This window comes from Streptococcus sp. FDAARGOS_522 (assembly GCF_003812445.1).
GTDB lineage: Bacteria > Bacillota > Bacilli > Lactobacillales > Streptococcaceae > Streptococcus > Streptococcus agalactiae.
The window spans coordinates 1,185,001-1,300,343 of record NZ_CP033808.1; the positions used below are offsets into that span (position 1 = coordinate 1,185,001).

The 115,343-nt window shown below is 35.8% G+C and carries 101 protein-coding genes, 14 tRNA genes, 5 rRNA genes, 1 other RNA gene and 2 pseudogenes (1 of these 123 running past the window's edge); 18 read left to right on the forward strand and 105 right to left on the reverse strand.

Annotated features, from left to right (window positions below):
- The 6 genes from EGX70_RS05945 to EGX70_RS05970 all read right to left on the reverse strand — a co-directional run.
- Window positions 1-1,215: ribosomal RNA gene (locus EGX70_RS05945) — 23S ribosomal RNA — on the reverse strand (it extends 1,685 nt beyond the left edge of the window).
- Between the two features lie 151 nt (window positions 1,216-1,366).
- Window positions 1,367-1,439 (reverse strand) — tRNA-Ala (locus tag EGX70_RS05950).
- Between the two features lie 53 nt (window positions 1,440-1,492).
- Window positions 1,493-3,040: ribosomal RNA gene (locus tag EGX70_RS05955) — 16S ribosomal RNA — on the reverse strand.
- The 16S and 23S rRNA genes sit together here with 1 tRNA gene alongside, the layout of an rRNA operon.
- 323 nt (window positions 3,041-3,363) lie before the next feature.
- Complete coding sequence (gene raiA / locus EGX70_RS05960) at window positions 3,364-3,918, reverse strand: ribosome-associated translation inhibitor RaiA (protein ID WP_000599094.1); 555 nt, start codon at window positions 3,916-3,918, stop codon at window positions 3,364-3,366.
- Between the two features lie 76 nt (window positions 3,919-3,994).
- Entirely contained in the window at window positions 3,995-4,660 is a 666-nt protein-coding gene (locus EGX70_RS05965; protein WP_000128297.1) for a ComF family protein, read from the reverse strand.
- A complete protein-coding gene (locus EGX70_RS05970; RefSeq protein WP_000432961.1) occupies window positions 4,660-5,949 on the reverse strand; it encodes a DEAD/DEAH box helicase in 1,290 nt (429 codons plus the stop codon). Before EGX70_RS05970 ends, EGX70_RS05965 begins: the two co-directional genes overlap by 1 nt.
- Before the next feature lie 55 nt (window positions 5,950-6,004).
- Here EGX70_RS05970 and EGX70_RS05975 point away from each other — a divergent pair, with 55 nt between their 5' ends.
- Both EGX70_RS05975 and cysK read left to right on the forward strand, forming a co-directional pair.
- The gene (locus EGX70_RS05975) at window positions 6,005-6,649 is read left to right on the forward strand and encodes a YigZ family protein (RefSeq protein WP_001108147.1); all 645 of its coding nucleotides are present in this window, start codon (window positions 6,005-6,007) and stop codon (window positions 6,647-6,649) included.
- 90 nt (window positions 6,650-6,739) lie between these two features.
- Window positions 6,740-7,666 (forward strand): cysteine synthase A, encoded by a 927-nt coding sequence (cysK, locus tag EGX70_RS05980; protein WP_000036948.1) that lies wholly within the window; start codon window positions 6,740-6,742, stop codon window positions 7,664-7,666.
- A gap of 151 nt (window positions 7,667-7,817) precedes the next feature.
- On the opposite strand, the gene EGX70_RS05985 is transcribed toward cysK, so the two are convergent.
- The 8 genes from EGX70_RS05985 to EGX70_RS06020 all read right to left on the reverse strand — a co-directional run bounded on the left by EGX70_RS05985 (window position 7,818) and on the right by EGX70_RS06020 (window position 16,313).
- Complete coding sequence (locus EGX70_RS05985; protein ID WP_000862118.1) at window positions 7,818-8,906, reverse strand: glycerol dehydrogenase; 1,089 nt, start codon at window positions 8,904-8,906, stop codon at window positions 7,818-7,820.
- A gap of 67 nt (window positions 8,907-8,973) precedes the next feature.
- The gene (locus EGX70_RS05990; RefSeq protein ID WP_000394891.1) at window positions 8,974-9,642 is read right to left on the reverse strand and encodes a fructose-6-phosphate aldolase; all 669 of its coding nucleotides are present in this window, start codon (window positions 9,640-9,642) and stop codon (window positions 8,974-8,976) included.
- Between the two features lie 9 nt (window positions 9,643-9,651).
- Complete coding sequence (locus EGX70_RS05995; RefSeq protein ID WP_000166134.1) at window positions 9,652-12,108, reverse strand: glycyl radical protein; 2,457 nt, start codon at window positions 12,106-12,108, stop codon at window positions 9,652-9,654.
- 180 nt (window positions 12,109-12,288) lie between these two features.
- Entirely contained in the window at window positions 12,289-13,590 is a 1,302-nt protein-coding gene (locus tag EGX70_RS06000) for a PTS sugar transporter subunit IIC (RefSeq protein ID WP_000032676.1), read from the reverse strand.
- Between the two features lies 1 nt (window position 13,591).
- Window positions 13,592-13,912 (reverse strand): PTS sugar transporter subunit IIB, encoded by a 321-nt coding sequence (locus EGX70_RS06005; RefSeq protein ID WP_000590363.1) that lies wholly within the window; start codon window positions 13,910-13,912, stop codon window positions 13,592-13,594.
- Between the two features lie 16 nt (window positions 13,913-13,928).
- Window positions 13,929-14,252 (reverse strand): PTS lactose/cellobiose transporter subunit IIA, encoded by a 324-nt coding sequence (locus EGX70_RS06010; protein WP_000402898.1) that lies wholly within the window; start codon window positions 14,250-14,252, stop codon window positions 13,929-13,931.
- Between the two features lie 203 nt (window positions 14,253-14,455).
- Window positions 14,456-15,439, reverse strand: coding sequence for a sugar-binding transcriptional regulator (locus tag EGX70_RS06015; protein WP_000764463.1), 984 nt, complete (start codon window positions 15,437-15,439; stop codon window positions 14,456-14,458).
- Window positions 15,440-15,557: 118 nt separating this feature from the next.
- Window positions 15,558-16,313: a DeoR/GlpR family DNA-binding transcription regulator gene (locus EGX70_RS06020; protein ID WP_001080746.1), complete on the reverse strand. Its 756-nt coding sequence runs from the start codon at window positions 16,311-16,313 to the stop codon at window positions 15,558-15,560.
- A 120-nt stretch (window positions 16,314-16,433) separates the two neighbouring features.
- Between EGX70_RS06020 and EGX70_RS06025 the strand changes: the two genes are divergently transcribed.
- On the forward strand, window positions 16,434-17,210 hold the full coding sequence (locus EGX70_RS06025) for a glycyl-radical enzyme activating protein (protein WP_000180537.1): 777 nt from the start codon (window positions 16,434-16,436) through the stop codon (window positions 17,208-17,210).
- Between the two features lie 46 nt (window positions 17,211-17,256).
- Here the strand turns inward: EGX70_RS06025 and EGX70_RS06030 are convergent, their stop codons facing one another.
- The 18 genes and pseudogenes from EGX70_RS06030 to EGX70_RS06120 all read right to left on the reverse strand — a co-directional run bounded on the left by EGX70_RS06030 (window position 17,257) and on the right by EGX70_RS06120 (window position 35,972).
- Complete coding sequence (locus tag EGX70_RS06030) at window positions 17,257-17,613, reverse strand: S1 RNA-binding domain-containing protein (RefSeq protein WP_000689608.1); 357 nt, start codon at window positions 17,611-17,613, stop codon at window positions 17,257-17,259.
- Window position 17,614: 1 nt separating this feature from the next.
- The gene (locus EGX70_RS06035; protein WP_000339133.1) at window positions 17,615-19,015 is read right to left on the reverse strand and encodes a bifunctional Cof-type HAD-IIB family hydrolase/peptidylprolyl isomerase; all 1,401 of its coding nucleotides are present in this window, start codon (window positions 19,013-19,015) and stop codon (window positions 17,615-17,617) included.
- Window positions 19,016-19,056: 41 nt separating this feature from the next.
- On the reverse strand, window positions 19,057-19,698 hold the full coding sequence (locus EGX70_RS06040; protein ID WP_123948000.1) for a response regulator transcription factor: 642 nt from the start codon (window positions 19,696-19,698) through the stop codon (window positions 19,057-19,059).
- Window positions 19,691-20,710 (reverse strand): sensor histidine kinase, encoded by a 1,020-nt coding sequence (locus EGX70_RS06045; protein ID WP_000716170.1) that lies wholly within the window; start codon window positions 20,708-20,710, stop codon window positions 19,691-19,693. Before EGX70_RS06045 ends, EGX70_RS06040 begins: the two co-directional genes overlap by 8 nt.
- Window positions 20,707-21,402, reverse strand: a complete 696-nt coding sequence (gene liaF, locus EGX70_RS06050; protein ID WP_000714456.1) for a cell wall-active antibiotics response protein LiaF — start codon at window positions 21,400-21,402, stop codon at window positions 20,707-20,709. The genes EGX70_RS06045 and liaF overlap by 4 nt, the downstream gene beginning before the upstream one ends.
- A 160-nt stretch (window positions 21,403-21,562) precedes the next feature.
- Window positions 21,563-23,518 carry a Stk1 family PASTA domain-containing Ser/Thr kinase gene (pknB, locus tag EGX70_RS06055; RefSeq protein WP_000614568.1) on the reverse strand — a complete coding sequence of 652 codons (1,956 nt, stop codon included), beginning with the start codon at window positions 23,516-23,518 and terminating at the stop codon, window positions 21,563-21,565.
- Window positions 23,518-24,255 carry a Stp1/IreP family PP2C-type Ser/Thr phosphatase gene (locus EGX70_RS06060; RefSeq protein WP_000406233.1) on the reverse strand — a complete coding sequence of 246 codons (738 nt, stop codon included), beginning with the start codon at window positions 24,253-24,255 and terminating at the stop codon, window positions 23,518-23,520. The genes pknB and EGX70_RS06060 overlap by 1 nt, the downstream gene beginning before the upstream one ends.
- A gap of 37 nt (window positions 24,256-24,292) precedes the next feature.
- Window positions 24,293-25,615: a 16S rRNA (cytosine(967)-C(5))-methyltransferase RsmB gene (gene rsmB, locus EGX70_RS06065; RefSeq protein ID WP_001262604.1), complete on the reverse strand. Its 1,323-nt coding sequence runs from the start codon at window positions 25,613-25,615 to the stop codon at window positions 24,293-24,295.
- The gene (gene fmt, locus EGX70_RS06070) at window positions 25,605-26,540 is read right to left on the reverse strand and encodes a methionyl-tRNA formyltransferase (RefSeq protein ID WP_000163893.1); all 936 of its coding nucleotides are present in this window, start codon (window positions 26,538-26,540) and stop codon (window positions 25,605-25,607) included. The genes rsmB and fmt overlap by 11 nt, the downstream gene beginning before the upstream one ends.
- A gap of 46 nt (window positions 26,541-26,586) precedes the next feature.
- Window positions 26,587-28,977: a primosomal protein N' gene (locus EGX70_RS06075; RefSeq protein ID WP_000101528.1), complete on the reverse strand. Its 2,391-nt coding sequence runs from the start codon at window positions 28,975-28,977 to the stop codon at window positions 26,587-26,589.
- 73 nt (window positions 28,978-29,050) lie between these two features.
- Window positions 29,051-29,365, reverse strand: a complete 315-nt coding sequence (rpoZ, locus tag EGX70_RS06080) for a DNA-directed RNA polymerase subunit omega (RefSeq protein WP_000979239.1) — start codon at window positions 29,363-29,365, stop codon at window positions 29,051-29,053.
- A gap of 22 nt (window positions 29,366-29,387) precedes the next feature.
- The gene (gmk, locus tag EGX70_RS06085; RefSeq protein WP_000003861.1) at window positions 29,388-30,017 is read right to left on the reverse strand and encodes a guanylate kinase; all 630 of its coding nucleotides are present in this window, start codon (window positions 30,015-30,017) and stop codon (window positions 29,388-29,390) included.
- Window positions 30,018-30,183: 166 nt separating this feature from the next.
- Entirely contained in the window at window positions 30,184-30,888 is a 705-nt protein-coding gene (locus EGX70_RS06090; protein WP_001168922.1) for a TMEM175 family protein, read from the reverse strand.
- A gap of 49 nt (window positions 30,889-30,937) precedes the next feature.
- Entirely contained in the window at window positions 30,938-31,528 is a 591-nt protein-coding gene (locus EGX70_RS06095) for a DNA-binding response regulator (RefSeq protein WP_000772050.1), read from the reverse strand.
- A 1-nt stretch (window position 31,529) separates the two neighbouring features.
- Window positions 31,530-32,616, reverse strand: a pseudogene (locus EGX70_RS06100) (sensor histidine kinase).
- Entirely contained in the window at window positions 32,613-33,353 is a 741-nt protein-coding gene (locus EGX70_RS06105) for an ABC transporter permease (protein WP_001217938.1), read from the reverse strand. The pseudogene EGX70_RS06100 and the gene EGX70_RS06105 overlap by 4 nt, the downstream one beginning before the upstream one ends.
- A complete protein-coding gene (locus EGX70_RS06110) occupies window positions 33,340-34,236 on the reverse strand; it encodes an ABC transporter ATP-binding protein (RefSeq protein ID WP_001029973.1) in 897 nt (298 codons plus the stop codon). Before EGX70_RS06110 ends, EGX70_RS06105 begins: the two co-directional genes overlap by 14 nt.
- A 128-nt stretch (window positions 34,237-34,364) precedes the next feature.
- A complete protein-coding gene (locus tag EGX70_RS06120; RefSeq protein ID WP_000481839.1) occupies window positions 34,365-35,972 on the reverse strand; it encodes a ribonuclease Y in 1,608 nt (535 codons plus the stop codon).
- 188 nt (window positions 35,973-36,160) lie between these two features.
- Here EGX70_RS06120 and EGX70_RS06125 point away from each other — a divergent pair, with 188 nt between their 5' ends.
- A complete protein-coding gene (locus tag EGX70_RS06125; RefSeq protein ID WP_000159885.1) occupies window positions 36,161-36,643 on the forward strand; it encodes an S-ribosylhomocysteine lyase in 483 nt (160 codons plus the stop codon).
- A gap of 224 nt (window positions 36,644-36,867) precedes the next feature.
- Here EGX70_RS06125 and EGX70_RS06130 read toward each other — a convergent pair whose 3' ends face one another.
- The 5 genes from EGX70_RS06130 to EGX70_RS06155 form a co-directional block, all read right to left on the reverse strand.
- A complete protein-coding gene (locus EGX70_RS06130) occupies window positions 36,868-38,331 on the reverse strand; it encodes a cell division site-positioning protein MapZ family protein (protein ID WP_001287870.1) in 1,464 nt (487 codons plus the stop codon).
- Window positions 38,332-38,343: 12 nt separating this feature from the next.
- Window positions 38,344-39,498, reverse strand: coding sequence for a class I SAM-dependent RNA methyltransferase (locus EGX70_RS06135; protein ID WP_000664851.1), 1,155 nt, complete (start codon window positions 39,496-39,498; stop codon window positions 38,344-38,346).
- Window positions 39,499-39,580: 82 nt separating this feature from the next.
- An RNA gene (rnpB, locus tag EGX70_RS06140) (RNase P RNA component class B) lies at window positions 39,581-39,949 on the reverse strand.
- 18 nt (window positions 39,950-39,967) lie between these two features.
- A complete protein-coding gene (gene gpsB, locus EGX70_RS06145) occupies window positions 39,968-40,300 on the reverse strand; it encodes a cell division regulator GpsB (RefSeq protein WP_000146544.1) in 333 nt (110 codons plus the stop codon).
- 120 nt (window positions 40,301-40,420) lie between these two features.
- Window positions 40,421-40,939: a DUF1273 domain-containing protein gene (locus EGX70_RS06155; RefSeq protein WP_000843096.1), complete on the reverse strand. Its 519-nt coding sequence runs from the start codon at window positions 40,937-40,939 to the stop codon at window positions 40,421-40,423.
- A 74-nt stretch (window positions 40,940-41,013) separates the two neighbouring features.
- Between EGX70_RS06155 and recU the strand changes: the two genes are divergently transcribed.
- Both recU and pbp1a read left to right on the forward strand, forming a co-directional pair.
- Window positions 41,014-41,613, forward strand: coding sequence for a Holliday junction resolvase RecU (gene recU, locus EGX70_RS06160; RefSeq protein ID WP_000248792.1), 600 nt, complete (start codon window positions 41,014-41,016; stop codon window positions 41,611-41,613).
- Window positions 41,600-43,846, forward strand: coding sequence for a penicillin-binding protein PBP1A (gene pbp1a, locus EGX70_RS06165; RefSeq protein WP_000628369.1), 2,247 nt, complete (start codon window positions 41,600-41,602; stop codon window positions 43,844-43,846). Before recU ends, pbp1a begins: the two co-directional genes overlap by 14 nt.
- Window positions 43,847-43,891: 45 nt before the next feature.
- Here the strand turns inward: pbp1a and pepC are convergent, their stop codons facing one another.
- The 15 genes from pepC to proB form a co-directional block, all read right to left on the reverse strand.
- Window positions 43,892-45,226 carry an aminopeptidase C gene (pepC, locus tag EGX70_RS06170; protein ID WP_000041114.1) on the reverse strand — a complete coding sequence of 445 codons (1,335 nt, stop codon included), beginning with the start codon at window positions 45,224-45,226 and terminating at the stop codon, window positions 43,892-43,894.
- 112 nt (window positions 45,227-45,338) lie between these two features.
- The gene (nadE, locus tag EGX70_RS06175; RefSeq protein ID WP_000174854.1) at window positions 45,339-46,160 is read right to left on the reverse strand and encodes an ammonia-dependent NAD(+) synthetase; all 822 of its coding nucleotides are present in this window, start codon (window positions 46,158-46,160) and stop codon (window positions 45,339-45,341) included.
- The gene (locus EGX70_RS06180) at window positions 46,157-47,617 is read right to left on the reverse strand and encodes a nicotinate phosphoribosyltransferase (RefSeq protein WP_123948002.1); all 1,461 of its coding nucleotides are present in this window, start codon (window positions 47,615-47,617) and stop codon (window positions 46,157-46,159) included. The genes nadE and EGX70_RS06180 overlap by 4 nt, the downstream gene beginning before the upstream one ends.
- Before the next feature lie 157 nt (window positions 47,618-47,774).
- On the reverse strand, window positions 47,775-48,689 hold the full coding sequence (gene trxB / locus EGX70_RS06185) for a thioredoxin-disulfide reductase (protein WP_123948004.1): 915 nt from the start codon (window positions 48,687-48,689) through the stop codon (window positions 47,775-47,777).
- Window positions 48,690-48,757: 68 nt separating this feature from the next.
- The gene (locus EGX70_RS06190) at window positions 48,758-48,982 is read right to left on the reverse strand and encodes a DUF4059 family protein (protein ID WP_000478229.1); all 225 of its coding nucleotides are present in this window, start codon (window positions 48,980-48,982) and stop codon (window positions 48,758-48,760) included.
- 121 nt (window positions 48,983-49,103) lie between these two features.
- Window positions 49,104-49,847: an amino acid ABC transporter ATP-binding protein gene (locus EGX70_RS06195; protein WP_123948006.1), complete on the reverse strand. Its 744-nt coding sequence runs from the start codon at window positions 49,845-49,847 to the stop codon at window positions 49,104-49,106.
- Complete coding sequence (locus EGX70_RS06200) at window positions 49,847-50,650, reverse strand: amino acid ABC transporter permease (protein ID WP_001071299.1); 804 nt, start codon at window positions 50,648-50,650, stop codon at window positions 49,847-49,849. Before EGX70_RS06200 ends, EGX70_RS06195 begins: the two co-directional genes overlap by 1 nt.
- 94 nt (window positions 50,651-50,744) lie before the next feature.
- Window positions 50,745-51,557 (reverse strand): amino acid ABC transporter substrate-binding protein, encoded by an 813-nt coding sequence (locus EGX70_RS06205; RefSeq protein ID WP_000473468.1) that lies wholly within the window; start codon window positions 51,555-51,557, stop codon window positions 50,745-50,747.
- Window positions 51,558-51,694: 137 nt separating this feature from the next.
- Window positions 51,695-53,038: a DEAD/DEAH box helicase gene (locus EGX70_RS06210; protein WP_123948008.1), complete on the reverse strand. Its 1,344-nt coding sequence runs from the start codon at window positions 53,036-53,038 to the stop codon at window positions 51,695-51,697.
- Between the two features lie 97 nt (window positions 53,039-53,135).
- Window positions 53,136-54,146, reverse strand: a complete 1,011-nt coding sequence (gene mraY, locus EGX70_RS06215) for a phospho-N-acetylmuramoyl-pentapeptide-transferase (RefSeq protein ID WP_123948010.1) — start codon at window positions 54,144-54,146, stop codon at window positions 53,136-53,138.
- A gap of 1 nt (window position 54,147) precedes the next feature.
- A complete protein-coding gene (gene pbp2X / locus EGX70_RS06220; protein WP_000142542.1) occupies window positions 54,148-56,406 on the reverse strand; it encodes a penicillin-binding protein PBP2X in 2,259 nt (752 codons plus the stop codon).
- 3 nt (window positions 56,407-56,409) lie between these two features.
- A complete protein-coding gene (gene ftsL, locus EGX70_RS06225) occupies window positions 56,410-56,736 on the reverse strand; it encodes a cell division protein FtsL (RefSeq protein WP_000180568.1) in 327 nt (108 codons plus the stop codon).
- Between the two features lie 14 nt (window positions 56,737-56,750).
- Complete coding sequence (gene rsmH, locus EGX70_RS06230; protein ID WP_000180266.1) at window positions 56,751-57,698, reverse strand: 16S rRNA (cytosine(1402)-N(4))-methyltransferase RsmH; 948 nt, start codon at window positions 57,696-57,698, stop codon at window positions 56,751-56,753.
- Between the two features lie 82 nt (window positions 57,699-57,780).
- Window positions 57,781-59,034, reverse strand: coding sequence for a glutamate-5-semialdehyde dehydrogenase (locus EGX70_RS06235; RefSeq protein ID WP_000221014.1), 1,254 nt, complete (start codon window positions 59,032-59,034; stop codon window positions 57,781-57,783).
- Window positions 59,035-59,043: 9 nt separating this feature from the next.
- A complete protein-coding gene (gene proB, locus EGX70_RS06240; RefSeq protein WP_000820352.1) occupies window positions 59,044-59,847 on the reverse strand; it encodes a glutamate 5-kinase in 804 nt (267 codons plus the stop codon).
- A gap of 140 nt (window positions 59,848-59,987) precedes the next feature.
- On the opposite strand from proB, the gene EGX70_RS06245 reads away from it, so the two are divergent.
- Window positions 59,988-61,373: a PTS transporter subunit EIIC gene (locus tag EGX70_RS06245; RefSeq protein WP_001865878.1), complete on the forward strand. Its 1,386-nt coding sequence runs from the start codon at window positions 59,988-59,990 to the stop codon at window positions 61,371-61,373.
- A 207-nt stretch (window positions 61,374-61,580) separates the two neighbouring features.
- On the opposite strand, the gene EGX70_RS06250 is transcribed toward EGX70_RS06245, so the two are convergent.
- From EGX70_RS06250 to EGX70_RS06330, 17 genes are all read right to left on the reverse strand, one after another.
- Window positions 61,581-63,185: an ABC transporter permease gene (locus EGX70_RS06250; protein WP_001104587.1), complete on the reverse strand. Its 1,605-nt coding sequence runs from the start codon at window positions 63,183-63,185 to the stop codon at window positions 61,581-61,583.
- A gap of 3 nt (window positions 63,186-63,188) precedes the next feature.
- Window positions 63,189-63,923: an ABC transporter ATP-binding protein gene (locus EGX70_RS06255; RefSeq protein WP_029140698.1), complete on the reverse strand. Its 735-nt coding sequence runs from the start codon at window positions 63,921-63,923 to the stop codon at window positions 63,189-63,191.
- A 19-nt stretch (window positions 63,924-63,942) separates the two neighbouring features.
- Complete coding sequence (locus EGX70_RS06260) at window positions 63,943-64,248, reverse strand: bacteriocin immunity protein (protein WP_000711207.1); 306 nt, start codon at window positions 64,246-64,248, stop codon at window positions 63,943-63,945.
- Between the two features lie 212 nt (window positions 64,249-64,460).
- Complete coding sequence (tkt, locus tag EGX70_RS06265) at window positions 64,461-66,446, reverse strand: transketolase (RefSeq protein WP_000141866.1); 1,986 nt, start codon at window positions 66,444-66,446, stop codon at window positions 64,461-64,463.
- Window positions 66,447-66,570: 124 nt separating this feature from the next.
- Window positions 66,571-68,001, reverse strand: coding sequence for a helix-turn-helix domain-containing protein (locus EGX70_RS06270; RefSeq protein ID WP_001217283.1), 1,431 nt, complete (start codon window positions 67,999-68,001; stop codon window positions 66,571-66,573).
- Entirely contained in the window at window positions 67,992-69,329 is a 1,338-nt protein-coding gene (locus tag EGX70_RS06275) for an FAD/NAD(P)-binding oxidoreductase (RefSeq protein WP_000137253.1), read from the reverse strand. The genes EGX70_RS06270 and EGX70_RS06275 overlap by 10 nt, the downstream gene beginning before the upstream one ends.
- Window positions 69,330-69,416: 87 nt before the next feature.
- Window positions 69,417-70,115 (reverse strand): MIP/aquaporin family protein, encoded by a 699-nt coding sequence (locus EGX70_RS06280; protein WP_000350764.1) that lies wholly within the window; start codon window positions 70,113-70,115, stop codon window positions 69,417-69,419.
- A gap of 11 nt (window positions 70,116-70,126) precedes the next feature.
- The gene (gene glpO, locus EGX70_RS06285) at window positions 70,127-71,956 is read right to left on the reverse strand and encodes a type 1 glycerol-3-phosphate oxidase (RefSeq protein ID WP_000396084.1); all 1,830 of its coding nucleotides are present in this window, start codon (window positions 71,954-71,956) and stop codon (window positions 70,127-70,129) included.
- A gap of 12 nt (window positions 71,957-71,968) precedes the next feature.
- On the reverse strand, window positions 71,969-73,477 hold the full coding sequence (gene glpK / locus EGX70_RS06290; RefSeq protein WP_000093527.1) for a glycerol kinase GlpK: 1,509 nt from the start codon (window positions 73,475-73,477) through the stop codon (window positions 71,969-71,971).
- A 114-nt stretch (window positions 73,478-73,591) separates the two neighbouring features.
- Window positions 73,592-73,855, reverse strand: a complete 264-nt coding sequence (locus EGX70_RS06295) for a DUF1294 domain-containing protein (RefSeq protein ID WP_000571501.1) — start codon at window positions 73,853-73,855, stop codon at window positions 73,592-73,594.
- An 88-nt stretch (window positions 73,856-73,943) separates the two neighbouring features.
- The gene (locus EGX70_RS06300) at window positions 73,944-74,201 is read right to left on the reverse strand and encodes a DUF896 family protein (RefSeq protein ID WP_123948012.1); all 258 of its coding nucleotides are present in this window, start codon (window positions 74,199-74,201) and stop codon (window positions 73,944-73,946) included.
- Between the two features lie 11 nt (window positions 74,202-74,212).
- Entirely contained in the window at window positions 74,213-76,252 is a 2,040-nt protein-coding gene (glyS, locus tag EGX70_RS06305; RefSeq protein WP_123948014.1) for a glycine--tRNA ligase subunit beta, read from the reverse strand.
- A gap of 3 nt (window positions 76,253-76,255) precedes the next feature.
- Window positions 76,256-76,897: an FMN-dependent NADH-azoreductase gene (locus tag EGX70_RS06310; protein WP_001094121.1), complete on the reverse strand. Its 642-nt coding sequence runs from the start codon at window positions 76,895-76,897 to the stop codon at window positions 76,256-76,258.
- Window positions 76,897-77,811, reverse strand: coding sequence for a glycine--tRNA ligase subunit alpha (gene glyQ / locus EGX70_RS06315; protein ID WP_000038755.1), 915 nt, complete (start codon window positions 77,809-77,811; stop codon window positions 76,897-76,899). The genes EGX70_RS06310 and glyQ overlap by 1 nt, the downstream gene beginning before the upstream one ends.
- A 312-nt stretch (window positions 77,812-78,123) precedes the next feature.
- Window positions 78,124-78,666, reverse strand: coding sequence for an isoprenylcysteine carboxyl methyltransferase family protein (locus EGX70_RS06320; RefSeq protein WP_000022339.1), 543 nt, complete (start codon window positions 78,664-78,666; stop codon window positions 78,124-78,126).
- 118 nt (window positions 78,667-78,784) lie between these two features.
- Window positions 78,785-79,933, reverse strand: coding sequence for an N-acetylglucosamine-6-phosphate deacetylase (gene nagA, locus EGX70_RS06325; RefSeq protein WP_000170470.1), 1,149 nt, complete (start codon window positions 79,931-79,933; stop codon window positions 78,785-78,787).
- Between the two features lie 277 nt (window positions 79,934-80,210).
- Window positions 80,211-80,918 carry a hypothetical protein gene (locus tag EGX70_RS06330; protein WP_000687001.1) on the reverse strand — a complete coding sequence of 236 codons (708 nt, stop codon included), beginning with the start codon at window positions 80,916-80,918 and terminating at the stop codon, window positions 80,211-80,213.
- 191 nt (window positions 80,919-81,109) lie between these two features.
- Here EGX70_RS06330 and EGX70_RS06335 point away from each other — a divergent pair, with 191 nt between their 5' ends.
- The 5 genes from EGX70_RS06335 (at window position 81,110) to EGX70_RS06355 (ending at window position 84,837) form a co-directional block, all read left to right on the forward strand.
- Window positions 81,110-81,421, forward strand: coding sequence for a PadR family transcriptional regulator (locus tag EGX70_RS06335; protein WP_000613124.1), 312 nt, complete (start codon window positions 81,110-81,112; stop codon window positions 81,419-81,421).
- A gap of 20 nt (window positions 81,422-81,441) precedes the next feature.
- Window positions 81,442-82,125 carry a hypothetical protein gene (locus EGX70_RS06340; protein ID WP_000359380.1) on the forward strand — a complete coding sequence of 228 codons (684 nt, stop codon included), beginning with the start codon at window positions 81,442-81,444 and terminating at the stop codon, window positions 82,123-82,125.
- 263 nt (window positions 82,126-82,388) lie between these two features.
- A complete protein-coding gene (locus tag EGX70_RS06345) occupies window positions 82,389-83,105 on the forward strand; it encodes an ABC transporter ATP-binding protein (RefSeq protein ID WP_000755579.1) in 717 nt (238 codons plus the stop codon).
- 2 nt (window positions 83,106-83,107) lie between these two features.
- A complete protein-coding gene (locus EGX70_RS06350) occupies window positions 83,108-84,205 on the forward strand; it encodes an ABC transporter permease (RefSeq protein WP_001219926.1) in 1,098 nt (365 codons plus the stop codon).
- Between the two features lie 23 nt (window positions 84,206-84,228).
- Entirely contained in the window at window positions 84,229-84,837 is a 609-nt protein-coding gene (locus EGX70_RS06355) for a TetR/AcrR family transcriptional regulator (protein WP_000794361.1), read from the forward strand.
- Between the two features lie 134 nt (window positions 84,838-84,971).
- Here EGX70_RS06355 and EGX70_RS06360 read toward each other — a convergent pair whose 3' ends face one another.
- Entirely contained in the window at window positions 84,972-85,133 is a 162-nt protein-coding gene (locus tag EGX70_RS06360; protein WP_001872907.1) for a lipoprotein, read from the reverse strand.
- 283 nt (window positions 85,134-85,416) lie between these two features.
- Between EGX70_RS06360 and EGX70_RS06365 the strand changes: the two genes are divergently transcribed.
- A complete protein-coding gene (locus EGX70_RS06365; protein ID WP_000025251.1) occupies window positions 85,417-85,908 on the forward strand; it encodes an RNA polymerase sigma factor in 492 nt (163 codons plus the stop codon).
- Window positions 85,905-86,852: a sigma factor regulator N-terminal domain-containing protein gene (locus EGX70_RS06370; RefSeq protein ID WP_000598067.1), complete on the forward strand. Its 948-nt coding sequence runs from the start codon at window positions 85,905-85,907 to the stop codon at window positions 86,850-86,852. Before EGX70_RS06365 ends, EGX70_RS06370 begins: the two co-directional genes overlap by 4 nt.
- A 259-nt stretch (window positions 86,853-87,111) precedes the next feature.
- On the opposite strand, the gene EGX70_RS06375 is transcribed toward EGX70_RS06370, so the two are convergent.
- The 25 genes from EGX70_RS06375 to EGX70_RS06505 all read right to left on the reverse strand — a co-directional run bounded on the left by EGX70_RS06375 (window position 87,112) and on the right by EGX70_RS06505 (window position 100,362).
- A complete protein-coding gene (locus EGX70_RS06375) occupies window positions 87,112-87,792 on the reverse strand; it encodes a GNAT family N-acetyltransferase (RefSeq protein ID WP_000503137.1) in 681 nt (226 codons plus the stop codon).
- A 42-nt stretch (window positions 87,793-87,834) separates the two neighbouring features.
- Entirely contained in the window at window positions 87,835-88,413 is a 579-nt protein-coding gene (locus EGX70_RS06380; protein WP_001061004.1) for a GNAT family N-acetyltransferase, read from the reverse strand.
- A 99-nt stretch (window positions 88,414-88,512) separates the two neighbouring features.
- Window positions 88,513-89,073, reverse strand: a complete 561-nt coding sequence (locus tag EGX70_RS06385) for a GNAT family N-acetyltransferase (RefSeq protein ID WP_001031781.1) — start codon at window positions 89,071-89,073, stop codon at window positions 88,513-88,515.
- A 572-nt stretch (window positions 89,074-89,645) separates the two neighbouring features.
- Window positions 89,646-89,864 (reverse strand): helix-turn-helix transcriptional regulator, encoded by a 219-nt coding sequence (locus EGX70_RS06395; RefSeq protein WP_000514223.1) that lies wholly within the window; start codon window positions 89,862-89,864, stop codon window positions 89,646-89,648.
- Between the two features lie 2 nt (window positions 89,865-89,866).
- On the reverse strand, window positions 89,867-90,448 hold the full coding sequence (locus EGX70_RS06400) for a DUF3796 domain-containing protein (RefSeq protein WP_001060648.1): 582 nt from the start codon (window positions 90,446-90,448) through the stop codon (window positions 89,867-89,869).
- An 860-nt stretch (window positions 90,449-91,308) separates the two neighbouring features.
- Window positions 91,309-91,659 carry a hypothetical protein gene (locus EGX70_RS06410; protein ID WP_000567431.1) on the reverse strand — a complete coding sequence of 117 codons (351 nt, stop codon included), beginning with the start codon at window positions 91,657-91,659 and terminating at the stop codon, window positions 91,309-91,311.
- Window positions 91,660-91,668: 9 nt separating this feature from the next.
- Complete coding sequence (locus EGX70_RS06415; RefSeq protein ID WP_000032101.1) at window positions 91,669-91,941, reverse strand: hypothetical protein; 273 nt, start codon at window positions 91,939-91,941, stop codon at window positions 91,669-91,671.
- Window positions 91,942-91,959: 18 nt separating this feature from the next.
- The gene (locus EGX70_RS06420; RefSeq protein WP_000073528.1) at window positions 91,960-93,594 is read right to left on the reverse strand and encodes a DUF2974 domain-containing protein; all 1,635 of its coding nucleotides are present in this window, start codon (window positions 93,592-93,594) and stop codon (window positions 91,960-91,962) included.
- Between the two features lie 63 nt (window positions 93,595-93,657).
- Complete coding sequence (locus EGX70_RS06425; protein WP_001233828.1) at window positions 93,658-94,116, reverse strand: hypothetical protein; 459 nt, start codon at window positions 94,114-94,116, stop codon at window positions 93,658-93,660.
- Window positions 94,117-94,425: 309 nt separating this feature from the next.
- A tRNA-Leu gene (locus tag EGX70_RS06430) sits at window positions 94,426-94,509 on the reverse strand.
- Window positions 94,510-94,519: 10 nt separating this feature from the next.
- Window positions 94,520-94,591: transfer RNA gene (locus EGX70_RS06435), tRNA-Gln, on the reverse strand.
- 6 nt (window positions 94,592-94,597) lie between these two features.
- Window positions 94,598-94,670: transfer RNA gene (locus tag EGX70_RS06440), tRNA-His, on the reverse strand.
- 14 nt (window positions 94,671-94,684) lie between these two features.
- Window positions 94,685-94,755: transfer RNA gene (locus tag EGX70_RS06445), tRNA-Trp, on the reverse strand.
- A 6-nt stretch (window positions 94,756-94,761) separates the two neighbouring features.
- Window positions 94,762-94,842: transfer RNA gene (locus EGX70_RS06450), tRNA-Tyr, on the reverse strand.
- 11 nt (window positions 94,843-94,853) lie between these two features.
- A tRNA-Phe gene (locus EGX70_RS06455) sits at window positions 94,854-94,926 on the reverse strand.
- 2 nt (window positions 94,927-94,928) lie between these two features.
- A tRNA-Met gene (locus tag EGX70_RS06460) sits at window positions 94,929-95,002 on the reverse strand.
- A 10-nt stretch (window positions 95,003-95,012) separates the two neighbouring features.
- Window positions 95,013-95,102 (reverse strand) — tRNA-Ser (locus EGX70_RS06465).
- A 13-nt stretch (window positions 95,103-95,115) separates the two neighbouring features.
- Window positions 95,116-95,187: transfer RNA gene (locus EGX70_RS06470), tRNA-Glu, on the reverse strand.
- 10 nt (window positions 95,188-95,197) lie between these two features.
- Window positions 95,198-95,271, reverse strand: a tRNA-Ile gene (locus EGX70_RS06475).
- Between the two features lie 36 nt (window positions 95,272-95,307).
- Window positions 95,308-95,378, reverse strand: a tRNA-Gly gene (locus EGX70_RS06480).
- Between the two features lie 5 nt (window positions 95,379-95,383).
- Window positions 95,384-95,456, reverse strand: a tRNA-Val gene (locus EGX70_RS06485).
- A 3-nt stretch (window positions 95,457-95,459) separates the two neighbouring features.
- Window positions 95,460-95,574, reverse strand: a 5S ribosomal RNA gene (gene rrf, locus EGX70_RS06490).
- 73 nt (window positions 95,575-95,647) lie between these two features.
- Window positions 95,648-98,533: ribosomal RNA gene (locus EGX70_RS06495) — 23S ribosomal RNA — on the reverse strand.
- Window positions 98,534-98,686: 153 nt separating this feature from the next.
- Window positions 98,687-98,759, reverse strand: a tRNA-Ala gene (locus EGX70_RS06500).
- A 54-nt stretch (window positions 98,760-98,813) separates the two neighbouring features.
- Window positions 98,814-100,362: ribosomal RNA gene (locus EGX70_RS06505) — 16S ribosomal RNA — on the reverse strand.
- A 420-nt stretch (window positions 100,363-100,782) separates the two neighbouring features.
- Between EGX70_RS06505 and EGX70_RS06510 the strand changes: the two genes are divergently transcribed.
- The 4 genes from EGX70_RS06510 to EGX70_RS06525 are packed head-to-tail and all read left to right on the forward strand — an operon-like array spanning window position 100,783 to window position 104,143.
- The gene (locus EGX70_RS06510; RefSeq protein ID WP_000529592.1) at window positions 100,783-101,928 is read left to right on the forward strand and encodes a betaine/proline/choline family ABC transporter ATP-binding protein; all 1,146 of its coding nucleotides are present in this window, start codon (window positions 100,783-100,785) and stop codon (window positions 101,926-101,928) included.
- Window positions 101,928-102,563: an ABC transporter permease gene (locus EGX70_RS06515; RefSeq protein WP_000247052.1), complete on the forward strand. Its 636-nt coding sequence runs from the start codon at window positions 101,928-101,930 to the stop codon at window positions 102,561-102,563. Before EGX70_RS06510 ends, EGX70_RS06515 begins: the two co-directional genes overlap by 1 nt.
- A gap of 2 nt (window positions 102,564-102,565) precedes the next feature.
- Window positions 102,566-103,492, forward strand: a complete 927-nt coding sequence (locus EGX70_RS06520) for an osmoprotectant ABC transporter substrate-binding protein (RefSeq protein ID WP_000914798.1) — start codon at window positions 102,566-102,568, stop codon at window positions 103,490-103,492.
- On the forward strand, window positions 103,493-104,143 hold the full coding sequence (locus EGX70_RS06525; RefSeq protein WP_000812157.1) for an ABC transporter permease: 651 nt from the start codon (window positions 103,493-103,495) through the stop codon (window positions 104,141-104,143).
- 61 nt (window positions 104,144-104,204) lie between these two features.
- Here the strand turns inward: EGX70_RS06525 and EGX70_RS06530 are convergent, their stop codons facing one another.
- From EGX70_RS06530 to EGX70_RS06590, 10 genes and pseudogenes are all read right to left on the reverse strand, one after another.
- The gene (locus EGX70_RS06530) at window positions 104,205-105,386 is read right to left on the reverse strand and encodes an MFS transporter (protein ID WP_001024508.1); all 1,182 of its coding nucleotides are present in this window, start codon (window positions 105,384-105,386) and stop codon (window positions 104,205-104,207) included.
- A gap of 72 nt (window positions 105,387-105,458) precedes the next feature.
- On the reverse strand, window positions 105,459-106,319 hold the full coding sequence (locus EGX70_RS06535) for a helix-turn-helix domain-containing protein (RefSeq protein WP_000477654.1): 861 nt from the start codon (window positions 106,317-106,319) through the stop codon (window positions 105,459-105,461).
- 842 nt (window positions 106,320-107,161) lie between these two features.
- The gene (locus EGX70_RS06555; protein ID WP_000052406.1) at window positions 107,162-107,443 is read right to left on the reverse strand and encodes a hypothetical protein; all 282 of its coding nucleotides are present in this window, start codon (window positions 107,441-107,443) and stop codon (window positions 107,162-107,164) included.
- Window positions 107,444-107,476: 33 nt separating this feature from the next.
- The gene (locus EGX70_RS06560) at window positions 107,477-107,863 is read right to left on the reverse strand and encodes a hypothetical protein (RefSeq protein ID WP_000259069.1); all 387 of its coding nucleotides are present in this window, start codon (window positions 107,861-107,863) and stop codon (window positions 107,477-107,479) included.
- Complete coding sequence (locus EGX70_RS06565) at window positions 107,848-108,528, reverse strand: hypothetical protein (protein WP_001865565.1); 681 nt, start codon at window positions 108,526-108,528, stop codon at window positions 107,848-107,850. Before EGX70_RS06565 ends, EGX70_RS06560 begins: the two co-directional genes overlap by 16 nt.
- Window positions 108,501-109,060, reverse strand: a pseudogene (locus EGX70_RS11305) (hypothetical protein). The gene EGX70_RS06565 and the pseudogene EGX70_RS11305 overlap by 28 nt, the downstream one beginning before the upstream one ends.
- Window positions 109,060-109,467 carry a hypothetical protein gene (locus tag EGX70_RS06575; protein ID WP_000749954.1) on the reverse strand — a complete coding sequence of 136 codons (408 nt, stop codon included), beginning with the start codon at window positions 109,465-109,467 and terminating at the stop codon, window positions 109,060-109,062. Before EGX70_RS06575 ends, EGX70_RS11305 begins: the two are co-directional and overlap by 1 nt.
- Before the next feature lie 101 nt (window positions 109,468-109,568).
- Window positions 109,569-109,859: a WXG100 family type VII secretion target gene (locus tag EGX70_RS06580; RefSeq protein WP_000078283.1), complete on the reverse strand. Its 291-nt coding sequence runs from the start codon at window positions 109,857-109,859 to the stop codon at window positions 109,569-109,571.
- A 603-nt stretch (window positions 109,860-110,462) separates the two neighbouring features.
- Window positions 110,463-113,171: a DEAD/DEAH box helicase family protein gene (locus EGX70_RS06585; protein WP_000624798.1), complete on the reverse strand. Its 2,709-nt coding sequence runs from the start codon at window positions 113,169-113,171 to the stop codon at window positions 110,463-110,465.
- Window positions 113,155-115,056: a site-specific DNA-methyltransferase gene (locus EGX70_RS06590; RefSeq protein WP_000449841.1), complete on the reverse strand. Its 1,902-nt coding sequence runs from the start codon at window positions 115,054-115,056 to the stop codon at window positions 113,155-113,157. The genes EGX70_RS06585 and EGX70_RS06590 overlap by 17 nt, the downstream gene beginning before the upstream one ends.
- Window positions 115,057-115,343 lie beyond the last annotated feature (287 nt).

Sequence of the window (115,343 nt, forward strand, 5' to 3'; positions counted from 1 at the left end):
CATGACACTTTTGTGTCATCCACAGCTTCGGTAATATGTTTTAGCCCCGGTACATTTCGGCGCAGGGTCACTCGACTAGTGAGCTATTACGCACTCTTTGAATGAATAGCTGCTTCTAAGCTAACATCCTAGTTGTCTGTGCAACCCCACATCCTTTTCCACTTAACATATATTTTGGGACCTTAGCTGGTGGTCTGGGCTGTTTCCCTTTCGACTACGGATCTTAGCACTCGCAGTCTGACTGCCGATTATATCTCGTTGGCATTCGGAGTTTATCTGAGATTGGTAATCCGGGATGGACCCCTCACCCAAACAGTGCTCTACCTCCAAGAGACTTAACATCGACGCTAGCCCTAAAGCTATTTCGGAGAGAACCAGCTATCTCCAAGTTCGTTTGGAATTTCTCCGCTACCCACAAGTCATCCAAGCACTTTTCAACGTGCCCTGGTTCGGTCCTCCAGTGAGTTTTACCTCACCTTCAACCTGCTCATGGGTAGGTCACATGGTTTCGGGTCTACAACATGATACTATGACGCCCTATTAAGACTCGGTTTCCCTACGGCTCCGTCTCTTCAACTTAACCTCGCATCATATCGTAACTCGCCGGTTCATTCTACAAAAGGCACGCTCTCACCCATTAACGGGCTCGAACTTGTTGTAGGCACACGGTTTCAGGTTCTATTTCACTCCCCTCCCGGGGTGCTTTTCACCTTTCCCTCACGGTACTGGTTCACTATCGGTCACTAGAGAGTATTTAGGGTTGGGAGATGGTCCTCCCAGATTCCGACGAGATTTCGCGTGTCTCGCCGTACTCAGGATACTGCTAAGGTTAATCTATCATTTTAAATACGAGGCTGTTACTCTCTTTGGCTTACCTTCCCAGGTAATTCTTCTATAATGATTAATCCTATATCGCAGTCCTACAACCCCGAAGTGTAAACACTTCGGTTTGCCCTCCTGCCGTTTCGCTCGCCGCTACTAAGGCAATCGCTTTGCTTTCTCTTCCTGCAGCTACTTAGATGTTTCAGTTCACTGCGTCTTCCTTCTCATATCCTTAACAGATATGGATACTAGTCATTAACTAGTGGGTTCCCCCATTCGGACATCTCTGGATCAGCGCTTACTTACAGCTCCCCAAAGCATTTCGTCGTTAGTCACGTCCTTCTTCGGCTTCTAGTGCCAAGGCATCCACCGTGCGCCCTTATTAACTTAACCTTATTAACCTAGTTTCTTTAAAACTAGAAACTCATTAAATATTCACAGCGTTTCGGTTTATTTCTTGTTACTTTCTACAATCTATTTCTAGATCGTGGAATTTGATATAGATATTCAATTTTCAATGAACAATTTGAACCTTTCGATTCAATGGAGCCTAGCGGGATCGAACCGCTGACCTCCTGCGTGCAAAGCAGGCGCTCTCCCAGCTGAGCTAAGGCCCCACAAGACCTCTCAAACTAAACAAGACGCAAATGGCAGGTTTCCTTATCCTTAGAAAGGAGGTGATCCAGCCGCACCTTCCGATACGGCTACCTTGTTACGACTTCACCCCAATCATCTATCCCACCTTAGGCGGCTGGCTCCTAAAAGGTTACCTCACCGACTTCGGGTGTTACAAACTCTCGTGGTGTGACGGGCGGTGTGTACAAGGCCCGGGAACGTATTCACCGCGGCGTGCTGATCCGCGATTACTAGCGATTCCGACTTCATGTAGGCGAGTTGCAGCCTACAATCCGAACTGAGATTGGCTTTAAGAGATTAGCTTGCCGTCACCGGCTTGCGACTCGTTGTACCAACCATTGTAGCACGTGTGTAGCCCAGGTCATAAGGGGCATGATGATTTGACGTCATCCCCACCTTCCTCCGGTTTATTACCGGCAGTCTCGCTAGAGTGCCCAACTTAATGATGGCAACTAACAATAGGGGTTGCGCTCGTTGCGGGACTTAACCCAACATCTCACGACACGAGCTGACGACAACCATGCACCACCTGTCACTTCTGCTCCGAAGAGAAAGCCTATCTCTAGGCCGGTCAGAAGGATGTCAAGACCTGGTAAGGTTCTTCGCGTTGCTTCGAATTAAACCACATGCTCCACCGCTTGTGCGGGCCCCCGTCAATTCCTTTGAGTTTCAACCTTGCGGTCGTACTCCCCAGGCGGAGTGCTTAATGCGTTAGCTGCGGCACTAAGCCCCGGAAAGGGCCTAACACCTAGCACTCATCGTTTACGGCGTGGACTACCAGGGTATCTAATCCTGTTTGCTCCCCACGCTTTCGAGCCTCAGCGTCAGTTACAGACCAGAGAGCCGCTTTCGCCACCGGTGTTCCTCCATATATCTACGCATTTCACCGCTACACATGGAATTCCACTCTCCCCTTCTGCACTCAAGTCCTCCAGTTTCCAAAGCGTACAATGGTTAAGCCACTGCCTTTAACTTCAGACTTAAAGAACCGCCTGCGCTCGCTTTACGCCCAATAAATCCGGACAACGCTCGGGACCTACGTATTACCGCGGCTGCTGGCACGTAGTTAGCCGTCCCTTTCTGGTTAGTTACCGTCACTTGGTAGATTTTCCACTCCTACCAACGTTCTTCTCTAACAACAGAGCTTTACGATCCGAAACCTTCTTCACTCACGCGGCGTTGCTCGGTCAGACTTCCGTCCATTGCCGAAGATTCCCTACTGCTGCCTCCCGTAGGAGTCTGGGCCGTGTCTCAGTCCCAGTGTGGCCGATCACCCTCTCAGGTCGGCTATGTATCGTCGCCTTGGTGAGCCTTTACCTCACCAACTAGCTAATACAACGCAGGTCCATCTCACAGTGAAGCAATTGCTCCTTTTAAATAACTAACATGTGTTAATTACTCTTATGCGGTATTAGCTATCGTTTCCAATAGTTATCCCCCGCTATGAGGCAGGTTACCTACGCGTTACTCACCCGTTCGCAACTCATCAGTCTAGTGTAAACACCAAACCTCAGCGTTCTACTTGCATGTATTAGGCACGCCGCCAGCGTTCGTCCTGAGCCAGGATCAAACTCTCATTAAAAGTTTGAGCTTTGCTCTTTTCTGTCTCGCTGACAGATTTATTGTTTTTTTGTCATTGACGGATTTACAATGTAAATCCACCCTGCACATTCGTTCGTCTTGTTCAGTTTTCAAAGGTCTTTGCCTCTCTTGAGACAACTTCTATATTCTAGCAAACTTATTCTGCTTTGTCAACTACTTTTTTTAAGTTGTTTATAAAATGATAATACAATATTAGGTTCGCTTAAGAACTCATTTAGTATACTATAATTTTTTATTTGTTGTCAATAGGTTTTAAAAAAATCTCAGAGAAAACCCTGAGATTTTTTAAATTATGTTACAAAGTTAATTTCCTTTAGCTTCAATTAAACCTAGTTCGCCATCTTCACGCTTGTAAAGGACATTTGTCGTATTATCTTCTGCATCTGTATAGATAAAGAAATCATGACCTAAAAGTTCCATTTGCAACAATGCTTCCTCAACATCCATTGGTTTTAGATTAACATTCTTAGTACGTACAATTCTTTGGCTCACTGCTTCTTCATCTGGCTCAGCCTCAAATTCTGTTGTGAAAACTTGACTTGCTGGAATCTTTTCACGATATTTTTTCGCAATTTTAGTTTTATTTTTACGAATTTGACGCTCAATTTTATCAACAACTAAGTCAATTGACCCATACATATCTTGTGAAACATCTTCTGCTCGTAAAGTAATAGAATCTATTAAGATTGTTACTTCAACTTTTGCGGTCTTCTCTCTGTATACTTTGAGGTTGACTCTAGTATCTAATTCTTGTGCTTCATTAAAGTATTTTTCAACTTTAGAGAGTTTGGTCTCAACATACTCACGAATAGCTTCTGTTACTTCGATGTTTTCACCACGAATACTGTATTTAATCATATGAGTACCTCTTTCTTGCGTTGTTAACGCTTTCTATACTCTTATTATAACCGCTTTCATGAAAATTTGCAAGATTTTAGCGTGCTAATGAAAAACTTTTTATATTTTTTATACCTTTTTCTTCTAATAGTTTCCTGATTTGTGCTATTGTTGCGCCTGTTGTATAAATATCATCAACAATTAAAAGGTTGTCCCCTAACTCAGCCTCATTTTTTAATGTAAATTGCTGAACTTGTTTGAGTCTTTCTTCTTTATTATTAGCCGATTGCTTACCTCCATCTTTTTTAGAAAGAATATTTTTGTAAGGTATATTTGCCGATTGTAGAAAAGCAATCACTTGATTAAATTGCCTATTTTGGTATCCTTCATGACTCAAGGGAACTGGCACTATAGTGTAGCCCTTATACTTTTTTAGAGCAGCTTTTATTTCTTTTGTAAAAACATCTTTCAACAAATAATCCCCTTGAAATTTAAAAAGAGAAAAATATTTTTTCATTGCTTCATTGTATCTATAAAGGGAAAAATGATTTACCTCTATACCTTTTTTACCCCAATAAATACAATCTTGACATTGTTTTTGGGGAATTTGCTTGCAACATGTTTGGCAACCCATCTCCCTACTAAGTGCTTCAAAACTACCCTTGCACGTTTGACAAATTACGTTTTGCTTTGGTTTTAGAAGCATAAGTTCCACAAAAGTTAATTGCGATAAATCTATTTCATGACATAACAAACAAGTCATTAAAATCCTCCTATATGATTCATGTTTTTAATCTCCTTTATAGCTTGGTGCATCGATTTACTTTTCCCATCATGAAGGAAGTAAAGGAGCCCTTCGGGCCTTTCTAATGCTCTTCCAACTCTTCCTGAAATTTGTACCAAGGAACTTTTCGTAAACAAATGATGATTTGCTTGTATAACAAAAACGTCGACGCTAGGGAAAGTTACTCCTCTCTCTAGAATGGTAGTTGACACTAGGATAGACAATTTGTTATCTCGAAAATCTTGCACTAACTTTAACCTAGATGTGCTCTTACTTGAAACAAAACCAATTTTTTCCATAGGAAAGGCTTGTCTTAAAATTTCGGTGAATACTTGACCTTCTGAAATATGGGGGAAAAATAATAACAAAGGATATCTCGTTTGTCGCTGTTTATTTATCAACTGATATAATTTGGGAGGTAGTTTTTGTGTCTGCAAGCTTTTCTGGATACCACTTACCCAAACCATCTCGGGTATCACTAACGGATTGGCATGAAATCTCCTAGCTAGATGCAATTTTTTTAGTTCTTTTCTTGCAACTTTTCTTTCTAACTCAGTCGTTGAAGTTGCAGTCAGAAAAATACTTGTTCCGTTTTCCTTTAAGGCCTGTTTTACACCCTGGTATAGTATCGGGTTGTCGACATACGGAAAAGCATCAACTTCATCAACAATTAGCAAATCAAAAGCATGATAAAATTTTAACAATTGATGTGTTGTGGCAATAGTTAAAGGGGATCTCTGATAAGAAGGAGATTCTCCATGCATTAATGTTATGGCACATCTAAAATCGTTTGAAAGTCGCTTATACAATTCTAAACAAACATCAATTCTAGGACTGGCAATACAAACGCTTCCTCCAGTATCAATTACTTTGGCGACAGAGTGGTATATCATTTCTGTTTTACCAGCCCCTGTCACAGCATGAACAAGAAGATTTTCCTTACTTGAAATACCTTTCAACAACTCTTCTGAAACCTCATTTTGATAAGGTGTCAGTTCCCCTTTCCATTTTAAAGAATTCGTTTTAGAAAATGTTTTTTGTGGGAAATAATATAAATTTTCATTACTAGTAACTCTTCCAAAAACTATACATTCTCTACAATAATAATTTCCAGTTGGTAATTGGCAATTTTTAGCAACAGAACTAGAGCATCGGGTACAAATATAGTCGCTTCCTTTCTTTATAAAAGATGGCAAGCTAATTGCAATTTTTCTAAGTTGCTCAGATAATTGTGCTTTTGTCCAAAGCCTACCTAAATAATTTTCCATATTATTTCATTCGGATTTTTTTGCTAAATTTGAAGAATTTTTGTAGAATTTCTCTATGAACTATAAAACGATAAAATCAGACGGAATTGTCGAAGAAGAAATTAAAAAATCGCGATTTATTTGTCATCTAAAGCGAGTAGAGTCCGAAGAGGAGGGGCGTAATTATATTACGCAAATCAAGAAAGCGCACTACAAAGCCAATCATTCGTGTTCAGCTATGGTTATTGGCGAAAAAGGGGATATAAAACGATCTAGTGATGATGGAGAACCTAGTGGTACAGCAGGTATCCCTATGCTAACCGTACTTGAAAAGCAAGGCCTGACAAATGTTGTTGCCGTCGTTACACGGTATTTTGGAGGTATCAAATTAGGCGCAGGGGGGCTTATTCGTGCCTACTCTGGTAGCGTAGCTAATACCATCAAAGAGATCGGGGTAGTAGAAGTTAAAGAACAAATTGGTATTCGTATTCAATTAACTTATCCTCAATATCAAACTTTTGACAACTTCCTAAAAGAGCACCACCTTCAGGAGTTTGAAACAGAATTTTTAGAAGCTGTAACCTGTAAAATATACGTTGACCCTAAGGAATTTGAACACACAATAACTAATTTGACAGAGTTCTACCAAGGAAAAGCTTTGTTAACTGAAGAAGGGAGTCAAATTGTTGAAATTCCCTTTAAGGCTGAAACCGATAAATAATAGCTATCACTTGATAAAGAATTGATATTTTACTTTAATCAATGTGAGTTTTATAATATTCTTAACCAATATCATGAAGAGGTATAGCTTATGTCAAAAATTTATAATTCTATTACAGACTTAATCGGAAATACACCCATTATTCAATTACATCATATTGTTCCAGAAGGAGCTGCAGAGGTGTACGTTAAGTTAGAATCCTTTAACCCAGGTTCATCTGTCAAAGATCGTATCGCTCTAGCTATGATTGAAGATGCAGAGCAAAAAGGGATTCTTAAAGCCGGAGATACAATCGTAGAACCTACATCTGGTAATACAGGTATCGGTTTGGCTTGGGTAGGAAAAGCTAAAGGGTATAATGTTATTATTGTTATGCCAGAAACCATGTCAATTGAACGTCGTAAAATCATTCAAGCCTATGGTGCTCAATTAGTACTAACACCTGGTAGTGAAGGGATGAAGGGAGCTATTGCTAAGGCAAAAGAAATTTCTGCAGAGCAAAATGCTTGGCTACCCCTGCAATTTAATAATCAAGCCAATCCAGAAATCCACGAAAAAACGACTGGTAGGGAAATTATCGAGACTTTTGGTGAAAAAGGTTTAGATGCTTTTATCGCAGGTGTGGGAACTGGTGGGACAATTACTGGTGTCTCTCGTGCATTAAAAAAAGTCAATCCTGATGTCGCTATTTATGCTGTAGAAGCTGATGAATCTGCAATCCTTTCTGGTGAGCAACCTGGGCCTCATAAAATACAAGGGATTTCTGCAGGTTTCATTCCAGAAACATTGGCTACAGATTCTTATGATCATATCATTCGCGTTACATCTGACGATGCTATTGAAACAGGACGTATCATCGGCGGACTAGAAGGTTTCCTCGCAGGAATTTCTGCTTCAGCTGCTATTTATGCTGCTATTGAAGTGGCCAAACAACTAGGAAAAGGGAAAAAGGTTTTAGCTCTTCTCCCTGATAATGGCGAACGTTACTTATCAACAAGCCTGTATGATTTTGAATAACTTTAATCTTCAGTAAACGATAACTAAAAAAGATTAGATATGTTGTCTGATCTTTTTTAGTTTATATCTCTTTAAATACTAGTAAGCCCTATTTAGTTAAAATATTAAAACGACAAATAGAACCAAGCAATTTCACTTGGTTCTATTGTTTTTATTGATGATTTGAAACATAACGGTCAACCGTTAACAGGGCTGCAGCGACATCCTCTGCACTAATTTTGAATGGCATTTCATGTATTGTTTCACCTTCAATTGTTGCTTGCTGACCAACTTTTAAAAGTTCTTCATATGTTGCATCACCCAAATGGAGTTCTGCAAGTGTAGTTGGCATTCCAATCGCTTGGTAAAGATTAATGTAGCGATCAATTTCTTCCTTTGGTCTATTTTCGAGGAAAAGTTGCGTCAACGTTCCATAGGCAACTTTTTCACCATGGGTTAAGTGATGAATATCTCCACTCAAGGCAGTAAAACCATTATGAATAGCATGAGCTGCAGCTAATCCTGCACTTTCAAAACCTAAACCACTAAGTAAGGTATTAGCTTCAATAACATTTTCTAAAGCTTTTGTAACCACTTTGGCATCACAAGCCGCTAAAGCTTGTAAACTATCATTAAATAAAGTACGCTCACATGCTTGGGCAATTGCCACGCCCGCTAAAGTCTGTCTACCGCCAGCCATCGCTATCCCATTTTTTTGTAAGACTGCTCTCGCTTCAACCCAAGTAGCTAAGCCATCTGCTATCCCAGAAGCTAGTAAACGTTTTGGCGCTTGGGCAATTACTTGAGTATCAACTAAAACTAAGTCTGGATTCTTTGAATAAAAAATATATTTTTCAAAAGCTCCTTCATCTGTATAGATTACTGATAACGCTGATGTTGGGGCATCTGTTGAAGCTACTGTTGGTGCAATGACCACTGGTAAATTAACTTTATCTGCAATTGCCTTTGCAGAGTCAATAGTTTTTCCACCACCAAGTCCAATAATAAGGTCACTATTCTTTTCTTTCGCAACAGCAACGACACGATTGATTTCATTATCAGATGCTTCTCCGTTAAAGGAAACACGATGTGGTAACAAATCGTCTTGTAGATAAGATAAAAACCTTTCTCCAACGATATTATAAACAACATCATCACAAAGGATAAGTGGAGTCTGACCTAAAGATTTGATATGTTCAATACTTTGGAATAAAGCATCCTTTCCTTGTATATAGCGCGATGGACTTGCGAAAACTTTCATTCTCAACCTCTTTCTTCTTTAAAAAATTTTATGTTAAAGATACAGCCTCAAAAGTTGGCGTTCTCTGTTAAATATGTTCTGAGTGTTGACTGGCTTTCCAATCATCTGCAAAGTCGTTAACAGCTTTTGCAATAGATGGCATCGCAAAGACTGATTCAAAAATATCTGGTCCCGCGGTGATTGATTGAGCACCCTGTGATAAGGCCTTCGTTACTTGTGAAGCGTTTTTAAAACTAGCTGCTAAAATTTTGCTAGAAGAACCTGTCCGCTCTATTGCTTGCGCTAATTCCTTAATAACTTGTGTCGCATCAATATCAAGGTTCTCCATTCGGTTAAAGTAAGGTGCTAGGTAGTCTGCTCCAGCTGATATAGCCAAAAGACCTTGCATACTGGTGTATATTGCTGTGGCTGTAATATTATAACCTTCTGCTTTTAACGTTTTAATTGCTGCTAATCCATCTGGCGTAACTGGGACTTTGATATAAATGTCATCGTCCGTTTCTTGGCGTATTTTAGCAGCATCATCCAATATTCCTTGATAATCTTTGGCCACTACTTGAACATGCAAACTTGCTTCACGTCCAATAATTTCTCGAACATCACGAATGCGTTGGAAAAAATGTATATCTCCTTCTTTCTTAGCAATGGTGGGATTTGAAGTTACACCTGCTAGTGGCAGTATATGATGCCATTTTTTTATAGCTTCTAAATTTAAAGTGTCAAGTAAAAATTCCATAATAATCTCCTAAAGAGCATGTTCTGTACGTGCAATAATATCATCTTGAGTTGCCTTAGATAGGACATTAAAGAATGCAGAATAACCTGCTACACGCACAATCAAATCGCGGTGTTTTTCAGGGTGCTTCTGAGCATCAATCAAAGTCTCACGTGAGACAACATTATACTGGATATGGTAACCATGAAGGCGATTGAAGAATGTTCTAAGTAAGGCAATTAATTTTTGTTTATCTTCTTCTTTTGCCAAGGTTTGAGGGTTGACTTTTTGGTTAAGGAGTACACCGCCGACAATCTCATCAGTTGGTAACTTCGAAACTGATTTCAAAACAGAGGTAGGTCCCTTTTTGTCCATATTATGAGATGGTGAACAACCTTCAGCTAATGGAGTTCCTGCATGCCTACCATCTGGAGTTGCTAAAGTACCTCGTCCTTGGCCTACATTTGCTGAAATAGAGGACGTTCCTGAATAGCGAATACCACCGATTGGTCCACGTCCATAGCGTGTGTTGGGATATTTAGCAATTTCTTCAACATAAACATCATAACACTCACGTACTAAACTATCCGCGTAGTCATCATCATTTCCATATTTTGGTGCTTCATTGATCAACATTTGACGAATTTCTTCACCACGCGGACCTGCGTAATCACTCTGCAATGCTTGCCATACTTCTAATGTGGTTAGGCGTTTTTCTTCAAATACTAATTTTTTAAGCGCAGCAAGTGAGTCTGAAAGATTAGCGATTCCAACTTGTAGACCAGATATGTAGTCATATACTGCACCACCTTCTTTTAAGTGCTTACCTCGTCCAATACAATCATCAGTTAAAGCTGAACAAAGAATATCAGGTACTTCTCTTTCGAGACTAATATCAATAGCATTTTCAACAATAACGCTCATTCGAGTTAAGTAACGAAGTGTTTTGTCCCAAGCTTCTTTAAGTTCTTTATATGAGGTCATCTGGGTGAAATGCCCATAAGAAGGCGCAAATCTCTTCCCAGAAGCCGGGTCAATACCGTCATTCATTGTAATTAATAACACTTTAGGGAAGTTGATATAGCTCATGCCGGTACAACGATAACCCCATTTCCCAGGAACTGCTGTTTCGACACAACCAATCGCTGAATAATCATAGGCATCTTCTTCGGAAACTCCTTTTTTAATAAATGATGGAATAATAATTTCATCATTATTAAAAGCTGGCATACCAAAGCCTAATTTCATAACTTCAATAGCTTCATTCATGAATGACTTGTCTAGGTTAGCATGATAACGAACCGTTAGATTAGGCTGTGGTAAGTGTGTCTGAGCGACTGATTTTAGTACTAGAAATGATAAAGGATTAACAGCATCTTCCTTATGTCGTGTTTGTCCTCCAATCGTTACATTTTGGTAAAGAGGACTACCAGCAGACGAAAACGTATGAGCTTGGCTACGAACCTTATTAATAGTTATTGTTTTAATCCATAGGTTAGTTAGGCGCTCAACGATCGAATCCTCAGTCTCACGTCCAGCTTCTAAGTCAGATTTAACATATGGATACATGTATTGATCAAAGCGTCCATAAGATAGAGAATGACCGTTTGATTCTATTTGAAGAATACACTGAATAAACCAAACCGATTGAACGGCTTCTGCAAACGTTTCAGCTGGGTAATAGGGCACTCGTTCACAAATACTAGCGATATCTAACAATTCCTGACGTCTCTTAGCATTTGCTGTTTTAGCTTGTTTTTTTGCTAGGATAGCAAAACGCTCTGCATAGGTTTTAACAGCTTCTATTGTAATTAAAATAGAATCATAGAAATGATATTTGTCAATACTCTCAGGCTTTGTTAAATCTAAGTCAGCTTTAGCTTTTCTTGCTTTTTTTTCAAAGCCAATAAGCCCTTCTTCTAGTAACTTCTGATAGTTGACAGCTAAGTGAGCATCCCCAGAATTCATCTTACCTTCCATCCCAAAGAAGCCTGTCTCCATATAAACTTGAACTTCTTCTGGAAGCATAACGCCCGCACGAGCCCGTAAATTATTATTTTCCCAGAAAGGTGCAATATTTCTAATTTGTTCTTTGGTTTCTTCTGTAATGTAAAAGACATCACCATCTCGTTTTTCAAAAAGGTCTAGTTCATTTACAACAAATTCTAGAGTGTATTCTGGAAAAATAGGAGCATCTTTATCAGATGAAGCTTGGTTACCGACAATCATTGTCTCATCGTCAATATAGATTGTCATTTTTTCCAAAATATTTTGCAACATGTAAGCTCTCTTTAAAACATTAGGTTTTTCCTGATGCTTTTGATAGGCTTCAGTTACCAAGATAGCACGTTCTGCATCTATGAATGGTTTCTTATCAAGAACCTTATCGCGATAAGAATACATGCGCTCTGTCAAATAGCCAAAATGCTTTTGAGAATTTTGTTGAACATCATTTGTATATTTTTGAGTGAGTAATTGTTTGGTCATAACAGCCTCCGCTTGTTTCTTTCGAAACTAAAAAGTTTTTCTTCGTAAATATAATAGCACCTAAATCCTAAAATAACAAGAAGAAAATAAAGAATAGAATGCTACATCTAAAGTTGCACAAATGTGCATTTTTAGAAAAAGGTTAAGGTGCATTACACACCTCAACCTCTTATCTGCTAGCTATCCCCTTTCCATTTCACATTCATTTTTGTAAGTAATATTATCTTGGATTTTAAAGAATGGGAAGTAAACAGCAGTTGAGATAGCTAAAATGACTATTTGGACGAGTGCACCTTGCCAACCACCTACCATGAATCCAGAAATAATTGCTGGAGTACTCCATGGTAAAGTAACACCTGAGAATGGTTGCATAAAACCAACCGCAATAGCTCCATAAACAATTAAAGCTGCCAAAACTGGTACTAAAATAAAAGGCAGAAACATCACAGGATTCATTACGATTGGAAAGCCAAAGACGATTGGCTCGTTAACATTGAAAATTGCGGGAAAAGCGGCCACTTTCCCAAGTGCCTTGTATTGTTTTGATTTTGCTGCAAAAAGCATCGCAATAACTAGTCCAAAAGTTATTCCTGAGCCCGATAAAATCAAGAAACTATCCAAAAACTGCTGTGTTACAATGTGAGCGCCATTATCTAATGTTAAGCGATTTGCTGCTAATAAAGACTTATTGGCATCTAAATTGGATAGTAACAAAGCAGTCACAATACCATTCACCACAGATTGGCCATGGACACCAAACCACCATAAGAATGAAATAAAGAAAGCAATCCCAATTGCTCCATAAAGTGAGCCTGTTAAGCCTTGCAACGGTACTTGAATGATATCATAAATCATCTCAATAAAGGTACCTCCAGTTGTTACCTTAGCAATCAAATAAACAATCATCGATAAAAGAAAGATAACAAAAGCTGGAATCATAGCTTCAAATTGTTTTGCTATTGCCTGTGGTACTTGCTCTGGCATTTTTATAACAATATGATGTTGGATAAACCATGTATAGATAGCACCAACTACTAAGCCAATAATAATTGCTCCAATAATCCCCTGACCGCCAAACCAAACCTTAGAAATAGCATCCGCTATTGCTTCTCCTTTTACAGGAATATAAGATGATTTCATTAAAATAAAGAAAGACGAAAGTGATAAAACGCCAGCAGGTAACGGTTCTACACTACTATTTTTAGCATAAGCATAAGCAATTGCAAAACAGGAAATCAAGCCCATAATCGCAAAAGTTCCTGAATAAACTTGCATAAATGGTTCTGTCCATTCTGGTCCAAAAACATTAGCTATGGCTTGATTAAGACCTTTAAATGGAAGCTGCCCTAATATTAAAAAGAGACTCCCAACAACTGTTAGTGGTAGAATTGCTAGCATGCCATCTTTGAGTGCAATAATCCCTCGCATATTGACAAACTTCATAATCGGAGTAATTATTTTCTGACTATCAAACTTTGACATATCAAGCCTCTTTTCTTGTTTCCAATAAACTCAAAGCAAGTTTCAAAACTTTTACACCATCCAACATACCATAATCTGCCATTGGAATAACTGCTATCGGTACACCGTATTCATCACAGATTGATTTTGATTTATCTAGAGTATAGCTAACTTGTGGACCAAGTAATGCAACATCTAAATCTTTAGCATAATCTGCAATTTTTCCTTGTGAATAAGCTTCAATATGTGCCTCTATCCCTTCTTTATCCGCTGCGATTTTCATATTGTTTACTAACATACCTGTTGAAAAACCTGCTGCACAGAATAAACCAATTTTTATCATATTTGATCCCCTTTACTTATTTTTGAATATGTAATTCCTGGCGTAAATCAATAATTTCTTTAATCAAGTTAATCTCAGTAATACTTGTCATCAAATGATCCTGAGAATGAATAAAGAGTGCTGAGATATCTGTCCTTGTCCCTCCTGCTTCTTGTGCAAGGAATTGTGTTTGAAGATTATGAGCTTCTAGGAGTGCACTATCTGCTAGTTCTATTTCAATCTTACTTTCTGCAAAATTTCCTTCTTTTGCAAGTTTTAAGGCTTGATAGATATGTTGTTTAGCATCCCCAGCATTCAAAATGAGCCCCATAATAATTTGGTCTGCGACTATGATTTCCATAAGCACCTCCGCTTTAATGATTTTTTATAAGTTTAAACTTTCTTACAAAAGGTTCTAGTTTTCTTTCGCAAAACAAATGTAACATGTCCCTTAATCATCGTCAATAGACTTTGTGCCCTTTATGACAATAGCGCACCTTTGTGCTTATTCTATAACAATTCACTTGGTAATAGAAACATTATCAAAAGAGCTAGGAATAAATCCTAGCTCTTTTGATATATAGTATCCACAAAGGTGTCTTTATCTAATCTTAAAATATTTAAGGCTGTGGAAAAATCAGTAACTAAATGATTAATATACCCCTTTTTTAAAACGGCTAAGAGTGCCGCAGCCTTATAATTGCCATGAGCAACCGCTATTCTATTAGGAACTTTCTGTAGTTGTTCTAAGGTAATTCCTATTGTCCTTTTAGCTAAATGTTGATTCACAGGATCACCTGAATGATTAAAAAAACGACAAGTAATTTCACCTACAGCTGCTTCTTCATCCAAGCATTGAAAATCATCTTGATTTAAAAGGTCAAGCCACTGTTGTTCATTGCTTTTAGGTTTACCACCAACGCCCACAATTGCCACATCAAGTTTTTCCCAATTATCCATTAGCCCCTCAAAATATTTTGAAGTTAATATTCCTTTCGCTAAATTAGCGTTTTCTTGAACTAGAGTTGCATTAATGAAAGTACAACTTCCTTGGAAACGCCTTGACATTTCGTAAACCAGAGTATTAACGTGATAGCGTGCATTAATATGACTTGGACCTCCGGCCAAAGGAACAAAAGAAACTTGAGAAACCGGATGAGGACGCATTGCTTCAACTACTTTACTAAGTGTCCTCCCCCAAGCAATCCCCACCTTTTCATTCTCTTTAATTTTTTTTCGAATCATAGCTGCAGCTACATGTGCTAAATCCTTCTCTATCTCTGAAGTATCGCTATCTTTTCGCGAAGAAACAATCTCAATATCTTTAAGGTGATATTTACTTTTAAAATAGGATTCTAACTGAAAAATTTCTGGATTAAAATCTGAAATTTCGATTCTAACAAGACCTTCTTCTCTCGCTTTGGCTAACATACGACTTATTGTTGTACGATAAATTCCTAATTCATTGGCAATCTCAGATTGGCTTTTCCCTTCCATATAGTAAAGGTAAGCTACTTTAGCTAACAATTTTTGACGCTCTAATTTCATACTCATAACCTTTCAGCATTTGCTTCAGTTTAACAAAAAGGTTACATCTGTGCAATTTGACATGACACTTTATCTATTATCGCCACAAATGTGCAAAATGTAAGAAAAATAGCCTCTTTTATGGTACTTGTAATAAAGATTGAATGGTAATCTCTGCTTCTTGGAACAAATTAGCAATTTCCGAATTTGGATGTTTATCTGTAATAACTTGTGATACAGTTGACAACGGAAGCTGTTCCACCAATGCAGTCTGATTAAACTTACTAGAATCTGTTAAAATAATGACTTCATCGGCAGCATTCGCCATCTCTTGTGCAACTTCAGAACGCATTAAATCTCTACCCATAAATCCTAGTTTTGGATCAAAACCATCAGTCCCAACAAAAGCTAACGAGACATGAAAAAGTGAAATCATCTTTTTCAAGAGAGGACCTACCGTAACCTGTGAACTTGATTGATACTCACCACCAAGTAAGACAATTTGGCATGAATCATACTCTCGTAAATAGTTAGCAATAAAGCAAGAGTTGGTCAAAATAGTGACATTTCGCTTTGTCTGACAGATATTTTCTGCTAAAAGAGCACAAGTAGAGCCTGATTCTATTAAGATAGTGTCATTGTCAGACACCATATTTGCAGCTAAGGCAGCAATTTCTTTTTTAGTTTTATGGTTAAAAGATAACCTAACATTAAGGTCATCCCCACTGTTTAAAACTGCATAACCGTGCTCTCTATGCAAAAGCCCTTTGCCTTCTAGTTTATCTAAATCTTTACGTATCGTTACTTTAGAAACTTGCAACAACTCCGAGAGTGTATTAACATCTATTTTTTGGTACTGGGATACTAAACTAATAATATTTTCTAATCTATTCATGAAACACCTCCTTTCTATTTTATCATTTTTTATTTATTAAACAAGTTCAATAAACTTTCATTCGTAATTGACTTTGTTACGTATAAAAGGTATACTTAAAATGAAATTGAGGAAAATAATATGACAAATGAAAAAGGTATTGTATTCAACATTCAACATTTTAGTATTCACGATGGTCCAGGTATTCGAACAACCGTTTTCTTAAAGGGTTGTCCTCTTAGATGTCCTTGGTGTGCTAATCCCGAGTCGCAAAAAATGGTTCCAGAAACAATGAGAGATGCCATTACTAATGAAAGCGTCATCGTGGGCGAAGAAAAATCGGTTGATGATATTATTGAAGAAGTTTTAAAAGATATTGATTTTTACGAAGAATCTGGTGGGGGCATAACGCTATCTGGCGGTGAAATATTTGCACAATTTGAATTTGCCAAGGCAATTTTAAAACGTGCTAAATCACTGGGAATCCACACGGCTATTGAAACAACTGCTTATACTAGACATGAACAATTCATAGATCTTATCCAATACGTTGATTTTATTTACACCGATTTAAAACATTACAATAGCCTCAAACACCAAGAAAAGACGATGGTTAAGAATGCTTCAATCATCAAAAACATTCATTATGCTTTTGCCAACGGTAAAACGATTGTGCTACGTATTCCTGTCATACCTAATTTTAACGATTCATTAGAAGATGCTGAAGAATTTGCTTGTTTATTTGATCGCCTAGATATCCGTCAAGTGCAACTCTTACCTTTCCACCAATTTGGGCAAAACAAATATCAATTACTTAATCGTCAATATGAAATGGAAGAGATCGCTGCACTACACCCAGAGGATCTACTCGATTATCAAGCTATTTTTAGCAAGTATAATATTCACTGCTACTTTTAAATATTTAAAACCTAGACTTGTCATTAATCAAATCTAGGTTTTTTGTTTATTTATTATTCAAGTAGGCTAGACCTTCCTCAACCCAACTAGGTAAATTTTCCTCAAGTGGTTTGAAACCTATCTTAAGACGATTGTTAGAAAATCGATGACGATGCTGAATATGATGTCTCTCTTCTTCAAGGGTCCGAAGCGATAAACTTGCTTTTTGTGTAAATTCATCTACATCTATAACCTGAACATAGACTTCATCACCTACACTAAGAACATCATAAATATTATCAATGTAACCTGTTTTAATTTCAGAAATATGGATAAGTCCAGTCCTACCATCCTCAAGAGAAACAAAGGCTCCATAAGGCCTAATGCCAGTGACTGTTCCCTTTAACTTATCGCCAATCTTCATTTTATTCTTTAACCTCAATCGTTAAAATAACAACATCTTCCAATGGTTTGTCTTGAGAACCAGTCTCTACTGCCGCAATCTCATCAAGTACCTCAAAAGAACTTTGGTCTACTAATTGTCCAAATACACTGTGGCGACGATCTAGATGCGGTGTACCACCTTGTCCAGCATACAACTCAGCAATTGGTGTTGGCCAACCACCTCGCTCTAATTCCTTTTTCGCATAAGGAATTTTTGTATTTTGGACGATGAAAAATTGGCTGCCATTCGTATTTGGTCCAGCATTAGCCATTGAAAGAGCTCCGCGAACATTATATAATTCCTCGGAAAATTCGTCTTCAAAACTTTCCCCATAGATAGATTCACCACCCATACCTGTACCAGTTGGATCACCACCCTGAATCATAAAATCTGGAATAATACGATGGAAGATAATACCATCATAATAACCTTGTTTAGCTAAACCAATAAAGTTTGCTACCGTTTTAGGAGCATGATCCGGGAAGAGTTTTACAGTCATATCCCCGTGATTTGTTTTAATGACAGCCACAGGACCTTCTGTATTTTCAATATCTACTTGTGGAAATGTTAATTCTTTTTCTATCAAACCTAGTTCCTCCAGGGCATACAAAATGCCATCTTCTTCTACTTTTTTTGTGATAAAATCTGCTTTTTTTTGAGCTTCTGGGTGTGACACTCCCATCGCCACAGCTAGTCCAGCATAATCAAAGAGTTCTAAATCATTGAGCTCATCTCCGAAAACCAAGATATTCTCTGGCTTTAAGCCCAAATGTTCAACAACTTTAGAAACACCTAAAGCCTTCGATGTTCCTTTTAACACAACATCTGAAGAATGATCATGCCAACGTATCAAGCGAAGATGTTCAGCTAACGGTTCAGGTAGATGAAGGCTATCTCCTTTATCTTCAAATGTCCACATCTGATAAATATCATGTTCTTTATTGAAATCTGGATTAACTTCGAGATCAGAATACACAATATCAATCGCATCATTTACCAAATCATCACGATCTGATAAAACTGCCTCATGACGACCAGCTAAACCGTACTTAATACCAACAGTGTCCGCCCATTTCTTATATTGCTCTACATATTCAGCTGGAATAGGACGATGGAAGATAATATTCTTATCCTTGTCCTTAACGTAAGCTCCATTTAATTTTACACAATAATCGGCATTTAAATCTTGAACTTCTTTTGGAACGCCATATCGTGCTCTTCCTGAAGCAATACCTACAACGATTCCTTTATCTTTCAAAGCTTTAAAAACTTTTAAGATTGATGGTGGCATATAACCTGTATCTTTAACACGAAGCGTGTCATCAATATCAAAAAACACTGCCTTTATTTTTTTTGCTTTATATTTAGTTTTTGCGTCCATGACTAACCACTTTCATTAACATAGTGCCTCTATTATATCACTTATTCATCATCTTGTGGTACCAAATGGTGTTGGAAAGCATAGACAACTGCTTGAGTTCGATCTGCTACATTTAGTTTTCCCAAAATATTAGAAACATGAGTTTTAACAGTCTTTAACGAGATAAATAATTCATCAGCAATCCTTTGATTGTCATAACCTTTGGCTAATAAATTAAGGATATCACGTTCCCTTGCTGTTAAGCCCTCATGTAAAGCTGGACATTTATCATGAGCCTTAATTTTCTTATCTACTTCATTTTCAATAGCTTGTTCTCCCCTTGAAACTTTACGAATGGCATTAAGAATCTCTGCTGCGCTTGAGGTCTTTAACATATAGCCTTTGGCACCTGCTTCAATAACAGGGTAAATTTTTTCATTATCCAAGTAAGATGTTAAGACTAAAATGGCAGCTTCTGGCCAATCCTTCAATAATGCTAAGGTTGCTTCTACACCGTCCATTTCAGGCATTACTAAGTCCATAACAACAACGTCTGGACGTAACTCCAGTGCTTTTTTTATGCCTTCTAAACCATTTGAGGCCTCACCTATTACTTCAACATCAGCTTGTAAGTTTAAAAAACCTTTTAAACCGAGACGAACCATCTCATGGTCATCAACAAGTACAATTTTTATTTTATCCATTTTTATCCTCACTCTGATTTACTAAAGGTAATCTTATATCCATAGCAACTCCTTTACCAGGCTGACTGAGAAGCTGTAAATTTCCTGCTAAATCTTCTACTCGATCTTCAATATTTTTTAACCCATAACTTAAATCATAGACAGAATCCATATCAAATCCAATACCATTATCAATCATTTTTAACTGCAATTCATTCTCTGTTTGATTAAGGTAAACTTCGAGACGACTGGCTTGTGAATGCTTTAAAGTATTACTGATAAATTCTTGACCAATTCTAAAAATATTGTCTTCAATCTTTTTGGGTAAGGTTAGAATTGATTCATGATAAACAACTTCAATGTCGCTCTTATCGGTCAATTCTTTCAATATCATTCTGAATCCTTCAGATAGGGTCTTATTTTCTAATTCAACTGGCCTCAAATGAAGTAGCAGAATTCTCAAATCATTTTGTGCATGCTGAAGCATTTCTTCTACTGCTAATAATTGCGAGCCAACCTGATCAACGTCTAGCTGAGAAACATTCTGTGCTATCCCTGACAAAACCATGGAAGCAGCGAACAAATCCTGACTAACTGTGTCGTGTAAATCACGTGCAATACGCTTACGTTCTTGTTTCACAATTTCTTGGCTTTTTAAAATACGACTATTTTCCTTAGATTGTAGACTTGCTGTCATTAAATTCATTTTTTTAGAGAGCCGTTGAATATTGGTCGATATTTCAGTACCATCATCGGTAACATTTATTGATTGGTTATTTAAAATGCGACGTAAATTATGGTTAATTTGACGTTTACTATTATCATCTAATAAAAACCAAGTTAGCAATAAAAGGATAGTTACCGCTAAAGATAGAAAGAAAATAGAGAAAATCAATTGTTCAATCAGCCACAAACGAGACGTTTGATAGAGGTGCACCAAATTAACACCCAAACTATCAATAATGACAAAACAAATGGCAAATATAATGACACTTCCATAGAAGAAAGCTAAAAAGTAGTGGTGCTTTTTCATTTACGACTAACCTCAACTTTCCCAGCGATAGTGTTTACAACTAATTTGACACGTTTCAAAAGGTAATATTCTTCCTCTTGTGACAATTTTATAGATTCATTTCTTAGATCATACTCCTCAAAATCAAAGTACTGTACACTACCGTAAACAGAACTAATATCAGCCTTTACGGCAACGTCTAAAGGAACCAATACTTTAGTATCACCAAAAACCTTTTGAATTATAATAACATTATCCTGCCCAGATACAATAACATTTGTTAAATCAATTGTATCAGTCCCAGAGATTCTTATAATATTAATATCTTCAAAAGCATAAAAGTCACTTTCGTGTTGATCAGTACCTAACCATTGGTTTCGTGTTGTCTTAACATCTAATTGATGATTCTTAAATTGAATCAAAGCATAACGATTTTTTTTCTTAACTTGCGAGAAATGATTGATTAGAACATACAAAACTGCAAAAACAACGGCTGCAATAATGTAAGGGTTAAGCATAAAGATTAAAAATAGTAATAACAAACTTGTCGTTAACAGAAAATTATGACGACTATCGTTGTTATAAAATCTTAAGGCTAAAAGAATCAAAGCGAGAATAAAAATAAAACTTGTCCAGTCATCAGATAAAATTTTCATTAATCCCATAACTAAGACAACGGCTTCAACAAGTAGAAAAAACTGAAATTTTTTCATAATAATCCTTCCATTACTCTATATGACGTATTTTATCAAAAAGCCCTATACTTTGCACCATTATTGAGAGAAAAATTTGGCATATTGGCAGAGAACCTTTCTAGGCATGGTCTCTGCCATAGCAAATTAAAAAGAAGACTTTAACATCTTCTTTTTAATTTTATTGAGTTAATGGATTGTTAGCTGTTCCTGTATTAGTTGTACTATCACTTGGTAGTGTTGAACTACTTGTAGAAGTGCTACTACTATCAGAAGTGCTAGCATCCGTTGATGAGCTTACAGAATCCGAGGTAGTTGTTCCTGTTGAGCTTGAAGCCGAAGAATCTATTGGCGTAGATGATGAGTTATTCGTTGTTTTAGAACCAAGAAGATACAGCTTAACTTTATCTCCTCTCCTTAATCCAACTTCTCCTCCGTAATAAGGATCCTGACTTGCTATCTTACTTGAAGATGGAGGTGTTACTACTGTTTGATAAACGCCATTTTGCATTTGATAGAAGACAAGATTATCTGCATCTAATCCGAGGTCTGTCAAGGTTTCTATTACTTCTCCAACAGTCATACCTGTTACATCAGGCATAATCATTGGATCATTAACAGCAACCGTAAGTGTTAATTTCTTATTACCATCAGGATTAAAAGATGTTCCTTCTGGAAGCGACTGTGCTAAGATTGTACCAGTAGTATAATCATTATTAATTTTACGCTTAACCTTGATTAAAGATTTTTTAACACCTTTGCCTTGAAGATCTTTGAGGATATCTTTGTAATTATGTTCCTTATAATTACCTAGAGTGAAACTCTTGTTTGGAGTGGCAATATAAAGATTAACTTTAGCCCCTTCTCTGCGAGAACGTCCTGCAGCAGGGTCTGTTTTTACGACAAGTCCTTCTGAAACACTATCACTCTCAATATTACGAATAGCTCCTACTTTCAATCCAGAATTTTCCAATGTCATTTTTGCTTGAGCTACTGTTTTGTTGCTAACATCTGGAACACGAATAGTCGTAGGACTTACTAAAATTTTATAAGCAAATACAATTATTCCTACAACACAGAGTGCAAAGAATAATTTCATGATTGTACCAAGAAGTCGATGAGAAGCCTTCTTTTTAGACTTCGTTTTATCGTTACTCGCAGAATCAGGAGTTATTTTTTCTGTTGTTTTGGCCTGTTTTTGATTACGCAACAGTTGTTCTGTCGTTAGAGATGATACTGTAGATGTTACTTTGGGTAGTGTCTTAGTACTCTCAGTATCATTAAAAACAAGTTTTGGTTCACGGTGACGTGTCGAGCTTAGAGCAGTTGATAAATCACGTCCCATCTCATAAGTTGTCTTATAGCGATCTGTTAGCTTTTTAGCTGTTGCTTTAATGACAATGTTTTCCAAAGCTTGTGGAACGCTTTTATTTTCTGCAAGGATTGATGGTAGTGGTTTTTGGAAGTGCTGTAGGGCAATAGTAACTGCACTATCCCCATCATAAGGAATATGGCCAGTTAACATTTCAAAAAGCATGATTCCCATGGCATAAATATCACTCTGAACAGTCGCTTTTGAACCACGCGCCTGCTCTGGCGATAAATAATGAACACTACCTAACATAGAATTCGTTTGCGTTAAACTAGTTTCAGCAAACGCTACCGCAATACCGAAATCTGTAACTTTTACAGTCCCTTTTTTAGTTAATAAAATATTTTGAGGTTTTAAATCACGGTGTACGATACCTTTCTGATGTGCCAGTGACATGGCTGAAAGGACTTCATTCATGATTCGAACAACTTCATTATTTGATAGGGGTGCATTGTCTTGAATATACTTTTTTAAATCGAATCCATCAACATATTCCATTACTAAGAACTGCTGTCCGTCTTCTTCACCTATATCACGAATAGCGACAATATTAGGATGTGTCAGCTCAGCCATTGCTCGTGCTTCTCTCTGGAAGCGAGCAACCGCAATCTGATCTGTTTGATAATTGGTTCGCAATACTTTTATTGCGACCTCTTCATTATCTAAAATTAGATCTCGAGCTAGATAAACATCCGCCATTCCACCTCGTCCGATTGATTTAAGGATCCGATAACGACCAGCAAATAATTTGCCAATCTGAATCATTAAACCGCCTCACTTTCAACGTAAACTAGTGCCACAGTGATATTATCAAGACCTCCTCTATGGTTTGCTAGAGTGATTAAATCTTGATTCTTATCATCTAAGGTTTTTTCTTGTGTTAGTACTGTAGCAATATCGGCATTACTCAACATATTAGTTAGTCCATCACTATTAACTACAAGGTAGTCACCTTCTTCAAGTAGATGAACTCCTAAATCAGGTTCGACTGGATTGGCTTGACCAATTGATTGCGTAATAATATTTTTTTGAGGATGACTAGCAGCTTCTTCTTCTGTTAATTGGCCAGCTTTTACCAATTCATTAACAAGAGAATGATCACTCGTCAATAAATGATACTCTCCTTGACGAACGATACCGATACGTGAATCTCCTACATGTGCGAAAATAATATTATCTCCTACAATGGCAACTGCTTCAATGGTAGTTCCCATACCTTTGTAATCATCTGACTGACCTAATTCATATATTTTGCGATTCTCTGTTTCAATAGAGACAAGCATCCAATCACGAATTTCTGATAACTCAGAAAAATCTGTCTCCGCCCAATCACTTCCTAGATCAGTTACAGTCATCTCGCTAGCAATATTTCCTGCACGATGTCCTCCCATACCATCTGCTAAGATGATTAGTGGGACGCCGGCTTTATTTTCAAATTGATTAATAAAATCTTGATTATTGGAACGACGTTGCCCAATATCTGTTAAAAGAGATATTTCCATATATTTTTTTCTGACGATGTCAGTTTCCTCCTAGACACTACAAGATACGTTTGACTTGTCCAATAAAAAAGCCATCTGTATGATATTGTTCAGGGCTTATACTAATACAGCCTCTCTTTACAATATCCTCTTGTGTATGACTCAGTTCTACTTGCTCAAAATTGGGGTGGTTTTCTAAGAATTTTTCAATAACTTGAAAATTTTCTTCCTCAAAAATGGTACAAGTGCTATAGGTTATTATACCACCTTTACGTAGCGTTTGACAAACGCTAGATAGGATAGACAATTGAATCTCTTGGAGTGCTTCAAAGTCTTGATTAGCTTTATTGTACTTAATATCTGGTTTACGGCGAATTAGCCCGATACCTGAACAAGGTGCGTCTACTAAAATTTTGTCAAAAGTATCCTCAAGAAAATACTCATGAGCTTTACTTGCATCTAACTTTTTAGTTTTTATCTTATCTGACAGACCTAGGCGTTTTGCATTTTCCATAACCAATTCCAATTTATGATCATACAAATCTAAAGCAGTTACTGCCCCTGTAGTCAAATATGAGGCGATATGACTTGTTTTTCCTCCTGGTGCACTACATGCATCCAATACTTGGTCATTACCTGAGACTTTGAGTGTTGGAGCAACTAATTGACTAGATTCATCTTGGATAGTAATGAGGCCATCTTGGAAAAATGATGTCGATGAAAAATTTCCTGAGTCTGCAACTAAAGCTGTCTCTGCAATATGTGAATCTCTAACATTTAAAGTTTCTTTGATAGTTTGTTTTTGCGATAAGTCAGTCACACGAAGACTGGCTTTATTTCGCTCAAATAAACTCTCCATAATAGCTAAAGCTCTTGTCTCACCATATTGGTCAATTAATTTTTTTACGAGCCACACTGGCATGGAATAAGCAACAGAGTAACGTTTGTTTTGGCGTTTTATTGATGCAATTTCAGGGAGCGTCTCCGAACTTACTCTTCGTAAAACGGCATTAATTAACTTTTCAGCACCCTTTTTATTGCCTCGATTCTTAGCAATAGTGACAGCATCATTAACAATAGCGTGATCTGGGATGTTGTCCAGATAGAGTAGTTGATAAAGGCTCAGTAGCAAGAGATGATATACCCATAATTCAAGCTTATCACGATCAACTATAAAGTGTGATAGATACCATTCTAGCGTTATTTTTCTAGCCACAGTTCCATAGACAATTTCTGTTACTAAGGCACGATCTTTATCTGATAGTCTAGATTTTTTTAAACTCTTATTAAGTGCGATATTAGAATAAGCTCCTTTATCAAAAACTTCCTCTAAAGTCATTAAAGCTAAACCACGCGCACTCTTTTTCCAATCATTCGCCAAATTTATCTCCTATTTCTAAATTACGACCAACACCATTTAAAAAGTCTTTTATATCCATACGAGGTTTCCCTGCTGGTTGAACTGATTTGAGTTCAATAGCTCCGTCACCAGTTGCTACTGTCAATGAGTTCTTTGTCTTAGCGATCACTTGACCCGGTGAGCCCTTTCCTTCTGACATTGTTACTTCATAAAGTTTAAAACGATTTCCCTCCAAAAGGGTATGTGCAACTGGCCATGGATACATCCCTCGAACATGGTTAAAAATGTCGCGCGATGATTTATTCCAATCAATTCTCTCTTCATCTGGACTAATATTAGGAGAAAAACTTACCTCTTCTTCATTTTGTGGTATCGGCTTAATATCACCTGATAGATAACCTGGAAGCGTATCTAATAAAAGGTCACGACCAACAACGGCGAGTCTATCAAACATTGTCCCTACATTGTCTTCATCAGTTATCTCAACGGAAGCTTTTGATACCATATCCCCTGCATCCATCTTTGCAACCATTTCCATGATGGTAACCCCAGCTTCTTTTTCGCCATTAATAATGGCATAATGAATTGGTGCCCCACCACGATATTTTGGCAATAGAGAAGCATGTACATTAATTGCAAAACCTACCGATTCCAAAAGCTTTGTTGGTAAGAATTGACCAAAAGCAGCTGTTACAATACCATCTGCACCTAGGGTCATTAGTTGTTCTAATTCTGGACTTCCAGATAGTTTTTCCGGCTGATACACAGGAATGTTGTTTTCCAAGGCCACTTCTTTTACAGGGGTCATTTTAATTTCTTTTTTACGACCTACAGCACGATCTGGTTGCGTCACAACAGCTAAAACATCATACTTACCATCTGCTAAAATACCTTTTAAAACCGTCGCTGAAAAATCAGGGGTCCCCATGAATAATAATTTTGTCATTGCTTTTTCCTCGTCTTTCTTTTCTCAATTATATCATAGCACTATTCTACATCATATTTTGCGGTTCGTGGTCTATTGCTAAGCGAAGATCTCTATTCTCCTTGTCTTGAGTCATGTCTAATAAGCGATTCAAAACAAGTTCAAGGTTGTCCTCAAATCGATACTTGATAATAATTTGGTAGTGATAAAGGTTATGTGTTCTTGCAATTGGTTTTGGCGTTGGACCTAACAACTTTACTTTATCACTAAAGCCTTGCTTCAATAAACTTAATACTTCATAAGATTTTCGTATTAACCACTCTTCATCTTTATGCGATAATGTTAAACCAACTGTAAAATAATAAGGAGGATAACCAAGTTGTCGACGGATATTCATTTCATATTGATAAAAAGCTTCAAAATCTTGCTTTTGGGCTAATTGAATAGCATAATGATTAGGATTATAAGTTTGAATGACAACCTCTCCTTCTTTTTCAGCACGCCCAGCACGTCCAGCCACTTGAGTTAATAGCTGAAAAGTTCGCTCTGATGATCGAAAATCAGGTAAATTCAGAGAAGTATCTGCATTTAGTACTCCAACTAAAGTAACATTTGGAAAATCCAATCCCTTAGCAATCATCTGTGTTCCCAATAAAATATCAGCTTCATGATTTCCGAAACGCTTCAAAATAGACTCATGACCGCCTTTTTGCCTTGTCGTATCAACATCCATCCGTAAAATCTTTGCGTCTGGGATAACTTTCAAAAGTTCTTCATAAGCTTTTTGGGTTCCAGTACCATAGTAAGAGATACTTTTACTATTGCAATTTGGACATGTTCTTGGAATAGGCTTTTCAAACCCACAATAATGACAATTCATGGTCTTTGTAGCCATATGTAAAGTCAGAGAAATGTCACAATTAGGACATTGATCAACGTAGCCGCAGTCTCGACACATAATAAAACTAGAATAACCTCTACGATTGAGCATAAGAACCACTTGCTCTTTCTTATCTAATCTATCTCGGATTTTATCTAGTAAATATGATGTGAAATTACTAACTTCTTGTTGACCAATAAAATTTCTAAAATCAATAATTTCAACCTGAGGAATACGTGCTTTAGGATTAGCACGATGTTTTAATTCTAAAAATTTATAAACATCCCGACTAGCTCTAGCTCGGCTTTCGATACTTGGAGTTGCTGATCCCATTAGTAACACAGCTTTATAATATTCTGCACGTAGCAAGGCCACATCGCGCGCATGATACCTTGGGTTAGATTCTTGCTTATAAGTTGATTCATGTTCCTCATCTATAATGATGGCTCCGATATTTTCCAAAGGAGCAAAAATTGCTGAACGAGCTCCAACGACAACTTTAGCTTGACCTGATTTTATCTTTCGCCACTCATCAAATTTTTCACCTTCTGACAAGCCCGAGTGCATAATAGCAACTTGCTTTCCAAAACGAGAAATAAAACGATTCGTCATCTGGGGAGTTAAAGAAATTTCTGGAACGAGAACAATCGCTGTTTTTCCCAACTTTAAAACGTTATCAATGATATGAAGATATACCTCTGTCTTACCAGACCCTGTAATCCCCTCCAACAAGAAGGGTTTATTCTGTTCCTTACCAATTTGGTCAACAACTATTTTAACTACTTTAGCTTGTTCCTGATTTAAATCCAAAAAATCCGTTTTTAGGATTCCTTTAAAATAATTATCAGATCTACTAGCTTCTTTTTCAATGACTTCAATGATTCCTTCTTCTCTGAAAAAATTAACCACAGGAGATGAAAATTGTTTGTTTAAAGCTGTGAGGCGCCCTGGTTGAGGATTTTCTAACAGGAATTCTTTCAACTCCAGTCTCTTTTTCGCTCTTGCTGCTATTTGGCTCTTTTCTAACAGAGTTCTGTTGATTTTGTAAATCTTTTCTGTTTTTATTGTTTTCTTATCTTTGGCTAAATATTGAACTTCTATGAAACCTTTTTGAATTAATCTGCCTGCTTTTTTGGCATCTTGAGAAGACAAACTTGAAAAGACAATTTCCGTTTTATGACCAAATAGATCTTCTCTATCTTCTGATGGTAATGTGTCTGTTGCTAACAAGAGTTTATCATATTGCGAATTCAAAAGACTTGGTAACATTGATTTCAAAATAGATATTTTATAAGAAAAGACAGTATGGCGCATCTGATCAGCTAAGTCTAGTTGTTCCTGATTTAAAACAGGTTCAAAATCTAGGACCTCCGCAATATCCTTAGTCTCTAATTCATCATCATCTCTGAAACCGACAACAAAGCCTTGCAAAAGACGATTTCCTCTTCCAAAAGGAACATGAACGCGTACTCCTACTTGTACCAAATCTTCCAAATCTTTAGGAATGGCATACGAAAATGGTTTATCTGTCTGCATCAGAGGAATATCAACAATAACCTGTGCTAATTTTCTTGCCATAAACCCTCCCTAATTCTCTAAAATATGAAAAGAGGCTGATACAGAATGTTTCAACCTCTCACTTTTGACTTGCTTAAATTTTTTCGCCGTCTTCTTTTTCTTTAGCAATTTGCTCTTTGATTTTACGTTCTTCTTCTTCTTTAGCAAGGCGTTCAGCTTCGATACGAGCGCGAACTGAGGCACGTTTTGCTGATGGATCTGGGTGAATTACAACATTACCTGACTCGATTTCTTCTAAAGCGCGAAGTGTTGATTTCACAGATTTAAAATCTTGAGTGGCTTTCTCACCAGCTTCCAATTCATGAGCACGCTTAGCTTGTAAAATAACTAAAGAATATTTTGAAGGAACTTTATCCAACAAAGTGTCGATAGAAGGTTTTAACATCATAAGGCAATTCTCTTTTCTATTTTTAACTTAATTTTTTATCAGTTTCTTTGACCATGTTGGTATAACGCCCAATAACACGATCCACACGATAATGTTCTGCTTCAATGACACGTTTAACACGTTCTGCTGCTAATGACACTTGATCATTGACAACAGCATAGTCATACTCCCTCATCAAAGCAATTTCTTCTTTGGCACGTTCAATACGTTGGGCAATCACTTCTGGACTATCTGTCCCACGTCCTACTAAACGCTCTTCTAATTCCTCTAAATCTGGTGGTGTTAAGAAAATGAAAACACCGTCCGGAACCTTCGATTTAACTTGAAGCGCTCCCTGAACTTCTATTTCAAGAAAAACATCAATCCCTTTGTCTAAAGTCTCGTTGACATAACTTAAAGGAGTTCCATAGTAGTTACCAACATACTCCGCATACTCAAGCATTTGACCTTCTTTAATCAACGCTTCAAACTCTTCACGTGTACGGAAGAAATAATCAACTCCATCAACTTCGCCTGGGCGTTGTGGACGAGTAGTCATTGAAACGGAATAATCAAATTTATGGTCAGGGGTTGAAAAAATTTCTTGCCTAACTGTCCCCTTACCAACACCAGATGGTCCTGAGAAAACAATTAGCAAACCACGTTCAGACATTACACACTCCTCAAATTAATAGATCGGGTGTTAAGTGTTAAAAAGACCAGAACAATCTGGTTCTTACCTTAACTATTAACTTTTATAGCAATTCATAAATTGCTCCCTAAATAAAGTTTCTTCTCATTAGTTTAACAAAAAGAAACCTTTTTTTCAAGGTCTCCTATTATTTTTTATAGAGTCTTTTTACCCCACCTATTCCACTACTTGAATTAGTAAAATCCTCAGGAGCTCTCTCTCCAATTTGGATAAAAAGCTTGATATAAGATGGTGCCTCAATGCCCTTTTTAGCATAGTATTTTCCTGCTCTAGAGCGACGCCAAAACATAAAGAGCGGTATGACTAAATATGCAAATATCCCTACCTCAGGTAGAAAATAAGCGAGGATAATGATGATAAAGCGAACCACAACTGAACGAATGGCAAAAGTTGTCATGACTTTTATAACCCGCTCTTTCAATTCACTAGGAATGGTCACTAAATCATAACTTGCCAAACGAATCCGAATAATGTCTGATGTGAGACCAACTAATAACGTTAAGAGTCCATAAGCCATAACAGCAAAATTATGATTCTCAAAAGAAATCATAAATTTAGTAAAGAGAGGAATCAAACAAATACCTAGGTGTTCAATGATATCAAGAGCTATAATTTCATCATTAGTCTTTTGAGCATCTAGGCTATTTTGTGCCCTTTCGTACCAAAAATTAAAAACAACAACAAAGCTAACAATAAATAAACCTATGTTCCGTGTAAAGTCACCAATATCACCCATCGTAGCCGGAGTTTTTATCTCCAAAACTAAAATCGTCATAGCAATGGCCAAAATTGCATCACTAAGCGTATCAAAACGTTCTTTAAATTTTTGCATACATACATCCCTCTTAATACATTATGGCATCTCGACTGGAAAAAAACTATCACAGCCAATCCTTTTCTCGTGCTATTTTAAGTGCCTCCAAACGATTATTAACTCCTAATTTATCAAAAATATTTGACGTGTAATTACGAACTGTACCATTCGATAAAAATAAAGTGCATGCAATTTCTTTGCTGGTCTTCCCTTGAGCAATTAGGGAAAGAATTTTTATTTCTTGCTCACTCAAAGGATTAGATATAACGTTTTCCATTAATTCAGGCGAATATTCTTTACCCCCAGATAAAACTTTTTGAATCGTTTTCATCAAATCAGCTACTGAGCGGTCTTTCAAAACATAAGCATCTACATTTGAACGAATAGCCCTTTGGAAATAACCTGACCGCTTAAAGGTTGTTACAATTATGACCTTAACATTCTGGTATTTTCTAACCCACTCTAAGACATCTAAACCTGATAATATCGGCATCTCAACATCCAATATTGCAACATCTATGGCTTTATTGGATAAAATGGCAATAGCTTCTCCACCATTTCCAGCTTGATCAATAGTAGAAACACTTTCTTCCATCAAAAGTAATTGGCACATAGCATCTCGTAGCATGGACTGATCCTCAGCAACAAGTAATTTCATCTTATACCTCTTTCAATACCACCTGAATATGAGTTGGTTTACTTCGGGACAAAATCGTTAGTGTCCCTTCAACGATAGTTAATCTCTCTTGAATACTATGCAACTCATCTCCGTCAAGGTTTGTAAAACCACAACCATTATCAATCATCTCAATATTTATAGTAGCACCTTGCCTTACTAAACTCAACTCCACGCTATCAGCTTCAGCATGCTTAACAATATTATTGGATAATTCCTTTAATATCATTGTGATTGTAGATTGTGTTACTGGACTTAGTTGTGACGTCTCTAACTTATTAACAACTGTTAACTTAATGTTAGATAATTGAAACAAGCGGTACAACTCATCAATTTCTTCCACTACTGTACGATACTTGAGGTTAGAAACAATTTGACGGACCTCACTCATCGATTGATGACTAATATGATTTAATTCTGATAGTTCTTTTTGTACCTTATCATAGTTCCTTTTTTTCTAACAACTTTAACGCTAGTTCTGTCTTTAGTGTCATCATAGCAAATGTATGTCCTAAACTATCATGCAAATCACGCCCTATACGGTTACGTTCATTTTCAGCTGACAAAATATTGATATACTGATTTTGCTCTGCAATTTTTTCTCTTTGTTCTTCGCTATTTCTATTTTCAATAGCAATCCACATGTAACCGATACAAAAAATAGGAACAATTAGAAACATGATTCTATCACCAAAGTCTGATGCCTTAAAGAAGCATAAAAATACCACTGTGGCTAGAGTACAAGCAAAACTAATGAATCTAAAAGACTTCAATTTATCTCTAAAGCGATAGACGAGTAAATTACTCAGAAAGTAAATATACCAGATGAAACCACTATTTATAAAAATTGTCATGTAGAAAATATATGTCAACATTGTAGACCAGGCAATCATGTGATACTTTGATTCGCCCCTGATAATAACAGAGTATAAATATGCTCCTACAAAAGCTAGCGTAAAAAATAAAGTCCAAAAAGGGTAGTGATAATAGAGAATCCCTCCTATGGGGTAAATCAAAAATACTAACGGAATAAAATACATTAAATCATAGTTATTTTTTTTAATTTTCAAATTGAATGCCTCTTCTGAGATAGTAGATAAGCGATAACTAACATTATAATACCATAGCCTATCAGAATAATAAGAGAAAAACCAGCAAAACTATTAGCAAACGGACTAAGGATAACTTGAGTCAAATGGTAAGTAGGGGTTAACTTTGATAAAGCTTGCAACCATTTTGGGAACATTGTAATTGGCATCCACATGCCACCAAGAACAGCTAATGACATATAACAAATATTGGCTACCATTGACATTAGTTCAGTATTTTTAAAGTAGGAGACGAGCAATCCAAAAGGAATAAAACATGTTGCTCCTCCTAATAGCAATAAAAAGCTCTGCATCCATTGTTCTATTGGCATACTAACTTGCCTTAAAATATGCCCAGTTAGGAAAACAACAGTTATTGCTAGGCAATAGTAAAATAAAATACGAATAATTTTTGCTAGATAATATTGCCACATTGGTACTGGTGAGTGTCTTAATAATTGCATTCGGTTTGAGAGTTGATCATCTTTCATAGAAAATGGAAAAGTAAAAAAAGCAAAGCTAAGACTTGAGAATCCTGCCATCGTTATCATATAATTACGAACGTAGATAGCTTCGATGGCTTTAGTGAGTCCTTCGCCCATAAATCCTGAAAAAAATAGAAAAAAAGCCACTGGCATACCTATAGCCATAATGAGATTGGCAAGTTGACGTTTTGTCAAAAGAAATTCCATTTTCAATAATGCTTTAAAGATTCTCATGTTTTACCTCCTTAGTAGTCTCAAAAATACGATTTAACAAAGTTCTATTGGTCATCTCAATAGCTTCAATAGGACAACCATTATCTGCCAGTATTTTCCATACAGCTTCAGCCTCCCCAGTAACAAACGTTATACTATCACTCTTGGCTTCACACTCTGTAATCAAATAGGTAGGTAATAATTTTTGATAACTAAGCGGAACGGTGAATAACTTTTCGGTTTTTTCTTGCTTCATGGCAAAGGGGGTTGTATCGCGTAATAACTTTCCTTTATGAAGTACTAAAATCCTATCAGCTGTATGTTCTACCTCTTCGATATAATGACTAGAATAGACAATTGTGACACCTTCTTTTTTTAGTGTCGCAATCAGCTCCCAAAATCGTTGACGTGTGGAAGTATCCATTCCGGAAGTAGGTTCATCTAAAAATAGTAATTGGGGCTTACCAACCAAAGTTAAAACAAAAGCTAAAAGTCGTTTTTGCCCTCCAGATAAAGTCTCTGTAAATTGTTGCAAGTGCGTATCACTCCACTGTAGATAGTCTAAAATCAGAGACATTGGCAGCACTTCTGGAAATAAACACCTTTGGAAATCAATGAGTTCTCTCACTGTAAACTTTGAGGGCAATACATTTTCTTGTGGTAAGATGGCCACCTTATATTTTAACCTATTGTGGTGTGCAGGCAGATTAAAAATCGTCAATGATCCTGAAGAAATACTAATATCACCTAACAAAGTTGACATCAGAGTTGTTTTCCCTGCACCATTAGGTCCAATCAATGCTACACATTGGTTAGAAGCTATACTAAATGATATATCTTCTAAAATCGTTTTTTGCCCGATGCTTTTAAATATATGATCAACCTTAATTATATCTTTTGCCATTTGGTTCTCCTTTACTATAATCATAGTATAAAAAATCAGAAGTAAACTTTTTAGATATTTTTGTCATTTCAAAATATGACAAATGTCAACTCTATAACAAAAGGAGAGCTAACAAGCTCTCCTTTTGACTATTTTGCAAAATCAACAGCTCGCATTTCACGAATAACTGTTACCTTAATATTACCTGGATAATCCAAGTTTTGTTCGATTTTTTCACGTACCTTATGCGACATAATAACTACTTGATCATCAGAAACTTTACCAGGTTGTACCATGATACGAATTTCACGTCCGGCTTGAAGTGCAAAGGCATTTTGCACTCCCTCAAAGCCATTAGCAATTTCTTCTAAATCACGCAGACGTTTGATATAATTTTCCATTGACTCATTACGCGCACCTGGTCGTGCTGAACTAAGGGCGTCTGCAGCAGCAACAATTACTGCAATAACGCTGTCAGGTTCTACATCACCATGGTGGCTTGCAATAGTATTAACAACAATCGGATGCTCTTTGTACTTACGAGCAAATTCCATACCAATTTCAACGTGACTGCCTTCAACTTCGCGATCAATAGCTTTCCCCATATCATGGAGGAATCCAGCCCGACGAGCTAAATCAACATTTTCTCCTAGTTCTCCAGCCAAAATACCTGCAAGTTTACCAACTTCAACTGAATGACGAAGTACATTTTGACCATATGATGTACGGAACTGCAAACGTCCCATAATTTTTATCAAATCAGGATGCAGATTTGGTGCACCAATCTCATAAGCTGCTGCCTCACCATACTCACGGATACGTTGATCCATTTCCAAACGATTTTTTTCAACCAACTCTTCAATACGAGCTGGATGGATACGTCCATCTTGAATCAAAGATTCTAAAGTCATACGAGCAATTTCACGACGAATGGGGTCGAAACCTGATAAGACAACGACTTCTGGCGTATCATCTATGATAACATCAATACCTGTCAAACTTTCCAGAGTACGAATATTACGTCCTTCACGACCAATGATACGTCCCTTCATATTATCATCAGGGAGATGAACAGTTGTAATTGTTTGTTCAGTAACATATTCACCAGCTAAACGTTGCATAGCTTGGGCTAGCAAGTCTTTTGCTATCTTGTTTGATCGATCTTTTACTTCACGTTCTGCTTCTTTAATACGTGTCGCAATATCATGAGCTAAATCTTTTTCGGTATCAGCTAAAATGATATCTTTAGCTTCTTCTTGACTAAGCTCTGCGATGCGTGACAATTCTTCTACTTTTTTTGTTTCTAAAGTAGCAATTTCCTGTTCGCGCTCATTAATATGTCTAGATTTATCGGTTAGACTTTGTTCTTTGCTATCTAACATTTTTTCTTTGTTAGATAGATTTTCATCTTTACGATCAAGAGATGATGCACGATCTGTTAAACGTGCCTCCATCTGTTTCAACTCTTGTCTATCAGATTTAAATTCCTTTTCGATCTCTTCACGATATTTTCTAGCCTCTTCTTTTGCTTCTAAAAGTAATTCTTTTTGGTGAGCTTTACTTTCACGTTCCGCTGCTTTACGGATGTGTTCTGCTTCAATTTCTGCTTTACCACGTAAATCAACGGCATCTTGTTCTGCATTTAAAAGAGTTAGTTCTGCAGCTTCTTTTGATGATTTCATTTTCATTGAAATAGCCACATAACCAATAATCAAACCAATGAGTGCACAAACCATTGCTAATATAATATTAAACATGTTTATACCTCAATTTTTTTCTAGATTTCATATAGAAAGTCCACTTTTAAGTTTATCATAAAAAAGGCGTTTTCACAATTTAAAATTATAGACATTTATGATATGATTAGAATGTTATTTAAAGGGATTAGGAGAAATTTTCAACATCTCCTTTAGTCTCTAGAATGTAATACAAAAGGAGAAAACTTATGACAAAAGAAGTTGTCGTAGAGAGTTTTGAATTAGATCACACCATCGTTAAAGCACCCTACGTTCGTTTAATTTCAGAAGAAGTTGGACCGGTCGGAGACATCATTACTAACTTTGATATCCGCCTTATTCAGCCTAATGAAAATGCTATTGATACTGCTGGTTTACATACTATCGAGCACCTTCTGGCGAAGTTAATCCGCCAACGAATTAATGGTTTGATTGATTGTTCTCCTTTTGGTTGTAGAACTGGTTTTCACATGATTATGTGGGGAAAACAGGATGCTACTGAAATTGCTAAAGTCATCAAATCTAGTCTAGAGGCTATTGCTGGTGGGGTCACTTGGGAAGACGTTCCTGGAACAACCATTGAATCTTGTGGAAATTATAAAGACCACAGTCTCCACTCTGCTCAAGAATGGGCGAAATTAATTCTTTCCCAAGGGATTTCTGACAATGCTTTTGAGCGCCACATTGTCTGATCTAATAAAAAATAAAAGTCAACTTTTGGAATTCCAAAAGTTGACTTATTAATTTAAACAAAGGATTTTGTTCTGTATCATAGAGAGCAAAATCCTTTTAATTTTTCCCTAATATCCTCATAGCAGTCGTAGACATCTAAATGCGAATACAAAAAACACCCTAATCGTTAGACTGATTTTCTAACTTTTAGGGTGTAGACAAAAAACTGGTTTTGTTCTTTATATTAATAATCTAAACTATCAGCTCTTCCAGGAGCGTTACCTACAAAGTAACCTGTCTTGGCATTGATAGAGAACAAATAAGTGCCATCTAATTTAAACATATTGTAATAACCATTACCATTGATAATATTTACAGGTTCAAGAATATAGTTATTTCCAGAGAAATAGCCTCGCGCCTGTGAAGTGGCCACGATTTTCTCTAATACTCCTGGGTTAAATATCCAGGCAGGATTTCCTGTATCCGCAATAGCAGCATTATTATACGGTACTCGACTACGGTTACGTTCCAAATTACCTGATGCAGTGCCAGCTGCCTGATTATTTATTGTAGCAGCTGATGAGGAAGATTGACCGTTAGTTACGTTTGGTTGTTCAGTTATTTGAGTGTCTGAAACCTTATTAGACGAAGCCTGTTCTTCGGATTGTTTTACCTGATTACGACCAGTTGAAACGATGGAGTGAAGTAAACTATCTAGACTAGCATTACCAGTATTAAGAGTTTTACTATCTAAAGAGTCAAAATTCGCTCCATCTTTTACCTCTAATTTTTCACTCTTCTTACCATCAACTACAGCAGGCGACTTAAACTTGTCGTTAACAGCTTTAACAGCATCAATTTGACGTTTTAGACTATCAAATTTAACTTTTACTTTACCGTAGTATTTAGTTCCTTTTAAAGCATCAACTTTCTTTTCTAATTCTGACAATTTATCAAATTCGCTATTTTTGAGTTGGGTTTTCTTATCATCAACAAAAAAGTTAGCATAAGATTTGTTGAAATTATCTAAGTTCTGACTAGCTTTTTTATCTTCTTCTGATGAAGTCGTCGTAGCCTTAGAACTAGAACTTTGACTTGTTGCAGTTTGAGAATTTGTCGAATTATTATTCTTGAAATAGTTGTAACCAAAGATTGCTACTATTAGAAGTAAAATAAGAGCAATCAATGTTCCTACGATACCTCCACGCTTCTTAGAAGAGGATTTATACTCCTCTGAATCAGCAATAGTCGAATCTGGTTCTGTTGCAGTTGGTTCTGCTTCCGTATTCAGAGGAGGAACTGGGGTTACACTATTTTCTTGTTCTTGTGAAGATTCTTCTTTAGGTGAGACAGCATTAGCTTCTGTATCTTGTTCTTGAGAGACTGAATTATCCAACTTTTTAGAAAGCTCTTCTGCAGCTAACATCGCTGATAATTCTTCGCGCTGTTTCTTGATAAAATCATCTAAAGATGCCGTATCAAGGTTTGCAAAATCGCTTGATTTTGTCTCAAACTTTTGTGAAGCTACTTCATCACGATGTTGTTTGATGTATTTATCAAGAATACTATCTTCTTCGGTAATACCAGCCTTAATTTCAGAATCTTTTCTAACAGCCTCTTCTACTGTCATTTCTTTAGCATCTTTAAATTCAAGACCATCAGTTTCTTTTTTTGGTTCAAAAAATGGGTGTTTTTGATCTTCTGACATGAGTTCTCCCCGTTATTTTACTTGACGTCTCACACGTTCACCGTAATATTGGTACAAATCAACTTTTAAAGTACCATTGTAAAGCTTACGTTTTTTATCAGCTTGTGAGCCGTATTTTTTTTCAAATCCTTCGTCACTAGTTAGGATAAACTTGCTCCAAGTTTTTAAAGGCGCAAATGTTTGTCCCATCTCATTATACAAAATGTCCACTGCTTTGTCATCCAGGAGTCGTTCACCATATGGTGGGTTGGAGATAATAACACCGTTAATTTTATCTGTTTTTAAATCTTGAAGACGCATTTGTTTCAATTTGATAACATCTCCAAGTCCTGCTTCTTCTGCATTTTTTCTAGCAATTTCTACCATACGACCGTCTAAATCAAAACCTGAAATATCTAAATCAATATCATAGTTTGCTTTACTCTCAGCTTCATCACGAACCTTTTGTACTTGACTTTGATCTACCCATGGCCACGCCTCAAAGGCAAAATCACGATTAAAACCAGGAGCTATATTCATTCCAATCATAGCAGCTTCAATACAAAAAGTACCTGAACCACAAGTTGGATCAATCAATGGCTTATCAGGGAACCAATTAGATAATTGAATAATAGCTGCTGCCATGTTTTCTTTAATTGGTGCACCACCTTTTTCTGCACGGTAGCCACGTTTGAAGAGACTTGATCCAGTCGTATCAATCATGACAGTCGCTTTATCTTTTAAAATAGAAACTTCTATTTTAAATTCAGCTCCATTTTCTTGTAAGGGAACTCCTTCAGGACGGTGAAAGACTTTTTGAAGTTTCTTAGCAACAGCTTTTTTAGAAATGGCTTGTACACTAGGTTCATTGTGCAATTTTGACTTGACACACTTTGCTTTAGCAATAGGAAATTTTGCCCCTAACGGTAAATAATTTTCCCAGTCAAGGCCATATACACCCTGAAAAAGTTCCTCAAAAGTACGTGCTGGAAACTCTCCTACAATAATCTTTATACGATCGGCAGCTCGTAGCCATAGGTTCGTTTCAATGATTGTTTTGATATCTCCGTGGAAACGGACTCTACCGTTCTCAACTTGGCAGTCAATTCCTAGGTTTCTGATTTCTCTACCAACAATGGCTTCTAAACCAGCAGCAGCAGTTGCTATTAATTTGAATGATTCTTTCATTTTTCCTCTTTTACACTATCGTATTCATCACAGTTAAAAATTGGCTGAGATGTTATCTCAGCCACTAACCTATTATGCAATTTTCTATAAGCCATGTTTTGTTCCAGAAACAACTAGGAATTGTTTCTTTCGATAATCATCTGTCTACTGCAAAGCAGTCAGGATAGATTGTTCTCATTCCAACTATCCCATGCCCCTACCAAAGTTTGGGTTGCTAGCTTGAGGGGTTTACCGCGTTCCACTTTCTAGATTTCCCTAGAAACTACGTCACTGTGGCACTTTCAAAGCTATTCAGGCATATCCAAAGACTTAGCCCTTTTGCTTGCCGTAAGATAGCTAGCTATCTCCCTAGGCTTATTTTTTCGCCTAGCACAAACACTACTGGCATCACAGCCAGTGCTAGCATGGACTTTCCTCATAGTATCTCAATACTACGCGATTATCCAAAAATTGCATATTTGAGAAATCCTTATTCTCTAATTTGTCTTCCAAAAACTTCTTTCTCAAGGCGGCTAATGCGTTTTAAAATATCAAAATTGGTTGCAGATTGGGCAATCGGTTTTTGATTATACATAGCTGTCCCTGAATTTCTTACATTTGAAGCTTCGCTTTCTTTTTTGTCTAAAGCTTGTTGTAGACGTCTATTTTCCATTTGGAGCTTCTCAATTTGCTCAAGATAATTTTCGTAATCTTTGATGACATCATCCAGAAATACATCGACTTCTTTCTTGTCATATCCCCGCATACTAACTTTAAAATCTTGCTCAAAAATATCTTTTGGGCTATAAATAATACTTGCCATTCTATTCTCCAAACCAGTCAAATCGTTTTAATATAAGTCCTATCCTTTATATCAAAGTAAATAATACCTAAATTAAATGGAAAAATCAAGCGTAAAACGTTCTCATATCCGAAAAAACGATCATTCCTCATATATTTCATTTAAGCGATCAAAAGTTAGGAAAGAAATATCATAAGCTTCCTTTTTCTCCATCATTTCTAGCAAAAATTTTAAATTAGTTTCATTTTCAGAATCATAAAAAAGATATGCACCTTGTGTGTTGTTAATGAGAAAATGATTGTATTGTTTAAATTGACCCGGGTTTTCATAGCTTGGGAAAGTATATTTAACAAAGTCAACTTGCTTAAAGAGTGCCAACTTAGCTTTATTAGCCTCATTCCAATTTTGGCCATGGTTCTCAAAGGTAAAAATTGTCGCAATTTGAAAATCATATTCTTTTTGTAAATCAAGAGCAACTTCCAAAGCCCAGTACTCAAACCCTAAATTTCCCATAAAAATAAACCAGTCTGCTCCATTTTCCAAGAAGCGTCTAAAATCCTTATCAATAGCCTTTTTTATAATAGTAATCCGAGGATCCTTATCCTGGAAAATCCCTAATTCAAAATTTTTGTAACCTGTTACAAGAATAGTTGACTTCATTTGTTGTCCATCCTAATTTTATGGTATAATAGTTTTGCTTATCTTAGCATTTTATTTGTAATGCAAGGAGAAAAATGGTTAACTATCCACATCAGCTTATTCGGAAAACAACAGTTACAAAATCAAAGAAAAAGAAAATCGATTTTGCCAACCGTGGTATGTCATTTGAAGCTGCTATCAATGCAACCAATGACTACTATTTGTCTCACGAATTAGCTGTCATTCATAAGAAACCAACGCCAGTACAAATCGTCAAGGTAGATTATCCTAAACGTAGTCGTGCTAAGATTGTAGAAGCTTATTTTAGACAAGCTTCTACTACTGATTATTCTGGTGTTTACAAAGGTTACTATATTGACTTTGAAGCCAAAGAAACCCGGCAGAAAACTGCTATGCCTATGAAAAATTTTCATGCTCACCAAATAGAGCACATGGCAAATGTATTACAGCAAAAAGGGATTTGCTTTGTCTTGCTTCATTTTTCCACACTTAAGGAAACCTATCTACTCCCTGCTAATGAGTTAATTTCATTTTATCAGATTGATAAAGGCAATAAATCAATGCCTATTGATTATATCAGAAAAAATGGATTTTTCGTAAAGGAGAGTGCCTTTCCTCAAGTCCCTTACTTAGATATTATTGAAGAAAAATTATTAGGCGGTGATTACAATTAAAAAGGAATCTGTTATCAAACTATTGAAGTATGCTTTTGGCATTATAATGGGATTTATTATCTTAGCTATTGTAATAGGTGGGCTCCTATTTGCATACTACGTTAGTCGTTCTCCGAAATTAACCGATCAAGCTTTAAAATCCGTTAACTCTAGTTTGGTTTATGATGGTAATAATAAACTTATTGCCGATTTAGGCTCAGAAAAGCGTGAAAGTGTTAGTGCGGATAGCATTCCACTAAATTTGGTTAACGCTATCACTTCTATCGAAGATAAACGTTTCTTTAAACATAGAGGTGTCGATATTTATCGTATTTTAGGTGCAGCTTGGCATAATCTTGTTAGTAGTAATACGCAAGGTGGTTCAACCCTTGATCAACAGTTGATTAAACTGGCTTACTTTTCTACCAATAAATCTGACCAAACGTTAAAACGTAAATCACAGGAAGTTTGGCTTGCGCTTCAAATGGAGCGTAAATACACCAAAGAAGAAATTCTTACTTTCTATATTAATAAAGTTTATATGGGAAATGGGAATTATGGTATGAGAACAACAGCTAAATCATACTTTGGTAAAGACCTAAAGGAATTATCTATTGCACAACTTGCTTTGCTCGCTGGTATTCCTCAAGCACCTACACAATATGACCCTTATAAAAACCCAGAATCTGCTCAAACAAGACGTAATACCGTTCTTCAGCAGATGTATCAAGATAAAAACATTTCTAAAAAGGAATACGACCAAGCTGTTGCAACTCCAGTAACTGATGGCTTAAAAGAATTAAAGCAAAAATCTACTTATCCAAAATATATGGATAACTACTTAAAACAAGTTATTAGTGAAGTTAAACAAAAAACTGGTAAAGATATCTTTACTGCTGGGCTAAAAGTGTATACTAATATCAACACTGATGCACAAAAACAACTATATGACATCTACAACAGTGACACTTACATCGCTTATCCAAACAATGAATTACAAATAGCATCTACCATCATGGATGCGACTAATGGTAAAGTCATTGCACAATTAGGCGGGCGTCATCAGAATGAAAATATTTCATTTGGGACAAATCAATCTGTCTTAACAGACCGCGATTGGGGTTCTACAATGAAACCTATCTCAGCTTATGCACCTGCTATTGATAGTGGTGTCTATAATTCAACAGGTCAATCATTAAACGACTCAGTTTACTACTGGCCTGGTACTTCTACTCAACTATATGACTGGGATCGTCAATATATGGGTTGGATGAGTATGCAGACCGCTATTCAACAATCACGTAACGTCCCTGCTGTCAGAGCACTTGAAGCCGCTGGATTAGACGAAGCAAAATCTTTCCTTGAAAAATTAGGCATATACTATCCAGAAATGAACTATTCAAATGCTATTTCAAGTAACAACAGTAGCAGTGATGCAAAATATGGTGCAAGTAGTGAGAAAATGGCAGCGGCTTACTCGGCTTTTGCAAACGGCGGAACTTACTATAAACCGCAATATGTTAATAAAATTGAATTTAGCGATGGAACCAATGATACTTATGCAGCGTCTGGTAGCCGTGCGATGAAAGAGACTACTGCCTACATGATGACGGATATGCTGAAAACAGTACTAACATTTGGTACTGGTACTAAAGCAGCTATCCCTGGTGTTGCACAAGCTGGTAAGACTGGTACTTCCAACTATACGGAAGATGAGTTAGCTAAAATTGAAGCAACTACTGGTATCTACAATAGCGCCGTTGGTACAATGGCTCCTGATGAAAACTTTGTCGGCTATACTTCTAAGTACACAATGGCAATTTGGACTGGTTATAAAAATCGCCTTACACCACTTTATGGTAGCCAACTGGATATTGCTACTGAGGTTTATCGTGCAATGATGTCCTACCTAACTGGCGGATACAGTGCAGATTGGACAATGCCAGAAGGGCTCTATCGAAGCGGAAGCTACTTGTATATCAATGGGACAACTACAACCGGCACTTACTCTTCTTCTGTCTATAAGAATATCTATCAAAATTCTGGACAGTCAAGTCAAAGCAGTAGTTCAACATCCTCTGAGAAACAAAAAGAGGATAAGAATACAGCAAATGATGCCAATTCATCATCCCCACAAGTCGAAACACCTAATAATGGTAATGCTACTACCCCTAATAATTCCAATCAAACTGTGCCAGGAACTGGACATGGTAATGGTAATGGTAACAACAATACAGTACCTAACGGTAATTAAAAAACTGGATATATTATCCAGTTTTTTAATTTATAATTACTATTACTAATTAGCTAATGCTCCCATCGGATCCCACGGCGCTAAAGTAATTGGCTCTGCGTTGTAAGCCTCTAATTCTTCTTTAGTAAGCAATTCTTTACGAACGACTATTTGGTAAGTATATTCATCCATCCAAGCATCTGAAGCTACAAAATAACCATCCTTACCAACTTTCTCTCCCCAAGAGTTCTCAACTTTCCATTTTAAAGGTTGTCCAGATTCATCAAGGTCTACTCCCGTTAAGACCATAGCATGTGTCATTAAACTTTCACTATAATCTAGGCGGCCCGCTTTGTCTTGGCTAAGTTTAATATCCATAGATGAATTAAAATCATAAGTCGTAGTTGCTAGGATACCCTTTTGACGATTTGATACTTGACCTACGTCTGAACCAAACCACACAGTTTCTCCTGATTTCATTTGCGCAATCGCTAACTCTTTAAACCGTTTCATATCAAGGTTTAAATATTTAACAGCTGGCCCTCCGACAACATTTCCAAGCATCTCAACTGTATAGGATTGTCCATAAGGCTTATCTACAGTTGGAGCATTGATAATAGAAACATAATCTGATAGGTCAAGATTAACATATTTTTGATAAAATGCTTTCGGTGTAATATTTTTATCAGACTGATAATGATTGTCTTTATCACGATAAGCAAAATCAAAAGATTGCGGTGGCAAGCCAAGGTTCATTGCTAAAAAGTTAAAAATTTCTTGAAGCAATTCTTCCTTTTTATTTTGAACAGTTGCCCCATCTGCTCCCTGTGCTATTAATTCTCGTAGAATCTGTGCATCTTGGCGTAAGAGTTTATTCAAATATTGATTTAGTTCACGACTAGCACTTGATGAAACAGATTCAGGATAAACTGTTTTAGGAACGACACCATATTTCTCAAACAGAGCAACCACCATGTCCCATTGTCCTCCATCTTGTTGAGGTACATCTAATAGGAATTTCACCTTACGACTACTCAATTCCTGATTTGCAGTCGCAATAATTTGTTCCATAAACCAATTTGATTTTTCATACTTATCCCAGAAAAATGTATGTGCCTGAGATAATTCAAAATTCTCAAGTTTAAAATCTGAAATCAGTTTATGACGAAATGTATTCAGTGCAGCAAACATCCAGCAACGTCCTGATTGTTTCTGATTAGAAACTTCATCTTTGGTCAAATCAATTGAAAAGACATAGTCGTTCTCAATCTCACTTTGACGAGTCTCTAGAGACTTCAATAAACCATTGTGAGTTACTGCATTTTCAATAGCGCTAAATTTTGTATTTGCTTGGTAATCAGCAAATAACTTATCTGTAAATGTTTGAGTTAATTTTGACATAAATTCCTCCTTTTATACTTAGCTACTATTATAAACATTCTGAATATTTCTGCAAGTCTGAAAGTAATTTATTAGAGAAACAAAAATAGCTAGAATATTCTAGCTATTTTTCTTATTTCCAGAAATCATCAAAAATTGTGATTGGAAGATGACGTTTATGTTGACCCTTATACCACCAATTTTCAATGATACCTCGAGACTTGTCCGAAACCACCTTCCCTTCAAGATAAGCATCAATTTCTTGGTAGGTTACTCCAAGGGCTATTTCATCAGCGATTCCTGGTTTATTTTCTTCTAAATCTGCGGTTGGAATCTTTTCGTACAAGGCTTTATCAGCACCAAGTTCAGCTAATAACTGTTTCCCCTGACTTTTATTAAGTCTAAAGAGAGGTAATAAGTCAGCACCTCCATCACCAAATTTGGTGAAAAAACCTGTAATATTTTCTGCAGCATGATCAGTACCAATAACCGCTCCAGCATATTGACCTGCAACTGCATATTGACTAATCATTCTTTGACGAGCTTTAATATTTCCTTTATTAAAGTCTGTAATCTCTACTCCTGCTGCATTAAGAGCTCTAACTTGGCCATCAACAGCTTCTTTAATATTAATGGTCAAAGCAATATCTGGCTTGATAAAATCTAATGCTTTTTGTGCATCTTCTTCATCGGCCTGAATACCATATGGTAAACGAATAGCTATAAATTGATAGTTTTCCCCTGTATCAGCACGCAACTCTTCAACTGCTAGTTGAGCTAGACGTCCTGCTAAAGTTGAATCTTGCCCCCCTGAAATACCCAGTACATAGGTCTTTAGAAAACTATGTTTTAATAGATAGTCTTTTAAAAATTCTACGGAACGACGGATTTCTTGACTTGGATTAATAACAGGTTTTACACCGAGTTCTTTGATAATTTGATCTTGCAAAGTCATCTTACTTCTCCTTTTGCCAAAGCTTCTTTACGGATACGATCAATCAGGTCCATTTTATTTTGCCAAACATCGCGTGCCAAATCAACTGGGTAATCCTGTGGATTCAGAACACGTTTATACTCATCCCAAAGCTGATCAAATTCTTTGCGTCCGTACTCTTGAATTTCTTGAAGACTTGGTAATTGATAAACTAATTTCCCTTTGTCAAAGATATCTACCAGTAAGGGTACTGCGTCAAAATCACGGACTGTTTTATTGATATAAGTATAAGTTGGATGAAACATTTCAATTTCATCTAATTGTGTCACATCAGTGTCTGCAAATGTGATGTAATCACCCTCAGATTTCCCTTTAGCTCGACTGGTGATACGCCAAACTTGCTTTTTCCCAGGTGTTGATACTTTTTCAGCATTGTTTGATAGTTTAATTGTATCTCGCATACTACCGGCGTCAGTCTCAATAGAAACAATTTTATAAACAGCACCTAGCGCAGGCTGATCATAGGCTGTAATTAATTTTGTTCCGACACCCCAAACATCAATTTTAGCTTTTTGCATTTTTAGGTTGAGGATTGTATTTTCATCTAGATCATTCGAAGCATAAATCTTTGCATTAGGAAAACCGGCGTCATCTAACTGCTGACGAACTTTCTTAGACAAATAAGCTAAATCACCTGAATCAAGGCGAACTCCCAAGAAATTAATCTTTTCGCCCATCTCTTTTGCAACTCGAATAGCATTAGGCACACCTACACGAAGGGTATCATAAGTATCCACTAAAAAGACGCAATCTTTATGAGTTTCTGCGTAAGCTTTAAATGCCTGGTAATCATCGCCATAAGTTTGAACTAAAGCATGTGCATGCGTTCCTGATACTGGAATATTAAAGATTTTACCAGCACGAACATTGCTCGTTGCGTTAGCACCACCAATAATCGCTGCCCTAGTACCCCAAATGGCTGCATCCATTTCTTGAGCACGTCGTGTCCCAAACTCTAATAGCGGTTCATCTTCAATAACAGAACGAATACGAGCTGCTTTTGTAGCAACAAGTGTCTGGTAGTTGATGATATTTAAAATCGCTGTCTCTACTAACTGACATTGTGCTAAAGGACCTTCAATTTGAACTAATGGTTCATTAGCAAATACAAGGTCACCTTCCTTGGCTGATTTGACAGTCAGTTCCATTTTTAAAATTTTTAAGTAATCTAAAAATTCTTCAGGATAACCTAACTCTTCTAAATAGGATAAATCACTATCAGAAAAGCTCAGATTTTCTAAATAACGAACAATACGCTCTAAACCTGCAAAAACAGCATAACCATTTTCAAATGGAACCTTGCGAAAGTAAGCTTCAAACACCGCTCTTTTATTGTGAATACCTTTATTAAAATAAACTTGCATCATATTGATTTGATATAAATCAGTATGTAGTGTTAAACTATCGTCTTTATACATCAGACAATCTCCTTTTAATCATGAGCCTAGGATAAGGCTATATGTCTAACATTATAGCATATTTCTATCTCGGTAGTTCAGTTTATCACCTTACTTTCATGAAAATAAAAAGAAAGACTAATCGTTTTTCGATAGTCTTTTCTACTTTTAGTATTTCTTAGAAATGCTCAGTTATATAGTTATAGACACCCTGTCCAGCGATAGCACCTTCACCAACAGCAGTCGCAATCTGACGTAGATCTTTTTGACGAACATCCCCAATAGCATATAGTCCTGGAATTGATGTTTTCATATTTGTATCAGTTAAGACCCAGCCAGTCTCGTCCGTAATACCTAATTCTGAGACCATGCTAGAATGTGGTTTCAAACCAACGTAAATGAAAACACCTCCGAAAGTCATCTCTGAGATTTCTCCAGTCTTTAGATTTTCAACAGTTACACCAGATACTTTAATCTCATTTCCTTTAATCTCTTTGACCACTGAATCCCATACAAATTTTAATTTTTCGTTAGCAAAAGCTCGGTCTTGAAGTACTTTTTGAGCTCTCAATTGATCACGTCGGTGAATAATAGTAACACTTTTAGCAAATTGAGTTAAGAAGACAGCTTCTTCAACAGCAGAATCACCGCCACCCACAACTAAAAGATCCTGATCACGGAAAAATGCACCATCACAAACCGCACAGTAAGAAACGCCACGACTAGTATATTCCTCTTCACCCGGAACTCCTAAAAGGCTGTTTTTAGCTCCGGTAGCAAGGATTACTGTTTTGGCTTCATACGATTCATCTTCGGTGATAACACGCTTTACATCACCATCGTTCTCAACTCTTTGAACTATACCATAAATATGCTCTACTTCAAATTTTTCCAACGGCTCATACATCTTCATTGATAATTCTGGACCTGAGATATGATCGTAGCCTGGATAGTTCTCAATTTCAGCAGTATTATTCATCTGTCCACCTGGAGCACCTTGTTCAATTAACCCAACTTTAAGGTTTGAACGTGCAGCGTAAAGCGCTGCTGTCATACCACCAGGACCTGAACCTATTATTAAAGTATCATACATTACTATTTCTCCTTTGAATCTTATGGTTTTATTCTATAGCAAAGCGTCTATATTTCCAACTAATCTGACTAAGCTTTTATCATTAAAATGATAGCTACAAATGCAAAGGCAAGTATTGGAGCTGTCATAAGAGCTATCAGAAGGACATCATAAAGAACAGATTGGCGTTCTCTAGCTGTTTTATCTATGTTTTTCTTGGCACGCCAAAAGACCCAAATTATACCAACTAAAATAACAGTTATGCTGGCAAGCCCTAAACCTTGTAAATAAACTTTTGCTATTTCTAAAAACATCTCTATCCAACAAGCGATTGTCAAAACATATCGCAGCTTTCTTATATACTTAGCCTAACTCAAGAATAATTAAAAATGAAGATTAGACATTCTAACCTTCATTATATCAAAATATTTTAGCTTATAGGTACGATTTGTTATAACTAGCGAAGAATTCTTTTGTACGTTCTTCTAAAGGATGGTTAAATAATTGTTTAGGCGTCCCAGACTCTAAAATACGACCTTTTTCCCAAAATAAAACTTTATCTGCTACTTGGTAAACAAAATTCATATCATGACTAACAAGTACCATGGTTTGCCCCTGCTTAGCAGCATCTGCAATAGATTTTTCAACTTCTCCAACTAATTCTGGATCAAGTGCTGATGTCGGTTCGTCTAAAAGAAGAACATCAGGTTTCATGGCTAATGCGCGTGCCAAAGCAACACGTTGTTTCTGTCCACCTGATAAATGTCTTGGATAATATTTTTCACGATCTGCAAGTCCGACCTTTGCCAGTTCGTCTCTTGCAATCCGTGTTGCCTCTTGATCTGACATCTTTTTGACAATTTTCAAACCTTCTTTTACATTATCCAAAGCTGTACGACGCTCAAATAGATTGAATTGTTGAAAAACCATGGCTAACTTACGGCGTAATGTTAGTATGTCATCTTTACTGATTGATTTAAAATCAACTTTAAAATCATCAATTTCAATTGTTCCATAATCAGGCTCTTCTAAATAATTCATACTACGAAGAAAGGTTGATTTTCCTGCACCTGAAGCACCTACTAGAGCAACAACTTGACCTTTTTCAATATCTAAATCAAGTTTGTCTAACACTTTTTGACCAGAAAATGATTTAGTCAATTGTCTCAATTTTATCATTAGCGTACTCCTCCTGGAATCTCATCAGTTAAATGGCGTGGAGCCTTAATTGCCATTTTTCGTTCAATAGCATTTCCCAATTGTTCAATTAAGAAACTAACCGCCCAGTAAACAAGTGCCACAGAGATATAACGTTCAAAATAGCGATAATCGCTACCACCCATAATTTGTGCTTGGGCAAACATTTCAACAATACCAGCATTAAAAGCTAAAGAGGTTCCCTTAGTTAGACCAATTAACGTGTTTATCAAAGTAGGTGTTGCGACTACTGCTGCGTTTGGAATAATAACACGACGATAAACTTGCGCTGAGGTCATCCCTAAACTACGTGCTGCCTCAATTTCACCTTGATCAACCGACAAAATCGCCGCTCGTATAGTTTCACTTGTATAAGCCGCTTCATTAAAAGCAAATGCAGTAATAGCAAATACAGAAGCCGGTATAGCATTAATGTTCCAATCAAAACCATATTTTTGGTTTAAAAATTTCAAGAAAAGTGGAATTCCATAATAACTCAGCATTAATTGAACAAGTATTGGAGTCCCACGTAAAAAACTAACAAATAAAGCTTGAATCGGATATAAAATTTTGACACGGTTAATTTTCACTACTGCAAAAATCAAAGCTAAAATGAGTCCAAATAAGGCTCCTGCTACTGTCAATAATAGTGTTATGGGTAATCGCTCTAAAATTGAGGGTATTGCATCTAAAACAGCCTTCCAACTAAATAATTTCCCCGCTGGAACCTGACTAACCAAATTATTATACCAAGACCATCCACCCGTCAAGATAAATTGATTCATTCCTTCTACTTTCCTTTTCTAAACTTTCTTATCTCCGTTATTCTATCACGCAAACTCTCACATGTAAAAAGATAAAACTTATAGTCTCACTGATTTATTTATCAATGTTTGAAACGTAATCTCCACCGAAATATTGTTTACTTAAACGTGCCAAAGTACCATTTTCTTTCAAAACTTTAATACGCTTATTTATAAATTTCTGTAGAGTTTTACCTTTTTTATCTTTTGGTAAAAGGAGGTATTCTAGTCCATCCTTATTATTACCAATTTTACCTTTCAAAGGAGAAACGCTTAAGTTTAATGATTGGTCTTTTACAATATAGTCGGATGAAATGGCATCATATAGGATAAAGTCAATTTTCCCACTCTCAATATTTTTTAATCTGCTAGTAACACCAGTTGTCCCAGAAACATATTTGATTTTTATTGGTTTTTTATTAGGATGATTTTTATTCCAATTTTCTAGAACCTGTGCATAGTTAACGCCAGATAAAACTTCGGTTGATTTTCCAGAGAGGTCACTTAATGATTTGTAATGGCTCCCCTTCTTCCCTACTACGGCATAATTTGAACGGGATATAGGATCTGAGAAGAGATATTTTTCTGCTCTTTCTTTATTGTATGAAAAATCATTAGCTGATAAATCAAATTTCCCTGCATCAATACCTGTTGAAATAGTATCAAAAGGAACTGTCTTGAAGGTTACTTTGTACTTACTACCTTTAAAAACAGCTTTGACAACATCAACATCATAACCTTTGAATTTCCCGTCTTTTTGATAAGTAAATGGTGCCGTGTCAGAATCTGTAGCTACTTTAAGTTCTACTTTCTCTGACGCCTGAACTGATACTGCTAGGCTGGCGGTTGCGGCTATAGTTGCAATAGATAATATTATTTTTTTAAACATAAGAATTCTCCTAAAATATCATATTACTAGTCTAACACTCTAAAATCTATCTGTATAATAGTATTTCCTTATCAGGTGATAAAGATTTTATATCAATAAAAAAGCCTGAAACGAGCTGATTTCAGACTTTAATAATTTTAAAAACTTTGTTTTTTAGCTTTGCGCTCCGCACGCCCCTTAGCACGATTACTTGCTCTACGCTCTTTGCGACGCATTTCATCAACTTTCCATTGAATTTTTTTCTTGTAACCTGGTTTTATTTTTTTCCTTTTCTTTTTCACAAGTCCAATCATTTCTGTATCTAATTTTTGATAGGACTTTTCACGGTTATTACGACGATCACGGTCGTATGTATCTTGAAATTCACCGTTTTTAATGACTTTAGGAATAAAATTAATACCTAGTTTTTCAAGTTCACGAATATCAGAATCGTCACTTGGCTGATATAAAGTTATAGCAGTACCAGATAAGCCATTACGGCCTGTGCGACCGACACGGTGGACAAAGAAAGATAGGTCTTGAGGTATGGCATCATTGATAACATGGCTAACACCTTCAATATCAATACCACGCGCTGCTAAATCTGTTGCAACGATATATTCAAATTCGAGGTTTTTAACCTGATTCATAATACGTTTACGTTCACGAGGTGCAATCCCACCATGAATTTTAGCTACTTTTAAGCCATTACTAGAAAGGTACGAATGTAATTCGTCTGCACGCTCTTTCGTATTAACAAATATCATTGCAAGATAGGGCTGCATTAGTTTAGAGAGTTCCAAAATTTGTGCATTTTTATCACGTCCTTTAGTGGACAAAAGCCAGTTATCGATGGTATCAGCGATAACTGTTGCTGTTTTGATTTTTTCCATTACAGGATTGGTCAAATATTTCTTTAAAAATGGCTGTAATTTTTGTGGAATCGTTGCTGAAAAGACTAAAATTTGGACATCCTTGGGTAAAGACCCTGCAATCTTATCAACGGTATCAAGAAATCCCATATCTAGAGTCATATCTGCTTCATCAACAACAAAAGTATGCGCCTTATGAATAGCTAAATCACCTGACTTCACCAAATCATAAATTCGTCCTGGGGTTCCAATGACAATATGAGGTTGGCTTACTTTCAACTTTTCAATTTGACGTAATTTGTCAGTACCACCAACATAGTTAACCACCCGTATTTCTTGCTCTGAATGCTCAGCAATTTGTTTAGTTGCCTGATAAATTTGTGTTCCCAACTCTCTACTTGGTGCAGTAATAACAACTTGAACATCATCACTACTTTCATCTAGCTTCTCAAAAATAGGAAGTAAAAAGGTGTGGGTTTTACCAGAACCAGTTTTCGATTCCCCCACAAGATCGCGGCCTGAACGAACAACTGGAATCAATTTAGCTTGAACATCAGTTGGATCGACGAATTTTAACTCATCGAGAGCCCTCTGAATGTATGGTTTAAAATTAAAATCTTTAAATGACATGTCTATTTCCTTACTATTATTATGTTCATTATACCATTAAAGGCTACAAGAAAGCAAAAGGGAATCTGGCAGTCCATACCACATCCCCTAATAAAGTTTAAAGATATAAAATAGCAAGTGTAATAGCGCTCATGAAAATACCAATAGCCCATAAAAAAGCATCTACTTTCCATTCGCTCCATTTATTACCTTTGCCAGACACACCACCTAATTCTAAATGGTGATGAAATGGTGTCATGCGGAAGATACGTTTCCCAACACCAGTTTTCTTCTTAGTATACTTAAAGTATGCTACTTGCAACATCACTGAAGACGTCTCAAAAACATAGACAAAGCCGATAAAAAGCAAGGTCCATTCCTGACGTAAGGCAATTGAAATGGCTGCTAACATAGCACCCAATGCAAGTGAACCAACATCTCCCATAAAGACTTTAGCTGGTTTATGATTAAAGACAAAAAAGCCAAGTAAAGCACCAATCATGATAACGATAATCAATAAAATATCAAATTGCGTTTGATTATAAGCAATGATTCCATAAGTAATCAAACTGATAACAACCGAAATAGAAGCTAGACCATCAATTCCATCTGTTAGGTTCACAGCATTTGAAAAACCAACAACCCAGAAAAGAACAAAAAAAGCGTATAAGTATCCTACTTCAAGGTAAAAACCAAAAATATTTATCGCAGATGTGCCACTTGGTAACACATGGACAAAATAAAAAATTAGACCCGCAATTAGTTGGAGCGACATTTTTTGCTTTGGAGTCAAGCCCTCATTGATTTGTTTAAAAATTTTCCAAAAATCATCTAAAAAACCAATAATTCCATAGATGAGAACAACAGATAAAATACCAAAAGTTGCACCTAAATTACCACTATTTTCTTTAGATAAAATAATACTAAAAATAAGTGAGACAAGAAGAGCAACAATCAAAAATACCGTTCCTCCCATTGTCGGCGTACCTGCTTTGGCTAGATGTTGTTTGACATCTTCATGCATTTGTTGCCCGCCAATTTTCTTCAATTGGTAAAACTTAATGAAGCGCGGAATGGCAATAACTGTCAGGACAAATGCTATGACACCTGCCATTATACTTAAAAACATGTTAATCTCCTATTGTAATTTTGATTTTTTTAATTTTATTGATGGATTTTCCAACATCAATACTTTGTTTTCTTACTTTACCTGAGGTTGAACCTTTATAGGTCACTTTTATACCTGTCCATTTAGCAAACTGTTCAACGTTTGCTTTAGACCAACCATACATATCAGGTAATTCAGTCAGTTTATTTGTTAATACTAGTAGCTGTTCATTCTCAGCAAGATTAGCTCCTGGTCTTTTAGATACTTTAGAAACTTTACTACCATTTCCTAAAATAATTGGCTGAACCAGATTACGACGTAATTCTTCCGCTACATGACCTGGATTTTCACCAACTATTTTTGATAGTTTATATTTTGTCTGATGTTCTGAGTCATTCAATCCCGGTTTTAATATCGTTTCTTTCATTGCTGTTGCTTGTTCTAAAACAGGATTAACAACATCTTTCCAGAATGTGATACTAAATTTTTCGGGTTGTTGGATGGTAACATACATGATGAAGTCAGGATTTTCCGATGGCACCATAGCCACAACTGAGTTAATAGTATCATTTTTTCCTTGCAGATAACCACCACCACCTTCCTGGGCGATTTGGGCAGTACCAGATTTTACTGCAACTGATTGATTCCCCACCTGAATAACTGGGGCACCTGCTGCGTATAATGTACCATAATAAGGATCTGTCCCAACAGTAACCATATAATCACGTGTTTTACTAGCTGCTTCTTTGGAAACTGGTTTTCCAACGACTTCTTTTCGTGCTGTACGAGAAGTCCCTGTATTTGGATCATAAATACTGCTAATAAACTGTGGTTGTAACATAACACCATCATTCGAGATAGACGTAAATGCGCGCAACATTTGAACTTGCGTTACACCAATACCTTGACCAAATGAGCTCATAGCGATAGTTACTTCATTGTCAGATGGGAACAAACCTCCACTTTCATGAAGCATCCCAAAACGTGTTGGGTAACCAAATTTAAACTTAGAAAGATAGTTTAACCATTTATCTCGTCCCATTTTTTGTTCCAAGGTTACCATACCAACGTTACTGGAATGTGCAAACCCTTGTGGAAAAGTCATATAACTACCAGATGATAACCCTTCATTGACATCCCAATCTCGAATAATCGCATCTGCAATTTTATATTGTGCACTGTTATACACTTCAGTAGAGTTAAAATGCTTAGAATCAATTGCAGAGGCTAGAGTCATTACCTTCATTGTTGAACCAGGTTCAAAAAAGTTATCATATAGTAGTGTGTTATAGGTACCCAAATTTTTCTTATCGTAACCTTTAAGGGTAGAAGGATTATAAGTAGGACGCTGACTCGTTGCTAGAATTTCACCCGTTTTAGCGTTGACAACTGTAGCACTCGCAAATTTTCCTTTGGTTTTTTCTGCGAAAACATCCATCTGAGTCTCTAAAACAGTCTGAATAGGCTCTGATAAAGTTGTGTAGATATCCTTACCATTAACCGCCCTACGTTCTGTTGTTGCAGTACCTAAAAGAACATTCCCACTACGGTCTTTTTCGTATGTTACTTTACCATCAGTACCTGATAATACCTTGTTAAGTGCCGCTTCAAGGCCTGTATTACCAACTAATTTTTTTCCATCTCCATCATCCTGAGGAAGAGTAAATCCTATAAATTGTGAAGCAAATATCCCATTTGGATAAATACGCCCCGGACTGGTAGAAAAACCAATTCCTTTGATATCTGACTTTTCCATCGTTTTCTTGATGTCAGCCATCTTGGTATAAGACAATCCTGAACCTGAACTTCCAAAGGAAACTTGAAACAATTTCTTTTGATTGAGTTGTTTTAGGACAAGATTTTTCTTCATGCCCAATTTATTCTCTAAGATACTAGCTACTTTTTCATACTGAGAAGGTTGTACATATAGTTTTTGACCTGTAGCTGTCGTATAGTTCTTTGAGATAATAGCGTAGAGACTATAGGTCGTAGCATCCTCAGCGATAGGATTTCCATTACGGTCGTAAATTGTCCCACGCTTCGCCTGTACTGTCATACTTTGTTGATAGACTTTCTTGGCTTCCTTGGATAAATTAACCCCAAATTTACTATCTGTACCAACGATGATGACAAAGTTGATGATAAAAATGAAAAATAGGAAAATGGTTAAAATCATCAGATTTTGACCTACTCTTTCCCTATTTTTCTGCGGCGAACGCCTATCTCTTATATGGATCACATAATCAAGGAAGATTTTTTTTAGCTTTTTAAAAAAAGTCACAGACTAGTCCACCTTCCGATAAATATTGTCGTTTTGAATTGTTAAACCAGCATCTTTAGCAATTTTAGTAATTCGATCACGATTAGAAAGCTCATTTACTTCTTGTTTAGCATTGTCAAATTCTGTCTGTTTATCGTTGATTTTACTATTTAATTGATTTACTTCTTGTTTAACTTGTAAACTATTACTTTGCAAGTAAATAATACCGACTGCCATGATAATAGCAGTAATTACAATAGCACCATAAAAAGCTTTCTCAATACGAGAGAAAGTCTTGATGTGACGTTGTAAAGTTTGTGTTACTGCTTCAGTTCGTTTTTCATTTGTCATAAGTTTCTTTCTTATTATCGAATACGACGCGCTACTCTCAATTTCGCTGAATGGGCACGATTGTTCGCTTCTAGTTCTTCTTGACTTGGTAAGATGGGTTTACGATTAACGAGCTCCATCTTAGGTTGTAAATCATCTGGTATAAAAGGAAGACCTTTAGGTACTTCTACTGTTGATGCTTCTTTAAAAAGTTGCTTAGTAAGACGATCTTCTAAAGAATGAAAAGTGATGACAGATATACGACCATCAACAGCTAATAAGTCCATTGCTTGTTGTATAGATTCATCTGCAGCTCCTAGTTCGTCATTGACTTCAATACGAATAGCTTGAAAAATTTGTTTAGCTGGGTGACCTTTTTTCTTCAGTTCTTTGGCAGATTTAGACGATTTGATAATCTCAGCCAATTCTGTTGTTGTAGATATTGTTTTTTCAGCTCGTACTTGCTCAATTTTTCGAGCAATTTGTTTTGAAAATTTATCTTCGCCATACTTAAAGAAAATCCTTACTAAATCATGATAACTATAAGTGTTCACAACGTCATAAGCTGTAAGACTCTGCTCTCTATTCATTCGCATATCAAGGGGGGCGTCTTGTTTATATGAGAAACCGCGTTCACGCTCGTCCAGCTGTGGGCTTGATACACCTAAATCATAACAAATACCATTAATTTCCGACACTCCTAATGCTTTTAAGTTAGAAGATAGATTTCTGAAATTATCTTTGATAAAGGTTACTTGACCGGTATCCACATATTTCTTTAAACGTATATGAGCATTGTCAATAGCCTTCTGGTCTTGGTCAAATGCGTAAAGGTGCCCATCTGGGCCTAATTGTGAAAGAAGATATTCGCTGTGTCCTGCCCCACCTAAAGTAGCATCTACATAGATACCATCCGGCTTAATATCAAGCATATCCACAGTCTCGTGCAAAAGCACAGTAATATGATGAAAATCGTTTGTCATAACTTTAATTGTACCATAAATCCTAAACTTTAGAAAAGTAAAAGAGAGACCGATAAATGCAATCTCTCCTATTATAGGTCAACTATTCCCTTACTTGACCAGTTCCATTAATATAGTATTTTGTACTTGTTAAAGCTTCTAATCCCATCGGTCCACGCGCGTGTAATTTTTGAGTCGAAATACCAATCTCTGCTCCGAGTCCAAAAACGAAACCATCTGTAAAACGTGTTGAAGCATTAACATAAACTGCCGCTGCATCTACCATATCCTGAAAAATTTCTGCCCTACTGATATTATTAGTAATGATAGCTTCTGAGTGATGACTACTGTATTTATTAATCCAGCTAATTGCTTGTTCAAAAGAATCTACTACTTTTACTGACATAATATAGTCTAAAAATTCAGTAGCATAATCAGACTCACTTGCAGCAACAGCATTTTCTAAAAGTTGCAAAGCTTCCTCATCGGCACGAAATTCAACTGACTGGTTCGATTCTTTGAGCATTTTCTCCAATTGAGATAAAAATCCCTTAGCAATAGCTTGATGAACAACTAACCCTTCGGCAGCATTACAGACACTAGGGCGTTGGGTTTTAGCATTAATAACAATCTTAGCTGCCATATCTAAATCTGCAAATTCATCAATATAGATATGAACATTTCCAACACCTGTTTCGATAACAGGAATCTTTGACTTTTCCTTCACCGTTTGAATTAATTTTGCACCACCTCTTGGAATTAAGACGTCCACGTAGTCTGTTGCCTGCATTAACTCCTCTGCTACAACGTGACTAGTATCTTCAACTAATTGTACTATATCTGGGTTGTGGCCTGTATCTTGCAATGTTTGGCGCATACAATTAACCAAGGCAGTATTTGAAAAAATAGCATCTTTACCACCACGCAAAATAATAGCGTTCCCTGTTTTAAAAGCTAAACTAAAGGCATCCACCGATACATTGGGACGACTTTCAAATATCATTGCAATAACCCCTAAAGGCACTCTTTTTTTAAGGATTTTTAAACCATCTAAATTTGTATAACCACTAACAACTTGACCAATCGGATCTGCCAAATCTGCTACCTGATAAATACCGTTTGCTATCGCCTGTATGCGGTCTTTGTTTAGTCGTAGACGGTCCACCATAATTTCTGAGATACCATTATCTTTTGCCTTAACAACATCGCGAGCATTCTCAGTCAAAATGGTTTCAGTATCAGCCACTATGTTTCTCGCTAAGTCCCTGAGTATCTCATTTTTACTAGCTGTACTTAATCGTGCTACTGATTGACTAGCTTTTTTAGCATTTTGCCCTAATATTTCAATATACGTCATAACTCAATCTCACTTTCCTTGAGCAAAATAAGTTCCAATATTATGCCCATCTAACACCTTTAAAATATCACGAGGATTGGCGCCATTCATCAATATCATTTGTCCATTGTTATCAAACACCATTTGTGCACTTTTAATTTTACTAAGCATGCCCCCAGTACCAAATTTACTTCCTGCTCCTCCAGCTGACTTGATGATGTCATCGGTGATTTCAGAAACATGACTACGTAAAACAGCATCATCATAAATATTAGGATTTTTATCAAAAAGACCATCAATATCTGACAGCATAATTAATAAATCTGCTTTAGTAATTTTAGCAACGACAGCAGAGAGACGGTCATTATCCCCAAACTTCGTTTTATGATCCATCTCATCCACGCTGACAGCATCATTCTCATTGACGATTGGCAAAATTCCCATAGAGAGCAGACTCTCAAAAGAGTTTGTTACATTTTGCAAACTCTCTGGAAAAACCACAACGTCACGTGTTAATAAAATTTGGGAAACATGAGTTTGATAGTGCGAAAATATCTGAGAATAAAGACTCATCATGGCTACTTGTCCTACGCTAGAAACTGCTTGTTGTTGTGATATTTCTTGAGGACGCTTATCCATTTTCAAAATGTCTAAACCAAACCCCATAGCACCAGATGATACTAAAATCACCTCCATGCCTCTATTCATAAGACTAGAAATAACAAATGCTAAATGGTCTATTTTACTTAAATTAATTTTCCCGCTTGTCTGTACGAGGGAACTGGTTCCTACTTTAATAACAATTCTTCTAGTTGTCTCAAAATGTCTTTTCATAAAAAAATTATATCATAGGCCCTTTAGAAATGCTATCTGAAAACATCATTGAAAATTCACAAGCATTTCCAAGTGTTTTCTTTTATTACTATGCTATAATCTAGAATCGGAAAACGTTTTATAAGTATTAAGGAGATATTATGTCTAGAGAATACATCACCTTGTCAAAAAATATCATCAAACACCTTGGTGGACAAAATAATATTAACAATGTTTACCATTGTCAAACACGCCTTCGCTTTAGTCTCAATGATCCGACGAAAGTAAACCTTGAGCAATTAAAAACTTTAAAAGAGGTAAAAACTGTCGTTATCAGCGGAGGGCAACATCAGATAGTGATAGGGACTCATGTCGCAAAAGTGTTTGAAGAAATTAACTCCCTCATTGAAACTAACTCAACGACTAAAATAGAACAAACCAAAAAAGCCAAAGCAGTTAGTCGAATTATTGATTTTGTTTCTGGGACTTTCCAACCGATTTTACCTGCTTTATCAGGCGCTGGTATGATTAAGGCATTGCTAGCTTTATTACTAGTATTCAAAATCTTGACACCGTCATCTCAAACATATATATTACTAAATCTTTTTGCAGATGGTGTTTTCTATTTTTTACCTATCTTAATCGCCATCACAGCTGCTCAAAAATTGAAAGCTAATCCTATTTTAGCTTTGGGAACTGTTGTCATGCTCCTTCACCCTAATTGGGCTAATTTAGTAGCTTCTGGTAAACCAGTATCCTTATTCCATACGATCCCATTCACACTTACTAACTATGCATCAAGTGTCATTCCCATTATTCTAATTATTTGTGTTCAGGCTTATATAGAAAAATATTTAAAGCAAATTATTCCTAAATCACTGCGTTTAGTGCTTGTTCCTATGTTAATATTTCTCAGCATGGGAATTTTGTCGTTCTCTATATTGGGACCAATGGGTACTATCGCTGGCCAATATTTAGCTGTTATTTTTACTTTTTTATCCAAATACGCCAGTTGGGCACCTGCTTTTCTAGTAGGAGCATTTGCTCCTATCCTAATCATGTTTGGTGTTCATAGTGGAATTGCTGCATTAGGAATCACACAACTAGCGAAATTAGGGGTTGATTCTATTTTTGGACCAGGCATGCTCTGCTCAAATATCGCACAAGCAACTGCAGGTACAGTGGTGACTCTTATAACAAAAGAAAAAAAACTTAAAGAAATTGCTGGACCTGCTGCCATAACAGCTTATATGGGAATCACCGAACCTATCTTATATGGTGTCAACCTTCCGAAACGTTATCCTCTAATAGCCTCACTTATTGGTGGTGGTCTTGGAGGACTCTATGCCGGTATAATGAACGCTCACCGCTTCGCTGTAGGCTCTTCTGGTCTACCAGGTCTGTTTCTTTATATCAGTCATACTTCAACACATCTTTTTATTACCATGCTTATTGCAGTTATCATTACTGTAAGCACAACTGCTATATTGACATTCATTCTAGCACAATATTACGAAAAACAAGTTAGCATCAGACAAAGAGACTAGGTTATCCCTAGTCTCTTTGTCTGATAAGATATAATAGATAGCAATAAAAATCAAATATTTTAGAGCTAAAACTAGCGTTATTAAACAAAGGATTACAGTGGCTGCCTTCCAACCGTAAAGTCCACAACAAGCCTTTATTTTATCCGCTATAACTATCTCAGTTATTAAGCATTATTCTTACTGTATGATTTTTCTAAAACCTTTTTACTAAACAAGCTTCTTCCAAAAATTTTTTAGCAGTAAGTATTGGCAAATTGATAATATGAGCAACCCAATGATAAGGATTATGATATTGACAGCTACAGTATTCCATACCATTGACCAAAAAATACTTATTCCAATAAGAAAACTACCTATTATCATCATTCCAAACAATGAACCAACTAACAGCCATTGGCCTAACCCTCTATTAAATAGTTGCGTAACCTCTTGCCAATTCAAGAACAAATGTTTATAGTCACGTCTATAAATAAACTGGCCTTCGATAAGTCCCATGAAGACTAGACCTAAAATGAAGCTCAATAAAACGAGGATTGATAGTTTAAGTAGAAAGAATCCTACCAAGAAATAAATAAAAGTAGGAACTGCAAGTTGTAAGGTTATCAAAGTTACAAATTTATGCTTCAAGAAATACGAAAATGATATAGGCAAACTTTTTATAAAGTAGAAATTACTTTTTTCTAAAGAAATACCTACCCCTACAATGCTAGCTGGCATCACACATAAACTACCTATTAATATTCCTGCTAGAAAAGCTATCCCAAAATAATTTTCATTAAAAAATCGACCAATCTCTTTACCATTATTCAAAATTGGAACAATGAACATTGCTAGATATAATAGTGGCATTAAAAATGTATTTGTCAATAATGTCGCATTTTGTAAACTTGATAAATGGTGTTTAACAAGAGTTTTATTAATTGACTCACGTTTACTAAAATCGATTTGACGATGGACTTTTCTCTGCTTGACCTGTCCATACAACAACTCCTGATAGTAGCGTGGCATAACCCATTTATAAATAGCACCTATCAAGAATAAAATGATTAAGAGCGGGAGATAATAGTTGAGGAGACTCTCCATACTAAATGGCGCTGTAACAATATCATAATAACCTCTGACATAAGGGATTGGAGCGATATCTTGTAATTTCCCTTGTACCATCTTTTGACTCGTCATATTCACAAATAATAAGGGAACTATTGCTCCAAATGTAGCTAGTGAAATTAATATAGTAGAAATAAGTTTCCGATTAGCACTTCGAATAATGGCACGGCCTATTAAACTATTAATATACAATGAAATCACCGTTACCGATAAAAATAAAATAGCAAAATTTATGATTGCTAGGAGGACCGCAAGTGGGCCACCTATTATACGCCAATAAGCCACAATCATTAAGGTTAGGATTGGCATTAGAAAAGTTACAGACATCCCAAATGTTGCAAAAATTTTAGCAACATAGAGCTCTTCAGATTTAATAGGCAAATAAGCATATTGTTTAACATCGTCACTCTCATAGAAAACACTGTACATCGCAATAAAAGAGTAGATAATGGATACTAGTGTAAAGATACCAATGTAGAACGTGAAGTAGCCCGGATATTCTTTAAAATCAAGTGATACAAAGAGAAATACATAAATTATTGAAAAGAGCAAAATCTGAAATAACTGATTTCTAAACATGGATTTATAAGCTGAAAATTCTTTTTTAGGATGTTTTTCTTGCTTTTTTCTTAGTGCCGATAGAGTCTGAGGGTTTGAATAAAGGATATTAATTTTTACGAGTTCCCAGATACGTGACCAATTCATACTTTATCCCTCCCTACTAGCTTGACGTCCTGCTAATTCCAAATAGATAGTTTCCAAATCTTTATCTAGATATTTCATTTTTAACTCACCTAAGCTACCGACAAAGATTAATTTCCCTTGTTTCAAAATACCTATTCTGTCGCATAACTGTTCTGCAACTGCTAAGACATGTGTTGAAAAAATAACTGTTTTTCCATTTTTAGCATGTTCTTTCATCATTTCTTTCAAATCAAAAGAAGCTTGAGGGTCTAAACCAGTTAACGGCTCATCTAGAATCCAAATGTCAGGATTTGGAAGAAGGGCACCTATAACAATGACTTTTTGACGCATACCATGTGAAAAACTTTCAATAGGATTATAGCGTTGCTCCTCTAGTTCAAATATGTCTACCAATTTTGTGATACGTGCTTCAATATCTTCTGGGGCAACGTCATAAATTTTAGCTAAAAAGTACCAGTATTCCTCTGCGGTTAAATTTAAGAAAATATCTGGCGAGTCCGGTACATAACCTATTTTTTTCTTAATTTGGTCACGATGTTCTGTCAAAAGTAGGTCATCAATATAGACTTGGCCATAAGTTGCATCAATAATAGATGTTAGAATACTAATTGTCGTTGTTTTTCCTGCTCCATTGTGACCTATTAATCCAAAAATCTCACCATCTTTAACAGAGAGGGTTAAATCACTGAGAGCTTCTTTTTCTCCGTATACTTTCGAAACATGTTCAAACTTAATCATAAAAATCTCCTTTTATCTCCTAATGATTTCCAAATACTTTAGAAAGCAATCCCGTTGTTACCTTATTTTGCTCATATCTCTCAGACAATTTTTTAGCAGATTTTTTCAATTCCTTAACTGTAGCTAATGACTCGAAAGATTTTTCTATCTCATTATTTTCCAATTGCTGAGTTAACTCATAAGCAACACGAGGTACATCGCTAGTTTTTATCAAACCATTCGATGCTGATAATAGTATTGATGATAGCACTGCATCTTCACGGACAGATATATCATTGTAAGTATGCTGTATCTGCCGATAAAAATCACGACACTCCTTCTTCATAAACAAACCTTTCTAAAAAGATAATTAATAATAGTTGTATTATTTTATATATACAATAGTTTTATCAATTATACTGCGCTATGGAATGTTTGTCAAACGTTTTCAAAAAAGAGTGCTTTCCATCACTTATCAGTCTATCAAAACTATTCTCAAATCCATCCTATATCTTACAAAAAAGAAGTTGAGGTATCTTTCCCAACTTCTTCATGCTCTTAAAGTTCTTTATATAGCGATACAGCATTCTCAACTGTAAAGCCATACTCTTCGAAAATTCTGTTACCTGGTGCTGATGCTCCCCAAGTATCAATAGTAAGTGTTAGCCCATTTAAACCAACATATTTACCCCAACCGAAGCTTGATCCTGCCTCAATAGCAAGACGTTTTGTAACAGCTGATGGAAGCACTTGCTCTTGATATGAAGCCTCTTGTTCATCAAAAATGTTTTGTGCTGGCATAGATACGACGCGAACATGGATGCCCTCTGACTCAAGTTTGTCTTGAGTATCTAAAGCTAATTTAACTTCTGAACCTGTTGCAATGATGATACCATCAAGTTCACCTTTAGCTTCTGATAAAATATAAGCACCTTTATTAACCCCTTCTTGGGCTAATTCTGATGTTCCTTCAAGAACTGGTAAGTTTTGACGTGTTAAAACAAGCATCGTTGGTCGATCTGTCTCTGATACAGCTCGTTGCCATGCAGCGTTTGTTTCATTACCGTCTGCGGGACGGATAACGTTCAAATTAGGCATTGAGCGCACTGATGCTAATTGTTCTATTGGCTCATGAGTTGGCCCATCTTCTCCAACAGCAATAGAATCATGTGTCATAACATAGACAGTTGGCAAGTTTTGAAGTGCAGCCATACGTACTGCTGGTAACAAGTAGTTTGAGAAGACAAAGAACGTACCCCCATAAACACGAGTCCCACCGTGAAGCGCAATTCCATTCATTGCAGCAGCCATTGCAAATTCACGTACACCAAACCAAATATTACGCCCAGCGTAGTTACTTGCTTGGAAATCTGTTTCTGCTGCTACCATTGTGTTATTAGAAGCTGAGAGGTCTGCTGACCCTCCCCAGAGGTTCGGTAATTGAGTCGATAATTGTTGAATAGCTTGTTGGCTTGAAACACGACTAGCCACTGATGAACCTAGGTCATGAGCTTTCAGTTCAACTGTCTCAGCTTGGCCAGCAAAAGCTTCTTTGTATTCAGTTGCTAATTCTGGATACTCAACTTCATATTTAGCAAAAAGATCATTCCATGCCTCTTCTGCCTTCGCACCACGCGCTTGAAGATCTGAGGCAAATCGATCTGCAACTTCAGCAGGAACAGTAAAGTCTGGATATTCCCATCCATAAGCCTTCTTGGCAAAAGTAATACCTTCTGCACCAAGTGGCGCTCCATGAACTGAAGATGTTCCCTGTTTCTCTGCGCCAAATCCAATAATAGTTTTAACTTCAATAATGGTTGGTTTATCAGTTTCAGCTTTAGCAGCTTCAATTGCTGCAGCAATCGCTTCTAAATCATTACCATCTTTAACTAAGATATGTTGCCAACCATATGATTCAAAACGTCCTTTAACATCTTCTGTAAATGATTGAGATGTTGGACCATCAAGTGAGATATCATTTGAATCATAAAGAAGGACCAATTTACCAAGTTTTAAGTGTCCAGCAAGACTGGCAGCTTCTTGGCTAACACCCTCCATCAAACAACCATCACCATGAAGTGTATAAGTGTAATGATCAACTAAATCAAAGCCTGGTTTATTAAATTTAGCAGCCAAATGAGCTTCAGCCATTGCCATACCAACAGCATTAGCAATACCTTGCCCTAAAGGTCCAGTTGTTGCTTCTACACCATCAGTATGGTTAACTTCTGGATGTCCAGGTGTTTTTGATCCCCATTGGCGAAATTGTTTTAAATCATCAATTGATAAATCATAGCCAGCTAAATGAAGTAGGCTATAAAGAAGAGCTGAACCATGCCCAGCTGATAGCACAAAACGGTCACGGTTTGTCCAATTGCGACTTGTTTTTGGGTTTACATTTAAGAATTTATTCCAAAGCACATAAGCCATAGGCGCAGCTCCCATAGGAAGACCTGGGTGCCCAGAATTTGCTGCTTGGATAGCATCAATAGAAAGCGTGCGGACTGTATTAACCGCTAATTGATCAATGGTGTCAAATGTCATGATAAAACCTTTCTGTTTTTAACAACTAAATTTAAAATTGTTCGTCTTTGATATTATAACATAAAATACGTAAACGTTTTAACAATTTCTGGAGGGATTAAAACCATTCAATTAAGTAATGGGATTAATTGTCATAAATAAGTGAATCTATTTCCTGTAGTTCTCGCTCTGAAGCACCTTTATTAAGGCAATAGGTTAGTTTGGCTTTATAAGGTCTTGAGTGACTCTGATAAATAACCATATCAAATCCCTTTCCTTCGTCATAAGGTTCGACTTGAATAGAATTATTACCAGAGAAATGTTGTCGAATGCGATATTCCAACAATGACTGTTCCACAGCATTACCTGTCATATCTAGACCAATCCTAAAGGGCATTTTTTGACTATTTTTCGAGAAAATAAGCAATTCCAACAAATGTAAAGTCAGCAAAGAACAACCATCTTCTGTTAAAGGTCTAATTCGATTAACATTTGCAATAATCTTCTTTGAAATATGATGCAACTTATCCCTCATATTATGATCAATAAGTCGATACGTTTGTTCTAAATCAGGTTGTTCAACTAAAATATGACCTTTAAAGAAATAATAATGGCTATATAACTGACCAAGTTGGTAAATAACCTGATCTGATGTCTCGTCAGCTAAAATACTCTCCTTTTTAAAGTAGATGATTGTTTCGGTTACACAATCAATAATCGGGCCTCCAAATCCCATGATGTATTCCATTGTATTGATTGGTAAAATATTTTGTGAATGTAGAAAAGCAAAAGTTGCCAGAACTTCTCCTTCCCTATACTCAAGAGCAAAACGACTCATATACAAAACTAAGGCTGCGTCTAACCGTTTATAAAAAGCATTACATTGATAATGTTTCACAATAGGCTTGAGATTATCAGATATTTTTTCCATAGCAAGGAGACGATGATGACAAATACTAAACCAAAGTCCCAGATTTTGATGAGCTTCTCGAGTTAAAGTATGTTGAGCCAAGCGCTCTATTAATAGAATTAATGAGTCTAAGTCTAATTTCTTTATCATATTTTGGCACTTGTCATAAGACCATAGTTGCTTGAATAATTCATAATAAAAATAACGCCATTGCAATTCATCACCAATCTGTTTTCCTTGTGAAATAGCAATATCAAATTCCGCTAACAATTCATTGAGATGAGCAAGATGACGATTTAAAGTAGCCTCACTAACCATCAATTCTTGAGAAAGACCAACGATTGTGAACTGACGCTGATTAAATAAAGATATTAAGATAGTGTATTTAATACTATCTTTCATCAGAGCTTTCAACACTTCTTGATTGGATAAGTTATAATCCTCTTCTAAAAATAACTTATCCTTATAATAAACGATTCGACAATTAACTTTTTCTTGTTCAAAGTAGCTATTAAGATTATTGATATATTTAAGCAAAGTTGCTCGACTTAAACCAGTTTCTAATAAAGCTAACTTCAGTGCTATTGCCTGAGGAGAGCCTCTTAAAAAAGAAAGTAGCCGATATTGAACACGCCTTTCTTTTTCCATTAGAGCTTCTATTCGCATAGCCCAATCCTCTTTTCATAAAGGTTGATAGCTGCTTGATGCAACATATAAGCCATCTCAGATTCTCTAGCTGTATAAATGAAATCTTGAAAAGCCAGATCAAAATCTGTCATATCACACGATATAGCTTGAACAAGCTGATTGGCAGTAGCCAAACAATTTTCCTTTGAGATTAATTGAGCCCCCAATAAATGGCCCGTTTTTTGGTTAGCAATCAATTTTATCCTTAAATCATACTGTTCTTTAGGGAAATAAGTAACACTAACGGTATCCTCGTAAAAACCAGCTTCCAATTCAGTTAATCCAATGTTAGCTCTATAATAGCCAAAGTGTTTAGATCCTGTAGCGCGTGTTATTTTTAATTTTGGAACAGCATGTCCCGATAAATGGTATGCCAACATTTGTGCCGAACGGATTGCTTGGTTAATTAAGGGCATATAATAAGCACTATTAAGACCTTTAAAATACGACCAAATCAAATCGCCAATAGCATAGATATTAGGGTCACTCGTTTGGAAATAATCATTTACAACAACACTATTATCAACACTTAAATCAACCAACCCAGTTAAAAGACGACTATCCGGACGAAAATTAACAGCTAATATGACAGCATCAACTGTAAAGGTGTCTCCTGTTAGCGTTCGCAAACAAAGTTTTTCTTCTCGGGTTACAGTAATTTTCTCAACCTTTTGATTTTGGAAAAAATGTAGTTTTGATTCAGCCATCGCATCAAGTAAAGGAAGGGACATATCAGGATCTGTATGCCTGAAGTCTGGTCTTTCTTGAGCTTCTAACAAAGTGACCGCCTTCCCTGATTCATGTAAACTATAAGCAATATCTAAACCGATGATACCTGCCCCAACAACTGCTACCTTATGACTTTTATCTAATACCTGCTTAGCATTTTGACTAGTTGCATAAGTTTTTGTTGTTAAAACACCTTGCGCATCAGCCCCATCAATATAAGTTGATTCTGCTTGGGAGCCCATGGCACAAATCAATTGATCATAATAGACAGAAGAACCATCTGATAACATTAATTCCCTATCTTCTTTATTAATTTTCTCAACTTTTAGACCAAATAGACAGCGTATATTCTGCAACCGTTGCTCTTCTTCTGTCTGCCACATGGCCTGATTTAAACCACTAATTTCGTGACGATAATACCAATTTAAGCCATTTGGAACATAATCTGGATGAATTTCTTTATCAATCAAAACGATATCCCAATTAGGATTTAATTGGCGTAATTTCTGCGCACAAGTCATACCAGCAAAAGAAGCTCCTAAAATGACAATTACTTTATTTACATATTTTTCTGTCATAATTACTTATTATAACAAAAGAAGTTATTTTTGAAAACGGTAACAAAAAACTGAGACCATAAAGTCGGTCTCAGCATCAAAAATCTCTTACATCATAGCAAATAGTAAGGCTGCTAAAATAGCTCCTACCATAGGTCCTACTATCGGAATCCATGAATAAGTCCAATCAGAATCACCTTTGTTCTTCATCGGTAACAAGGCATGCAATAAACGAGGACCAAAATCACGTGCAGGATTAATAGCATAACCTGTTGTTCCACCGAGCGATAGACCAATCCCAACCACTAACATACCAACACTCATCGTACCAACTCCTGGAGGCATATTGTATTTTCCGATGGCAAAAATAGTAAGTACAAGAACAAGTGTTCCCAATACTTCACTTAAAAAATTGGAAAAATTATCCTTCAAAGCCGGACCAGTTGCAAAAGTTCCAAGGATGTCTGCTCTATTTTCTGCAGCCTCATAATGGGGTCTAAATTGCAAATAAACAAGAAGTGAACCTAGCATTGCACCAATAATCTGTGCAATCATATAAAGAATAGCTGTTCCCCAAGCTAAATCACCTTTGATCGCAAAAGCTAATGACACAGCTGGATTCAAGTGGGCAGGGCTAATATTGCCAGATACCAACGCTGCAATAGCTACAGCAAGTCCCCATCCAAATGTGATAACAATCCATCCAGAATTATGATTCTTCGTTTTAGGCAAAACAACACCTGCTACAACACCATTACCAAGTAAGACTAAGAGAGCTGTTCCTAAGAATTCTCCAAAAATATCCATTATTATCTCCTTCAATTATCCTTCAAAGCTGCCAAGTCATTGTCTTTTAGAGTCTCATGTAATTCTTCTTCATAGAAAGTTTTGTCTTGATCAGACCATTGATAATGTTTAGCCATCTCATCAATAACAGGCTGAATCAAAGAATCTAAATTATCTCTCATGAAAAGCATATGGTTCGTACGTCTTAAGAAGAAATCCGTTGGGCTAAGCGCCATTTCATAATCCATAGCATAGTGAAGTGACAACGTTTCTACCAAGCTCAGACCTTCTGCTTCTGTAATTTGGCGTGTCAATGCAAATAATTTTGGTGCATTTGACCCATAAAGGTTAGCAATATAACGTGCATCCTCAATACTTAAACCACTTAGTGTGCCCAATTGAGCATAAGCTTCAATTTCAGAATCAACATTAGATGGGTTAATCTCTCCTCCTGAAACAGGATAGGTTTTAGAATTGATTAGTTTAAACTTGCGATTATATTCTTTATCCAAAATGTTAATAATAGTTTCCATGGCACCTTCTGCCATTTTTCGATAATCAGTAATTTTACCACCAGCAAGTGTTAATAGGCCATTATCATCACGCTCAAAACTTGATCCTCGAGAAACAGCTGATGGGTCCAATTCTTTTTCAGAAGTACTAGATTCTACATGAGAAATAGCTTTTTCAACATCCTCACGATGATTTTTATGTGCAATATAATCTTTAACGGAATCAATTAATTCTTCAAAACTTTCATCGCTTAGTTTTCCACTATTTCCTCCATTATAGTCAGAGGCACTATTCCCTGATAGTAGTGGACGCAAACCTGCCCATGAACTCTCAATATCATCAATAGTAAGCTCTGCTTCTGGGAAGCGTTTGTTTACAATATTAAGGAGGTAGTCAACATCTTCTTTAGTTACCGTAGGATGTTCTAAGTCTCCATGGTAATCAGTATCTGTAGTTCCAAAATAAGTCTTATCTTCACGTGGCAAAACAAAAATCATGCGACCATCATTCAGGCCTGTATCAACATAAACAGGTTGAGAAATATTTAATTTTTGGCGATCTACAACTAAGTGAACTCCCTTAGTTGGACGTAATTGATGAATTTGTTTACCTTCATTGGAGAAGTTGCGAACGGTGTCACTCCAAGGTCCAGTTGTATTAATAACAAGCCTAGCTTTTATATCGATAACTTGGTCAGTCAACAAATCACGCGCACGTACTCCTATAATTTGATTGTTGTCATCAAATAAGAAGTCCTCAGCTTTGACATGACTGGCAATATAAGCTCCATCCCTATTAGCGCGTTTAATATTTTCAATCACTAGGCGTGCATCGTTATTACGGAAATCTAAATAGACCCCTCCGCCTAGCAAACCTTCTTTTTGTAAATCAGGCTCACGCTTAAGAACATCTTCTGCGCTTAAAACTTTATTGGCTGCGGGTGTGTTTGTCACACCTGCTAATAAATCATATAAATCCATAGCCACTTTAAGGCGAAACATACTAAAAGTAGAACCCGGCTCATCGTAAACCGGTAAAAGCATTGGATCTGGCTTAGGAATGTGTGGTGCAATTTGCTGCACGACTGCACGCTCTGATACTGTATCAGAAACAACTTCTACATCAAATTGCTTCAAGTAACGAAGACCACCATGGACCAATTTTGTTGAGCGACTACTTGTCCCTTCTGCAAAATCTTGCATTTCAATAAGTCCAGTATCTAATCCACTAGCTGCTGCTTGTAAAGCGACACCAGCGCCTGTGATACCCCCACCTATGATAAGTAAATCCAGAGTACGATCTTGCATTCTTTGTAAGGCTAAACGTCGTGTTTCTCGTGAAAATTCCATCTCTACACCCCCTTAATCCTCTTGAGCAAATACTTGTGTCGCTTTGACAGCTTTTCTCCACCCTTTATACAGTTTTTCTTTTCGAGACTCATTCATTGTTGCTTGGAAAAGTTGTCCTGTTGCGTTCAGTTCTTTTAGTTCATCCATACTTTCCCAATAGCCAACTGAAAGTCCGGCTAAGAAAGCTGCACCCAAGGCAGTAGTTTCAAGGTTCTTCGCACGAGCAATATCAATCCCTAAAATATCCGCTTGGAATTGCATTAATAAATTATTCATTGCAGCTCCACCATCTACACGAAGTTGTTGGATATCAATTCCTGAATCAACTTGCATAGTGTCAATAACGTCTCGTACTTGATAAGCAATTGACTGAAGTGTAGCTTTAACAAAATCTTCTTTACTTGTCCCACGAGTTAATCCAAATACTGACCCTCTAGCATTTGAATCCCAATACGGTGCACCCAAACCTGTAAAAGCTGGAACCACATAAACCTCATCGTCACTTGTTGATGATTGAGCAAGGCCTTCTGACTCACTTGACGTTTCAATCATTCTAAGACCATCACGTAACCATTGAATAGCGCTTCCTGCAATGAAGATTGATCCTTCAAGTGCATAATGAACCTTACCATTAATGCCGTAACCAATCGTTGTTAATAGATTATTTTGAGACAGTTGCATCTCTTCGCCCGTATTCATGATAATGAAGGAACCTGTACCATAAGTGTTTTTTACCATACCAGGTTCAAAGGCCAACTGTCCAAATAATGCTGCCTGTTGGTCACCAGCCATACCAGAAATTGGCACCTCTCCACCGTAAAAATGGAATGGAGTAGTTTTCCCATAAACTTCAGAATTAGATTTTACTTCTGGTAACATTGCTTTAGGAATATTTAGTAACTCTAAAATTTCATCATCCCATTTAAGTTCTTTAATATTATAAAGCATCGTACGAGCAGCATTTGAATAGTCTGTAACATGGACGAGACCATCAGTTAACTTCCAAACTAACCAAGTATCAATTGTTCCAAAAAGCAACTCTCCTTTTTCAGCACGTTCCTGTGCTCCAGGAACGTGGTCTAAAATCCAACGAACTTTTGTTGCTGAGAAGTAAGCATCAATGACAAGACCAGTTTTTTCATGAATCATGTTAGTATGACCTTCTTGCTTCAATTGATCAGCAATCGGGGCTGTTTGTCGCGATTGCCATACAATAGCATTATAAATTGGAAGACCTGTTTTTTTATCCCAAACAACAGTTGTTTCACGTTGATTGGTAATCCCAATAGCCTCTATCTGTCCAGGTTTGATGCTTGATTCAATAAAAGCTCCAGCAATGACAGATTGAACAGAATTCCAAATCTGATTAGCATTATGCTCTACCCAGCCTGCTTGAGGAAAAATTTGGGGAAATTCTTTTTGGCTACTCGCAATTTTTTCACCTTTTTTATTAAAAATAATTGCTCGAGAGCTTGTTGTTCCCTGGTCAATCGCCATAATGTATTTTTCTTCTGAAGACATAAACTTCCTCCTTGAAAGTAAGCGTTTTCTTTTTGTAATTCTATTATACCTAAATCAGTCTATCCTGCACTATCAAAAATTTAATATGCTCCTAAAATTTTTGATAAGATATCATCAATAACACCAAATTAGCCAAATAATAGCTAAATCAATAATCATTCCGATATACCAAACTAGTCTGAAATACCATTTAGTCGTTTTATGACGAAAAACTTCTCCACCTAGGAATGCACCAAATCCCCCTAATAATAAACTCTCTATCATCAATGTTTTCTCACTAATACGCCATGCCCCTCTAATTGCACGCCTTTTATCAATAGCATAGGTTGCAAATACTAAAATATTCCATAACAGTAATGCTAATAGTAATTCAATCATTATTTTTTCCTTCCTAATAAAAAAGGCGAGACAAAGATTATCTTTTGCCCCACCCAAGTGTTGACTTTAATCTAAAATTGTCTCACCATTAAGAATTTGGATCATCCAAACTACGACCATGTAGTCCTTTTTCTCTCTGGACTTGACGAAGTTTTTCCGGGGTAACATCATTGCCCTCATCATCCACTAATTTAATTCCTTCAACGTGGTGACGGACTGATCGGCGGAAACCTTCAATATACTCTTCACGGAGCTTTGCTTGTTCAACCTTCTCTTCTCCGGTCAATCCAACTGTTTTTTTCCTTTTTGAAAGCTCGTTAATACGAGCAATTTTTTTAGGATCCATAAAATGCCTCCTTATTTTGTGTTTAATAAGTTAAAAGCAGCGACTGTTCTTGCCTTTGCAACAAGGCTATTGAGTAAAGCCAGACGATTTTGTTTCATTTTTTCATCATCTGTCATTACCATTGTATTATCAAAGAAATCATTAATAATTGGACTAAGTGCGAAAAGCTTATCTAAGTTGTCATGCATATCCTCAGTCAGTTCAAGTGACAAAATAGCTTGATATAGCGCCTTCTCTTGATTATTTTCAAACAATGAAGAGTCCACCAATACAGAATGAGTAACTTTTTCAGCTAAATTAAATGCACGTGACAAACTTTCAACGGAAACTTTATATTGAGCATCCTTGCTCTTTTGCACCAATGCTTGACTAGCTTCTAGAATAAGGCTAACAATATAAGTGTCTGATTCTAAAACGGCTTCTCGAATATCTTTAGGGACCTTAGAGCCAATCATCTTTTCAATACGAGCTGAAATAAAGGCCATGACCTCTTTTTGATTAGCATAATCTAAACTAGCAAACGATAGACCATAAAGGTTAGTTACTAATTCATCAAGTGGGATATCCCAACCAAAAGCTTCCAAAATACGGACAATCCCCTGAGTAGCTCGACGAAGAGCATATGGATCATTTGAACCACTTGGAATCAAACCAACTGAGAAGAATGAAAGTAAGGTGTCAAATTTATCAGCTAAAGCTAGAATTGCACCAACTCTGGTTTCTGGAAGCTCTCCATCTGCAGATGTCGGCATATAATGTTCACGTATCGCTGCTGCTACTGCGGGCTGTTCCCCTGCAAGTAAGGCATATTTCTCACCCATAATACCTTGTAATTCATCAAACTCATCAACCATTCCAGTTAAGAGGTCAAATTTATAAATACTTGCAGCTCGAAGCACAGCTAATTTTTCTTCATCAGAAAGATCTGCCTTCTCAGCCAAATATTGTGAAATAACTTTTACACGATCCATATGTTCATAAAGTGAACCAATTTTTTCATGGAAAGTTACTTGTTTTAATTTCTCAACTAAATCTGCAATATTAAGTTTCTGATCTTCTTGCCAGAAGAATTCACCATCTTCAAGACGAGCCACTAAAACTTTTTCATTACCTTTTATAACATTTTCGATATGCTCAGCATTTCCATTACGCACAGAAATAAAGTTTGGTAACAATTTTCCATCCCTGTCGCGAACAACAAAATAGCGTTGATGATTTTTCATTGAAGTGACTAAAACTTCTTCAGGTACATCAAGGTATTTCTCGTCAAAAGAACCCAAGAATGCTGTCGGATACTCAACTAAATTAAGCACTTCATTTAGTAAATCTTCGTCAATTTCAACTGAAATATTTTTCCTTTCTTCGATAGCATGAATTTGATTAACAATCATTTGCTGGCGTTCTTTTGCATCAGCAATAACAAATTGTTGTCGCAAGTCATCTTCATACGAACTGGCAGATGAAATTTCAGTGTCAGAACCCAAGAAACGGTGTCCTCGACTAATACGCCCTGAATGAATATCAAGGAAGTCTAGCTCTAAGGCTTGATCATCTAATAATACCACTAAAGTGTGAACTGGACGAATATATTCAAAACTATTATTTGCCCAATGCATGTTCACTGGGAAAGTCAATTCTGTTAATACCTCTGTCACACTCGCTAAAACATCAATCGCACTTTTTCCAGTTTCATGCTTAGTGACATAAACATATTCTTCTCCCTTAACTTCACGAAATTCGATATCATCAACACTTAAACCTTTTCCGCGAACAAAACCTTGGGCTGCTTTAGAAAAATTCCCTTCTGCATCCAAAGCAATTTTCTTAGAAGGACCCTTGAAATCTTCTGTTAAATCTGTCTGCTGGTCTGCCAATCCTTTCACACGAACAGCCAAACGACGTGGAGTTGAAAAAGTTTGAACAGTTTCAAATGATAAACGATGATCCTCTAAAAACTTGACCATTTTTTGGCCCAATTGCTTCTCACTCGGTGTCACAACATAAGCTGGCAACTCTTCAAGGCCAAGCTCCAATAATAAATCTTTAGTCATTTCCTACTCCTTACTGTAAAACGCTTCAAATGCTTCTCTTAAATCCTGATTCATCTTATCAAGAACAACTTGCCTATCTAAAATATCGGTACCTTCTGCACGAACAACACAGAAATCATCAAAAGCCATAAAATCTTTAAAGATAGCTTTTAAATAATGAACAGGAAATTCATATGGACTATACTGTCCTTTAGAATAAATAGAACCCGCAGATTCTAACATAAGCAGACGATAGTCATCTGTCATTAATCCGACTGAACCATTTTCAGTGTACTTGAAAGTCTCACCTGCAATAAAAATATTATCAATATAAGTTTTTGCTCTAGCAGTCACATTGTAATTGTGCATTGGAGAAACAAAGACAATACGGTGATGTGACTTAAACTGTTCAAGTAAATCTTTAGAGATTTTAGCTTGAACAATCTCATCGGCTGTTAATTCCAAACCCTTTCTTTGTTTAGACCAAATCGAAAGTAGTACTTCTTTCGTAATTTCTGGCAAAACACAATCATATAAATTTAAAATAGATAACTGATGGTTAGGAAAATGCTCATTATAAAGTTCAATAAACTTTTCTTGTAGAATAGTTGTAAATGAGTACGGATTCGAAAAATCAGGATGACTATAAACAATGAGTGTGTTCATTAGTCTTCCTCAGCAAGTAATTTGATACGAGTTTCCTCATCCAAAAGTGGGAAACCAAGTTTTTTACGTTCGGCAACAAAGGTTTTAGCAACAACACGTGCTAAATTCCGGATACGTGCAATATAGCCTGCACGCTCAGTAACAGATACTGCTCCACGTGCATCTAATAAATTAAAGGTGTGTGAACATTTAAGGACGTAGTCATAAGCTGGATGAACAAGTCCTTCTTCTAAAGCACGTTTTGCTTCTCTTTCAAATTTCTCAAAGTTTTCAAGTAACATTACTTGGTCTGATATCTCAAATGAATATTTTGAATGCTCATACTCTGGCTGAGTAAAGATTTCACCATATTTAACACCTGGTGCCCACTCAATATCATAAACAGAATCTACCTCTTGAATATAAGAGGCTAAACGCTCTAGTCCATAAGTAACTTCAGAAGTTACAGGACCTGTTTGAAGTCCACCTACTTGTTGGAAATAAGTAAATTGTGTTATTTCCATTCCATCAAGCCAAACTTCCCAACCTAATCCAGCTGAACCTGTAGATGGATTTTCCCAGTTATCTTCAACAAAACGGATATCATGCTCAAGTGGATTGATACCTAGTAATTCCAAAGACTTCAAATAAAGTTCTTGAATATTTGACGGCGAAGGCTTCATTACCACTTGAAATTGATGATGTTGGTAAAGACGGTTTGGATTTTCGCCATAGCGGCCGTCAGCTGGACGACGTGATGGTTCAACGTATGCAGCATTCCAAGGCTCAGGGCCTATAGCACGTAAGAAAGTATAAGGGCTCATTGTCCCTGCTCCTTTCTCATTATCATAAGCTTGCATTAACATACAGCCTTGGTCATTCCAAAACTGTTGTAAAGTTAGAATAATTTCTTGAAAAGTTAATTTCTTAGACATCATTTTCCTTCTTTCACACTTTATTACAGCTGTTGGGAAGGTGACAACAATTGACTTAAAACGGACAAATGATAAAAACCACGTCCTACACCACCTATGCCCAACAGCACAGGGGCGTCAAAGACGCGGTTCCACCCTAATTTATTACTTCATTTTTGATTGTACTTTTACTCACTAAAAAGTGCCAATATTCATCCTATTCTACCCAACTTTCACTACCTTGAGCTCGCTAAAAAAACAGCTGATGAACACCTCTTCTTACTGAGACAGTATAACAAAAAATGACTTTTATGTCTACTATTTATCTTATTCTTAATATACCCTAGACTTTTTGATTCCATTTGGAATAATGATCGTTTTTAATAATAAGTTTTCTTCACGAATTCTTAAATAAATAACAAAAGCATAAATTGGCAAGACAAATAATGCTGTGTATTTAGCATGACACAATAAAGTTACACCTAAAAGTTCAGGAGCAATATTTAAGAAATAGTTAGGATGCTTAACAACCCTAAATAACCAGTGATCTACAAATTGATGATTTTTATCTACCATTAATTTCACTGTCCAAATACGACCAAGTAAACGTGTTACTGTATGTAACATAAACACAGAAAAAATCATCAAGCTAAGCCCGATTACGCTAACAAAATTAAAACTTGCTTTTGTTAGAATAGCCTCAGTTACAGATGAAAAATAAATGATAATATGAAGAACTGTGATTGCTTTTGAAACACCTACACCATATTCTTTAGCACCATTTTTTCTTAAGGCCTTTTCATTAGCTATAGATAGCTTTAAATAAGCTAAACGAATAATAAACATAGCGGCCATTAACCCAATAATAATTGACATTGTAAACTCCTATTGTTTTGTATTATATTACAACATTATAAGAAAAAATAGTTTTATTGTCAAACTATATTTCATTAAAAATTAATAAATTAAAAAGAACTAGTAAAAACTAGTTCTTTCAAGATTGCCAACGTTTTTCCCCATCAAGGTATGTTGCAACTAAATCTAGATGTTTATCTAATACAATAAAATCCGCTGCATAACCTTCTTTTATCTGTCCACAGACATTATCAATGCCTACAGACACTGCCGGAACATAACTCGCCATACGCACTGCCTCTTCCGGAGTAGCAATTCCCCATTCTACAACATTTTTTAATCCATCTTTGAGCTTAAGAATAGAACCAGCTAAATTACCTCCATCTTTCAAACGCGCAGTTCCATTAGACACAACCACGGGCAATTCCCCTAACATATAATCTCCATCAGGGGCACCTCCAGCTGCCATACAATCTGTTATTAATGCCACATGATTATGGCCTTTTTGTGTCATTAAAATGTCACAAGCAACAGGATCAACGTGATGACCATCGCAAATGAGTTCGGCATAGGTATTAGGTAAATTATAAACCGCACCAACCATACCTGGTTCTCGGTGTGTCAAACCACGCATACCATTATACGCATGTACCCAAACTGAGGCACCCGCCTTCACTGCCTTTTTAGCTTCTTTATATGTCCCATTAGAATGACCTAAAGCTACCGTAACACCTTGCTTTGTGATTGCTGAGACAAATTCCTCAACTCCCTCACGTTCTGGTGCCAAAGCAATTTTTGTAATCAAGCCTTTTGCAGCCTTCTGCCATTGAGCAAACTCTTCCAAGTTTGGATTTCTCATATAAATCGGATTTTGAGCTCCTTTATATTCCTCAGTAAAATATGGTCCCTCAAAATAGATGCCTTGAATTTTTGCTCCTTGTTCTTTGCCCGCTACTGCCGCAACTGATTTAGACGCCTCTTCTAGTCGCTTTGTATCTGAAGTTAGGGTTGTCGGCAAGAAAGATGTGACTCCAGTAGATAGTAAGCCAGCACTCATTCGCAAAATTCCTTCTGAATCACAATCCATAACATCAGCGCCAGCAAAACCATGAATATGTGTATCAACTAAACCAGGTGCTATTTGATAACCTGAATAATCTAAAATCTCCTCTTGTCCAGAAATATTTTCTATCCATTTACCAAAGTGATTATCTTTTATTTCTAAATAACCGTTTTCCTTTACATGATCAGCATAAAAGAATCGGTCAGCCTTGATGTACTTCGTCATCTTCTTCCCCCCATTCACTCTCATTATAACGCTTTAAGGTATTTTTGTAAATGGTATATACCTATTTTTTGACAAGTCATGGTTTATTCTAAGAAAGAACTGTACACTTGTTATAAACCACTTCACTTGGTTGTATTTTTAAGGTTTTAATTGCTGTTGCTCATAATTCTTTTCCTTCTTCAAAACTATCAATTGCTAATTCTCTTATAGTTTTTGATGAGAATGGCTAATTAAAAAGCATAGCAAAAAAGTCTAGTAAAACTAGACTTTCAGGATTTTACTGAGCAACACCTGTCCCATTAGTAGCAGGTACAGTACCAGTTCCTGGAGTCGGAACAGTATTGTTAACCCCTGGAGTAACTGGTGTATTATTCGCTTGCGGTTGCTCATAAGTTGGTGCTACATTCTGATTAACGTAACTAGAAGTATCCTGACTAGCAGGATTAGCTGTCCCTTGTTCTGTAGTTTCAGCTACTGAACTAGAGGGAGTTTGATTCCCAATCAAACCATATTGTGTCTTAACAGTATCAATACGTTTTTGTAAAGCTTCTTTAGATTCTTTGACAGTTAACTTATTGACTGCTGCTTCAGCTTTTAACACATTTTCTTCTGAAGGGGCTTGTTCTAGAATTTCTACTAAATCTGTAGCATCTTTGGTAGCTTTCTTATCTGCTTCGTCTTTAAGATACTTATCTTTTGCTTTCTTAAAACGTTTTTGCAAAGCTTCTTTTTTAGAAGAATTGGACAATTTATTTAAAGCAAGTTCGACATCCTTCAATAATTTTTCTGAAGGTTTCTTCTCAAATTTATCTAACATATCTTGTGCCTCAGTTAATTGAGAATCACTGACATGGTTAACACTGCTTTCTACAGTATCCATTTGAGTAGTGCCATGATCTTTAAATAAGAAAAACGTAACAGAAGCAAAAATTAATAAAATAATACTAGCAATAAGTGCTAAAAGTTCTTTTTTATCTATTTTCATACTCACTCCTAAAGTTTCTTCACATTATTATAACATAAACTAAAGGACATAAACAAACCTATTTTAGAAGAATCATCGTCTATCACTCTTATTTTCTACCGGTAACTTAGTTATATTTGACATCTCAACTACTTTGTATTACAATGTAGCTATACCAGTAACTTGTATTACAATATAGACAAGGATATAATATGATTCCATCGCAAATGCTAAAAGGATTACTTGAAGGAGCTATCCTAAAAATCATACAGCAAGAGGAGACTTATGCTTATGAAATCTCAAAAAAATTAAATTCTTATGGTTTTGGAGAAATTTCCGAAGGGACAATCTACCCCATTATCTTAAGGCTACAAAGCAATAAATATATAAAAGGACAACAAAAGCCTTCCCCTCAAGGACCTAAGCGTAAATATTATACGTTAACCAATGAAGGCGTGGAGCAATTAGCCCAATTTAAACAGAATTGGGAGTCACTTAGTAAAGCATTAAACAAACTACTCTAAAAATTGGAGAGGAAACTAGCATGGATAAACTGAAAAAATTACAAAAAGAAAATACGCTATTAGAAGGAAGAATTGATAACTCTAATAACCAAACCTATACAGATATGATTGTCTATTTGCGAGGTGCTAGCATTAGCCCCTACCATCAGGAGCTCATTCGAAATGATATTGTCAATATGTTATTAGAAGCACAAGAGCGACAAGCAAGTTTAGTTAGTGTATTTGGAGAAGATAGGCATGACTTTATAAACCAAGTTATTAAATCTACACCTAAAATCTCTAAGAAAGAAGAAACATTACAACGTTGGGATTTAGCCATTTTACTACTAACTATCCAAATGATTATCTTTTTAGGAGGATATCTCATTACTGAAGCACTTCAACAGTCAGTACCAGATCTAATCCCTATTACTCTATTAGATGTTCTTTTTGCAATCTTTATCAGTATTATTGCTGTCAAGATAGCTGATACCATAATATATGCTACATATAACTTCGATAAATCGAAAGAAAAGAAATATTTCTTTCGATATATATTTCTAATTCTTTCGCTTATCATAGCTTATATCCTTATAGGAAAATATTATCATCTTCCTTTCATTAATATCCCCCTTTGGATTTATTTAATTATACTGGGACTTAGCTTCTCTCTTCATATCATTGTTAAAAAATACCTGAATAAACATTATTATATTGAATTTTAAAAGAGGTATAACTATATAAAAAATAAAACGACAAGGATATTCTTAGTCGTTTTATTCTGTGCCCATTTTCACGAATGCTCTCCATGCAACTGATTTTTAAGATAAAAAATTAGTTATCTCAAATAAGCCATTTTATTGACTATTATGGTATATTAACTTCCTGTCAATTCTTTTATTGACAAGCCTGTCTTTACACACTATAATATATGATATCAAATAAGTGAGTAAACACTCACTCACTGAGAGAGGAGCAAAAAGTTATCATGAAAAAAGTCATCGATTTAAAAAAACTACAAAAAGCATATGCCTCAGAAACCGTTTTAAATAATATTAATTTGGAGGTGTTTAAAGGCGAAATAATTGGATTAATAGGACCCTCTGGAGCAGGGAAATCTACCTTGATTAAAACTATGCTTGGCATGGAAAAAGCAGATAAGGGAACAGCTCTTGTTCTTGATACTCAAATGCCAGATCGTAATATTTTAAATCAAATTGGCTATATGGCTCAATCTGATGCCTTATACGAGTCTTTAACTGGCTTAGAAAATTTATTATTCTTTGGAAAAATGAAAGGTATTCAAAAAACTGAATTAAAACAGCAGATAACTCATATTTCTAAAGTAGTAGATCTAGAAAACCAACTTGATAAATTTGTCTCAGGTTACTCAGGAGGTATGAAAAGACGGCTTTCTCTAGCCATCGCCCTACTTGGAAACCCCACAGTTTTAATCCTAGATGAACCTACCGTTGGAATTGATCCATCCTTGAGGAGAAAAATCTGGCAAGAGCTAATTAATATTAAGGATGAAGGACGTTCTATCTTTATTACAACCCACGTTATGGATGAAGCAGAATTAACAAGTAAGGTTGCACTACTATTACGTGGAAACATTATTGCCTTTGATACTCCATTACATTTAAAAAAACAATTTAATGTGAGTACTATTGAGGAAGTTTTCTTAAAAGCTGAAGGAGAATAATCATGAGAATTATTGCAATAACTGAAAAGGTTATAAAAGAACTGTTTCGTGATAAAAGAACACTTGCTATGATGTTTTTAGCACCTATTTTAATTATGTTTTTGATGAATGTTATGTTTTCTGCGAATAGTAATACAAAAGTTAAGATTGGAACTATTAACGTTAACACGAAGGTCGTTTCAAATTTAGATAATATTAAGCATATTCAAGTGAGATCATTTAAATTTAACTCATCTGCTAAAAAAGCACTCAAATCAAATAAAATTGATGCTCTTATTTCGGAGGACAATAAATCTTATACTGTCTTCTATGCGAATACAGATTCTTCAAAGACGACTTTAACAAGACAAGCTTTTAAAACCGCTGTTAATACAATGAACAGTAAGGAACTGATTTCGCAAGTTAAAATTTTAGCTAATAAGAATCCGAAACTAGCACAATCCTTACAAACTCGCTCCAAATATATCAAAGAAAAATATAATTACGGAAATAAAAATACAGGCTTTTTTGCAAAAATGATACCAATACTAATGGGATTTATGGTCTTCTTCTTTGTTTTTTTAATTTCTGGAATGGCTTTATTAAAAGAGCGTACTTCTGGTACACTTGATCGACTCCTTGCAACTCCTGTTAAACGTAGTGATATTGTATTTGGATATATGTTATCATACGGCATTCTAGCAATTATTCAAACGATAGTTATCGTTTTATCAACTATTTGGCTACTAGATATTCAAGTTGTAGGTAGTATTTTTAGTGTCATCATTGTCAATTTTATTTTGGCTCTGGTTGCCTTATCATTAGGAATCTTAATGTCTACTCTAGCAAAATCAGAATTTCAAATGATGCAATTTATTCCCTTAATTATAATGCCTCAATTATTCTTTTCAGGAATAATCCCTCTAGAAAATATGGCAAGTTGGGCTCAGACAGTCGGTAAAATTCTACCGCTCTCCTACTCTGGTGATGCACTTACAAAAATAATTATGTACGGTCAAGGATTACCTAACGTTTCTTCAAATCTTCTGGTACTTCTTCTATTTTTAATTATTTTAACCATCGCAAATATCTTTGGACTAAAACGATACCGTAAAGTATAATACCATTTGAAAAGGAACTAAGTATGAAAAATAATATTATTTTTTCTATTGAACAGTATATTAATGACCAAGAGATGCCAAAAGGAAAACAAAAAGTTATTTTATCCGCTATAGAGCTCTTTGCCTCACAAGGCTTCCATGGAACTTCCACTGCTCAACTAGCTAAAAATGCAGAAGTTAGCCAAGCAACTATATATAAATATTTTGAAACTAAAGACAAGCTTTTGGTCTTTATTCTCGAGTTAATCGTACAAACTATTGGACGCCCCTTCTTTACAGAATTATCTACATTTTCTACTAAAGAGGAACTAATTCATTTCTTTGTACAGGACCGTTTTAAATTTATTGAAAAAAATAATGATCTCATTAAAATATTGATGCAAGAATTATTAATCAATAGTGAAACATCAACTATTTTTACTAAGCTAATAAATTCAACTGATCCAAACATTACTAAAATTTTCAACTGTTTAAGTGAAGGAAATTCGTTGAATAAAATGGAAATACTTCGAGCAGTAATCGGACAGTTCATTACTTTCTTTATTCAATTATATATCCTTAATATAAAGCCTGAAAATCTAGAGGAAGAACTAAAACAAATAGAAAAACAAATATTAAAATTACTGAGCTAGATAATACTTCTAAATTTAAAGAAAGCATTCAATCTACTCTACATCTCATTAAAAATACCATCGTATACTCTACTCTATCAAAAGATACATTTAAATAATTCACCATTATTTCTTGTTCATGTTCTTTAGGTAGGCTAACTGTTCTTTTTTATCATATTTTTACCTTTCTTCACTTCTGATTGCTTGCTATTTTTTACTTCGTTTGACTGACTTTTAGGTCCCCTATTCATTTGACAGCCTACTAGTAACATCCCAATAATAGATATGGGAATTAACCATTTTATATATTTTTTCATCATGCTCTCTTTTCTTAAAAACTACTTCTTATGTCAAGTACCTAATAAAAATAATTATTTTTTACAAGATTTTAAAACCAATGTTAGTCTAACAAAATTTTTACGATTTTATATTATTATTTAGAACTAACATATGAACTAAAAACAAGTTTATTATTTTATCTTTAATTTTTACCATCACCTGATTTTTAATATATATAAATTATTTTTTTATGTAACCAAAGCTCTCTTTAATTCGTTATATTAATGAAGAGGGTTTAATATAATAGCGAAAGGAGGTAAAATGTCAATTTTAGATGACTATGAAAAAGAATTACTAGTTATTTCACATCAAATAATAGCTTACCTTATTAAGTCAGGTGTTAATCCTAGTCAAGCACAGGATGTTACTCAAGACGTCTTTTTACAAATACTAGAATCTGATTTCTCCCTTCCACTTGATAAAATAAAAGCTTGGATGTATCGTACTACAATTAGGAGGTATATTGATCTTTATCGAAGAAATAAACGCTATAACGAAATCCTGCAAAAAGAATTCTTTATAGAAAATAATTTGTATTACACCGAATCAGAGAAGTTTTTTGAATTACATGAAGCAATATTACACTTGAAGAAAGATTATCAAACTTTAATAGATTTATATTATTTTAATGATTTTTCAATTAAAGAAATATCTGAAATTACTGGACAATCACAAAGTACAATTAAAATAAGACTTATGCGAGCTAGAAGAGAAGTTAAAAAATATTTAGAAAAGGATAATTTTAAAATATGATAAAAACAAAGTTTAGTGATCCACTGGAACAATTAGCCAAAAAAAGGAAAAGGAAAACATTATTCAAGACCGTAGTATTGGCATTAATAACTGTACTATTAGTAGTTGGAATAGCTTTTAAAGGATTTACATATTTAACTTCAAAAAATGGTCAAAAAACATATCATAACTTTGAACTACTTTCTGAAATAGCATATCCAAATATTTCCTATGATAGTCTCTATTACCAGCCAAGCGGTCAGTTTACTGGTAAAGTACATGCTGATAGATTTAAAGATATCGATGGGGTTCAAATTCCATATTCTAGTTTTGAAGAAAATTATAGTATCTCAGGTACTTTTGGCACAAATGCTGATGAAAAATCAGAAAAGAATGGCTTGTATGATCGAGGTACTAGACAAAAAGTTCCACAATTTTTCAATAAAAATGTTAAGTATAAAAAAGGAGAAGCCAAAACAACTCCAACAAATGATTTAAAATATGTAAATAAATTGAATAATGATCTTATTGAAATTGCAATAACTTTTGATAAGTCCTATAGTTACAAAGAAATAAAAACAATGATACCAAATAATATAAAACAAAATTGGTTATGGATAGGTACAAGCACAGAATTAGATACATCATATTGGCCAACAAAGTATCAATTCGGTACAGATCCTGAAACTTTGAATACACCACAAATATTCATAGATAAAATAAAAGAAAACTTAAAAGGTAACTCAAAAGTATACTTTAATAATATAAATATCTACTCAGATTTAGAAAAGTATGCCAAAAAATACGACAAGGTAAATAATAGCGACAAATTAAAATTTTCGGGAATAATATTAACAGGTAAAGCCGAAAACTTTAAACAACTTAAAGAAAAAGAATGGGTACATGCTTCAAGTATAGGGGCAAACATAGAATATAAGCCCTATTATAAATTAGATAAAGAATGATAATTAATTGTTAAAAAATTTATTTGGTAATTTTATGTAACTTTTACAGTTAATAACTCATAGAAAAAAAGACAAGATAATAATCTTGACTTTTTTCTTTGATGCCCGCGACCAAAGTCGAGCTGGCACGTCCGTGAGGACACCCGATTTTGAGTCCTACCATGCACCTTTAAAAGTTAATAAACATTTATTTAACAAAGTTTAAGATGTTAGCTAAAAAAACATGTAATTTTGAAATTTTAGTGATTAATGAATGACTCTATTTTGTCTTCTGCTCAATGCTTGATAGTGATCTGATTTGATACCCATTTACAGCAAAGTTTGAATCATCTAGCCATTTTTCAAACCGTGTTTTTTTCTCTGGCCACTCTTTATCTAAAATAGAATACCAATTTGTATCTCTGTTACGACCCTTATATACGACAGCTTGTCTAAAAGTTCCTTCAAAAGTAAAACCAAGTCGTTTTGCAGAATTATTAGATGGTGCATTCAAACTATCACATTTCCACTCATAACGGCGGTAACAGAGTTCTTCAAAAACATATTTCATAACCAAATATTGAGCTTCTGTTGCTATCCTTGTTTGTTTTAGTTTTGATGAATAAACCACCCATCCCATTTCAACAACTCTATTTTTTGTATCAATACGCATTAATGAAAAAGTCCCTAATACTTTACCAGTATTATTATCAACAATAGCTAAATAATAAGGATCTTCTGATTTTAATAGAGTTTGGAAAAAGACATCAAATTCATTCTTACTATTAAATTTGCTAAAAGATATATAAGTTAAACTATCTTCAGTAGACAATTCTCCATAAACTTGAAATAAGTCTTCAAAATGATCTGGATTTATTTTTTCTATTCTAACTGTTTTCCCATTAAGTGTATCAATCTTCGGATTTTTACCTTCCGTAAAATTTTCAACGACATCACCCACTGGCTGATTAAAAAGATTATATCTAATTCTCTACATCTCAGACTATTTAGTATTAACTTTATTAAAATATTCTTCTTTTAAAATAGAATAATACGCTCTTGTTTTCCACTCACCTTTTGGATTTTTTGCAAGATGACGAAGCTCGCCTTCTTTTTTCATACCTATCCGTTCCATAACATTTCCAGATTTTTTATTATTAATGTCAAATCTAGCATAAATTCTTTCCAAGTCTAGATGTTCAAATCCAATTGACATCAATTTTGAACAAGCTTCTGTCATATAACCTTTTCCATTATAATTTTTATTTAAAATATAACCAAATTCTGCAGAAAATTCATCTCTGATTTCTAATTCAATAATACCTATCATCTTCTGTGATTCTTTTTCAATCATTGCATAAATTCCTAATGGTGATTTCATACAAACATTTGCTAAAACGACTTGTGCTTCTTCTACGGTATTAGCTTTATAACGTTGCATATAGAATACTGTTTCAGAATCAGATGAAAATTCTAAAAAATCATTTACATTAGTTAATTCAACAGGCTGGAGTCGTAATCTTTCCGTTAGTACTGTGTTGCACATTGCTAATTTACAATATAGTGTATCCAAATTATTCATTTCTAATCAATATTCCTTCCTTAATTATCTATAAACCACTTCAATAATCTCCAAAAATACAATATTATAAGCTTTAAATTTCTTTGTAAGTCTATAAAATTATTCTAAATTATTATTATGTAAATTTATACTATAAATCAGTTTATCTGTCCATTTTCCATTCTCAAATGAAAAATCTTTTCGAGTTGTCTCATAGGTTAATCCCAATCTTCTAACCAACTTTTCCGATCGTTCATTCCCAGGAGTAATCTGTGCTTCAATATGATGAAAACCCAATTTTTCATAAGTACTATTAAGTAATGCCAAGATTGACTCAAATGCATAGCCATTACTCCAAAATTGATTATGAAAAACATATCCCAATTCTCCCCATTGCATATCTGCTCTTGCAAGGGTAACAATATTTAACATTCCTACGTGCTCACCGCTTTTTAGAAAAACACCAAATATATATACTATGTCACTTTCCCATTCTTTCCTTTGTAAATTTACTAAATTTTTAAACCAATTAATGTCACACATAGACATATCAAGTATCCCATCATCAAATGGAGTTAAAGATGGTCCACGATTCATAAAACTAGTATACCAACTATCATAATCACTTTCTTCTAGTGGCCTTATAATAAGTCTCTCTGATTCTAAAAAAAATTTATTCAATTTTTATTTCCTTTCTTCCAGAGTAAATAAATAAGTGTGTTTCAATTAAAATTTCCATAATATTACCTCCTTGAAAAGTTATTAACTACATTATAAAAAATACAATAATAAAAAACAAATATAAGTAATTTTAGGTAACTTTTCACAATAAATTATCTAACAAAACAAAAAAGACGAGGTCTAGAAACCTTATCTTTTAAAGTATACAGGCGGCCGGGGTCGAACCGGAACGTCCGTGAGGACACTGGATTTTGAGTGCTACCAAGCACTTTTTAAAGTAAACAAACACTGATTTAACAAGATTTGTGTTTTGGAAATCAGGTTAAAAACTAAGAAATTTTGAGATTTTAGTGATTTTTGAGTAACCAATATATTTTATATACCTATTTCAATTTCTCCAAGTCATTTATATAACTTCTAGCAATAGTACCACAATTTCTACAAATATCATGATGTACTTCTAGGCCAGTAGCTAATATCCTATTAAGAGGAAGCAATCCTGCGTACCCCTTATTTTATTTATAAGTTATAAAATCTTTTCCCCACAAAACGAACAAATTACTTCCTTCACCTTAATCCTCTTTCCTTAATTGAAAAATATCTTCTATCTTCATGTCGAAAATCTTAACAATTTTAAGTGCCATCTCTAGAGAAGGATTATACCTGTTATTTTCTAAATGACCAATTGTTTCTCTCCTAACACCTATCCGAATAGCTAACTCTTGTTGAGTCATTCCGATATCTTCTCTAACCTGTTTTAAAGAACTGATAATTTTTGTTTCTTTCCCCATTATTATCTCCGTCCCTCAAGAAAGTAATATGTAACAGCAAACATTAGTAATAATAAACCTACCATAATATAAAGGTAGCCTGATTTTAACTCTAACGTTCCATATATATTAAGGTAAATAGCTATAAGAATTAATAACATTATTGATATCAAAAACATCAAAGAAGCTGACAATGCTAAATTACTATAAAAGCGTTCATCGGGACTTTCGTTAATTTTTTTTAATAGAAAATAAATGAAGAAAACTACTTGTATTAAAATGCCAACTCCAAGAATTGATTCTTTAACATTGTATGGGGAAGCTGGCGTCACATTCCATATCCCAATTGTATAAAGAATAGTCGAGAGAAAGAGTACAATAGAATAAAATTTTGCTTTTAATCCAAATGGTTCTTTCTTATATTTTTGAGGAGTCGGAACTTTTATCATTATAAAAATCGAACAAAATTCTGCTATACTGGTTACTAATAAAATTAATAATTTGATTGGTAAACTTAAACGATTCCCGCCAAATAGTAAGCTAACATCAATTACGATGATAGTAAAAATAAGTAAAATTATAGTCCATTTGTTTTTATTGTTCATAAAATCTCCCAAGTTTATGTTATAAATATATCACATGTATTATGTTATAAATATATCACTTAATGTTATAAATAGCAAGATAAAAAAGCTTGAAAATTTTCAAGCTTATGTCTTTATATCTACTAACTCATGGAATAGATCTTCTTCTTGGAATAATAAGTAATGCAACAAGTCAAACTTTTTAAAATAATTTTTCCTCCTTTATTTAAAGTAATTCCATTAATAACTTCACAAAGAATCCAATAATTTGAAACAATAATAATCTTTTATATAAACTCACCAAACAATCTCCAGTTGAATTAAATTTTTCAATAGTATACAATCTTTTTCTGTTCATCTATTGAGTAAAAATTTTATTTATCGTGAAATAAACTCCCAGTATTTAAATAAATATTTACTCATTATCTCTATAAAACTATTAAAGTACAAAACAAAATGAAAATTATGAAAGAATTAGACAATATAGGAATTAACCGTAAGAATCTTTTTCGGGATCATGATAATATAGCAAAATATCTAATTGAAAAAGTATAAAACTATAAATGGTACCCTTATGGTTATTGATTTTAAAAAATAATAGAAAAAGACAAGGTTTCTAAACCTTGTCTTTATAAGTATACCGGCGGCCGGGGTCGAACCGGCATGTCCGTGAGGACAATGGATTTTGAGTGCTACTGAGCACTTTTTAAAGATAACAAACATTGATTTAACAAGGTTTGAGTATTAGACATTAACTTAAAAACCAAGTAATTTTGAGATTTTAGTGATTTTGTAGTGACTGTTCGTCGTGAAAAATAAATACTCATTTTACTGCAAGATTCTTTATTTTTCATATTTATATATATTACTTGAAAAAATTTTTATCCTTTTTTTGCTTCGTTTTGCTTAGCCTTCTGATACAATTCATCTACTCTATCATTATAAACTCTTCGAAGATCTATTTCCTTTTCTTCAAGCTTTTCCATATATTCATTGAATTCTGATATGAATGTATCCTTATTATCATCCATATTATATAGGTGTGCATGAGCTTCTTGGGGTAATTCCCAACCTTGTCCTAAAGTTGCTTGATAGACAGACTCTTTTAGGCTGTCTGTTCTTGCCATAAACAAGTGAAAGTCATCTTCTAGTTGCTCTCTGTTACGATAAATGTTTCTGAGATTTTGATCATATTCTTGATCGAGTTCTTGCAGTTTTTTTGTATCTATCATACTAGCCTCCTAATTGACTGGATTATCTAACTCTGGTTTTGGAAGTTGTGTCAAGAAATCAGATGCTGCTTGAGCTGACTGGCCTTCAAGACCATCCGTGATATTGGCGTTATAGGTGGATGCATAGTTTTTTAGGTCTTGGGCATCTGACTCTAAAGTTGCTTTTAAATTTGTTCCAGTATCCGTAATAGTGCTTTTTGCTGTAGCAACTATTGCCTTAATAGCTATTCTTTCTTGTTCTTTCAACATTTCATTCAAGGGCAATTTCAATTCTTTGGACATTCATTTAATCTCTCTATTTTAGGATAAGTTCGTGACAATATCACCAGCTAGTTGCTCATCTTGAGCTGTTAAATTTTGTGCAACTGTTACCAAATTGGTCGTAAATGTGGTCATTTTTGTTTTATAGTGATCAAGTGCTTCATAATCAGAAGTCTCTACGCCATCATTCCAAACTGTTGACATTTTTATATCTGAAACCAGAGCATCAACTTCTGATTGGTCAAGGTGCATAGCCATTATTTCAGCTGATGAAATAGTGGATGTCGATATTTCTACAATCGTATCCTTAGCTTCACTAATATGTTTTTTTGTTGCAGAGACTTTTTCTGAAACATCTGCTTCTGCTAATTGCGTTGCCATATAGAGCATTTGAGTTCTAAGTAAAATCCGTTGACTGCCTGATGCTGATTTGATCCTACTATGGAAGCTTGCGATGTTTTTGCGATCCCACTCGAGGCCATCTTTTTTAGCTTTGGAAATTATGGCTTTGTAGTCTTTTTGGAAGTTATCGTACAGTTTTTTAGCTTCGTTTACAGTGACACTGATACCACAAGCTTTTAATGTTGCAATTAGTCGAGTCAGGTCCCCAGTCAGAGCGCCTTTGAGTACTGGTCCTAGCTTATCCGAATCATAATGCTCTCCTAAAAGATTCTTTATGAATTTTTTTTCGAGTCTAGCTAAGTCTTGACCAGATGTTAATAATTCTGGATGATAGCTTTCAGAAGCAACTAAAGGATTTCCGCTACTATCAATTTGGAAGGCACCAAAATCGTGAGAAGATTGCTCATCAAAAGTACCCGTATATTTACTAGGAACAATGACATTTACTTTCCCGAATTGGTCTTTCCATGGCTTTTCACGATTAAGCATACTAACTATATCAAAGGGATTGACATAGTAGGTAACATGCTTCCCAGCTTCTTGGATTTTTTTAGCAGAAATGCCTTCCATTTTTTCCAAGCTTCTTGATACATCAGGGCCATCGAAAAGGACTACTTGACCAACATTCTCCAATTCTGCATAGCTAAGATTAACAACTGCTTGAGAAGATACAATCGTACCGAGTGAGTGACCAGTAACATCCATAATAGCTCCAGGCGCTTTTCCTTTTAGCTCGGCAATTTTTTCTTTCATAGCCTTATTAGCCAATTTCGCTTGTGGAATATACTTGTTAGAGACAGCAAACATTGCATTGTTACTAACCCAATCGTTTAGTGTATCTAGACCAATCCCATCACTACCACGAATGGCTAGATAAGTGTGCTTTGTAGTGCTATCTATTTTTTCAGTATCTGACAGGTAGTAAGCATTAAAACCTGCCTTATCGTCAGTAAGCACACCTTTTTGATAAGAATGAGTAACATAATGCTCAGTGTGATAGCCTCCATTGACATCTGGAATGAGGACCTTTACATTTTCATCAATAGATTTTAAGGACTTATCTGGTTGCAGGTAGACAATACCATCATTGGGGAGGTTAGTGCCACCCTGTGTGATTTGACCTTTGTTATCTTCTGAGGGTTGAGAAAATTTTACTTCTGTTACTGAGTCAGTCTCAAATAATTCAGGAAATGAATTAGGTCGACTATTATATGCACTTTCTGCTAAAGAGCTATGTAAGTTATCAAAATTATCTAAGTTCCAATTACTCAATTATTCTTCTCCTCTACCTTGCTTGTGGTAAAAATTCTATTACTTTATATAGGATGATTCAAGCTATTCATAAATGTGCCAAATACCATTTTTATGTATATACGGCTTATTTAGCATTCCCATTGATTTGATATTTGGGATATCATTTTTATGAGCTAAATAAAAATCAACTATTAATTTTGAATTTTGTAGATGATTAAACTTTCCTCTCAGTGAAAGATTATAATCACCCCCTTGTGGAGTTCCATTCCCGCTTTGTTCTACTTTTACACTTGACCAATCGAATTGAACGGACTCAATTTGGTTGTTATGTAATTTTACATAATCTATGATTTCTTGCTCATGCTCTTTGAGATAGGCTAATTGTTCTTTTTTTGTCATTTTTTTATCTTTCTTCACTTCTGATTGCTTGCTATTTTTTACTTCGTTTGACTGACTTTTATGTTCACTATTCATTTGACAGCCTCCAAGTATCATCCCAAAAATTGATATGGGAATTAACCATTTTATATATTTTCTCATCATGTTCTCTTTTCTTAGAATATAAATTTTATATATCAAGTATATAATGAAATTAACTATTATTCACCAACATTATAAAATTAATTTTAGTATAACAAAATTTTCACGTATTTTTATAGTTTTAGTCTTAACATGTAAACAGAAAATCATTTGTATATTTTAAATGCCCTAATTAAATTAATAATTAATATTTATTATTATATAAATTCTTCTACAATGAAAAAAATAAATATATATTACAAGTAACATTTCACAATAAATTATCTAGTAGAAAAAAGACAAGGTTTAGAAACCTTGTCTTTATAAGTATACCGGCGGCCGGGGTCGAACCGGCACGTCCGTGAGGACACTGGATTTTGAGTCCAGCGCGTCTGCCAATTCCGCCACGCCGGCTATCTTAAAACTGGGGTAGCTGGATTCGAACCAACGCATGAGGGAGTCAAAGTCCCTTGCCTTACCGCTTGGCTATACCCCATGAAAAGGCGAGTGATGGGAATCGAACCCACGAATGTCAGAGCCACAATCTGATGTGTTAACCACTTCACCACACCCGCCATATTAGAAAAAACACGGGCAGTAGGAATCGAACCCACACTGAAGGTTTTGGAGACCTTAGTTCTACCTTTAAACTATGCCCGTTTACTATGGAGAGAGAGGGATTCGAACCCCCGAACCCGAAGGAGCGGATTTACAGTCCGCCGCGTTTAGCCTCTTCGCTATCTCTCCTAAGGTATAAATGGCGCGAGACGGAATCGAACCGCCGACACATGGAGCTTCAATCCATTGCTCTACCAACTGAGCTACCGAGCCTATTGCGGGAGCAGGATTTGAACCTACGACCTTCGGGTTATGAGCCCGACGAGCTACCTAGCTGCTCCATCCCGCGATATCTTTAAAGGAGGATGTGGGATTCGAACCCACGCACGCTTTTACACGCCTGACGGTTTTCAAGACCGTTCCCTTCAGCCGGACTTGGGTAATCCTCCATATAACAAAAAATAGTCCGTACGGGATTCGAACCCGTGTTACCGCCGTGAAAAGGCGGTGTCTTAACCCCTTGACCAACGGACCATATTCTTGATGGGCACGAGTGGACTCGAACCACCGACCTCACGCTTATCAGGCGTGCGCTCTAACCACCTGAGCTACGCGCCCAAGCTATTGCTTGGTTTTTACTTTCTTATAAAGTAAAGCGGGTGACGAGAATCGAACTCGCGACAACAGCTTGGAAGGCTGTAGTTTTACCACTAAACTACACCCGCTTCTATGGGAGTTAACGGGATCGAACCGCTGACCCTCTGCTTGTAAGGCAGATGCTCTCCCAGCTGAGCTAAACTCCCTTTGCTAAGCGACTACCTTATCTCACAGGGGGCAACCCCAACTACTTCCGGCGTTCTAGGGCTTAACTTCTGTGTTCGGCATGAGAACAGGTGTATCTCCTAGGCAATTATCACTTAACTATTGAGCCTTATTCACTCAAAATTGAATATCTATAGTCTAACAAGAAACCGTAACGTTGTCAATATCTCTTTTGGATAAGTCCTCGAGCTATTAGTATTAGTCCGCTAAATGTGTCACCACAATTACACTCCTAACCTATCTACCTGATCATCTCTCAGGGCTCTTACTGATATAAAATCATGGGAAATCTCATCTTGAGGTGGGCTTCGCACTTAGATGCTTTCAGCGCTTATCCCTTCCCTACATAGCTACCCAGCGATGCCTTTGGCAAGACAACTGGTACACCAGCGGTAAGTCCACTCTGGTCCTCTCGTACTAGGAGCAGATCCTCTCAAATTTCCTACGCCGCGACGGATAGGACCGAACTGTCTCACGACGTCTGAACCAGCTCGCGTGCGCTTAATGGCGACAGCCACCTTGGACGACTACAGCCCCAGGATGCGACGAGCCGACATCGAGGTGCCAACCTCCCGTCGATGTGAACTCTTGGGGAGATAAGCCTGTTATCCCCAGGGTAGCTTTTATCCGTTGAGCGATGGCCCTTCCATACGGAACCACCGGATCACTAAGCCCGACTTTCGTCCCTGCTCGAGTTGTAGCTCTCGCAGTCAAGCTCCCTTATACCTTTACACTCTACGACTGATTTCCAACCAGTCTGAGGGAACCTTTGGGCGCCTCCGTTACCTTTTAGGAGGCGACCGCCCCAGTCAAACTGCCCGTCAGACACTGTCTCCGATAGGGATTGCCTATCTGGGTTAGAGTAGCCATAACACAAGGGTAGTATCCCAACAACGCCTCAAACGAAACTGGCGTCCCGTTATCATAGGCTCCTACCTATCCTGTACATGTGGTACAGATACTCAATATCAAACTGCAGTAAAGCTCCATGGGGTCTTTCCGTCCTGTCGCGGGTAACCTGCATCTTCACAGGTACTAAAATTTCACCGAGTCTCTCGTTGAGACAGTGCCCAAATCATTACGCCTTTCGTGCGGGTCGGAACTTACCCGACAAGGAATTTCGCTACCTTAGGACCGTTATAGTTACGGCCGCCGTTTACTGGGGCTTCAATTCATACCTTCGCTTACGCTAAGCACTCCTCTTAACCTTCCAGCACCGGGCAGGCGTCACCCCCTATACATCATCTTACGATTTAGCAGAGAGCTGTGTTTTGATAAACAGTTGCTTGGGCCTATTCACTGCGGCTGATCTAAAATCAGCGCCCCTTCTCCCGAAGTTACGGGGCCATTTTGCCGAGTTCCTTAACGAGAGTTCTCTCGCTCACCTGAGGCTACTCGCCTCGACTACCTGTGTCGGTTTGCGGTACGGGTAGAGTATATGTATCGCTAGAAGCTTTTCTTGGCAGTGTGACATCACTAACTTCGCTACTAAACTTCGCTCCTCGTCACAGCTCAATGTTAAAGATATAAGCATTTGACTCATATCACACCTCACTGTTTGACCAGACACTTCCAATCGTCTGGTTTAGTTAGCCTACTGCGTCCCTCCATCACTATATACTCTAGTACAGGAATATCAACCTGTTGTCCATCGGATACACCTTTCGGTCTCTCCTTAGGTCCCGACTAACCCAGGGCGGACGAGCCTTCCCCTGGAAACCTTAGTCTTACGGTGGACAGGATTCTCACCTGTCTTGCGCTACTCATACCGGCATTCTCACTTCTATGCGTTCCAGCGCTCCTCACGGTACACCTTCTTCACACATAGAACGCTCTCCTACCATGACACTTTTGTGTCATCCACAGCTTCGGTAATATGTTTTAGCCCCGGTACATTTTCGGCGCAGGGTCACTCGACTAGTGAGCTATTACGCACTCTTTGAATGAATAGCTGCTTCTAAGCTAACATCCTAGTTGTCTGTGCAACCCCACATCCTTTTCCACTTAACATATATTTTGGGACCTTAGCTGGTGGTCTGGGCTGTTTCCCTTTCGACTACGGATCTTAGCACTCGCAGTCTGACTGCCGATTATATCTCGTTGGCATTCGGAGTTTATCTGAGATTGGTAATCCGGGATGGACCCCTCACCCAAACAGTGCTCTACCTCCAAGAGACTTAACATCGACGCTAGCCCTAAAGCTATTTCGGAGAGAACCAGCTATCTCCAAGTTCGTTTGGAATTTCTCCGCTACCCACAAGTCATCCAAGCACTTTTCAACGTGCCCTGGTTCGGTCCTCCAGTGAGTTTTACCTCACCTTCAACCTGCTCATGGGTAGGTCACATGGTTTCGGGTCTACAACATGATACTATGACGCCCTATTAAGACTCGGTTTCCCTACGGCTCCGTCTCTTCAACTTAACCTCGCATCATATCGTAACTCGCCGGTTCATTCTACAAAAGGCACGCTCTCACCCATTAACGGGCTCGAACTTGTTGTAGGCACACGGTTTCAGGTTCTATTTCACTCCCCTCCCGGGGTGCTTTTCACCTTTCCCTCACGGTACTGGTTCACTATCGGTCACTAGAGAGTATTTAGGGTTGGGAGATGGTCCTCCCAGATTCCGACGAGATTTCGCGTGTCTCGCCGTACTCAGGATACTGCTAAGGTTAATCTATCATTTTAAATACGAGGCTGTTACTCTCTTTGGCTTACCTTCCCAGGTAATTCTTCTATAATGATTAATCCTATATCGCAGTCCTACAACCCCGAAGTGTAAACACTTCGGTTTGCCCTCCTGCCGTTTCGCTCGCCGCTACTAAGGCAATCGCTTTTGCTTTCTCTTCCTGCAGCTACTTAGATGTTTCAGTTCACTGCGTCTTCCTTCTCATATCCTTAACAGATATGGATACTAGTCATTAACTAGTGGGTTCCCCCATTCGGACATCTCTGGATCAGCGCTTACTTACAGCTCCCCAAAGCATTTCGTCGTTAGTCACGTCCTTCTTCGGCTTCTAGTGCCAAGGCATCCACCGTGCGCCCTTATTAACTTAACCTTATTAACCTAGTTTCTTTAAAACTAGAAAACTCATTAAATATTCACAGCGTTTTCGGTTTATTTCTTGTTACTTTCTACAATCTATTTCTAGATCGTGGAATTTGATATAGATATTCAATTTTCAATGAACAATTTGAACCTTTCGATTCAATGGAGCCTAGCGGGATCGAACCGCTGACCTCCTGCGTGCAAAGCAGGCGCTCTCCCAGCTGAGCTAAGGCCCCACAAGACCTCTCAAAACTAAACAAGACGCAAATGGCAGGTTTCCTTATCCTTAGAAAGGAGGTGATCCAGCCGCACCTTCCGATACGGCTACCTTGTTACGACTTCACCCCAATCATCTATCCCACCTTAGGCGGCTGGCTCCTAAAAGGTTACCTCACCGACTTCGGGTGTTACAAACTCTCGTGGTGTGACGGGCGGTGTGTACAAGGCCCGGGAACGTATTCACCGCGGCGTGCTGATCCGCGATTACTAGCGATTCCGACTTCATGTAGGCGAGTTGCAGCCTACAATCCGAACTGAGATTGGCTTTAAGAGATTAGCTTGCCGTCACCGGCTTGCGACTCGTTGTACCAACCATTGTAGCACGTGTGTAGCCCAGGTCATAAGGGGCATGATGATTTGACGTCATCCCCACCTTCCTCCGGTTTATTACCGGCAGTCTCGCTAGAGTGCCCAACTTAATGATGGCAACTAACAATAGGGGTTGCGCTCGTTGCGGGACTTAACCCAACATCTCACGACACGAGCTGACGACAACCATGCACCACCTGTCACTTCTGCTCCGAAGAGAAAGCCTATCTCTAGGCCGGTCAGAAGGATGTCAAGACCTGGTAAGGTTCTTCGCGTTGCTTCGAATTAAACCACATGCTCCACCGCTTGTGCGGGCCCCCGTCAATTCCTTTGAGTTTCAACCTTGCGGTCGTACTCCCCAGGCGGAGTGCTTAATGCGTTAGCTGCGGCACTAAGCCCCGGAAAGGGCCTAACACCTAGCACTCATCGTTTACGGCGTGGACTACCAGGGTATCTAATCCTGTTTGCTCCCCACGCTTTCGAGCCTCAGCGTCAGTTACAGACCAGAGAGCCGCTTTCGCCACCGGTGTTCCTCCATATATCTACGCATTTCACCGCTACACATGGAATTCCACTCTCCCCTTCTGCACTCAAGTCCTCCAGTTTCCAAAGCGTACAATGGTTAAGCCACTGCCTTTAACTTCAGACTTAAAGAACCGCCTGCGCTCGCTTTACGCCCAATAAATCCGGACAACGCTCGGGACCTACGTATTACCGCGGCTGCTGGCACGTAGTTAGCCGTCCCTTTCTGGTTAGTTACCGTCACTTGGTAGATTTTCCACTCCTACCAACGTTCTTCTCTAACAACAGAGCTTTACGATCCGAAAACCTTCTTCACTCACGCGGCGTTGCTCGGTCAGACTTCCGTCCATTGCCGAAGATTCCCTACTGCTGCCTCCCGTAGGAGTCTGGGCCGTGTCTCAGTCCCAGTGTGGCCGATCACCCTCTCAGGTCGGCTATGTATCGTCGCCTTGGTGAGCCTTTACCTCACCAACTAGCTAATACAACGCAGGTCCATCTCACAGTGAAGCAATTGCTCCTTTTAAATAACTAACATGTGTTAATTACTCTTATGCGGTATTAGCTATCGTTTCCAATAGTTATCCCCCGCTATGAGGCAGGTTACCTACGCGTTACTCACCCGTTCGCAACTCATCAGTCTAGTGTAAACACCAAACCTCAGCGTTCTACTTGCATGTATTAGGCACGCCGCCAGCGTTCGTCCTGAGCCAGGATCAAACTCTCATTAAAAGTTTGAGCTTTGCTCTTTTCTGTCTCGCTGACAGATTTATTGTTTTTTTGTTATTGACGGATTTACAATGTAAATCCACCCTGCACATTCGTTCGTCTTGTTCAGTTTTCAAAGGTCTTTGCCTCTCTTGAGACAACTTCTATATTCTAGCAAACTTATTCTGCTTTGTCAACTACTTTTTTTAAGTTGTTAACTACGCGCTAATAGAAACTGCTCTCTCGAGACAACTTATTTAGTTTACTACATCATCTCTTACTTTGTCAACTCTTTTTTCATACTTTTTCTACATTTTCTGAAAATGTAGATCAGGCTCAAGCTTAACGATTCTTTTTAAAATCATTAAATTTTAAAACAAATTTCAGACATGTTGCCAAAGTTTTGATATTATTACTATAATATAGTTTGTAGAGGAGAATAATATGGGCCAAGAACCTATCATCGAATATCAAAATATCAATAAAGTGTATGGGGAAAATGTTGCGGTTGAAGACATTAACCTTAAAATTTACCCTGGTGATTTTGTTTGTTTCATCGGTACGAGTGGATCAGGTAAAACAACATTAATGCGTATGGTTAACCATATGTTAAAACCAACAAATGGTACTCTATTATTTAAGGGAAAAGATATTTCTACTATTAACCCCATTGAATTAAGACGCAGAATTGGATATGTTATCCAAAACATTGGTTTAATGCCTCATATGACCATTTACGAAAATATAGTTCTTGTACCAAAATTATTGAAATGGTCAGAAGAAGCTAAAAGAGCTAAAGCAAGGGAACTTATTAAATTAGTTGAATTACCCGAAGAATATTTGGATCGCTACCCTAGTGAGTTGTCTGGCGGTCAGCAACAACGTATCGGTGTCATTCGCGCTCTTGCAGCAGACCAAGATATTATTTTAATGGATGAGCCTTTTGGAGCTCTGGATCCTATTACTAGAGAAGGTATTCAAGACTTAGTCAAGTCTCTTCAGGAAGAAATGGGGAAAACTATCATCTTAGTTACTCATGATATGGATGAAGCCCTCAAGTTAGCAACAAAAATTATTGTTATGGACAATGGTAAAATGGTCCAAGAAGGGACACCCAATGATCTCTTACATCATCCTGCTACTAGTTTCGTTGAACAAATGATTGGAGAAGAGCGTCTCCTTCATGCGCAGGCTGATATTACTCCTGTTAAACAGATAATGTTAAATAATCCTGTTTCAATAACTGCTGAAAAAACACTAACTGAAGCTATTACACTAATGCGCCAAAAACGCGTTGACTCACTTCTAGTAACCGATAACGGTAAATTAATTGGTTTTATTGACTTAGAATCTCTGAGCAGTAAATATAAGAAAGATCGACTTGTTTCTGATATCTTAAAACATACTGATTTTTATGTTATGGAAGACGACTTACTTAGAAATACTGCTGAGCGTATTTTAAAACTTGGTTTAAAATACGCTCCAGTTGTTGACCATGAGAATAACTTAAAGGGCATTGTTACTCGTGCATCCCTAGTTGATATGTTATACGATATTATTTGGGGCGATACTGAAACGGAGGATCAATAATGGTCAATTTCTTATCACAGTATGGCATGCAAATATTAGTAAAAACATGGGAACAAGTCTATATCTCATTCTTTGCTATAGCACTTGGGATTGCAATTGCTGTTCCATTGGGTGTGGTCTTAACACGTTTTCCCAAAGTAGCCAAAATTATCATTGCTATAGCTAGCATGTTACAAACTATACCAAGTTTAGCCTTATTAGCTTTAATGATTCCATTGTTTGGAATTGGAAAAATCCCAGCTATCGTTGCTTTATTTATTTATTCCTTGCTTCCTATACTAAGGAATACTTATATAGGTATGAATAATGTCAATCCAACACTTAAAGATTGTGCTAAAGGGATGGGAATGAAACCTATTCAATCTATATTTCAAGTTGAGTTACCTTTAGCTACTCCAATTATTATGGCTGGTATTCGCTTGTCTACTATTTATGTTATTTCTTGGGCTACATTGGCTTCTTATATAGGTGCAGGTGGACTTGGTGATCTCATTTTTAGCGGGTTAAATCTTTTTCAGTCCAAATTAATTCTAGGGGGCACAATTCCTGTTATTATCCTGTCACTTATTATAGATTATCTTTTAGGATTACTGGAAACAGCTCTAACGCCCAGAACAACAAGAAGGGAGGCTTAGATATGCTTAAAAAATCGCACTTTTTACAGATATTTACACTTTGCTTAGCCCTCTTAACGATTTCTGGTTGTCAATTAACCGATACTAAAAAGTCTGGTCATACCACAATTAAGGTTGCTGCCCAAAGTTCTACAGAGTCTAGTATTATGGCAAATATTATCACCGAATTAATTCATCACGAATTAGGATACAACACAACTTTAATAAGCAATCTTGGTTCCTCTACGGTTACTCACCAAGCTTTGCTCCGTGGTGATGCTGACATTGCTGCCACACGTTATACAGGAACAGACATCACAGGGACTCTTGGTTTAAAAGCTGTTAAAGACCCTAAAGAAGCTTCTAAGATTGTAAAAACTGAATTCCAAAAACGCTACAATCAAACTTGGTATCCTACTTATGGTTTTTCTGATACTTATGCATTCATGGTTACTAAAGAGTTTGCCAGACAGAATAAAATCACTAAGATCTCTGATCTTAAAAAATTATCAACAACTATGAAGGCAGGGGTTGATAGTTCATGGATGAATCGCGAGGGAGATGGATACACTGATTTCGCTAAAACATACGGTTTTGAATTTTCACATATTTACCCTATGCAAATTGGCTTAGTCTATGATGCGGTTGAAAGTAACAAAATGCAATCTGTATTAGGCTACTCCACTGACGGTCGTATTTCGAGCTATGATTTAGAAATTTTAAGGGATGATAAAAAATTCTTTCCTCCTTATGAAGCCTCTATGGTTGTCAACAATTCTATCATCAAAAAAGATCCTAAACTAAAAAAATTACTCCATCGACTCGATGGTAAAATCAATTTAAAAACGATGCAAAACCTTAATTATATGGTAGATGATAAACTTTTAGAACCTTCAGTTGTTGCCAAACAATTTTTAGAAAAAAACCATTATTTTAGAGGAGATAAATAAATGAAACAAATGAATACTTTCCAACAATTTATCTACTACTTCCAACATAATGGTAGTTATATCTTAGAACAATTTATCCACCACTTTTTAATTTCAGTTTACGGCGTTATTTTAGCTGCAATTGTTGGTATCCCTCTAGGTATCTTCATCGCTAGACGTGGTAAAATTAAAACCTTTGTTATGGGAATCGCAAATGTCATCCAAACCATTCCTTCTTTAGCTATGATCTCTATCATTATGTTAGGTCTAGGGCTAGGTATTAAAACAGTAGTTGCAACTGTCTTTCTTTATTCTCTTCTGCCAATCATCACAAATACTTACACTGGTATTAGAAATGTTGACTCCGACTTACTAGATGCTGCTAAAGGAATGGGCATGACTAAGCGTCAACGTTTATTTATGGTTGAGTTACCACTATCTATTTCCGTTATCATGGCTGGACTTAGAAATGCCCTTGTTGTAGCAATTGGTATTACAGCCATTGGTGCTTTCGTCGGGGGAGGCGGACTTGGAGATATCATCATAAGAGGAACTAATGCAACAAATGGTGGTGCTATTATCTTAGCAGGATCTCTTCCAACAGCCCTTATGGCAATTTTCTCTGATTTAATCCTAGGCGGTATCCAACGCATGCTTGAACCAAGAAAATAACTATTAAAAACTTGTCAGTAGAGACAAGTTTTTTTGATGTTTCAGAATAATTTCTTAAGTTCTAAAATTGTTTTTTACTATAGCTAAATCCTAATCCTCCCAATATAGCAATGGCACATCCTATAACAATAAAGCTAACATTTGATAAGGCAAATGAAAAGATAGTCATAAATAGTGTTCCTATAGGCATAAACATAATAGCAATAGTAAATATAGTCGACATCACACGCCCCATATACGCTTCATCGACCCTGATTTGTACCTGACTGAAAAAATGAATATTAAACATTGTCAGAAGACTATTAAAAAGAAAACTACCACTGTAAGGTATCCATATCGGTAATTCAAATAGAGATGGGAATCCCATAACTATGACTCCCAAACTACTGAATACTAGCATAGATAGCATAGAATTAATACTAGATTTAATTTTTCTAGCAATAAGCGCTCCAATAATTGATCCGATAGCTGATATACTAAGTATTGTTGCATAAGCACCTGAAGTTTTTAATAGGGAGTTAGTAAAAGGTAAAAGATAATTGAACATTGCTAGGAAAGTGTTTAATAAAGCAGCAATAATTAGAAAAAACATAATTTCTTTTTCTTTTTTGATGTAAGTAAATCCATCTGCAATATCAGCTAAAATATTTTTTATCGCTACCTTTTCTTGTTTTGAAAGCTGTACCCTTTCCACTTTAATAGCATAAAGAAACAGGAAAGAGATCAAAAAAGTAATCGCATCAACAATTAAAGTAATCCTAATACCAAAATTATTAAAAATAAGGAAACCTAAAACAGGGGAACTTACACTAATAATTTGCACAATGGTTTCCAGATTAGCATTATAGGTAATGATATCAGCTTTATCTACTATTTCAGGAATATAAGATTTATAAGCCGGAGAAGAAAAAGCATTGGAAACCGCTAAGATAGCATTAGCAACTATTAGACCATACACCATTACTTTATCATCTCCAATAAAAGAAAGTAAGAAACACATGATAGCACAGATAGCATCTGTTATTAGTAAAATTTTTCTTCGTTGAAAGCGATCAGCTAAGGCGCCTCCAAAAGGGTTGAGGACAATAGAAACCAACAACTCTACTATCTGATAAATACCTAAAATCTTTTGTCCTAGACCACCCATCGAAGCAATCCAAGTACTATTTCCATAATCATAAAACACATCACCAAGTTTACTGACTGCTCGACTAGATAGTAATTTTATACCATTAATATTCATAATTCCCTCCTTAGTTCGACATTATAGCAAACCAAAAGGAGAAATATTAAAAAATCCCATAAATGGGATTTTTTATAATCTTGTTACCCTATTAAAGTGTTCCTGAAAATTTTCAACATGATGTTTAGAACCAATTGCTTGGAAGCAAAAAATAGCTTGCTTCATGCTTTGTATTCCTCGACTATCCCCTTTAGCATAGGCAAGAAATCCTTTTTCATAGAGTAAAATAATACGGTGATAAGCATTCCGCTCATTATTTAAAAGTGCTTCAACTTTCTCTAGAAAAAACGTTGCTTCTTCTAGAGCGCGCCGTTCTATTAGTGTCTCTACCACATTTAGGAGGGTTGCTTCGACAACATTGCGGTTTGTATAAATATCTCGATAATATTCCTTTTGATTGATAACCTCTTTAACAAGTTGGCAAATATGCCTTGTGTTGTAATACCGGTAAAGATTTCCAATCAAAATATAGTCACTAATTTCCCAACTATCCTTTTGAAAGAGGTAATCCGACAAAAAGCAAAGGTCTTCTTCCGACATTTTTCTTGAGGAGTCACATTCACATATCATTCCTCTAAAAAGAACTATGTTTAAACGACAACGTATATCTGAACTATCCTTTTTTAGTTTACCTTCTTCCACAGAAATCATCTTTTCTAACCCAGCTACGTCTCTTTGATAATGATATTGAGCCATCTGAGACATTAAAGATATCTGATCAGATTTTTGATATTTATTTACTCTATCCATAAATTCGCTAATTGATAAATCAATTGCCTCTAAAGCCCCTAAAAATTTTGTTAATGATAAATCTGATTCACCCCTCTCAAATCGTGATAACTGAGAAACAGAAAGTTCATTTGAAGCAACCTGTTTAAGAGAAAACTGTCGATTAAGTCGAAATTCCCTAAAAATAGGGACATATTTAAACATTAGTATTCCTTTCTAACCGTAATCTCATTGGTAAACTTATGAGGTAATTTCAATAATTTATATTTACCAACTTTAACCAATATATGAGCTGATATATAGTCATTTTCTTTTATTTGTAATATCATATCACAAGTTCTTCTAAATCAACATATGTTAATTTATCTGGGAATTTTTCTCGTAAGGTTACTTTCATATATTGAGTACTTACCATACAAAATTCCTCCATCATATACTCTTTTTTTCAATTATAAATTAAAATAGAATCATCTCATCTAACTTTGTCATTGCCTTTGTGCTATTTAAAGTAGTTATTTAAATTTACAATGGTTTCTCAAGTATTTAGAAGTTTTAAAAATGACTTTAGGACAATTTTTGAATATTACACAAAAAACACCCCATGGTGTGAACCATGAAGTGCTTCCAATCGCTGATATATAGGTATATATTAACGTTTTGAGGATTGTGATGCTTTACGGGCTTTTTTTAAACCTGGTTTTCTCTGACAACTGTAATATATGGTGTTATATGGTATAAACTAGCTAAAAATCAACAATTTATATCCCAAAAGTGCACTATGTATTACAATATGTTCGCGGAGGGGTTATCAAAAGGTTATCAAAAAATTTGTTTTCGGGGCTTATAAAATAAAGAAATTAATTATTTATAATTTGATTGAGATACTTATCATTTTTAGCTTCATTTTTATCTATTGCTTTACCAAAATGTAAATAATAAACTTTGTTATCCTTCATGTAAAATGTTATGTCTTCTAATCCAACTTGATTATTTTCATATCTATAATAACTATCAGGATAGTAAGCTTCCTCAACATTTTCACTCGATTATAAATCATCATAACTACCTTTATTTAAATCTACCTGTGCCTTTACTTTTTCCCCAAATTGTCCTACAAGTCCTGAATCTATTTGATTTGCTATCGTTTTAATTGATGATTTGGCCGTCTCAGAAACATTATCAATCTTGTCACTATAAGTCATCTTAATAGAATCAGCTTCTTCTACTATTTCAGGGGCATAGACAATCCTTACTAAAGCTCTTTGAATTTGCTTTTTGAATTCTTTGTCTTCTTTGGTTCCTTTCAATACAGCGCCTATTAAACTCATTTATTGCCTCTTTCACTTTATAGTCCATCTGAATTAGTAGTATTTTCTTCCTTCTAAACTAGAAATGTCATTTTCTAATTTTACTCGGTCTTTTAGAAACTGTGTCCGACTATTTTCCTCTTGGACAATGATAGTCTGTTTATAGTTTTCATATTCATCAATTAATTCCATTTGATAACTTTCAATTATTCGATTTAAACTCATAAAAGTCGAACCATCTGAATCATTTTGTCTCAAAAGGTGACTTGTCTCTTCATAGACTTCTTGTAAATAAGTCTCTAACTCGTTCTTTTTATCCTCAAGGCTATATAATTTATCTTCTATCTCCATATTTTCGCGATGATAATTATCTTCCAATTTCCCTAGGTTTATTTTTAGACTATTAATTTTGTTTTCATTTTGATCTAGTACTGTGACCATTCCTTAAATTCTCCTGCTAATTTGGAGTCCTCTTCTAGCAATTTTTGGACACCAGATTCAATTTGTTTTTGAAGATTAATATATGAAGTTGTAATCTCTTGTGCATTAGTAACTTTTTCATCAAAGAAAGTTTCAATTGGTGTTACTATGGTGTCCTCTCTAACTCCGCCCTCACTATATGTATCAGCTAATTCTTCCGGACTTAAATCTGTTATACCAGGAGGCATCACTTTAGTTTTTGCAAATAGTTCTGATGCTTTTTCTTTAACTAATTCAGCATTCTTCTTGATATCATCAGAAGCTGTTTGAGATGCCGTGGTTAAACCGTTAGCAATAAATATAGCCTGTTCAGAATCTAAATATACTTTTTCACTATGACTAAGTTTGCCTCCAGATTTTTTTAATTTAGCTTTAGCTTTTTGAAAATGAACTTCTTCATAAAGAACAGACTGAACAGCTGGTGACTTAGGATTTACGATGTTACCTTTTTCATCTTTTAACTTACCATCATCAGTAAATTTCCAACTCTCTATTTTATGACTTTTACCATTTACCCATTTCACGGTACCATAATCTTTATCATCTAGTTTATTAAAATCGTTCCACCAAGTTACATTATCCTCTTTATGTCGAAAATTCACAAAATATTCAGGATGCTTAGCCATGAATTTTTTTCATCTTCATTTAAAGTGCTATACCTAAACCATCCATTAAATACTGTAGTCGGGATATGATATTGAGCACCTAATTTTAACATATATGCAGATTGAGAATAGCCTGAAAGCTGAGTCACAGTCCATTTGTCATGTGACTGTACGTCTTTTAAAAATTTATCAGCTGATTTTAACTGAGTCGAACTTTGATGTGGTTGAGCAGATGAAACTGCGCCAATTAAATCTTTATAATTACTTGAATCCGTTGCGGCGGATATAACTGCAACACTGTTATAATCTACTTTACCCTTGATAATTGGTGCAACTGCCATACCCTGATAGCCAGACATATCGTCAGGAGAAGTTTTTAATACCTTAAATTTTTTCTATCTTCTGTTGTAATAATATTTGTTTCGTTATCTTTCTGGGGTAAATCCGTTATGACAGTTGAATGATTTTTTTCTGCATAATCGGGGTTAACTGAATATACATTATCTCCAATATTGAATTCACGAAGTTCTTTCTCGGTATATGTAAATACCATTATTGTATCTTCTCCTGACCATCTGAAAAAATAATTTTTATAGTTTTTTTTGTTTTACCAATTCTTGAATCAAAAAAATTCATATTTTTTTCATTAAATTTTCCGCTATAATTTTTTTTCGATTCCAAATTATGTGTAATATTATAAACAATAGATTTTTTATCATTAAATGAAATCTTTACAGTACAATGCCAATCTCCAGGAATTTCAGTTGAAACAGGATGTGTGATTTTTATTTCTTCTATATTCTCATAGGAATTTTTCAATGCTTTGACTAGACTAACTTCATATTCTCGATTCCGTTTTAGTTCTTCTTTTCTTTGTTGTTCTTTCATATAAAATCCTCCGCTAAAAACAAGTATGAATAATGCAACTATTAGTAGTATTATTTGGGTACTCTTTTTCATTTTTACTCCTTTATGAAACAATTACATCATCTAGCTATAATATATCAACTTAGGAGAGCTTATGCCTTCCTAAGTTAAACTTATGAATTTGAATAAGCCAATTATTTATTAATTTGTGAGGCAATATCTGAGTCTGTTTGTTCGACAACATCCGCAACTTTCAATAATTGTTGATTTATATCTTCTAATAATTGTGCAAATTGTGTGATTTTTGGAGATAATTCATTGAATTGGGCTTCAAAGCTATCAAATGCTGTACCATCCCAATTTTCATCAATAACAGCTTGTTCTTGAGTCAAAACTGTTAACACATCTGTAATTGATTGTGATCCTGTTGTATATTTTTGTGCTGAAATACGGAGTTCTTCAGGTGTTAGTTTAATTTGTGACATCATTTGCTCCCTATTTTTTTAACTGCAGTATAGCATATTTAGATGTTCCTTACACAGATAAAACTCATAATAGGTTAATCTATTAAAAATACAAACAGCGATTTATATTACATTTACCTTACTTTCAAAACAGAAAGGGTTATCAAAAGGTTTTAAAAAACACCTTGCAAGACTTGCAAAGTGCTTTGAAACGTTGATATAATCGTACTGATTAACATTTTGAGAATTGTGAAGCTTTACGAGCTTTCTTAAGACCTGGTTTGAAAAGTATTAGTTTGAATAAATTGCCAAACTCCTTAACACCGATGTTTTTTAGAATTTTAGTTAATATAAATTTTAATAAGTTTCAACTAGATTCAGTTGAATGGTGTGAATATTTCACTAAGTTATTTAAATAGAGCTAGCAATTTACCGAAATGTTCACACTACTATTTAAATTCAATTATTATTGATTTTGAAACTTTATCTGAAAGAATCTGTATAACTCCCCTTAATTCAAGTATTTTAGCTTGACTCTTTAAAGTCCACTTAAAAGAAGTGGTAGGTGATAATATTCTCGTAAATATTTCTTTTCTTCTAATCAATTTGACTTTCACATTAAATTTAAAGACTCAAACCACTAAACTTTTCACCTAATGCTATCTCACCTAATTGCTCAATAGCTCCTCGTCCATCATTGATAGTATAGAACTTCAATCCTTTAATCTTCACGCCATCTACTTCTTCCTCGAACACTAAATCGGATTCATGATCGTTAATATACATTAATAAATCTTCTTTCCACTGCTCACTCTCTAAAAGTTTGATACCTTTTGGTTCGATAAATATCTGTAAATAATAATCTGAGTTGGCAAGTAATAAGATAAAATCAGGTTGAAATGCTTCGAAATGAATATCGTTGGTATCTCTATCAAATTGATGCAACTTCAATTTGTCGCTTTTTACAGACTCACGATGCATATTTTCATCCATACGTACTAAATATACTTCACTATACTTTTCAGTTAGTACTGCAATTCGTTCTTTGATTCGAGCTACCAATTGTTGCTCTGTTTGATTTATAAATGCTGAATCATATACGAAGAAATCTTCATTAATATAATCTTGTCTACTTACATACTGAAAAACTTTCATACCAAATAAATTCATCCGTCCAGTATCATAATTCGGTTGACGTTTCTTATAATCACTTATATATTCTCGTATTGGATATCCTATAAATTTATTGGTTCCAATTTCTTTACGATAACCATGCCTGATTTGTTGCTCCACCTGCCTTAAATAAATCTCAAATATCTCTAGTTTCGATTCTGGACTAAGGTCTTTGCTTCCCATACTTTTAGGTATTACAGCATAGATGGTTCTATTATTTAAGTTTAACCATGATTCATTCAAGAATTCTTTTCTCGATTTTAATACTGGTATATACTTTTTTAAATGATCAAAATGATAAAATGAATTTCGATTAAAGGCTTTCATAACTAATCTTGAATCTAATTGAATTACTTTTTGGAATGTATCAGAAAAATCATCTTGAACCTTATTAGAGTCGTAATTATATTCCTTTGTATTAAATTGCCAATTAACAATAATATCTGAACGATTGTCTACACCATATTTTGATAAATTGTCATAATGATCATCAGATACTATAACCCGTTCATTATAAAATATCAATCCACTCTTCCAAATATCTGTTTTCTTGAATGAAGTCTTTACTTTAACGTCAATCAAAGGATTTTTCTTATCTTCCCCAGTTGGTAAATTCATTTCATTCAATGACTCCACCAGATTTTTTAGATATTGTGGTTCATTAATAGTATGGTAGTGCAATGTTTCAAGTAATAAACTATCAGCACCGCCAGCTTCGAAACGTCTTTTATGTGAAATTTCACCATTCAATCTAAAAGGATTATATCTAGCTCCACGCCCTATAAGTTGTGCTTCTGCCATGGTTGATACTTTATTCCCCTTAGCATTATCAGTATCAGAAATACGTACAATATCATAAAGGTTTAGCACATCCCATCCTTCAGTTAATTTCGCGACAGCAAAAACGACTCTGTATAAGTTTGAAGGATTTTCTAATGTATTTAATACTTCATAATAACCTTTCTCTAACATGTTCCCACGATCAGTATCATTGGCATTAATGATTCGGTTATTAGAAAATTGACGTTTCATTTCTCTAACAATTTCAGGTAAGTTATTAACGTTGTTCAAATAGTAACTATATGTTCTATACAGAGTTTCACTCTGTTCTTCTGACTTTTCATTAAATCTCAATCTAATAAACGACTCTATTTGTTGTGGATTTAGGTTTTCAATTAGATTTAAAAATTTACTTTCGGCTTGATTAGAATCAATTATTTTCGGAGATTTAAATAATATAACCGGCTTAATTTCAACATTATACATTTGTTTAGCATACAACCTTCTATACTCGCTTAACAAAATAACATCCATCATATTATCTATATCTTTGTTGCTGGATTGAATCCTTCGAATGTTCTTTGAATATCCATCAAGTATATACTTGTCCAGCGAATAACGAAATATTATTTTATCTTTATATTTCTCATAGACGTGTTTGTTCTCTAAATCAATAGTTGCCGTAAACTCTAATAATCGATTCTCAACATTTGATTCCAGTATCAACTCAATCGTTCTTTCCCAAGAACGTTCATCATCTTTTTCTTTCTTTGTACTAGCTGAATAATGATGGGCTTCATCCGCTAAAATAACCGTTTTATTTTCCTTATATTCTGTCAATCCCATAGTATTTTCTTTTTCAGTAAATAAATCACTTGCAATACCTTGAATTGTATCTAACTTTATGTAAATAACATTTTCTTTAGATATCTTTGGAAACTGTTTTACTTGTTCAATACGAATTCGATTGCTTTCAATTTCAATGGGATGGTTGAATAAATTTTTTATGGAGCTAATATCCGTTAAATTATCAATGGTTTTTTGTAGGACTGAGTTTGTATTTACCGTAAATAGAAATCTTTGATACCCCTTCTCTTTAAACAAATATAAGATTATACCTGCCATTAGATCAGTTTTCCCAGATCCTGTTGCCATGTTGAATAGAACATGATTTGATTGCAAGTATTTAAACTCATTATAATTTAATGAAAAGTGAAAATAATGTAGTGCCTTATCTTGATAATATCTAAAATGATGTTTCATATTATCATATATATACTGTGGGGTTTGATAATTTATCGTTCGTTCTTCTAAAGTTCCATCATATGCCATCAATGCATCTAATAGAGGTAAACTTGATTTCTTAACCAATGAAATCATCCTCCTTATAGAATGACTGATTAAATGAGTAATCAGTATCTGAAATTAAATCACGGACATTCACATCATCAATTTCAGAATAATTATAATAGAGTTGATTCTTATCAATTACTTTCAATAACAATTTTTTCTGTTCATCTAATAATGGTTCTTTCTCTAGAATATCCTCTAATTCTTGTAAATCTACTTTGAAATTTATATCTACATTCTTTAGCATTAGATTATAAATCTTGAATAAGCTTTCGCTATCAATTGCTTTATATATTTGATTTATATAACCTTGACTCTTCTCCATTAATTCGGTATAAATAAATGAACCGCCCCCATGCCAATCAACAGCTTTAGAAATACCCCCTTGCTCTCCTTCAATAACTTTTTGAAGGCGGGGTACAGATACGGTATTAATATAGTCCATTTGTTCAATTCCAATAAATCGACGATTCATCTTCATAGCGACAGCTTGGGTGGTTGCTGAACCCATGAAAAAGTCGAGAACTAAATCTCCTTCATTGGAGCCTATATGAATAATTCTTTGAAGTAACTTTTCTGGTTTAGGTGTGGAAAAATCATACTCAGTATCTTCAAATAATCTAGAAATCTCTTTTCTAGCTTCTTGATTGTGTGAAACTTCTTGATGTTTCCAAATAGTTCCAGGAGTTAGTCCTTGTTTTACATCAGTTAAAAATCTCTTTAGCCTAGGAACGTTATCTCCTGATTCTCCAAACCAAATTCTATTTTGTGATATTAATTTACTTAAATTTTCTTTTGAAGTTCTCCAACATCTACCTTTGGGTGGATTTATTATTTTTCCTGACGGTGTTTCAATAGGATAATCGTATTCTTTTGAATAAGTCCGAACTGTTAAATCTGAAGATGACCATGGACCTCTCGGATCATTATCCGGATTTTTATATCTTTCATTCATTTTTTCAGTTCTCGCCAACAAGTTTATTTTGAATTTATCTATATTTTTACAATATACAAGTATATGATCGTGCATATCAGAAAAGAAAGTCGCATCATTTTGAGGGGAAAATTTCTTTTCCCATATGATATTTCCTATAAAGTTCTCTCTACCAAATAATTCATCGCAGAGGACTTTTAAATAGTGTGACTCATCATCATCAATATTTAACCAAATTGATCCCACTTCACTTAATAACTCATTAGCTATAGATAATCTATTATAAATAAAATTCAACCATGTTGAATGGTTAAATCTATCATTATACATAAATGAATCATTTCCAGTGTTATATGGTGGATCAATATAAATCAACTTTACTTTTCCAGCATACTTATCCTTCAAAGTATGTAATGCTAATAAATTATTTCCTTTAATGATTAAATTATCCTTATCATCAAAATTAGTAATTTCATGTTCTCCCTCTACATCATACCTTTTTGCATTAATTAAAATTTTTTTATCTAACATGATGTCAATTTCTTCGGAAGCAATTACCTCGTTATAAAAAGGCTCATCAGGCTTCAAATCATCTTTTTCAATATCTTCCTTTGTCATTCCTGCCTTTAGAACTGTGTCCTTATATGGAAAATCAAGCACTATATCGGATGATTCATCTAAAAACTTCCCATTAGAAGTTAATCCTATTCTCTTAGTATATTTTGTAAGTGAATCCATCCAATAGTCATTCATTTCGAATGTCTCAATCAATTTATTGGTTTCAAATATCGTGTATTCATCGATTTTTTTAAAGTAATGCTTTTTAATTAAAGGCGCATTCAACATTGCTAAAATTAATTCTTCATCATATTTGTCAATATCCTCAATTACTTTAGATTTATTTAAATAACTTCCTGTATAATATTTATTACCAAATTGTTTCAATACAGAATGTAAACTATTCAGAATTTGCGTTTCCATACATTCACTCCTATTTTATGTTTCAATTTATAGTATTGTCTATGCTTACCAGATAATAATTCACTTGACATTTATTCCCCACTCGCATTTGTCAAATAATAGTTCTTCTTCAATCAATACTTTCTTTATATACATCATGTTTCGACTATAATTCTATTACTTTATGATTACTTGGTAATTTTAATTTTTCTATTTTCCATGCAAACAAATCATAATATAATTGATGAACCATTATTAAACTGATTAATAGTAACTGCCTATTCTTATAATTGTACCTAAAAGCCCTT

Excerpts from the sequence above, each read along its gene's own strand:
- EGX70_RS06295 (WP_000571501.1), bottom strand. The coding sequence starts at position 73,855 with ATGATTGAATTACTATTAGCATTACTGTTATGGAATATTTTAGTATTT.
- EGX70_RS06200 (WP_001071299.1), bottom strand. The coding sequence starts at position 50,650 with ATGAATCAATTTATCTTGACGGGTGGATGGTCTTGGTATAATAATTTG.
- EGX70_RS06090 (WP_001168922.1), bottom strand. The coding sequence starts at position 30,888 with ATGCAAAAATTTAAAGAACGTTTTGATACGCTTAGTGATGCAATTTTG.
- EGX70_RS06335 (WP_000613124.1), top strand. The coding sequence starts at position 81,110 with ATGATTCCATCGCAAATGCTAAAAGGATTACTTGAAGGAGCTATCCTA.
- nadE (WP_000174854.1), bottom strand. The coding sequence starts at position 46,160 with ATGACTTTGCAAGATCAAATTATCAAAGAACTCGGTGTAAAACCTGTT.
- cysK (WP_000036948.1), top strand. The coding sequence starts at position 6,740 with ATGTCAAAAATTTATAATTCTATTACAGACTTAATCGGAAATACACCC.
- EGX70_RS06350 (WP_001219926.1), top strand. The coding sequence starts at position 83,108 with ATGAGAATTATTGCAATAACTGAAAAGGTTATAAAAGAACTGTTTCGT.
- EGX70_RS06355 (WP_000794361.1), top strand. The coding sequence starts at position 84,229 with ATGAAAAATAATATTATTTTTTCTATTGAACAGTATATTAATGACCAA.
- EGX70_RS06330 (WP_000687001.1), bottom strand. The coding sequence starts at position 80,918 with ATGAAAATAGATAAAAAAGAACTTTTAGCACTTATTGCTAGTATTATT.
- EGX70_RS06245 (WP_001865878.1), top strand. The coding sequence starts at position 59,988 with ATGTCTAGAGAATACATCACCTTGTCAAAAAATATCATCAAACACCTT.
- EGX70_RS06280 (WP_000350764.1), bottom strand. The coding sequence starts at position 70,115 with ATGGATATTTTTGGAGAATTCTTAGGAACAGCTCTCTTAGTCTTACTT.
- mraY (WP_123948010.1), bottom strand. The coding sequence starts at position 54,146 with ATGTTTTTAAGTATAATGGCAGGTGTCATAGCATTTGTCCTGACAGTT.
- EGX70_RS06370 (WP_000598067.1), top strand. The coding sequence starts at position 85,905 with ATGATAAAAACAAAGTTTAGTGATCCACTGGAACAATTAGCCAAAAAA.
- recU (WP_000248792.1), top strand. The coding sequence starts at position 41,014 with ATGGTTAACTATCCACATCAGCTTATTCGGAAAACAACAGTTACAAAA.
- EGX70_RS05975 (WP_001108147.1), top strand. The coding sequence starts at position 6,005 with ATGAACTATAAAACGATAAAATCAGACGGAATTGTCGAAGAAGAAATT.
- EGX70_RS06005 (WP_000590363.1), bottom strand. The coding sequence starts at position 13,912 with ATGATAAAAATTGGTTTATTCTGTGCAGCAGGTTTTTCAACAGGTATG.
- EGX70_RS06345 (WP_000755579.1), top strand. The coding sequence starts at position 82,389 with ATGAAAAAAGTCATCGATTTAAAAAAACTACAAAAAGCATATGCCTCA.
- EGX70_RS06400 (WP_001060648.1), bottom strand. The coding sequence starts at position 90,448 with ATGAACAATAAAAACAAATGGACTATAATTTTACTTATTTTTACTATC.
- pknB (WP_000614568.1), bottom strand. The coding sequence starts at position 23,518 with ATGATTCAGATTGGCAAATTATTTGCTGGTCGTTATCGGATCCTTAAA.
- EGX70_RS06590 (WP_000449841.1), bottom strand. The coding sequence starts at position 115,056 with ATGGAAACGCAAATTCTGAATAGTTTACATTCTGTATTGAAACAATTT.
- EGX70_RS06130 (WP_001287870.1), bottom strand. The coding sequence starts at position 38,331 with ATGTCAGAAGATCAAAAACACCCATTTTTTGAACCAAAAAAAGAAACT.
- EGX70_RS05985 (WP_000862118.1), bottom strand. The coding sequence starts at position 8,906 with ATGAAAGTTTTCGCAAGTCCATCGCGCTATATACAAGGAAAGGATGCT.
- rpoZ (WP_000979239.1), bottom strand. The coding sequence starts at position 29,365 with ATGATGTTAAAACCTTCTATCGACACTTTGTTGGATAAAGTTCCTTCA.
- proB (WP_000820352.1), bottom strand. The coding sequence starts at position 59,847 with ATGAAAAGACATTTTGAGACAACTAGAAGAATTGTTATTAAAGTAGGA.
- nagA (WP_000170470.1), bottom strand. The coding sequence starts at position 79,933 with ATGACGAAGTACATCAAGGCTGACCGATTCTTTTATGCTGATCATGTA.
- EGX70_RS06210 (WP_123948008.1), bottom strand. The coding sequence starts at position 53,038 with ATGTCATTTAAAGATTTTAATTTTAAACCATACATTCAGAGGGCTCTC.
- EGX70_RS06510 (WP_000529592.1), top strand. The coding sequence starts at position 100,783 with ATGGGCCAAGAACCTATCATCGAATATCAAAATATCAATAAAGTGTAT.
- EGX70_RS06250 (WP_001104587.1), bottom strand. The coding sequence starts at position 63,185 with ATGAATTGGTCACGTATCTGGGAACTCGTAAAAATTAATATCCTTTAT.
- gpsB (WP_000146544.1), bottom strand. The coding sequence starts at position 40,300 with ATGGCAAGTATTATTTATAGCCCAAAAGATATTTTTGAGCAAGATTTT.
- liaF (WP_000714456.1), bottom strand. The coding sequence starts at position 21,402 with ATGAAAAAATTTCAGTTTTTTCTACTTGTTGAAGCCGTTGTCTTAGTT.
- EGX70_RS06365 (WP_000025251.1), top strand. The coding sequence starts at position 85,417 with ATGTCAATTTTAGATGACTATGAAAAAGAATTACTAGTTATTTCACAT.
- glyQ (WP_000038755.1), bottom strand. The coding sequence starts at position 77,811 with ATGTCTAAGAAATTAACTTTTCAAGAAATTATTCTAACTTTACAACAG.
- EGX70_RS06010 (WP_000402898.1), bottom strand. The coding sequence starts at position 14,252 with ATGGAAATCATAGTCGCAGACCAAATTATTATGGGGCTCATTTTGAAT.
- EGX70_RS06395 (WP_000514223.1), bottom strand. The coding sequence starts at position 89,864 with ATGGGGAAAGAAACAAAAATTATCAGTTCTTTAAAACAGGTTAGAGAA.
- EGX70_RS06255 (WP_029140698.1), bottom strand. The coding sequence starts at position 63,923 with ATGATTAAGTTTGAACATGTTTCGAAAGTATACGGAGAAAAAGAAGCT.
- EGX70_RS06525 (WP_000812157.1), top strand. The coding sequence starts at position 103,493 with ATGAAACAAATGAATACTTTCCAACAATTTATCTACTACTTCCAACAT.
- EGX70_RS06195 (WP_123948006.1), bottom strand. The coding sequence starts at position 49,847 with ATGATAAAATTGAGACAATTGACTAAATCATTTTCTGGTCAAAAAGTG.
- EGX70_RS06530 (WP_001024508.1), bottom strand. The coding sequence starts at position 105,386 with ATGAATATTAATGGTATAAAATTACTATCTAGTCGAGCAGTCAGTAAA.
- EGX70_RS06125 (WP_000159885.1), top strand. The coding sequence starts at position 36,161 with ATGACAAAAGAAGTTGTCGTAGAGAGTTTTGAATTAGATCACACCATC.
- EGX70_RS05995 (WP_000166134.1), bottom strand. The coding sequence starts at position 12,108 with ATGACCAAACAATTACTCACTCAAAAATATACAAATGATGTTCAACAA.
- EGX70_RS06060 (WP_000406233.1), bottom strand. The coding sequence starts at position 24,255 with ATGGAAATATCTCTTTTAACAGATATTGGGCAACGTCGTTCCAATAAT.
- EGX70_RS06340 (WP_000359380.1), top strand. The coding sequence starts at position 81,442 with ATGGATAAACTGAAAAAATTACAAAAAGAAAATACGCTATTAGAAGGA.
- EGX70_RS06155 (WP_000843096.1), bottom strand. The coding sequence starts at position 40,939 with ATGAAGTCAACTATTCTTGTAACAGGTTACAAAAATTTTGAATTAGGG.
- EGX70_RS06275 (WP_000137253.1), bottom strand. The coding sequence starts at position 69,329 with ATGACAGAAAAATATGTAAATAAAGTAATTGTCATTTTAGGAGCTTCT.
- EGX70_RS06105 (WP_001217938.1), bottom strand. The coding sequence starts at position 33,353 with ATGAGAATCTTTAAAGCATTATTGAAAATGGAATTTCTTTTGACAAAA.
- EGX70_RS06045 (WP_000716170.1), bottom strand. The coding sequence starts at position 20,710 with ATGAAAAAGCACCACTACTTTTTAGCTTTCTTCTATGGAAGTGTCATT.
- ftsL (WP_000180568.1), bottom strand. The coding sequence starts at position 56,736 with ATGACAAATGAAAAACGAACTGAAGCAGTAACACAAACTTTACAACGT.
- rsmH (WP_000180266.1), bottom strand. The coding sequence starts at position 57,698 with ATGACAAACGATTTTCATCATATTACTGTGCTTTTGCACGAGACTGTG.
- EGX70_RS06205 (WP_000473468.1), bottom strand. The coding sequence starts at position 51,557 with ATGTTTAAAAAAATAATATTATCTATTGCAACTATAGCCGCAACCGCC.
- glyS (WP_123948014.1), bottom strand. The coding sequence starts at position 76,252 with ATGACTAAAGATTTATTATTGGAGCTTGGCCTTGAAGAGTTGCCAGCT.
- glpO (WP_000396084.1), bottom strand. The coding sequence starts at position 71,956 with ATGGAATTTTCACGAGAAACACGACGTTTAGCCTTACAAAGAATGCAA.
- EGX70_RS06035 (WP_000339133.1), bottom strand. The coding sequence starts at position 19,015 with ATGGACGCAAAAACTAAATATAAAGCAAAAAAAATAAAGGCAGTGTTT.
- EGX70_RS06300 (WP_123948012.1), bottom strand. The coding sequence starts at position 74,201 with ATGGATCCTAAAAAAATTGCTCGTATTAACGAGCTTTCAAAAAGGAAA.
- EGX70_RS06535 (WP_000477654.1), bottom strand. The coding sequence starts at position 106,319 with ATGTTTAAATATGTCCCTATTTTTAGGGAATTTCGACTTAATCGACAG.
- EGX70_RS06565 (WP_001865565.1), bottom strand. The coding sequence starts at position 108,528 with ATGGCTAAGCATCCTGAATATTTTGTGAATTTTCGACATAAAGAGGAT.
- EGX70_RS06075 (WP_000101528.1), bottom strand. The coding sequence starts at position 28,977 with ATGGCAAGAAAATTAGCACAGGTTATTGTTGATATTCCTCTGATGCAG.
- raiA (WP_000599094.1), bottom strand. The coding sequence starts at position 3,918 with ATGATTAAATACAGTATTCGTGGTGAAAACATCGAAGTAACAGAAGCT.
- fmt (WP_000163893.1), bottom strand. The coding sequence starts at position 26,540 with ATGACAAAATTATTATTCATGGGGACCCCTGATTTTTCAGCGACGGTT.
- glpK (WP_000093527.1), bottom strand. The coding sequence starts at position 73,477 with ATGTCTTCAGAAGAAAAATACATTATGGCGATTGACCAGGGAACAACA.
- tkt (WP_000141866.1), bottom strand. The coding sequence starts at position 66,446 with ATGACATTTGACACCATTGATCAATTAGCGGTTAATACAGTCCGCACG.
- EGX70_RS06000 (WP_000032676.1), bottom strand. The coding sequence starts at position 13,590 with ATGTCAAAGTTTGATAGTCAGAAAATAATTACTCCGATTATGAAGTTT.
- EGX70_RS05970 (WP_000432961.1), bottom strand. The coding sequence starts at position 5,949 with ATGGAAAATTATTTAGGTAGGCTTTGGACAAAAGCACAATTATCTGAG.
- EGX70_RS06180 (WP_123948002.1), bottom strand. The coding sequence starts at position 47,617 with ATGTATAAAGACGATAGTTTAACACTACATACTGATTTATATCAAATC.
- EGX70_RS06135 (WP_000664851.1), bottom strand. The coding sequence starts at position 39,498 with ATGAAAGAATCATTCAAATTAATAGCAACTGCTGCTGCTGGTTTAGAA.
- EGX70_RS06320 (WP_000022339.1), bottom strand. The coding sequence starts at position 78,666 with ATGTCAATTATTATTGGGTTAATGGCCGCTATGTTTATTATTCGTTTA.
- trxB (WP_123948004.1), bottom strand. The coding sequence starts at position 48,689 with ATGTATGATACTTTAATAATAGGTTCAGGTCCTGGTGGTATGACAGCA.
- EGX70_RS06190 (WP_000478229.1), bottom strand. The coding sequence starts at position 48,982 with ATGTTTTTAGAAATAGCAAAAGTTTATTTACAAGGTTTAGGGCTTGCC.
- EGX70_RS06415 (WP_000032101.1), bottom strand. The coding sequence starts at position 91,941 with ATGTCCAAAGAATTGAAATTGCCCTTGAATGAAATGTTGAAAGAACAA.
- EGX70_RS06515 (WP_000247052.1), top strand. The coding sequence starts at position 101,928 with ATGGTCAATTTCTTATCACAGTATGGCATGCAAATATTAGTAAAAACA.
- EGX70_RS06555 (WP_000052406.1), bottom strand. The coding sequence starts at position 107,443 with ATGAGTTTAATAGGCGCTGTATTGAAAGGAACCAAAGAAGACAAAGAA.
- EGX70_RS06580 (WP_000078283.1), bottom strand. The coding sequence starts at position 109,859 with ATGTCACAAATTAAACTAACACCTGAAGAACTCCGTATTTCAGCACAA.
- EGX70_RS06270 (WP_001217283.1), bottom strand. The coding sequence starts at position 68,001 with ATGCGAATAGAAGCTCTAATGGAAAAAGAAAGGCGTGTTCAATATCGG.
- EGX70_RS06235 (WP_000221014.1), bottom strand. The coding sequence starts at position 59,034 with ATGACGTATATTGAAATATTAGGGCAAAATGCTAAAAAAGCTAGTCAA.
- EGX70_RS06410 (WP_000567431.1), bottom strand. The coding sequence starts at position 91,659 with ATGATAGATACAAAAAAACTGCAAGAACTCGATCAAGAATATGATCAA.
- EGX70_RS06560 (WP_000259069.1), bottom strand. The coding sequence starts at position 107,863 with ATGGTCACAGTACTAGATCAAAATGAAAACAAAATTAATAGTCTAAAA.
- EGX70_RS05965 (WP_000128297.1), bottom strand. The coding sequence starts at position 4,660 with ATGACTTGTTTGTTATGTCATGAAATAGATTTATCGCAATTAACTTTT.
- EGX70_RS06520 (WP_000914798.1), top strand. The coding sequence starts at position 102,566 with ATGCTTAAAAAATCGCACTTTTTACAGATATTTACACTTTGCTTAGCC.
- EGX70_RS06025 (WP_000180537.1), top strand. The coding sequence starts at position 16,434 with ATGACAAATGAAAAAGGTATTGTATTCAACATTCAACATTTTAGTATT.
- EGX70_RS05990 (WP_000394891.1), bottom strand. The coding sequence starts at position 9,642 with ATGGAATTTTTACTTGACACTTTAAATTTAGAAGCTATAAAAAAATGG.
- EGX70_RS06310 (WP_001094121.1), bottom strand. The coding sequence starts at position 76,897 with ATGAACACACTCATTGTTTATAGTCATCCTGATTTTTCGAATCCGTAC.
- EGX70_RS06120 (WP_000481839.1), bottom strand. The coding sequence starts at position 35,972 with ATGTTTAATATTATATTAGCAATGGTTTGTGCACTCATTGGTTTGATT.
- EGX70_RS06030 (WP_000689608.1), bottom strand. The coding sequence starts at position 17,613 with ATGAAGATTGGCGATAAGTTAAAGGGAACAGTCACTGGCATTAGGCCT.
- EGX70_RS06360 (WP_001872907.1), bottom strand. The coding sequence starts at position 85,133 with ATGAAAAAATATATAAAATGGTTAATTCCCATATCTATTATTGGGATG.
- EGX70_RS06015 (WP_000764463.1), bottom strand. The coding sequence starts at position 15,439 with ATGAAATTAGAGCGTCAAAAATTGTTAGCTAAAGTAGCTTACCTTTAC.
- EGX70_RS06020 (WP_001080746.1), bottom strand. The coding sequence starts at position 16,313 with ATGAATAGATTAGAAAATATTATTAGTTTAGTATCCCAGTACCAAAAA.
- EGX70_RS06095 (WP_000772050.1), bottom strand. The coding sequence starts at position 31,528 with ATGAAATTACTTGTTGCTGAGGATCAGTCCATGCTACGAGATGCTATG.
- gmk (WP_000003861.1), bottom strand. The coding sequence starts at position 30,017 with ATGTCTGAACGTGGTTTGCTAATTGTTTTCTCAGGACCATCTGGTGTT.
- EGX70_RS06260 (WP_000711207.1), bottom strand. The coding sequence starts at position 64,248 with ATGAAGAAGGAGTGTCGTGATTTTTATCGGCAGATACAGCATACTTAC.
- EGX70_RS06380 (WP_001061004.1), bottom strand. The coding sequence starts at position 88,413 with ATGAATAATTTGGATACACTATATTGTAAATTAGCAATGTGCAACACA.
- EGX70_RS06040 (WP_123948000.1), bottom strand. The coding sequence starts at position 19,698 with ATGGATAAAATAAAAATTGTACTTGTTGATGACCATGAGATGGTTCGT.
- pepC (WP_000041114.1), bottom strand. The coding sequence starts at position 45,226 with ATGTCAAAATTAACTCAAACATTTACAGATAAGTTATTTGCTGATTAC.
- EGX70_RS06575 (WP_000749954.1), bottom strand. The coding sequence starts at position 109,467 with ATGAAAAAGAGTACCCAAATAATACTACTAATAGTTGCATTATTCATA.
- EGX70_RS06110 (WP_001029973.1), bottom strand. The coding sequence starts at position 34,236 with ATGGCAAAAGATATAATTAAGGTTGATCATATATTTAAAAGCATCGGG.
- EGX70_RS06585 (WP_000624798.1), bottom strand. The coding sequence starts at position 113,171 with ATGATTTCATTGGTTAAGAAATCAAGTTTACCTCTATTAGATGCATTG.
- EGX70_RS06425 (WP_001233828.1), bottom strand. The coding sequence starts at position 94,116 with ATGAGAAAATATATAAAATGGTTAATTCCCATATCAATTTTTGGGATG.